The 90,212-nt window shown below is 29.9% G+C and carries 78 protein-coding genes (1 of these 78 cut by a window edge); 13 read left to right on the forward strand and 65 right to left on the reverse strand.

Annotated elements, in window-relative coordinates; translation table 11 throughout:
- From frr to UF10_RS04755, 5 genes are all read right to left on the reverse strand, one after another.
- Positions 1-130, reverse strand: partial view of a ribosome recycling factor gene (frr, locus tag UF10_RS04735; protein ID WP_106776662.1) — the start only. It extends 428 nt beyond the left edge of the window; the window shows 130 of its 558 coding nt (coding positions 1-130); its start codon is at positions 128-130; its stop codon lies beyond the left edge, outside the window.
- Between the two features lie 54 nt (positions 131-184).
- Positions 185-889, reverse strand: coding sequence for a UMP kinase (pyrH, locus tag UF10_RS04740; RefSeq protein ID WP_106776663.1), 705 nt, complete (start codon positions 887-889; stop codon positions 185-187).
- A 119-nt stretch (positions 890-1,008) separates the two neighbouring features.
- Entirely contained in the window at positions 1,009-1,917 is a 909-nt protein-coding gene (gene tsf / locus UF10_RS04745) for a translation elongation factor Ts (RefSeq protein ID WP_106776664.1), read from the reverse strand.
- A gap of 101 nt (positions 1,918-2,018) precedes the next feature.
- Positions 2,019-2,762: a 30S ribosomal protein S2 gene (gene rpsB, locus UF10_RS04750; protein WP_106776665.1), complete on the reverse strand. Its 744-nt coding sequence runs from the start codon at positions 2,760-2,762 to the stop codon at positions 2,019-2,021.
- A 347-nt stretch (positions 2,763-3,109) separates the two neighbouring features.
- Positions 3,110-4,204: a protein kinase domain-containing protein gene (locus tag UF10_RS04755; protein ID WP_106776666.1), complete on the reverse strand. Its 1,095-nt coding sequence runs from the start codon at positions 4,202-4,204 to the stop codon at positions 3,110-3,112.
- A gap of 221 nt (positions 4,205-4,425) precedes the next feature.
- On the opposite strand from UF10_RS04755, the gene UF10_RS04760 reads away from it, so the two are divergent.
- On the forward strand, positions 4,426-5,028 hold the full coding sequence (locus tag UF10_RS04760; protein ID WP_106776667.1) for a hypothetical protein: 603 nt from the start codon (positions 4,426-4,428) through the stop codon (positions 5,026-5,028).
- Between the two features lie 115 nt (positions 5,029-5,143).
- On the opposite strand, the gene UF10_RS04765 is transcribed toward UF10_RS04760, so the two are convergent.
- Genes UF10_RS04765 through msrB form a run of 3 tightly spaced genes read right to left on the reverse strand, consistent with a single transcriptional unit; the run spans position 5,144 to position 7,760 of the window.
- The gene (locus UF10_RS04765) at positions 5,144-5,461 is read right to left on the reverse strand and encodes a hypothetical protein (protein WP_106776668.1); all 318 of its coding nucleotides are present in this window, start codon (positions 5,459-5,461) and stop codon (positions 5,144-5,146) included.
- Between the two features lie 37 nt (positions 5,462-5,498).
- Positions 5,499-6,746 (reverse strand): alanyl-tRNA editing protein, encoded by a 1,248-nt coding sequence (locus tag UF10_RS04770; protein WP_106776669.1) that lies wholly within the window; start codon positions 6,744-6,746, stop codon positions 5,499-5,501.
- Positions 6,747-6,806: 60 nt separating this feature from the next.
- A complete protein-coding gene (gene msrB / locus UF10_RS04775; protein WP_106776670.1) occupies positions 6,807-7,760 on the reverse strand; it encodes a peptide-methionine (R)-S-oxide reductase MsrB in 954 nt (317 codons plus the stop codon).
- A gap of 243 nt (positions 7,761-8,003) precedes the next feature.
- Between msrB and UF10_RS04780 the strand changes: the two genes are divergently transcribed.
- Entirely contained in the window at positions 8,004-8,726 is a 723-nt protein-coding gene (locus tag UF10_RS04780; protein WP_106776671.1) for a Crp/Fnr family transcriptional regulator, read from the forward strand.
- A 339-nt stretch (positions 8,727-9,065) separates the two neighbouring features.
- On the opposite strand, the gene UF10_RS04785 is transcribed toward UF10_RS04780, so the two are convergent.
- The 5 genes from UF10_RS04785 to UF10_RS09350 form a co-directional block, all read right to left on the reverse strand.
- A complete protein-coding gene (locus UF10_RS04785) occupies positions 9,066-10,229 on the reverse strand; it encodes an AI-2E family transporter (protein WP_106776672.1) in 1,164 nt (387 codons plus the stop codon).
- Entirely contained in the window at positions 10,229-12,043 is a 1,815-nt protein-coding gene (locus tag UF10_RS04790) for an ABC transporter ATP-binding protein (RefSeq protein WP_106776673.1), read from the reverse strand. The genes UF10_RS04785 and UF10_RS04790 overlap by 1 nt, the downstream gene beginning before the upstream one ends.
- Positions 12,030-14,192, reverse strand: a complete 2,163-nt coding sequence (locus UF10_RS04795; RefSeq protein WP_106776674.1) for an ABC transporter ATP-binding protein — start codon at positions 14,190-14,192, stop codon at positions 12,030-12,032. Before UF10_RS04795 ends, UF10_RS04790 begins: the two co-directional genes overlap by 14 nt.
- A gap of 232 nt (positions 14,193-14,424) precedes the next feature.
- Entirely contained in the window at positions 14,425-15,189 is a 765-nt protein-coding gene (locus UF10_RS04800; protein ID WP_106776675.1) for a peptidylprolyl isomerase, read from the reverse strand.
- A gap of 305 nt (positions 15,190-15,494) precedes the next feature.
- Positions 15,495-15,692, reverse strand: coding sequence for a hypothetical protein (locus tag UF10_RS09350; protein WP_242969046.1), 198 nt, complete (start codon positions 15,690-15,692; stop codon positions 15,495-15,497).
- 406 nt (positions 15,693-16,098) lie between these two features.
- Between UF10_RS09350 and UF10_RS04810 the strand changes: the two genes are divergently transcribed.
- Positions 16,099-16,566: a hypothetical protein gene (locus UF10_RS04810; protein WP_106776677.1), complete on the forward strand. Its 468-nt coding sequence runs from the start codon at positions 16,099-16,101 to the stop codon at positions 16,564-16,566.
- A 237-nt stretch (positions 16,567-16,803) separates the two neighbouring features.
- On the opposite strand, the gene UF10_RS04815 is transcribed toward UF10_RS04810, so the two are convergent.
- Positions 16,804-17,250, reverse strand: a complete 447-nt coding sequence (locus tag UF10_RS04815) for a CBS domain-containing protein (RefSeq protein ID WP_106776678.1) — start codon at positions 17,248-17,250, stop codon at positions 16,804-16,806.
- 210 nt (positions 17,251-17,460) lie between these two features.
- Positions 17,461-17,661 carry a cold-shock protein gene (locus tag UF10_RS04820; RefSeq protein WP_106776679.1) on the reverse strand — a complete coding sequence of 67 codons (201 nt, stop codon included), beginning with the start codon at positions 17,659-17,661 and terminating at the stop codon, positions 17,461-17,463.
- A 360-nt stretch (positions 17,662-18,021) separates the two neighbouring features.
- On the opposite strand from UF10_RS04820, the gene UF10_RS04825 reads away from it, so the two are divergent.
- On the forward strand, positions 18,022-18,855 hold the full coding sequence (locus UF10_RS04825) for a pyridoxamine kinase (protein ID WP_106776680.1): 834 nt from the start codon (positions 18,022-18,024) through the stop codon (positions 18,853-18,855).
- 321 nt (positions 18,856-19,176) lie between these two features.
- Here the strand turns inward: UF10_RS04825 and UF10_RS04830 are convergent, their stop codons facing one another.
- On the reverse strand, positions 19,177-21,078 hold the full coding sequence (locus UF10_RS04830; RefSeq protein ID WP_106776681.1) for a type I glutamate--ammonia ligase: 1,902 nt from the start codon (positions 21,076-21,078) through the stop codon (positions 19,177-19,179).
- A gap of 325 nt (positions 21,079-21,403) precedes the next feature.
- A complete protein-coding gene (locus tag UF10_RS04835; RefSeq protein WP_106776682.1) occupies positions 21,404-22,357 on the reverse strand; it encodes a galactose-1-phosphate uridylyltransferase in 954 nt (317 codons plus the stop codon).
- Positions 22,358-22,650: 293 nt separating this feature from the next.
- On the opposite strand from UF10_RS04835, the gene UF10_RS04840 reads away from it, so the two are divergent.
- On the forward strand, positions 22,651-23,850 hold the full coding sequence (locus UF10_RS04840) for a pyridoxal phosphate-dependent aminotransferase (RefSeq protein ID WP_106776683.1): 1,200 nt from the start codon (positions 22,651-22,653) through the stop codon (positions 23,848-23,850).
- Between the two features lie 169 nt (positions 23,851-24,019).
- Here UF10_RS04840 and UF10_RS04845 read toward each other — a convergent pair whose 3' ends face one another.
- Together UF10_RS04845 and UF10_RS04850 are read right to left on the reverse strand one after the other, a co-directional pair.
- Complete coding sequence (locus UF10_RS04845) at positions 24,020-24,466, reverse strand: MarR family winged helix-turn-helix transcriptional regulator (RefSeq protein ID WP_106776684.1); 447 nt, start codon at positions 24,464-24,466, stop codon at positions 24,020-24,022.
- 293 nt (positions 24,467-24,759) lie between these two features.
- Positions 24,760-25,758, reverse strand: coding sequence for an ABC transporter substrate-binding protein (locus tag UF10_RS04850; protein ID WP_106776685.1), 999 nt, complete (start codon positions 25,756-25,758; stop codon positions 24,760-24,762).
- 573 nt (positions 25,759-26,331) lie between these two features.
- On the opposite strand from UF10_RS04850, the gene UF10_RS04855 reads away from it, so the two are divergent.
- Positions 26,332-27,144, forward strand: a complete 813-nt coding sequence (locus UF10_RS04855) for an undecaprenyl-diphosphate phosphatase (RefSeq protein WP_106776686.1) — start codon at positions 26,332-26,334, stop codon at positions 27,142-27,144.
- 116 nt (positions 27,145-27,260) lie between these two features.
- On the opposite strand, the gene UF10_RS04860 is transcribed toward UF10_RS04855, so the two are convergent.
- The 6 genes from UF10_RS04860 to UF10_RS04885 all read right to left on the reverse strand — a co-directional run bounded on the left by UF10_RS04860 (position 27,261) and on the right by UF10_RS04885 (position 38,325).
- Positions 27,261-29,036, reverse strand: coding sequence for an AAA family ATPase (locus tag UF10_RS04860; RefSeq protein WP_106776687.1), 1,776 nt, complete (start codon positions 29,034-29,036; stop codon positions 27,261-27,263).
- A gap of 193 nt (positions 29,037-29,229) precedes the next feature.
- On the reverse strand, positions 29,230-30,069 hold the full coding sequence (locus tag UF10_RS04865) for a hypothetical protein (protein WP_106776688.1): 840 nt from the start codon (positions 30,067-30,069) through the stop codon (positions 29,230-29,232).
- 442 nt (positions 30,070-30,511) lie between these two features.
- Positions 30,512-32,983, reverse strand: a complete 2,472-nt coding sequence (locus tag UF10_RS04870; protein ID WP_106776689.1) for a leucine-rich repeat protein — start codon at positions 32,981-32,983, stop codon at positions 30,512-30,514.
- Between the two features lie 412 nt (positions 32,984-33,395).
- On the reverse strand, positions 33,396-34,589 hold the full coding sequence (locus tag UF10_RS04875) for an iron-containing alcohol dehydrogenase (protein WP_106776690.1): 1,194 nt from the start codon (positions 34,587-34,589) through the stop codon (positions 33,396-33,398).
- Between the two features lie 313 nt (positions 34,590-34,902).
- On the reverse strand, positions 34,903-37,026 hold the full coding sequence (locus tag UF10_RS04880; protein ID WP_106776691.1) for a cell wall-binding repeat-containing protein: 2,124 nt from the start codon (positions 37,024-37,026) through the stop codon (positions 34,903-34,905).
- 222 nt (positions 37,027-37,248) lie between these two features.
- Positions 37,249-38,325 carry a VanZ family protein gene (locus tag UF10_RS04885; RefSeq protein WP_106776692.1) on the reverse strand — a complete coding sequence of 359 codons (1,077 nt, stop codon included), beginning with the start codon at positions 38,323-38,325 and terminating at the stop codon, positions 37,249-37,251.
- A gap of 935 nt (positions 38,326-39,260) precedes the next feature.
- On the opposite strand from UF10_RS04885, the gene UF10_RS04890 reads away from it, so the two are divergent.
- Positions 39,261-40,094, forward strand: a complete 834-nt coding sequence (locus tag UF10_RS04890) for a thymidylate synthase (protein ID WP_106776693.1) — start codon at positions 39,261-39,263, stop codon at positions 40,092-40,094.
- A gap of 40 nt (positions 40,095-40,134) precedes the next feature.
- The gene (locus tag UF10_RS04895) at positions 40,135-40,638 is read left to right on the forward strand and encodes a dihydrofolate reductase (protein WP_106776694.1); all 504 of its coding nucleotides are present in this window, start codon (positions 40,135-40,137) and stop codon (positions 40,636-40,638) included.
- A gap of 591 nt (positions 40,639-41,229) precedes the next feature.
- Here the strand turns inward: UF10_RS04895 and UF10_RS04900 are convergent.
- The 21 genes from UF10_RS04900 to UF10_RS05000 all read right to left on the reverse strand — a co-directional run bounded on the left by UF10_RS04900 (position 41,230) and on the right by UF10_RS05000 (position 66,638).
- Positions 41,230-41,886, reverse strand: a complete 657-nt coding sequence (locus tag UF10_RS04900) for a Crp/Fnr family transcriptional regulator (RefSeq protein WP_207654563.1) — start codon at positions 41,884-41,886, stop codon at positions 41,230-41,232.
- Between the two features lie 488 nt (positions 41,887-42,374).
- Positions 42,375-43,511: a YkvI family membrane protein gene (locus tag UF10_RS04905; RefSeq protein ID WP_207654564.1), complete on the reverse strand. Its 1,137-nt coding sequence runs from the start codon at positions 43,509-43,511 to the stop codon at positions 42,375-42,377.
- Positions 43,512-43,611: 100 nt separating this feature from the next.
- Positions 43,612-44,907 carry a glycine/betaine/sarcosine/D-proline family reductase selenoprotein B gene (locus tag UF10_RS04910; protein WP_106776696.1) on the reverse strand — a complete coding sequence of 432 codons (1,296 nt, stop codon included), beginning with the start codon at positions 44,905-44,907 and terminating at the stop codon, positions 43,612-43,614.
- 12 nt (positions 44,908-44,919) lie between these two features.
- Positions 44,920-46,206, reverse strand: coding sequence for a glycine/sarcosine/betaine reductase component B subunit (locus UF10_RS04915; protein ID WP_106776697.1), 1,287 nt, complete (start codon positions 46,204-46,206; stop codon positions 44,920-44,922).
- 19 nt (positions 46,207-46,225) lie between these two features.
- Positions 46,226-46,681, reverse strand: a complete 456-nt coding sequence (locus UF10_RS04920) for a GrdX family protein (RefSeq protein ID WP_242969059.1) — start codon at positions 46,679-46,681, stop codon at positions 46,226-46,228.
- Between the two features lie 622 nt (positions 46,682-47,303).
- A complete protein-coding gene (locus tag UF10_RS04925; protein WP_106776699.1) occupies positions 47,304-48,467 on the reverse strand; it encodes a CD0519/CD1768 family membrane protein in 1,164 nt (387 codons plus the stop codon).
- Positions 48,468-49,127: 660 nt separating this feature from the next.
- Entirely contained in the window at positions 49,128-50,294 is a 1,167-nt protein-coding gene (locus tag UF10_RS04930) for a CD0519/CD1768 family membrane protein (RefSeq protein WP_106776700.1), read from the reverse strand.
- Between the two features lie 441 nt (positions 50,295-50,735).
- Positions 50,736-53,381 carry a pyruvate, phosphate dikinase gene (ppdK, locus tag UF10_RS04935; RefSeq protein ID WP_106776701.1) on the reverse strand — a complete coding sequence of 882 codons (2,646 nt, stop codon included), beginning with the start codon at positions 53,379-53,381 and terminating at the stop codon, positions 50,736-50,738.
- Between the two features lie 114 nt (positions 53,382-53,495).
- Positions 53,496-54,335: a pyruvate, water dikinase regulatory protein gene (locus UF10_RS04940; RefSeq protein ID WP_106776702.1), complete on the reverse strand. Its 840-nt coding sequence runs from the start codon at positions 54,333-54,335 to the stop codon at positions 53,496-53,498.
- A 22-nt stretch (positions 54,336-54,357) separates the two neighbouring features.
- Complete coding sequence (locus UF10_RS04945; RefSeq protein ID WP_106776703.1) at positions 54,358-54,993, reverse strand: helix-turn-helix transcriptional regulator; 636 nt, start codon at positions 54,991-54,993, stop codon at positions 54,358-54,360.
- 282 nt (positions 54,994-55,275) lie between these two features.
- Complete coding sequence (gene glyS, locus UF10_RS04950; RefSeq protein WP_106776704.1) at positions 55,276-57,339, reverse strand: glycine--tRNA ligase subunit beta; 2,064 nt, start codon at positions 57,337-57,339, stop codon at positions 55,276-55,278.
- Positions 57,332-58,216, reverse strand: coding sequence for a glycine--tRNA ligase subunit alpha (gene glyQ / locus UF10_RS04955; protein WP_106776705.1), 885 nt, complete (start codon positions 58,214-58,216; stop codon positions 57,332-57,334). Before glyQ ends, glyS begins: the two co-directional genes overlap by 8 nt.
- Before the next feature lie 54 nt (positions 58,217-58,270).
- A complete protein-coding gene (locus UF10_RS04960) occupies positions 58,271-58,927 on the reverse strand; it encodes a DUF4342 domain-containing protein (RefSeq protein ID WP_106776706.1) in 657 nt (218 codons plus the stop codon).
- A gap of 17 nt (positions 58,928-58,944) precedes the next feature.
- Positions 58,945-59,691 (reverse strand): DNA repair protein RecO, encoded by a 747-nt coding sequence (gene recO, locus UF10_RS04965; RefSeq protein WP_106776707.1) that lies wholly within the window; start codon positions 59,689-59,691, stop codon positions 58,945-58,947.
- Between the two features lie 58 nt (positions 59,692-59,749).
- A complete protein-coding gene (gene mgtE / locus UF10_RS04970; protein ID WP_106776708.1) occupies positions 59,750-61,123 on the reverse strand; it encodes a magnesium transporter in 1,374 nt (457 codons plus the stop codon).
- Between the two features lie 63 nt (positions 61,124-61,186).
- The gene (gene era / locus UF10_RS04975) at positions 61,187-62,089 is read right to left on the reverse strand and encodes a GTPase Era (protein WP_106776709.1); all 903 of its coding nucleotides are present in this window, start codon (positions 62,087-62,089) and stop codon (positions 61,187-61,189) included.
- Positions 62,090-62,247: 158 nt separating this feature from the next.
- Entirely contained in the window at positions 62,248-62,994 is a 747-nt protein-coding gene (locus UF10_RS04980) for a diacylglycerol kinase (RefSeq protein WP_106776710.1), read from the reverse strand.
- Entirely contained in the window at positions 62,995-63,459 is a 465-nt protein-coding gene (gene ybeY, locus UF10_RS04985) for an rRNA maturation RNase YbeY (protein WP_106776711.1), read from the reverse strand.
- A 37-nt stretch (positions 63,460-63,496) separates the two neighbouring features.
- A complete protein-coding gene (locus tag UF10_RS04990; RefSeq protein ID WP_106776712.1) occupies positions 63,497-64,525 on the reverse strand; it encodes a PhoH family protein in 1,029 nt (342 codons plus the stop codon).
- Between the two features lie 205 nt (positions 64,526-64,730).
- Positions 64,731-65,282, reverse strand: coding sequence for a ribosome hibernation-promoting factor, HPF/YfiA family (hpf, locus tag UF10_RS04995; protein WP_106776713.1), 552 nt, complete (start codon positions 65,280-65,282; stop codon positions 64,731-64,733).
- 249 nt (positions 65,283-65,531) lie between these two features.
- Positions 65,532-66,638 carry a TDT family transporter gene (locus tag UF10_RS05000; protein WP_106776714.1) on the reverse strand — a complete coding sequence of 369 codons (1,107 nt, stop codon included), beginning with the start codon at positions 66,636-66,638 and terminating at the stop codon, positions 65,532-65,534.
- Between the two features lie 460 nt (positions 66,639-67,098).
- Here UF10_RS05000 and UF10_RS05005 point away from each other — a divergent pair, with 460 nt between their 5' ends.
- Both UF10_RS05005 and UF10_RS05010 read left to right on the forward strand, forming a co-directional pair.
- Positions 67,099-68,439 (forward strand): MATE family efflux transporter, encoded by a 1,341-nt coding sequence (locus UF10_RS05005; RefSeq protein ID WP_106776715.1) that lies wholly within the window; start codon positions 67,099-67,101, stop codon positions 68,437-68,439.
- Positions 68,440-68,967: 528 nt separating this feature from the next.
- Complete coding sequence (locus tag UF10_RS05010; RefSeq protein ID WP_106776716.1) at positions 68,968-70,728, forward strand: cell wall-binding repeat-containing protein; 1,761 nt, start codon at positions 68,968-68,970, stop codon at positions 70,726-70,728.
- A gap of 79 nt (positions 70,729-70,807) precedes the next feature.
- Here the strand turns inward: UF10_RS05010 and UF10_RS05015 are convergent, their stop codons facing one another.
- The 19 genes from UF10_RS05015 to UF10_RS05105 form a co-directional block, all read right to left on the reverse strand.
- Positions 70,808-71,212, reverse strand: a complete 405-nt coding sequence (locus UF10_RS05015; protein ID WP_106776717.1) for a DUF1064 domain-containing protein — start codon at positions 71,210-71,212, stop codon at positions 70,808-70,810.
- A gap of 180 nt (positions 71,213-71,392) precedes the next feature.
- A complete protein-coding gene (locus tag UF10_RS05020) occupies positions 71,393-72,262 on the reverse strand; it encodes a hypothetical protein (protein ID WP_106776718.1) in 870 nt (289 codons plus the stop codon).
- Between the two features lie 465 nt (positions 72,263-72,727).
- A complete protein-coding gene (locus UF10_RS05025) occupies positions 72,728-73,168 on the reverse strand; it encodes a GatB/YqeY domain-containing protein (protein WP_106776719.1) in 441 nt (146 codons plus the stop codon).
- Positions 73,169-73,190: 22 nt separating this feature from the next.
- On the reverse strand, positions 73,191-73,370 hold the full coding sequence (rpsU, locus tag UF10_RS05030) for a 30S ribosomal protein S21 (protein WP_074914847.1): 180 nt from the start codon (positions 73,368-73,370) through the stop codon (positions 73,191-73,193).
- Between the two features lie 212 nt (positions 73,371-73,582).
- Positions 73,583-73,927 carry a histidine triad nucleotide-binding protein gene (locus UF10_RS05035; RefSeq protein WP_106776720.1) on the reverse strand — a complete coding sequence of 115 codons (345 nt, stop codon included), beginning with the start codon at positions 73,925-73,927 and terminating at the stop codon, positions 73,583-73,585.
- Positions 73,928-74,012: 85 nt separating this feature from the next.
- Complete coding sequence (locus UF10_RS05040) at positions 74,013-74,333, reverse strand: putative heavy metal-binding protein (protein ID WP_106776721.1); 321 nt, start codon at positions 74,331-74,333, stop codon at positions 74,013-74,015.
- A 634-nt stretch (positions 74,334-74,967) separates the two neighbouring features.
- The gene (gene mtaB / locus UF10_RS05045) at positions 74,968-76,263 is read right to left on the reverse strand and encodes a tRNA (N(6)-L-threonylcarbamoyladenosine(37)-C(2))-methylthiotransferase MtaB (protein ID WP_106776722.1); all 1,296 of its coding nucleotides are present in this window, start codon (positions 76,261-76,263) and stop codon (positions 74,968-74,970) included.
- Position 76,264: 1 nt separating this feature from the next.
- Complete coding sequence (locus UF10_RS05050) at positions 76,265-77,041, reverse strand: 16S rRNA (uracil(1498)-N(3))-methyltransferase (protein WP_106776723.1); 777 nt, start codon at positions 77,039-77,041, stop codon at positions 76,265-76,267.
- A 10-nt stretch (positions 77,042-77,051) separates the two neighbouring features.
- On the reverse strand, positions 77,052-78,002 hold the full coding sequence (prmA, locus tag UF10_RS05055; RefSeq protein ID WP_106776724.1) for a 50S ribosomal protein L11 methyltransferase: 951 nt from the start codon (positions 78,000-78,002) through the stop codon (positions 77,052-77,054).
- Between the two features lie 131 nt (positions 78,003-78,133).
- Positions 78,134-79,300 carry a molecular chaperone DnaJ gene (gene dnaJ / locus UF10_RS05060; RefSeq protein ID WP_106776725.1) on the reverse strand — a complete coding sequence of 389 codons (1,167 nt, stop codon included), beginning with the start codon at positions 79,298-79,300 and terminating at the stop codon, positions 78,134-78,136.
- A 126-nt stretch (positions 79,301-79,426) separates the two neighbouring features.
- Positions 79,427-81,280, reverse strand: coding sequence for a molecular chaperone DnaK (gene dnaK / locus UF10_RS05065; protein WP_106776726.1), 1,854 nt, complete (start codon positions 81,278-81,280; stop codon positions 79,427-79,429).
- 50 nt (positions 81,281-81,330) lie between these two features.
- Positions 81,331-81,918: a nucleotide exchange factor GrpE gene (gene grpE, locus UF10_RS05070; protein WP_334293814.1), complete on the reverse strand. Its 588-nt coding sequence runs from the start codon at positions 81,916-81,918 to the stop codon at positions 81,331-81,333.
- A 22-nt stretch (positions 81,919-81,940) separates the two neighbouring features.
- The gene (hrcA, locus tag UF10_RS05075) at positions 81,941-82,960 is read right to left on the reverse strand and encodes a heat-inducible transcriptional repressor HrcA (RefSeq protein WP_106776728.1); all 1,020 of its coding nucleotides are present in this window, start codon (positions 82,958-82,960) and stop codon (positions 81,941-81,943) included.
- A gap of 303 nt (positions 82,961-83,263) precedes the next feature.
- Positions 83,264-84,184 carry a nucleoside hydrolase gene (locus UF10_RS05080; protein WP_170062451.1) on the reverse strand — a complete coding sequence of 307 codons (921 nt, stop codon included), beginning with the start codon at positions 84,182-84,184 and terminating at the stop codon, positions 83,264-83,266.
- Between the two features lie 446 nt (positions 84,185-84,630).
- Complete coding sequence (locus UF10_RS05085) at positions 84,631-84,828, reverse strand: CsbD family protein (RefSeq protein ID WP_106776730.1); 198 nt, start codon at positions 84,826-84,828, stop codon at positions 84,631-84,633.
- Positions 84,829-85,092: 264 nt separating this feature from the next.
- The gene (locus UF10_RS05090; protein WP_106776731.1) at positions 85,093-85,326 is read right to left on the reverse strand and encodes a type II toxin-antitoxin system HicB family antitoxin; all 234 of its coding nucleotides are present in this window, start codon (positions 85,324-85,326) and stop codon (positions 85,093-85,095) included.
- Positions 85,327-85,481: 155 nt separating this feature from the next.
- Positions 85,482-86,033, reverse strand: coding sequence for an NADPH-dependent FMN reductase (locus tag UF10_RS05095; protein ID WP_242969048.1), 552 nt, complete (start codon positions 86,031-86,033; stop codon positions 85,482-85,484).
- Between the two features lie 44 nt (positions 86,034-86,077).
- Positions 86,078-86,356 carry a GNAT family N-acetyltransferase gene (locus tag UF10_RS05100; protein WP_242969049.1) on the reverse strand — a complete coding sequence of 93 codons (279 nt, stop codon included), beginning with the start codon at positions 86,354-86,356 and terminating at the stop codon, positions 86,078-86,080.
- Between the two features lie 450 nt (positions 86,357-86,806).
- Entirely contained in the window at positions 86,807-87,577 is a 771-nt protein-coding gene (locus UF10_RS05105; RefSeq protein ID WP_106776733.1) for an SDR family oxidoreductase, read from the reverse strand.
- A 325-nt stretch (positions 87,578-87,902) separates the two neighbouring features.
- Here UF10_RS05105 and UF10_RS05110 point away from each other — a divergent pair, with 325 nt between their 5' ends.
- From UF10_RS05110 to UF10_RS05120, 3 genes are all read left to right on the forward strand, one after another.
- The gene (locus UF10_RS05110) at positions 87,903-88,571 is read left to right on the forward strand and encodes a hypothetical protein (protein ID WP_106776734.1); all 669 of its coding nucleotides are present in this window, start codon (positions 87,903-87,905) and stop codon (positions 88,569-88,571) included.
- A gap of 266 nt (positions 88,572-88,837) precedes the next feature.
- The gene (locus UF10_RS05115; RefSeq protein WP_106776735.1) at positions 88,838-89,911 is read left to right on the forward strand and encodes a cell wall-binding repeat-containing protein; all 1,074 of its coding nucleotides are present in this window, start codon (positions 88,838-88,840) and stop codon (positions 89,909-89,911) included.
- Positions 89,912-89,923: 12 nt separating this feature from the next.
- The coding region (locus UF10_RS05120; protein ID WP_146130769.1) for a hypothetical protein at positions 89,924-90,212 on the forward strand (289 nt) is incomplete at its 3' end.

Here is a 90,212-nt window from a genome sequence, read left to right on the forward strand (position 1 = left end):
AATCTACCCTAACCTTATCAAGCATTGATGGGTTAGCTCTACCAGCTCTAATAGTACCAAATTCAAATTTTAACGCTTCAATAGTTTTATCCATTTGCTCTTTTAAAAGAACGTGAATATCTAACTTCATAAAAACCCTCCTGAAAATAATTTTTAAAGATAATTTCCTACTTATATTATACTATTATTCCACGATTGTTCCAAGATTTTCTCCATAAACAACCTTAATAATATTTTCAGTTGAAAGCTCAAATACCTTTATAGTAATCTTATTATCCATACATAAAGATGTTGCAGTAGAGTCCATAACCTTTAATTCCTTGTTTATTACTTCCATATAAGTTAGGCTAGTAAACTTCTTTGCATCACTATGAATCTTTGGATCCTTATCGTATACGGCATCAACATTTTTAGCCAATAATATTACATCTGCTTCCATTTCTGCAGCTCTAAGAGCAGCAGCTGTATCTGTTGAAAAATATGGATTACCTGTTCCAGCACCAAATATTACAACTCTTCCCTTTTCAAGGTGTCTAACTGCTCTTCTTCTAATATATGGCTCTGCAACTTGTCTCATTTCTATACCTGTCTGAACTCTTGTAGGAACTCCTACGTTTTCTAAAGAGTCCTGTAGGGCCATAGCATTCATAACAGTAGCAAGCATGCCTATATAGTCAGCAGTGGTTCTATCCATCCCCTGGTTTGTTCTACCTCTCCAGAAGTTTCCTCCACCAACGACTACGGCTACTTCTACTCCTACATCATTTAGCTCCTTGATCCCCAAAGATATATCGTGTAACACATCATTGTTAATACCAAATCCTGTTCCACCAGATAAAGCCTCGCCGCTTATCTTTAGTAACACTCTTTTGTATATAGGTTCATTCATATTAATATTCTCCTTTAACAATTAATTTTGTGTTGTATACGAAATAATTTTATCTTGTATATTAAACACGTATTCTTATAAAAAAGAGAACACGCTAAGTGTTCTCTTTACTTTATTGATTAGTTCATCTGCTTAGCAACTTCTTCAAGGAAGCATTCCTGCTTCTTTTCAATTCCTTCGCCTACTTCATATCTAACCATTCTAGAAACCTTTATTGGGCTAGCAACTTCCTTAGCAACCTTTTCAATAAGCTTTCCTATAGTTACTTCAGAGTCCTTAATGAATACCTGATCTAATAGACAAACTTCCTTTAATTCCTTATTTAATCTACCAACAACCATTTTTTCAACTATATTAGCTGGCTTTCCTTCATTTAATGCCTGCTGCTTTAGAACTTCTGTTTCATGAGCTATATAATCCTGATCAACATCATCTCTAGAGATATACTTAGGGTTCATAGCTGCTATCTGCATAGCTATGTCCTTACCTAATTCAAATACCTTTTCATCATTAGAATCAGTATCTAACTCTACAACAACACCTATCTTACCAGCGCCATGAATGTATCCTGATATTTTTCCATTTGTAGATATTCTTTCAAATCTTCTTATATCAAGCTTTTCTCCTATTTTTGCTATTCTATCATTTAAAACATCCTGAAGAGCCTTACCTTCTTTATGTTCAGCTTCTAATAATTCAGCTACATTTTCAGCAGAACCATCTAAAGCCATTTCTACTACATCATTTACAAAAACCTTGAAATCTTCATTCTTTGCAACGAAGTCAGTTTCAGAGTTTACTTCTACTATTGCAGCAGAAGTGTTATCTTCATTAGTCTTTATAGTTACCAAACCTTCAGCAGCTACTCTATCAGCCTTCTTAGCAGCCTTTGAAAGACCTTTTTCTCTTAATATATCAATTGCTCTTTCTATATCGCCTTCAGCTTCTGTAAGAGCCTTCTTACAGTCCATCATACCTGCGCCTGTTGCTTCTCTTAATTCTTTTACCATCTGTGCAGTTACAGCCATCGTAAAATCCTCCTATAAATTATATTATTATTTATTCACAAAATGGTAAGGGCAATGCCCTTACCATAAGCTTTACATTATTCAATGTATTAATGTATTAATTACTTTTCTTCTGCAGTTGCTTCAGCTTCAACAGCTTCTTCTTCTACAGCTACATCATCAACACCTTGTCTAGCTTCGATTACAGCACTAGCCATTGCACCAGTTATTAATTTTACAGCTCTAATAGCATCATCATTAGCTGGTATTGGATAGTCGATCTCATCTGGGTCACAGTTAGTATCAACTGTACCAACTACTGGTATACCTAGTCTATGAGCTTCCTGTATAGCTATGTTTTCCTTTCTAGGGTCAACTACATATATTGCAGCTGGTAGTTCTGGCATATCCTTTATACCACCTAGGAATTTTTCTAGCTTATCCTTTTCTGCTCTAAGTTGAAGAACTTCCTTCTTTGGTAGTACGTCAAATGTACCATCTTCTTCCATAGCTTCTAATTCTCTTAGCTTCTTGATTCTAGTCTTTATAGTCTTATGGTTAGTAAGCATTCCTCCTAGCCATCTTTCGTTTACATAGAACATTCCACATCTTTCAGCTTCTTCCTTTATAGCATCTTGAGCTTGCTTCTTTGTACCAACGAATAGTACTGGCTTTCCAGTTTCTGCTACTTCCTGCATAAACTTATAAGCTTCATCAATCTTCTTTACAGTTTTCTGTAGGTCGATTATATATATACCATTTCTTTCTGTAAATATATACTTCGCCATCTTTGGGTTCCATCTTCTTGTCTGATGTCCAAAGTGTACACCAGCTTCTAGTAATTGTTTCATTGAAATTACTGACATTAATTTTTCCTCCTCGGTTTTATACCTCCAGCACGTTCTTCTCTCTAAAAAACCTCTTATAAAGTATACGGCACCTTTTAGAAATCCCGTTGCTGTGTTTAATTTATTGGTCTTAAAATAACCTATATCATTTTATCATTTAAATATATAAAAGTCAACATACAATATGAATAGATTATTTATTAAAACTAAGCAAAAGATAACTGCTTCGAAATAATTGCTATAAAACTTCTTAATTAAATTGATTTATTCAAAATATACCTATTAAAATGAATTAATTTTCAGTTAATAATAACTTTTATATTGAATAAAATGAATATTTTATTTATGATTCTTAAAAACTTTCCCTATAAAAAAATTGAAGCCAACATTGTTCCTACAATTAATACAACAATAGTAAGCACTAATACCTTTTTTACTTTCTGCCCCTTATTCTTTTCTTCTATCTTTTCTGCCTTTATCGATGCCTTTTCCTCGATAGCCTGTTTAATTAACGCCTTATCAATATCTTTCAAAAATATTTGATTTGTTTTATAAAAATCTTCTGGATCTATTCTTCCTGTTTTATCTAATACTGATTCAAGCTGAGGCTTGGATGCCATATCATTAATTTCTGTTGTGCTAATCTTTGAAGTCTTATACATAAACTGGCTTAGGCTCATAAGGACCTCGTTATAATTTTTATAACATAGATTGTCATTTCTTTCCAATAATTTTTTAATTATATCAATAAAGTCCTGATTATAGTCATTTGTATTCACTTTAGACCACATTACACCCTTATCAATAGCTTTCATCAATTGTTTTTCTGTATGAGCCTCGCTAAATGGAAATCTCTTAAAAGTCGCCTCGTACAGTATCACCCCTACACAATATAGATCTGTTTTTATATCCGTAAAATCTATTGAAAGCTGTGAAGGAGATAGATATTTTAAATTACCAGAACATCTAATATTTGTCCCTCTATTCGCTTCTGTTATACCAAAATCGGCAATTTTGATTCCATACTTGTCATCTACCAATATATCATCGGGCTTTAAAGAACCATGATTTTTACCAAGACTCTTATATGATTGTAATGCTTTTATCACTTGTGTTGCTATTCTTATCAATGCGTCAAGATGAAGATAGGCACCTCTAGTTAGTGTTGAAAGGGATACCCCATCGAAGTTTTCATATACTATATAGTATAGTAAATTATCAACAGTTCTATGGACACCAACATCTAATATATTCAATATATACGGACACTTTAATTCATTTATAACCATACTCTCGTCTATAAGGTTTGGTATAAAGTCTATACTTATATATCTATTATTTTCTATTATCTTTATCTTAACGTTTACATTCTTTTCTGAGTCATAAGCATTGTAAAGCTTATTTTCCTCTATATAAACGGGTCTATCCGTTATCTCATATCTATTACCTATAAAAATCACTTTTTCTCTTCCTCCTCCAAGAAAGTAAATTTTCGATTCATAAATTAAACTCTTCTCATCTAATTTTATCACAAAATGAGAATACTTTCTATATATGATTGTTGACTTAGAGCGATAAATTTAGTATACTTTCTACACATCATTATTGACTATTATTTATAAATTTAATATAATTAGAATATTGATAGTGTTTTTGTATTTTAAGGACTGGAGGGTTACATTTGAGCGAAAAAATAAAGAAAACAAATTCCGGTAAGGCCATTAACTTTGCTGAAAAGAAAAAAGCATATAATAACAAAAAATCACAGGCCGACACGCAAAAAAATGTGTACAATGATAATCGTGTAATCCAATATGATATAAACAAGATGCGTGAACAGATAAACCAACAAACTAGAAATAAGAATAGATCAAAGCTAAATAAGCTAAATTCACCTATCTGGGTAAAAGCAATTTATGCTATAGCAATAATTATGTTTGTTATTTTAATTGCTGGTAAAATAACAAATAATTTTGGTATGTCTTCTTCTAATAGCTTGCCAGATAAATTTGTAGCGCAAAGCTCTACAATATCTAGTGAAGATAGCACTAAATACGAAAAGCTACTTTCAAATTACCTCAATACTTATGTTAACTCAAATGGTGACTTAAAAGTAGTTACAACTTCTATGCATAAAAATAATAAAGTTGTATATGCAAATGGATATTTTTTATATCCAAATGAGAAATCTAAAATAAAATTTGATGCCGTACTTAAAGATGAAGATTTAAACTCTCTAATAGTAAACGGATACGAACTCACAAAAATAAAGGATAATAATTAGTTTTTTATTATTTAACTTAAGTAGAAGGTGTACCTTCTACTTTTTTTGCAATCTTTGTGCATAATAAAAAGGATCAAAGTAAAAACTTTAATCCTTCTAAACAAACACTTCTTTACTATCGAATATATGCAAAGTGTGTAGCAATCGTTCCTATTATGATCCCCAATATATTTAATATCTGACATTTCTTATAATCTTTCTTAAATACAAACAAAGTAAGTATTGATATAGCAAGTGCAGCTATTCCAAAATAAAAACCTTGTATAAGCCCTAAACTTGACTTAAGAATAGATAATAAGCCCAATATCATAACATATACAGCAACTGTGTGTCTAATAATATAATTTCTTACTCCTCTGCCATTTTTACCAACCATACAGTAAATAGCAAATAAAGATAATAATATTAAAATGATTCGTCCTGCTAATGACATCTTGGCCTCCTCATACATTTAATGTTAAATACATTTCTTATTTTTCAATATATATATGATAAATACTATCCAAGAAATTGTCAATGTTTTTTTGATTACTAACTATTCCTTGGGCCATAAATGCAGATCCGCCACCTTTAGCATCCAGTAGTTTTGAATTGTTTTTAAAATCTTTTCCCAAGTTTATATAATTATATTCTTTAGTTAAGTCCTTACTTGTTTGAAGCTTTATATCAATAAAGTCATTTGTTTTGTTTGCAAATAAAACTATTGCTCTATAATTTTCAGATATATATTTTGCAATATCTGCTACTAGCCAACTTTTTTCATCATCAAATATTTTATATACAATATATATATTATCTTCATTCACTTTACTTGCATTTATAATTTTATTTGATAATAATTCTATATATTTTAGACTTGAATACTTATTTTTTTCATATAGCTCATCTTTTTTCTTATTCAAATTATCTATTGCATTTTCAATATTATTTTCATCACAATTAAAGCTATTTAATACTCTCTCAAAAACTCTTTCTCTATTTAAAACATATTCTATAGCCCTTTTACCTGCAAGATACTCAAACCTTGTTGCACCCTTATGCTTATAGTATCTTTTTATCTTTATCATAGAAAGATCTCTAGTATTATAACAATGAACACCACAGCAAGCATTGATATCTAAGTTTGGAATTTCCAACACTCTTATATCTTCCGCTGATTTCGGCAATGGTCTTCTTGTAATATTTTTGTCTTTTAAATCATCATCCATAATATAGTTTTTTATATCTATTCCCTCTTGAATAATCTCATTGGCATAGTCTTCTATATCCTGCACCATTTCATCCGTAAATTCACCTTCAATATCTAATTGAGAAAAATCTTTCCCTATATGAAGTCCTTTTGTGTTTCTATTAAAGTTTTTAAAGAAACATCCTGACAAGATATGTTGAGCAGTATGTTGTTGCATCCCATCTTCTCGCCTACTCCAGTCTAGCATACATTTTACTGGTTGATTTATATCAATATTTTTAGTATCTTCTGGAAATATTACTATCCCTAATTTTAAATCCTCTAAAACATCTATTAGCTTTATCTCAATTCTATTATTTTCTTTATCTACTCCTATTATATATCCAGAGTCTGAAATCTGACCCCCGCCACCTGGGAAAAATATATTCTCCTCAAGCAAAAAAGCCTTCTTACCTTCATAATCAATTATTTCTTTTATTCGGGTTTCCACTTCCTTTAGATTTCTTTCTCGATAATATAAATTTTCCATAAATAAAATAACCACCCTTCTAAATAGTACTTTATTACAAAAAGAGTTGTTTTATAAAAATTATTTTATAAATGATTTAAACTCTTCATACCCTTCTTCTTCCATTTTATCATATGGTATGAACTTTAGGGAGGCTGAATTTATACAATATCTATTTCCACCCTTCTCTTCAGGAGCGTCATCAAATACATGACCTAGATGGCTATTAGCATTTACGCTTCTAACTTCTGTTCTTAGCATTCCAAAAGAATAATCAGTTCTATTATACACTGCAGTATCTTTTATTGGTCTATAAAAGGCTGGCCAACCACATTGAGAATCATATTTATCAGATGAAGAAAACAGTGGTGTTCCGTCTACTATATCTACATATATGCCTTTTTCAAAATGGTCGTAGTACTCATTTTCAAAAGGAACCTCTGTCATATCGTTTTGAGTAACCTCAAACTGTATGTTTGTAAGCTTTGCCATCAACTCATTTCTGTTTACATTTCTTCTATCCCAATTACTTTTAAGGAAGTTGTATCTACCTGAGTTTTTATAATAATTATTATAATGGGTAGAATTTTTCTTATAGTAATCCTGATGATATTCTTCTGCAGGATAAAAAGTCCCTGCTTCTAATATTTCAGTTTCTATTTTTTCTTTAAAGTTACGACTTTCTTCAAGCTTTTTCTTTGATTCCAATGCTATATTTTTCTGTTCCTCATCATTATAGAAGATAGCTGTCTTATACTGAGGGCCTCTATCTGCAAACTGACCTTGGCTATCGTATGGATTTACTTGCTTCCAATAAATATTTAGTAGTTCTTCATATGAAATTTTCTCATCATCAAAGTGTATCTCTATAGCCTCAAAATGTCCGGTAGTACCGCTAGAAACCTCCTTGTAAGTAGGATTAATAGTATCTCCACCAATATATCCACTAACTACCTTTTCAACGCCATCATACGCTGTAAATGGCTTTACCATACACCAAAAACAGCCTCCAGCAAATGTTGCTAATTTCTTCATGACAATTCCCCTTTCTTTTTTTAAATAAAAATAAACTTTTATTATTTATATTATGCCCAAAAAATTATATTTATAAACAATATTAGCAAAATGCTATCATATAACTATCAATTAAAAATACTTCTTTTCTTAAATATTTGGGAATCTAGGCTAAATAATGATATAATTATATAAATTAATGTCTAAGTATCCAAAAAATATATTGCTATATTATTATTTAAAAAAGTTAAGTAGGTGAATTTTATGAACAAAAATTATTTTAAGTGTGAAGAATTTTCTTCACATATAGACTCTAATGTCGCAGTTAAATATATCCATAATCTGAAAAATATCAAACTATTTGAAGGTTTTTCAGAAGAGAGTTTAATGTTATTTCTAAGTTCAATCAAAAGTAAATTATTAAAACTTAAAAAGGGAGATATTGTTTTTAATGAAGGGGAAAATTTTTCTAGCTTATGTGTATTGCTAGAGGGAGAAATCTTGCTTACTAACAGTGATGAATTTGGGAATAGAAATATCATAGATGTTATAAAAGAAAATCAAATGTTTGCAGAGGTTTTTTCTTTTACAAGTAGGAAAGAAAGTCCTGTTACTGCTCAGGCAAATTCAAACTCTACTATTTTTCTAATAGATACAGCTGAGCTTATTTCAATAGGAAATGATGACCAAAATTTAGTAGACAAACATATTATAATATCTAACCTTTTAAATATTTTTGCTGATAAAAATCTAATCTTATTGTCTAAAATTGAAGTTCTATCAAGAAGAAATATCAGAAAAAAAATCATGCATTTTTTGGAAGGTCAAAAAGAGAAATCTGGCAAAAGTATTTTCGAAATACCTTATTCCAGAAAAGATATGGCAGATTTTTTGGGAGTTGATAGAAGTGCCTTATCTAGAGAGCTTAGCAGACTAAAAGAAGAAAAGATAATAGATTACGACAAGAATTCTTTCAAAATATTATAGTTTTTTATAACGTTTTGAAAGCAAAGATTGTATTATATCATAAATAAGTTATGCTTATAATCTATTTTTTTATTCAAGATAGCAAGAGAACTCTTATTTATTATAAAGACTCTACCTGTCTAAGCGATATTGTCGGTAGTTTCGATTTAGTTACACTATAGTCCATTTAATCGGATTTGATAAACTTATTTAAGTATTAAATTTTATAGGTTAATATTATTTTTAAAATAAATTCCATATACTCTTACATATTAAAACATAAAAATTTATAAAAAAGAACTATTAGCTAGCTAATAGTTCTTTTTTTCTTATTTTTTATATTTTAATCTTTCTTATTTTTTATTTATATTTTTCCTTAGATATAGGTAACCCCTTCTTTTTAAGCCTATTATCAATGGATTCTCCTATAATTGTATAAATAATCGCAAATAGTGGTACTCTGATTACCATACCTATTATACCAAAGAATTTTCCAGCCAATAAAAGTGAAAATAGTATCCAAAATGAAGATATGCCTATTGAATCTCCTAATATTTTAGGACCTATTATATTTCCATCAATTTGCTGTATTATTAATATAATAAAGGCAAGCCATAAAGCTTTTATAGGATCTACTAATAAAACAATAATTATTGAAGGTATTGCCCCAATAAATGGTCCAAAGAAAGGAACAATGTTTGTCAGCCCTATTATAAAGGTTATTAAAATCTTATAAGGCATTGCTGCTATTGAAAGTGTTACAAAAGTAATAAAAGCAATTATGCAAGAATCTATTATTTTACCAATTATAAACTTACCAAATATTTGATTCGAAAGACGTGTTATATACAACATTCTATTTCTAACCTTGATAGGAAATATAGCTGATATAAACTTCTTGCAAATTGCAAAGAAACTCTCTTTATCCGCTAGTATATATATGGAAATTATCAAACCTAATACAGAATTCCACACACTTTTTATTACATTAAGGAATAAATTTGCAAGATATGGCATTAAGTTAGTGGCAAACTCCACCGCCTTTTTCCCAATCTCATTTACTCTAGAGTTAAATAGGTGTTTAGATTCAGCTGATAGGTTAAGTCCTTCTACCAACTTATTCGTATAAGCATATAGTTGATCCATTATACTTGGAAAATCTGTCAAAAGTTTGGATAAGCTATCTGCAACCTGTGGAAGTACAAACTTAAAAAACAAAGCAATTATTACTAATACTGTGAAATAAGTCATCACTAGAGATAACGCTCTTTTTTGTTTAAGTTTTAAGTCCCTTTTGGCAATTTTTTTAATCACCTTCTCTTCATAAAAATTTAAAACAAAGTTAAATACATATGCAAGAGAAAAGCCTAGTATAAATGGTTTTAATATAGCAAAAAATGTATTTGTTAGTTCACTTAATCTTGAAAATTTTGTAACACTCAAGTAAAATGTTATACTCAAAAATATTACAATAAGAGAGTATACAGCAATTGTTGTATATTTCTTGTTCCAATCAACTTTCATTAATTTGCGCCCTCCAACTCCTCATATTGAGAGTCATAAAGATTCTTGTAAAAACCACCTTTTTCCATTAATTCATGGTGATTTCCTTGTTCTACTATGTCCCCTTCATTTAATACAAGGATTAAATCTGCATTTCTTATAGTTGAAAGTCTATGAGCTATTATAAAGCTTGTTCTATCCTCTATAAGATTATCCATAGCCTTTTGTATCAACTCTTCTGTTCTAGTATCTACTGAACTAGTCGCTTCATCTAATATCAGTATCTTAGGATTAGAAAGTATGGCCCTTGCTATTGTTAATAACTGCTTTTGTCCCTGTGAAATATTTTTTGTATCTTCACTTAAAACTGTTTCATATCCATCTTGCTGAGTAAGAATAAATCTATCAGCATAGGCAGCCCTTGCGGCTTTGTATACTTCTTCATCAGTAGCATCTAGCTTACCATATCTCAAGTTCTCCATTATAGTTCCATTAAATAACCATGTGTCTTGAAGAACCATTGCAAAATTACTTCTATAGTAGTCTACATTTAACTTTGAGATATCTCTTCCATCAAGTGTAATTTTTCCACTATTTGGTTCATAAAATCTCATCAATAGTTTTACTAAAGTTGTTTTTCCTGCCCCAGTTGGACCTACTATTGCTATTTTACTGCCTGGCTTAACATCTAAGCTAAAATCATTTATTATAATTTTGTCTTCTTCATAGCCAAACTTTATATTTTCAAACTTAATGCGACCCTCAAACTCGTCTTCAGATATAATTTCGCTCTGAGATAAATCTACTTCTTCTTCATCTAAAAATTCGAAAATTCTATCTGCAGCCGCCACTGTTGATTGCAATAGGTTCATTATCTGGGCTATCTGATTTAAAGGTTGAGTGAATGATCTCATATACTGGATAAAGGCCTGTATATCACCAACTGTAATCTTGCCCATAATGGCCATATATCCACCCAAGATAGATATTATAACATATCCCAAATTACCTATAAACATCATAATCGGCATCATTATACTAGATAAAAATTGTGACTTCCATCCAGTTGTATAAAGTTTTGTATTTATAGAACTAAATTCTAACTCTTCAAATCTTTCTCCATTATAACCTCTTATTACACTTTGACCTGCAAAACTTTCTTCTATTCGTCCATTTATTTTTCCTAAATATTTTTGCTGCATTTTGAAGTATACTTGTGATTTTCTTATAACAAATGTCAAAAGAATCATAGTAAGAGGTAATATTACCAATGCAGCCAAAGTCATCCATATATTTATAGACAACATCATTATAAATACACCTATTATAGTAATTATTGAAGTTACTACCTGCATCAAACTTTGATTAAGCGTTTGACTTAGTGTATCTACATCATTTGTGACTCTAGATATTATGTCTCCCCTGCTATTGTTGTCATAGTAAGACAGCGGAAGTTTATTGAATTTCTCAGATATTTCTTTTCTCAAATTATAAGATACTCTCTGAGAAACTCCACTCATTATGTATGACTGTATGTATGAAAATGCTGAGCTTAAGCTATACAATAATACTAATATCAACACTATCTTTAATACTTTTGAAAAATCAATACCATTTTGTGGATTAGATATCTTTCTTATTACACCATTAAATATCTCTGTTGTCGCTTGACCCATTATTTTAGGGCCAACTATTAAAAATATGGTTGACAGAATTGCAAATACAAATACTATTGCTATATTTTTGTAATCACCCTTCATATATTTCAAAAGTCTTTTTATACTCTTTGAAAAATCTTTATTAGAAGAATTTTTATTTTTATTATTTGCTTTCATGATTCAATTCCTCCTCTGTCAACTGGGATTTTGCTATTTCGTAGTAAACATCACACTTTTGAAGAAGCTCATCATGAGTCCCCTTGCCCACAATTTTACCATCTTCAAGTACCACGATTTCATCTGCATCTATTATTGTATTAATTCTTTGTGCAACTATAATCAAGGTTTTATCCGACAAGTTATTTTTAAGTGCATTTCTTAAATTTCTATCCGTTTTAGAATCTAGTGCTGAGAAACTGTCATCAAATACTATAATTTCAGAATCTCTAGCTATAGCCCTTGCTATAGAAAGTCTTTGCTTTTGACCTCCAGATAGGTTTGCTCCACCTTGAGATATTTCACTTTCAAAGCCATCCTCCTTACCCTCTACAAAGTCCATTGCTTGGGCAATTTCAGCTGCCATCTTCATATTTTTATTGTTTCTAATAGCTTTTCCATATTCTATATTAGAAGCTATTGTACCAGAAAATATGACAGACTTTTGAGCAACTACAGATACTTTTTCTCTCAGTGTCTTCATAGGAATTTCTCTTATATCAACACCATTTAGCTTTACACTACCTTCTGTTGCATCCAAGAATCTAGGAATCATATTAACTATTGTTGTTTTTCCAGATCCAGTAGAACCAATTATAGCAGTTGTCTTTCCTTTTGAAGCTTCAAAGTTTATATTTTCAATTACGTTTTCTGGTGCACCATCATATTTGAAAGAAACATTATCAAATTCTATCCTTCCTTCTTCATTGAACTTTGTGACCGTACCATTATCCTTAATTGCTATATCACTAGTTACTACCTCTTCAATTCTGTTTGCACTTATCATAGCTCTAGGTAATATTATAGACATCATTGAGATAAATAAAAATGCCATTATTATCTGTATAGCATACTGAATAAATGCCATCATATCTCCTACTTGAATATTTCCTGCCTCTATGCTCTTAGCTCCTACCCATACAATTAGTAAAGTGGCTCCATTCATAACCAACATCATTATAGGTTGCATAAAAGACATCAATCTACTTATAAATAAAGTTGTGTCTGTCAACTCTTTATTTACATCATCAAACTTATCTAATTCGTATTTATTGGTTCTAAAAACTCTATTGACTTCTATTCCCGATATAAATTCTCTAGTAACAAGGTTTAATTTATCCACAATCTTTTGTATAGCCTTAAACTTTGGTAGAGCTTGTCTCATTATTAGGAATATAAATACTAAAGTAGCAGCTATGGCAAGTACGATTATCCATACCATTGAAACATCTAGCTTAAATACCTTGAAAAATGCTCCTATTGCCATTATTGGACCGTAAAATAGAAATCTTAAGCCCATGACTGATGACTGTTGTATTTGTTGAATATCATTTGTACATCTAGATATCAATGAAGCTATTGAGAATTTCCCCATTTCATGATTTGAAAAAGAAAGCACCTTATCAAATGAATCTTGCCTCAAATCTTTTGAGACTTTCGATGATACTCTTGCAGATATAAGACTGACTACTATTGATAGTAATCCCGTAGCCAACGCTATTAACAACATAACTATACCATTTTTCCATAGATAGTTTTTCTGCATTTTGTTAATGTCTATTCCATTCTTTTTATAAATAGTAGACACACCCTTTACACCTATCTGCTTTTTCATAAAATCGGGAACTTTTTCCTTACTCATGGCACTCCACTGACTTTTTTTATCAGTCGCCATACTGTTATTCATATACTCTGCGTACTTTACAAAAGCATTATTCATATGTAATTCCAACGCTTTAGTATCAACATTTTTTTTCAAAAGATAATAGTTAATATTATACTTATCTGTGTTTACTAATTTTGAGTTTGGATTATCCTTCTTTATATTCTGATTTTTTGAATCTTTGGACTTTGGAATCCATAATTCGTATGACTTAGCTATAGAACTTTTGTCTTTTTGATCAGAAAGTGATAGCAACACGCCATAGGTATTCTCATCTATTACCTTTGGAATCGAATCCTTGATACCATCTTGCTGTATACCTACGTTTACTATATCTGAAGTGTATTGTGGAAGTAAAAGCTCGAATTGAACCTGTGCTCCTAACACTGCAATTAATAGTAAGATAGAAAGTATGTGTTTCTTAAAATATGACAATATCGTCTTCATTTTTTCTTCCTTTCTTAAAAAATTTCTTATTTTTAATTATAACACTTAAAAGGCTTTTTCCCAAATAAAGTTTGCAAAAATATTGAAATTAAAAAGAGGCTCCTAGGAACCTCTTTAAGTAAAATAAACACTTAAATCATATATTATAAAAACAATATACATTTCCCATTCAAGTATTTTATTCTTTTAGTCAACTTTCTTTAATTTTTAAATCATTAACTGATTTTTTAAATTATTTTTCTTTATTTATATCTAATATGTCCTTGTACTTATCTGTTAAAGCTTCCATCTTATTTATAAAAGCTTCATTTTGCTTCTGGTACATTATAGCCTTTTCTACTTCTTCTTTAACTTCTTCGTATTCAGCCTGAGCCGCTTCGCTATGATCTTCTACTAGTATTAAGTGGTATCCAAACTGAGTCTTTACTGGAGAAGAAAGCTTGCCTACTGGAAGCTCAAATGCTATTTCTTCAAATTCTGGAACCATCTGTCCTCTAGCAAAAGTTCCAAGTTCTCCACCGTTCATGTTTGATGGACAAGTTGAATATTCAACAGCTGCATCTTCAAAAGATATTTCCTTCTTGTTTATCTTCTTTTCCACATCACTAGCTATTTCTTCGCTTTCAACTAGTATATGCTTAGCTGTTATAGATTCAGGATTCACGAACTGTTCCTTATTTTCTTCATAATACTTAAGCATTTCATCATCATTAGCTGATACTGATGATAGGCAAGCGTTTATAGCATACTGCTTTAACATGTTTGCCTTTATTAATTCCATTTCCTTAACGAAGTTTTCATCTTCATCAAGCTTGTTATCAATAGCATCTAAATAGAAAAGTTCCTGATTTATCAAGTCAGCTAAAACTCTCTTTCTTCCTTCTTCGCTATCGAACTGTTGTCTTTGAAATTGGTCTAAACTGTTTATTGCAGCTTCTACATCAGCGGCTGTTATTTCTTTGTCGCCTATTTTTGCTAAATAATTTAATTCTGTCATAATTATATTCCTCCGTTAATTTCCCTAATTATCTTACCATTCAATGATAACATTTTTTATATACTATGTCTACAATATGTATTTTTTTGTTTTGTTTATTATTATTTTATTCTAAATTATTCGATATTAAAAAAGATTATAATCTATTTTAATACTTTCTAGTATCTAATATCTATTTTTTAGACCAAAGTCCTGTTATATATAGCAGATATAAATATCTTAAGTAGATAACTTGACTCATCTTTTTTAAATGATATTCTTTATAATTTTTTATAAAAATACATATATTTTCATAAATTAATAATCTAATAAAAATATGTTAGAATAAGGATCAATGCACCAGCAAGTATCCCTACAACACCTATATCATTATATTCTCTTTTTATTAATTTCCAAGATACTGCTATTAAAACAATACACATTATTATTTGGGCATATAGTAGCATTATGTTTGTCTTGAATATCATAAAACTGGATAATGTTATCAAATATGTAATAGACATTGAAAGGGCAAATAAAAAGTATCTCTTTGACTCAATCTTTTTTCTAAGATACCATATAATAAGTAGTACTATAAATAAGTTGTCAACTGCTAAATATATATAAAAAAGTATATAATTATAATTTTCTATAGTTATTACAATCCATTTGTACCAGTAAATCGGCCAAAATAATAAGCTGATAAATCTAAAATATAATTCCATAAATGTAAGTTTTTTAATTTTAGATAGCAAATATATCCCTCCAATCTATTTTTTGTTGTATAATAAAGATATAAGCTCTTTTTAATTATACCAAAGATGAGCACAATTTTAAATCTTTAGATTATACCCTTTAATTTTATTTCAATATATGTTAAAATGATAAGGTATTTTTATAAACATTATAAACAGAAACGGAGGCTTGGACATGGGCATAAAAGATAGATTTGCTGAGCAATATGCTAGGCAAAAGACTATGACTGGACCTGAAAAAAAGGCTAACGATATAATCGGTAAGCTTATGTTAAAAAAGGCTATCATACCTATAATTATTGCAATCGCTGTAGTAATACTTGGAGTAGTTGTAAAGATACCTTGGTGGGGAGTACTTATTATAGAAGTACTTGTTGCTGTGGGTACATTCTTCTACCTTAAAAAGGTAGGTGCAAAATACAATAATTTCATCCCCTATGTAGGTAATTTGATTACCTTAGAAAAAAAGGGCAAGGATGAATATGTAGCTTTGATAAAACAGGGAAAGAAACCTGTAAAGCTTGATATTAAATACGGCGGTGAAGATTTAGAAAGAGTAAAAAGAAACTCACTTGTACAGATAACATATAACCCAGATGCAAAAATTGCAGTTTTGGTGACAAAAAATAATATCAAGAAGTAAAAAAAGGTAGCTTAGCTACCTTTTTTATTTTAATTTAATTTTTAAATATAATAACTACGGTCATATAACTATAATCTATACTTTACATATCATTTCAATTATATATTTTTCAATATTTATATATAAAATTCATATACATATATAAGAATACAGTATCTATAGCTCCCAATTTTTCCCTGATATTGACTAATAAAAGTACAACACCTAATCCTTTTAAATAGGTGTTGTACTTTTACTCTATAAATCAAACATCTCCTTGCTTGATTCTTCTTGCATTTCCTCTTCCTTTAATCTTTTATGGGCGTAAGATATTACATCTCTTCTCTTTATTATCCCTATAAATATATTCGCATCATCTATTACAGGCACAAAATTTTGGCTTATCAAGATATGAAACAAATCCACGACATTTGCATCTACCTTCACTGTTTCATTTGTAAGCCTTCTTGGTATATCCATTATATTAGTATTTTCTAGAAGATTTCCATCAAAAGATTTTTTATCATTCAAATACCACAACAAGTCACCTTCTTTTACAGTGCCTAAGTAATTTCCATATTCATTTACTATAGGAACTGAAGAAAATTTATGTTGCTCTAACGTTTCTAACACTTGCTTTAAGTTATCTTTGTCACATACACTTACTACTTCTGCCTTTGGTGTTAAAAAGAATAAGATATTCATTTCATTATCTCCTTACCTTTATTTTATCTACTATAAGTATATCACATTATGAATTTTCTTTCATCATATTTCGAAATAATAGTTAATAAAATATCAATATTAAGCAAGAAGAAAGGCTAACCATTTGGTCAGCCTTTCGCACTGTAATCACGATAAAAATTTAATAACTATTTAATCTATCTATATGTTAAAATTAAACTGTCTAAATTATTATATTCTTGATACGTTTGCAGCCTGAGGTCCCTTTGCACCATCAACGATTTCAAATTCAACCTTCTGACCTTCTTCTAGAGACTTGTATCCGTCTGCCTCTATTGCTGAGAAATGTACAAATATATCATTTTCTCCATCTACTGATATAAATCCAAATCCCTTTTCATTGTTAAACCACTTTACTACTCCGACTTTCATTAAATATCCTCCTACATAACGGACTACTGAATTTTGTTGTAATCCATTTCTATCATACAATAACACACTTATGAAAATTAGTCAATAATTTTCTATAAAACATTTACACTTTTATGTTTTATTTACAATGTTATCGTATCTTTATTATAGCACAGTCTTTTATAAAATACCACAATAATATTAAAAAAAAATATTTAAAATGATTTTATTAGAAACATCTTATTAGACATTAGTTCACTAATACTATAATTAAATTACTTTTTTCACTCATACTATTATAATCAAAGAGTTTTATCTTCTTTGTAAATATGAAAAAGTGTGATATTATATATACAGAATTAACAATCGGAGGCAAATCAAATGAAAAATACGCAAAAAAAAATAGCATGTGTAAATGATATTTCAGGTGTAGGAAAATGTTCCTTAACCGTAGCTTTACCTATTATATCAGCCTTAAAATGCCAATGCTGCCCTCTGCCTACATCAGTGCTATCAAGTCAAACAGGTTATCCAAAGTATACCTTTACTGATCTAACTGACTCTATGCAGAGCTATATTGATGTATGGCATGATCTTGGTCAAAAATTTGATACAATATATAGTGGATTCTTGGGATCTACTGAACAAATTAAAATAGTTGAAAATTTGATAAATTTAAATAAAAACTCCTTTGTAATTGTGGATCCTGTCCTTGCAGATTTAGGGGTGCTATTCCCAATTTTCGATGATAATCATGTGAAAGAAATGAAAAAATTGGTATCTATGGCAGATTTGATTACTCCTAATATAACAGAGGCAAATCTCCTAGCAGATAGAAAATCAGATTCATTTGATTATAATGACGAAGAACTTCTTCAACTTTGCAGAGATCTATCAAAATTAGGTCCTCAATCTGTTATAATAACAGGTTTTGAGAGCAACGGTTGTATTATGAACATATGTTATGATTCATCAAAAGATAAAATTACAAAAATTGGCAATAAATATAATAAACTTAGTTTTAGTGGAACCGGTGATATATTTACCTCAATAGTAACAGCTATGGTAAGTAGATCATTTGATATCAATGAAAGCGTGCAGTGTGCTACAAATTTTATTTATGATGCCGTAAACTACACAGTGGAAGATGGAGATTTTGATAGAAATGACGGTATATGTTTCGAAAGTTTCTTACATAGACTAACTTCTATATAAATGGTACTTAACATTCTATGTAATCCTTTAGCTATCATTCATTAATATAATATAAAAAGTCGTGACCTATATAGATCACGACTTTTTATATTTTTGTATAGCTTTCTTTTTTTATATATTTGTTTTTCCTATCTTTATTTATATATTATATTTATATATTTTTATAGATTTCTTTGTGTTAGCTATATCTATCTATATTGCTTACTTTTACTGATTTTATTTGCTATTAAACATACTTACTTACCTTTATTGATTTTCTTTGTTTAGTATATCTTAAATTTTATAAATACTAAACTTTATAACTTATATTTGTAGAATCCTTTAAAATATATTCTTTCTATAATTTATATATAACTGTTGTATCTCATCCATTTTCTTTTTTGCAATCAATTGAAGATCTGATGCTTCTTTATAGTTTCCTATCTCAATTGCATTTTTAATCATTCCATAAATTGATGGACCACTTAAAGTATTTTTCATAAGGTCATATTTTATTTGTGCTATTGAGTCCCACATCACTTCATCTATAGCATCCATCTCTTCATGATTGTGTAATTTTTTAAAAGTTCTAAGTAACCTTATATTTCTATCAATAACTCTAGAAGAAAGTTTCTTTTTCCAAATATCTAATGAACCTTCCTTAAATGAGTTTAGTATAGCTTGCGTAAATACTTCATCTTCAGTTAAAACTGCCAATTTTTCTGGATACTTTTCGAAATTTAACATCGCTTCATATACAGTTGCTGGTGGTTGACCAAATCTTTTATTTCTTTCTTCTAATGTATAGAAATTAAAAACATTATTTTCATCTCTATAAGATCTTCCTTTTTCAAGATAAAATCCTTCTTCACCTACATCTTTTGAAAGTTCGGCTTCTAAATCTTTTGTATCATACTTTCCTGCCTTAACAATAGCTTTTATTCCATCTAGCATAGTCTGATAACATCCAGCAACCACAAGGTATTTATTTGTTCTAGGATTTGGTGATCTAAGCTCAAATCTTAATGTTTTTGGATTTTCTACATCTCTTATCAAACCTATAAGCACTGATCTATTTCTAGAAGGAAGCTCATAGTCATGCCCGAGTGAAGTAACTGTACATACAGGTGCTTCAAAACCTGGTTCCAATCTATTAAATCCATCATTTGTACTTGTAACAATTGGAGATAAAACCTCATAGTTTTTAAGCATACCCATAAGCGAGGCGTATCCCATTGGACTAAGAAAATCTTTCCTAAGGTCTTTTGGTGCAAATAAATTTACAGATTTACCATTTTTAAGTTTTGCACTCACACCCAAATGGACATGCGCACCACTACCTGCCACACCATGTATTGGTTTGGCCTTAAAACTCACTTCTAGTCCATGTGATTCAAATATGTCATATACTAATTCTCTAACAAGGATCTCATTATCTGTTGCCTGAAGCGGTGTACTAAATCTCCAAGATATTTCTAACTGCTCCATAGCATGATTTGTAGATCCTTCATTGTTTATAGAACTATGTATACCGCCGACCTCTTTATGTCCCATTTCAGGGTTCAAACCATATTTTTCTAGCTCTAAAAGACAACTTTCAAGACAAGTTCTAATTACTCCATGAGTTCTTTTCCAGTACTGCTCTTTTAAACTCTGAGAAACAAACAATTTTTCTAAATCCGCCTTATCCTCTGGTGTATTTACCCAGAATTCTAACTCTGTTGCAACCGTTAAATCTATACTTTCTATATCTTCAGGCTTGTTAATGTTCGTATTTTTTAGTATATCAGGATTTTCTTTTATAATTTTCTTAATACTTTCTTTAAAATGACTTTCTGCTCTTAAAAGTGTCGCTCTAGAGCATACCATTTTATTATCATGTACCAAAAAAGCTGGAATTTTGATAGTTCCAACTGGTTTTTTTGTCTTTTCATCTATGAAGTCATAGTTATAATCTACAAACCAAGTAGCATCTATATCTGACATCAAGTCTACTTTTGCATTGTTAAGTGTAGCGATTTCATATAGTTCTACTGATGAACCATCTGTTTGTATAGTTGAGTTCAAAAATGAATCAATATCCTCTAAAAATAGCTTTACTGGAATTTTTTCATCTGTTGAATTTCCTCCCAAATCAACGCCCATCAAAGAAACAAATTTTATATTTTTGTTTTCCTCTAAAATTTCGGCCAATCTTTTGCTTGAATGGTCTTCTTTACCTATAAAGTATAATAAGTCTGACATACTTCCTCCTCACAAAATATATGAATTATTATTTGATTATCCATTTTAATATTCGCTTTTAGTTTTTTATATTATATATCAATTTCGATATATTTTCAAGCTAATAATGGCAATTATCTGATATTTTATATATGATAACGTTTTATTTCAATTATAAATATAAGCAATGTATCTATAAATATACAAATTTATTTAAAACAATAAATCTTTTTATAAAAATAAATGCTATCAAGAAAATCTTTATTAGATTATACTCTTGATAGCACGTCCTTATTTTTACTTTAATTATAAATAAATACTATAATTTGATTTTTTATAAATCTTCTTACTTAAATTTTAACTCACTTGCTAATTCATCTGGATTTGTACCACACACAAAAAAGTTTGTACTCAACTCAAATCCTCCAAAGTTGTATTTTCTAGGAACGATATGAATATGTGTCCTAAAAATATTTCTTCCTTCACATTCTAATGGATAAGTATGAAGTAATAAATTAAAAGGAATCTCTCCTTGGTATATGTATAATTTTGAAAATAAGTTTTTAAATATATAAGAAAGCTCCTCTATATAATCTTCATTCCAATCAGATATATCGTCACTTGTTTTAGAAATTATCCTAACCTCTCCATTATACCTAGTTGCATATGGAACAAAAGCTAGCAAATATTTACCATTATATATCACTCTCTTCCCATAAGAAATTTCAGATGCTATGATATCATCATAAAGATTTCTATTAGTAGATGCTATATGTCTTTTTGCAACTTCCAGCTCCTTTTCTATCTCAGGAGGAATCATATTAAATGATATTATCTGAGAGTGAGGATGCATCAAGGATGCTCCAGCATTTCTCATAGAGTTTTTGAATATACTTACATACTTTATACCTTCCGTCTTACTTAATTCTCTATATCTAGAACTAAATAATCTAAATGTATTTTTATATTCTTCAATACTCATATCGTAATAACTTCCATTATGTCTATTTGTTTCTATTATAACCTCATGATCTCCAAATATTTCTTTTGTAGATGTATCTAATATAGGAAATTTATTGGCAACACACTTTGCAACCCAGTCTCCATCTTCTAATAATTCCTCTTTTAACACATCTGTTTCTTTTTCATTTCCTCTACAAAAAGGACAAGAGCTACTATATTCATTATCTTTACCATCAAAATCATTTGTCGAATTGACCTTATCTAGAGGTCTTTTATTTCTAAAACTAGAATAGATTACTGAATCTCCAGTTATAGAGTCTCTTCTTATTTCTTTCATATCAAACACCCCCCAGTATACTTTCTTATATTAATATTATAAATTAATATCTATTATTTATTTAAAATTATATCACTAAATTTCTCTTTTTAGGAGAGATTTATAAATAATTCTTTGTTAATTTATAAATATAACATAAACTTATTTATTTTTGTACAATTTTGTGTTATATTAATTCTAGAAGAAAAAAACGTTTTTACAAATTATTTTCTTTTGTAATAATACAAAATATTGTTGTAGAATTTAGTTCTGCAACTATTTAAATGACATTTAATATTATGGAGGTTTATATCATGAAATTTTCTAACAGAGTTGGTTCAATGCAGGCTTCACCAGTAAGAAAGCTTGTACCATATGCTACAGCTGCAAAGAAAGAAGGAGTAAAGGTTTACCACTTAAACATAGGTCAGCCAGACATCAAGACTCCAGACGGATTTATGAATGCAATAAGAGAATTCGATCAAGAAGTTCTAAAGTATGCTGATTCAGTAGGTTCTGATGAGCTAGTTAACGCTATGATCGACTACTACAAGGGATACGACATCAACTTCGAACCAGGTGAAATACTAATAACTAACGGTGGTTCAGAAGCATTATTATTTGCAATGATGACTCTTTGCAACGCTGGAGACAATCTTTTAGTTCCAGAACCATTCTACACTAACTACAATGGTTTTGCTAGTTGTGTTGAAGTTGGAATTAAGCCAATAACTACAAAGGCTGAAAATGGATTCCACTTACCAGCTAAGGAAGAAATACTTAGCGTAATAGATGACAAGACTAAGGGTATATTACTTTCTAACCCAGGAAACCCAACTGGTGCAGTTTATACTCGTGAAGAAATGGAAATGTTAGCTGAAATAGCTATGGAAAAGGATCTTTGGATAATAGCTGACGAAGTATACAGAGAATTCGTTTATGATGGATTAAAGTATACAAGTTTCGGAAACATAGAAAGTGTTGCTGATAGAGTAATAATCGTAGACTCAGTATCTAAGAGATACTCTGCTTGTGGTGCTAGAATCGGTTCTTTAGCTTCCAAGAACAAAGAATTCATAGCTCAGGTTCTTAAGCTTTGCCAGGGAAGACTTTGTGTTCCTACTCTAGAAATGGTTGGTGCTGCTGAACTTTACAGAACTCCTAAGTCTTACTTAGAAGAAGTAAACAAAGAATACAGCAAGAGAAGAGATGTACTATACAATGAAATAATGAAGATTCCTGGACTTGTTTGTGAAAAGCCAACAGGTGCATTCTACATCGAAGTTAAGCTTCCAGTAGAAAATGCTGAAGACTTCGTAATATTCATGTTAAATGAATTCAGACACAATGGAGCTACTACTATGGCTACTCCATCTGAAGGATTCTATGCTACTCCAGGTCTTGGTAAGGATGAAGTAAGACTTGCTTACATCTTAAATCAGGATGATCTAGTAGCTGCTGCTGAATGCTTAAAGTTAGGTCTTGAAGCTTATAAGGCTGCTGGAAACAAGTAATAATTGCTTGTATAAAATTACAAATTATTTAAATTAACAATACTAAACACCACTATCATTTGATAGTGGTGTTTTTTTTACTTTATACTTTTATAAAATGCAAAAATCAAAAAAGCTATTGGATTTAACCAATAGCCCCCTGATTATTTAATGCTTCATATTTTTAACTTTAGTCAATGGATTCCATTGTGTTTATTATTACCTTCATTGAATCAAAAAACTTTTCTAGGCTTTCATGACCTATACAGTCTATTTTTCCATGAAGTTCATCTTTCAAATAATCCAAAAACTCACAAGCTAGTTTATCGCCATCTTCTGTCAAAACAATATTGTACTTTCTTCTGTCTTTTTTATCCTTTACTCTTTCAACATACTTCTTTTCTTCCAAGTCATCAATCATACTCGTTAAGCTACCCTTTTCTATGTTTAACATATTACATAGTTCACTCATACTTATAGAACCATAGTTCTTTATAAATGTAAGAGCTCTTACCTGAGTCTTATTGATATTTCTATTTTGTATAAATGATTTTATATATTCTAAATAAAAATCATTATACAATCTTGGCAGTGATTTTACCAAGAAGGATATTGTTGTATCCACGCTTTTATACATATATATACGCCTCCATTCATGTACACCTAAATCCATTATAAGTAAAATTATAAGATTTTTCAATATCTCTAAGTAAAATATTCTTTTTTAGTGATATTAAGGCATTTTTATATCAAACAAAAATAATTATATAAGGCTATATATAGTTAAAAAACTAAATAAAGAAAGTAAGTATAAAACTTACTTCCTTTAAATAATGTTTAGTCTTTTTTAGAAAATACTTTTCTTTTTCCTAAATTAAATAATAAATTTATATTTTTCAAATATTCTTACTTTTAAAAGACTATGGATTTTTACTTAATAAACTCTACTTTATCTGTATTTTTTAATTGAATCGAAAGCTCATTCATAGTCTTTTCATTTACTACTACTCTTGCTTTATCAGTAAATACAACTGGCATTTTACTAATATCTTCTCCATTTAGTACCCTTGCTGCCATTTTTCCAGCTTCTCTTCCTATTTCTTTGTAGCTTAATGAATTTGCAGCTAGAGCACCATTTTGCACATGGGCCTCTTCAGATCCTATAACAGGTACTTTATCCTTTTTAGCTGTTTCTACTATCAAAGGCATAGATGCCGCCATTAAATTATCTGTAGGAGTGAATATTAGGTCAGTCTTTTTTGCAAGTGCACTAACAGCTTGGCTTATTTCATTTGTTGAAGATACTCCCATATCTATTACTTCCATATTTCTTTTCTTTGCTGCTTCTTTAATGTTTTCAATCTGAATCTTTGAATTTATTTCTGATGTATTAAATATAGCTCCTATCTTTTTTGCATCAGGTAAAACTTCATTCATTGCATCTAAAGATTTATTAATATTTTGAAAATCTGATGTTCCGCTTATATTTCCTCCTGGATTCTCATTAGATTTTACTATTTTTGCATTTGCAGGATCACTTACTGCTGTAAATATTATAGGTATTTCATTTGTAGCATTTTTAGCTGCCTGAACAGAAGGCGTAGCAATTGCAAAAATCAAATCTTTATTGTCAGTTACAAATTTATTTGCTATTGTCTGAGCTGTAGGAACGTCTCCTTGAGCATTTTGCATATCTATCTTTATATTCTTGCCTTCTTCAAATCCTTCCTCTTTTAAACCTTCTAGGAAGCCTTCTTTTGATAAATCTAGGGCAGGATGTTCTACTAATTGTGATATTCCTATATTTTTTACCTCACCTTTTTTAGATCCACAAGCTGATAATAAAGTTATAGATAAACTTGCTATCATAGCCATACTTAAAAACTTTTTAACATTAGATTTTTTGAACTCTTTCTTAATAAACTTCATAATAATACCTCCAAGTATAAATAATAATTTAATTAAATAAAAATAAAGACTAAAATAAAAAAACCGCCAGCAAATAAAGTGGCGGTAGGAATCTAAAAAATGGTATAAAAAAAACCGCCAAACATGCGGCGATTACTTAAAGAAAAATACTTTAACATAAATGTTAAAATCACTTTGGCCGACACGTTACAATCCTTGTACTGTTGTACTTTAAAACGGGCTGTAAACAATGTCTAAATAAGTCACTTAGTTTAAAACATGCTACAATCCCTAAATATAGTAAGCAAAGTAATAATAATATATGTTAGTAAATTTTCTCATCTCTCTTCTCCTTTTTTTAAGTATTAGTCTTTCTTTTATTGTTATTGTTATTGTTATTGTTATACATCTTAACATCGATAACAGCTTATGTCAATAAAAATCAGAAAATTTCTTTATTTTAATAATATTTATATATTTAAGACTTTCTAAAGAAGATTCTAACTTAATTGATTTTTAAGGCATTATATGGTAATATTAATAGGTAAATTTTGAATTAAAATACAACTTATAATTGAGTGGGAGGTTATAGTTTTGTTAGAGATTTTAAAGGCCATATTCCTTGGTATAGTCCAAGGTATAACAGAATGGCTTCCAGTAAGTAGTACTGGACATATGATTTTGGTCGACCAATTTTTGCACTTAGCAGGGTCAAAAAAATTCGTCGATACATTCCTTGTAGTTATACAATTTGGTTCTATACTTGCTGTTTTGATTTTATTCTTTGAGAAGTTAAATCCTTTTTCTAAGAAAAAAACAGCTAAGGCTAGAAAAGCTACTTGGAGTCTTTGGTTTAAAGTTATTATTGCAGTAATTCCATCTGGTATTATCGGGGTTTTGTTTGAAGATGAAATATCTGCAGTATTGTTTAAGCCCTCAGTAGTTGCCGCTGCACTAATTGTATACGGTGTTATTATGATTTGGCTTGAAAGTAGACATAAAAGGCCACAGATAACTAAGTTTAATCAGCTATCATATAAGACAGCTTTTCTAATAGGTATGTTTCAGATTCTAGCACTTGTTCCTGGTACTTCTCGATCAGGTTCAACTATTATAGGAGCAACACTTTTAGGAACATCCAGATTTATAGCTGCTGAATTCTCATTCTTCTTGGCAATACCAACTATGTTTGGTGCTAGCGTATTAAAATTGATGCACGCTGGATTTGCCTTTAGTGGATTTGAATGGCTTATTATTTTAGTCGGTTCATTAACTGCGTTTATTGTTTCTATTGTAGTTATTAAATTCTTCTTGGAGTATATTAAAAAGCATGACTTTAAGGTCTTTGGTGTATACAGAATAGCTCTAGGTATAATAGTTTTTATTTACTTTGCACTAGCAAGATAATAGATTAAATATACAAAAAAAGCTATGCAATTTGCATAGCTTTTTATTTTTTACTTATTATGCTATATATCTTTTCTAATTAATAAAATATATTTTTTATAAATTAAATTTCTAAACTATTCACTTAAAACCTTAATTATATCGCTATTTTCTTCAGTATAAGAAATTATTATGCTCAAACTCTCCTCTGCTCTAGTCATTGCAGTATATACTTTATTCAAATCTCCAGCAAAATCATTAATCAAATAATCTTGACTTTCAGGAGATATAGTATGATTATAAAGCATTTCTAATTCACAGACTATGACAACCTTATAAGATAGCGACTTAATTGAATATATGTTGGATATAGTTACACCATCTTTTGGTGTAATGTTGCTGACTGTATCGTCTGCAAACATATAGTTTATCCCCATCTCTTCAAGAGATTTTCTCAGCATATATTGAAAATATATTGTTTTTCCATTCTTAAGTCTTTTTTTATTGTATGGATAAACTATAGCTATATCTTCCAGTGCATATCCTAAATCATTGACCATATGTTGAATTTCCCAAATAACTGAGCTAATCTGATCATCTAAATCCTCTACCCTAACTATATTTACCTCTCTATGAGACTTCCAAGTAGGCTTTGTCTTCATAAAAATATCATGAGATATATTATCTCTAAGACCACTCATAAAAGAATTTGCCCTATCACAATAAGCATTTATAAATTCTGTAACTTCCTCACTTTGACTATAATTATTTTCAAGATATAATTCATCTTCATACTCTAGTGCATCCAAATTACATTTAAAAATATTAAGATTATTATTTATATTATATGCCTTACAAACGCTGACATTAAATATATTCTTTGTACTGTATAAAAATTCATTTATTAAAAGTATCTCTTCTTCTGTTAAGTTTTCTGCCTCATCAACAAAAATTCCCTTATACATTTTTTTATTTTTCATCGAATTATTTATCTGTTTCATTATATTTATAAATGATTTATCATAATTCTTCTTTAGTAAATTATAATCTACTACAAGATTATTTGCCTTTGCCAACTTAAATATAAATGAGCTAAAAGTAAAGACTTCTATATTTGAAGTATCTACCTTCAATATCTCCAACATTTCCTTATACATATTTAACTGTTGCTTTGTAAAGGCAAGTATCAGAAACTTATGATGAGGGTATATCTTTGACAGCTTTATAGCTCTTCCTAGTAAAAGTGAACTCTTACCAGTGCCAGATCCACCAGCTATCAGATGGTTACCGTAATTTGCTGATGCAATATCGGATATTTGCTTCTCTTCCATCATACATATCTTATATTCCAAACTATCATGTTTGAAAGATATCTTTTTCATAAAAGGATTTAGGTTTACTCCTTTTGTTATTGCAAAATATTCACTACATATTCCATATATATACATTGATAGCTCAATTTCCTTGTTTTCGCTACCCATATATTTTTTTATATTATCACGGTCCCTTAAAAGATCTTTTAGCTCTTCACCAACCAAAATATGTTTATCAACAAATTCGTCCATATCATATTTATCTTCTATCGACTCTATATTTGGCATTAAAAATATATAATTATAACTTATATCAGGGTATGTTTTTTTCATTTTTCTAGAAAGTAAATCATACTCTTCCTTCATTACCTCAAGAATTTCTTCATCTAAAAACGAAAAAAGATCCTCTGTTGTATCCATAAACTTGATAAAAACCATAGAGTTATCTCTAATGTAAAGCATATCCGTATTAACACCCTTAAATGGTATTACTTTTGGGATTAAAAAGTCGCTATCTCTTGCATTATGATATATCTTTTTTTCTATATCTTTAAGCTTAAGAGCTTCTAAATTTGAAACTATACTCATATAATTCTTCAATGTTATTCCCCCCTACAAAAACGATTCATCTATTCTGTATCGCATTGATAGATTTCTATTTATTTTATTAAAACTTTACTAATATTCTACAAATTTTCTCTTATTTAATTGGTTTAATTCAAGCTTATTTAATTTATATTACATATTCAATCTAATAATTGGCTAAAATATTTCTTAATTATAAAGTTATATTTTAGTTATGTTGATGAGTATGATCGTGTCCACAACACTCATGATCATGGCTAGCATTAGATATCATTCCCATTATTCTATCATAACTCTCACTTGCCAACTCTTTATAACTATCCATTTCAAGATCATCTTCATTGTATATAGAGTCTAACTTTTCATCATAGTCTTGCGCATTAAATTCAGGTCTATTTTTATCACCTTCATAATGCTCTTCAAACAATTCGCTTGCAAATATATTTTGACCATTACTATCAGTTAAAAATTCATTTGCCATATCTCCACAAATCTCTGACATATAGCCTATGTTAGATACTAAACTCTCTAAACTTGCTTCGAAATTTTTATATACATATCCAGACATCCCATACATATCAGAGACTTTTTTATATGTATCTAAAGATCTCTCAAATTTAGCTAAACAATCTATAGCATCTTCCTTATCCATAAGATATACCTTATTATCCATACCATAGGCAGTTATTAAAGTATCTTTAATATATGTCATAGCAACACTTATTATTGCAAAAGCATCCTTAATATTATATCCTTTTTCCTGCTTCACTTCATGTAATATCTGTTTACCTAATCCAAAAGTATTTGCCTCATACTCCTCTATTACAAGCTTTATATCGCCTAAGTCGTCTAATCTTTTAGTTAGTGATGATATATCATCATCAAACATATTAGTATCATTGTTTTCCATCATTATCATAGCATACTCTGCCATAATCTTATTTCCAACCATCAATATTTTAACGGGTGAAAAATCTCTTTTCATATTAACATCAAATATATTTTTTTTGATATTAATTTTAATTTCTATCTTATTAATTTTTTTCATAACTACCTCCTACAGATAAAAAACCCTTAATAAATTTCTATTTTATTAAATTTATTAAATATTTGCAACTTTATATTTATAACTATTAATTGCCGATAATTTTCAGATTAATTACCTAGTTTAATAATAACATTGTAATAAAGATTATTCAATTAAATTTAGATTACAATATATTGAAAAATTCTTACTTTTATTATATTTTTAAATTTTATTAGTTATAAAGATTTTTTTCTACTAAAAATATCTCTTTATACTTTGAAAACTCCTGTTTTTTCTATAGCTTATAACTTTATAATTTTTTATTATAATAAAAAAGTCAAAGACATGAAATCACATCTTTGACCTATTTATTACTCTATATAAAAATCTCGCACTTTTTTGTTCTATCAATTAAAGAGCTCAATTTTTAAAGATCTATGATCGGATAAGTTTTGCTTATATCCTACTTTTCCTTCACTTCATAAAAATCAGTTATTAACTGATTACTTATAGACTTTTCTCCACCAACAATTACAAAATCATTTCTATGGTCTTTCTTCCAAACCTTATAAACTGTATTTGGAATAGCGTTCTTTCTTACAAGAGCCACTGGAGAATTCAAACTTCCCGCTAAAGGAGCTGCTACAAGAGCATCTGCAAAGTTTTCTCCACTTGCTAGAATAGTCATAGGATAATCATTTAGTAGACTATCTAATATTTTTGCTGATGTTTCATATCTATCACTTCCTGCAAATCTCTGTAGATTTTCTACAGCTGTAAGTTTTTCATCTTTATTGTTGATATTTCCAGTTTTTAAAGTATTTTCTACATTTTTTGATACTGATGACTCGCCACCAGCTATATTAACATTTTTAACCCTCCAATCACTTAAAGCTTTTTCTGTATTATTAGTCAAACTATCTTTTTTAGTTAAAAGAATCGGAGCCTTCTCTCTCATTGCAAGCGAACTAATTGATAGTGCATCTGGATAATTTTCACCTGATGCAATTTCAACAGTATTTTTATTACCATTTTCTCTTATTTTTGCCCCAATTAAAGCTGCTGTTTCATATCTATCTTTTCCATCAAACCTAACTACATTAAATCCTTTTTCTTTTAGTTTGCTTTCAATATCTTCAGATACTGAATTTTTACCACCATTTATATAGATATTTTTAGCCCCTAAACGTTCTATTTCCTTTTGAGTAGAAGCCGAAATGTTTTTAGCCTCTGTATAAAGTATTGGAGCCTTCAATTCAACTGCAAGTGGTGAAGCTGTCAATATATCTTGGTATTTTTCATGATTAGCTATTATTACTGAATCTGCCTTATCGTACATATTTTTACTCACTTCTATAGCTGTTTCAAATCTATTATTACCACTTAATCTTTTTGCAAATCTTTCTTCACTTATTTCTTCATCAATTACTTTAAGTTCCCAACTTGAACAAGGTGAATCTCCTTGCTTTGCCGAAACTGATATGAAATCATTTCTTCTAAAAATATTATCCATAGTAAAAGATACACTACCATCATCATTTAATCTAGGGTTAAGATTTTCTTTTACACTATTTTTCACTACTTTATCTTCATTTTTTCTACCCATCATTTTAGATGTATCTATTGTTTTAGATACTGTACTTCTGCCAACCACGTATACATATTCAGCATTTTCTTTAAATACTATTACATCTCCATTTTTAAATGGTTTATCTTCATCTCCAGGAACTACTCTTAGTTCAAAAGACTGTTTTAAAGGATTGATGGCTCCATCTGCATCCTTTCCATTTTTAATTACTGTTTCTATCTTAGGAGTAGGAGTTGAGTTGGAAACAGTTATATGCCACTCAGTGCTAGGAACGATCTTGCCAGAGTTATCAGTATATTTATAAGGACTTGAAACTATTATTTCAACTGTTTTCCCTTCCTTTACAGAATAACTTCCATCAGAATTTTTAATCAAATCATCTGCAAGACTATGTCCACTTTCTATTGAATGTTCACTTACTCTAACCTCGTTGGGTGTATCTCCATTTATATCTTTTAGTTTGTATAAGGGAATCTTATTATCAATGGTAAACATAGTGATAGATTGATATGATCCCACTGTATTTTTATCTATTTTTTCTCCCTTAGGAATTACTGATACATCCTTTAATCTATTCTCTCTAAAAGCTGAAGCCTCTATAGTTTCTATACTCTTAGGGAAACTTATTTTTTCTATTTGATTTCTAAAAAATGCGCTACTTCCTATTGATTTAAGACCCTCTGGAAAACTTACTTCTTTTAATTGGTTACTATAAAAAGCACCTTCAGCTATACTTTCTAAGTTATTAGAAAAGTTCAGTTCTGAAATGCTATTTTCTGCAAAAGCGTACTTAGAAATACTCTTCATACTATCTGGAATAGTTAGTTTATTTATTGAATTACCCAAAAACGCCTCTTCTCCTATACTTTCCAATTGGCTAGGTAACTTTAATTCAAAAATAGAGTTATTTTTAAATGCTGACCTACCGATTTTTTTCAAAGAATTTGGTAGCTCTAAATTCGATATATTAGGAGTATTTATTGGATTTACATAAAAAGCCCCTTCATCTATCTCTTCTACTCCTTCTCCTATAATTAACTTATGCGGAAAAGTTATATTTTCTTGTGAGGCTTTGATTGAAATTTTTTTTACTCCTAGATTAGATGGAAGTTTGATTGATGCATTACTTATAAACTTCTTTCTACCTTGCTCTGTCAAGGCTACCCAAGAATCTCTCTTCATAACTATATCACCTTTATTTAACTCTATTATATTGTTTTTTTCCTGCTTTATATTGCTCTCAAAACTGCTTTCAACTATCTGATCTGCCATAGTAACTTGCGGTGGTAATATTATACTTGTAGCTAAAAGTGTTGATATTACTAATTTACTAATTTTTTTACTCATAAAATCCTCCTTTAAATAATTACTAAGCTTGCTTATAGAAAAGTTTATTACTCAATATTAAAATAAGCTTTTCTAATCTTTTAATATTATTTCTAATCATTTTGAATTTATTCAACTCTTTCTAAATATAATTCAAATAATTTAAAATATAATTCAAACTTCTTTAACCATATTTTAACATTTTTCAACCTTAACTTCATCTAGAAGTTTCAATTATTGTCCAATCTGTTTAATCAGTCTATCTGTATAAAATATTTTCTTAATAAAAATGAGCACTCAGATTAATTCCAGTGCTCATTTTTTGATCTTAAAGTAAATATTTAATTATTATTAGTTATTGATTTATATGATTTGTTAATCTCTGTATATACTCTTCTTTAAAACTATAATCTATACTATATAGTAGTTTATCTTATAGTGATTCTTTGTATATTGTTCTTACTCTCTCTCTAGTAGCTTCTACTGGGGCACATCCCAATAATCCATCAAGTGATGGTGTTGTAAATGCCAAGTCTACTAGCTTATCTAAATCGGCCTCTGAGAAACCTTCATCCTTTAATGTCTGAGTTAATCCCACAGATTTTAACCATTTTTTTGTAAGATCCTCAGCTTTTTGAGCATCTATATTCTTTTCATCCCCAAATATTGGAGCAAATATCTCTGTAATAGTTTCTTTTCTTGAGTCAAAGCACTGCTTTACTACTGCTGGAAGTAATATACCTAAGCCAAATCCATGAGTCAAGTCAGTTTTTATAGCACTTAGAGGATGTTCCAAAGCATGTGTAAAATGAAGCATTCCATTGTCAAATGCAGTCCCTGCTATTAAAGATGCATATGATAAATAATATCTTGCCTCTATATCACTTCCATCTTTTAAAGCTCTTGGTAAATATTTATGTACTAGTCTAACAGTTTCTTTTGCACATAATATACTAAATGGATTTGCTGCCAAACTAGTTGCTGCTTCAAATACATGATTTACAGCATCTACTGATACTGACATTGTTTGAAACTCTGGCAAGCTAGTCATAAGTGCTGGATCATCAATGGCATACATTGGATAGATACAGTCATAAGCAATCGCTGGTTTATATTCTTTTTCTGGTATTGATACAACTGCAAATCTATCTACTTCTGTACCAGTTCCATGAGTAAGATTTATAGCTATTATTGGAGCCGCCTCTTGAGGAACAAATTCTAATTCATATAACTGAGCTGCTGTCTTATCAGGATATTTAAGTAATATTGCTACTGATTTAGCTGAATCTATTGGACTTCCTCCACCAATACCTATAACAGCCTGAGCTCCTATTTTCTTTCCTAGATTAGTAGCTTCATCTACATCTAGATGTTGTGGATTAGGAGTGATTTTGTCAAATAAAGCATATTCAATATTATTGTCTTTTAAAGCTTTTTCTACAACTTCCCAAGCACCTGTTTTTTTATAAGCTGCTCTTCCTGTTAAAATTACAACTTTATTGATACCCTTACTTGCCAATTCTTCAGCAATATTGTTAAATTTTTGTATAGCGCCTGCACCTATATATGCAGTAGTCTTAACCCTTACTTCTTTAACTTCATTAACGTTTATTTCCTTTTCCCACATAATAATTACCCCCATTAAGTTTGAAACTATTGTTTTTAAATAAAATTATTTTATTTTATTTATTTAATTTTATCTTGTTTTTATTGAATAAATATATTATATACCTTTTTAGTTAGTTTGTAAACAATTTTAACAATATTATTGTTAAATATTTTTCTAATTATATATCTTCTTTTTTACTTGTATTTTAAAATCTTTTATTTGTATTTTAAAATCTTTGGAGTGTATTATATGCTATTTAACAAAAAAAATGTATAAAAAGAGACCTATTAAATTAGGTCCCTTCTATAATTTGTTATTTTTCATTAATAGACTATTTTATACTTGCATTACTTTGAACTATTACGGGTGTTCCTATAGCCACATTATTATATACAAGAGTTGCATTATTATAAGGTGTATTTATACATCCACGTGATCCAGCGTATTGATATCTATTTCCACCATATACTGGTTGCCAAGAAGCATCATGTATACCTATACTTCCATTGAAAGGTATCCAGTACTTAACTGGTGAAGCGTATCCTGGTCCTCTTAAAACTACATTTCTCATTTTATTTTTGATTGTAAATATACCTGGAGGAGTTGCCCAACCCTTATTAGGATTACCTGTTACTATTGGAGTTGATACAATTGCCTTTCCATCTTTCCACAACCACATATGCTGAGTTTTTAAATCTATTTGAACATATTTATTTCCTAAAGCTGTAGCACCTTTAGGCACTGTGCTTGTAGTTTTATTGTACTTTGGAGTCAAGCCATTGTATGATTTTCCAGTAGATAACATATTCATTATCCTATTTGTTTCATAGTCTACATCAACATATGATTTTGATCCACCCTTAGCTATTATAATATTTCCATTTCTTCTGTAAGCATAGTTCTGACCAGAAGTGCTAGTGATACCAGTATTATCTATTGAAGATGCAAAGTTCTTCACTAAATCTTTATTAAATTCAACATTGAAATCATTTTTAATACCACAGTTAATCATCTGTAATATATTGTTGCCATCTAGACTCCTTCTATTTCCTGCTACATTGTAAGATATACTTACCCCTTCATATCCAAGAATTTTATTGAATGCTTGGTTTGCTTTTGGATCTCCCTTAGCCTTTATAAAATCCGCAATATTATTAATAGCATTTGTAAAGTTTGCACCACCACTTACTTGAGTGATTTCTCTTACTACATTATTGTCATTATTTAAGGCCCTCATTTGATTGTATACAAGACCTTTTTTTTCGGAAACAAGCATTACAGGTCCTTCTTTTAATGAAGAATTACTCTTAGAAGCAGGTGCTGTCTTTATATTATCTGTAGCTGAAAAATCAGAATTCTCATCCAAAACCTCAGTATTTTCTTCACTTATCTTTTCTTCTGTATTAGAAGTATCCTTTTTAACATTAGCATTCTTATCTGAATCAATCACAGTAGTTCCTATACCTGTTTCACTATCTGTATCAGATGTATTGTCCTTATCTGAATCAATAGTTGTATTTCCTATATTAGTATCTTCTTTGTCTTTATCTTTGTCGTCGATCGGTTTAGATACATTATCTTCTATATCCTCGCCATCATTATTACTTGCTATTATTCCTGCATTTATAAGAACTGAATCTATAAGCTTAGTAGGATTTTTACTACCATCATCTGCAATATATACAGTATCATAATTCTTATAAAATCTATTAATCATATTGTAATTGGTTTCCTGTCTATCCTTACCAGATATACGTTCTACATGAGTTGCTATAGAATCATACGGATTAGGTAAGCTTGCAACTCCACCTATTAGAAATACACTGTCTATTCCAAGTCCATTTAGATTTGCTCTTACACTTTCTGAAGCATTCTTATTTACAAATATAATTGGTGAATTGTTTTTAGCTGCTACTGAACCTACTCCTGCAGCGTCTGCTAGACCTGTCATACCATTTACTATAAAGGCATTTTCAAACTTTTTATTGTCTAAAGCTTTCAATTTTTCCGCTATTTTAATAGATGTTTCTACTCTTGTACTACCGGCAATTCTCTCAACCTCATAAGACTGTGCCTTCAAAGAATCTTCTACCTTTGAAGATACTGATCCATTACCACCTATAATTGTAATCTTTTGAGGTGATAGCCTTTTAATTTCTTTATTTGTAACATTATTTAAAAAACCACTGTTCGTTAAAAGGACTGGTGCCTTCATCTTACTTGCAAGCGGTGCTACTGAAAGTGAATCCGCTACAGCATCAGAGTTTACCAACATAATATTTTTGGAACCGCTTGGCCAACCGCTCTGAGAAATACTTACTGCAGTAGAAAATCTATCACTACCACTTATATTTTTTACATTTAATTCATCTGCATGTGATTGAATCCCAGCAAGTGGAATCATCAATGACATAGCCGTTGCTACTATTAATGTTTTTTTGAATAAATTTTTCATATTATACCTCCTTAGTATTAACAGACTAATCTATATCTTAATTATAATCAATAATCACATATCCTTTCAACATCTATACGGTGACAATTTCTTATTGCTCATATATTTATTGGTAACAAATTGTAGCAAAGGTATCTTTTTTGTTAACTTTATCTCTAACATTTAAGCACTTTAGTAGTTCTATTTTATATTTTACCTTTATATAAAATTATAGATATTAATCTACTTTTTTATATCACTATAATAAGATACTCTCCCTATTTTATCAAATGGAAACTTTCTATTACTTAAAATCAAAATAATATTTAGTAGCAAATAGATAATAAAAAGCATAAATGCTGAGAAAAATATAGATACAAGTAGCATATTATCAGCTCTACCATTTATTAAATCCATTATAAAGTTTAGAAATCTAGGAAGTGCATAGAAATAAACTACTATACCCAAACTTCTCAAGAACAAATTTCTTTTATTCTTATTTTCCATTTCAAAATGAAAATTCAATATCCTTGATCCTATTGTCCTGCCATTTTTTATAGGCATAAATGTAAAGTATAATAATGTCACTATAATAAATGAAAAAGGAATAAAAATAGCAATTGTCGAGCTTATAAATCCAATAACAAAAACATCTATGGCAAAAGCAAAAATTCTTCTAAGCCCAGAAACAGACTCACCTTTCTTTAAAGATACTTCATCTAGATTATCTCTATCTGGCAATATACTATTAAAAAGCCCAACTATATAATAACCGAGCAAGCCACCAGTAGTATTTTGTATAATATCATCTATATCACATATACGGTAGGGTGAATCATAAATGAAGTAGAGACCAGAAAGTTGCGTCAACTCAAAAAATAAGCTTAAAAGAGCAGTAAAAATTATAACCTTTTTTAAACTAAACTTAAAGTAGTATCTTAAATACATACCAAAGGGAATTAACATCAAAATATTAAATATAGGAACATAAAAAGTAGGATCCTTGATAGCCTGAATATAAGTTGATAGCCTAAATAAATTAAAAGGACTCTCTCTAATAAAATCTCCAATAAAAACAAATGGAATCAAATTAATCATTTGACTATATGAAGTGTGTACATCCGCAACTTTTGGCAGCGGTAAAATTACTAATAAATAGCAACTTTCTAAATAAAGAACAAATGAATATACTATCAGTGTTTTTATTATATTTATGGAACCATACCTTCTATACATCCATATCATATATGGAATCGTGATAAACAATGCTAGCATAGGAAATATTAATATGCCCGTTTTTATACTTGAAATATAAGTCATAATTTATTTCTCCTTACTAAGTAATTTTTGGATTATTAATAACAATATTTTGGATTGATATTAAACAAATTTTTGCTTATTTATGGAAATATTTTATATTCACTATATTGTACTTTTCTATTAAAAATTAAAGATACTCAAAAGTAATTTATGGAATTTTCTATTAATTAATATTAAAATATATCTTTATAAGTAACTATACTATTATTTAAATTAATGACTTTATTACACTAATCTCAAACGATAAGGTACAAGATATTAGCAATGGAACAGTTTTATTAATATACAAAATTACACTACTCTCAAACGTAATATACAAAATTACACTAATTTAAACATTACTAAAGCTATCTTAAATCTATTTAATAGCATATATAATTATAATGCTATTAAAGTAAAAATAATGAAATATTTAAATAGATTTGCCACTCACTAGAAAGGAAATATAATTATAAAATTATTTAGTTTTAATAAAAACCCTTATCTACAATATACATTTTTTTACAGTATAAATCAAGTTCCTTTGATATAGCTAGATATATATCTTGCTTAATTTATTCAAAAGCTAAACTAGTTTTATTTTTTTTCTTAATATTTTAATTACTATATATAAATTCTTTAATTACTATATAGTAATCCTCTGCTTCCCACAAATTTTCAATAAAAATACAACTCTTATTTAATAAGCTAATCTTTTCAAAAATAATCCATCACTTTATTATTTAACTAAGCTTTTTCTTATAAAAAATCTATATATCCCTTCCCTTAAAGTCTAAGTTGCCATTGCTGTTATAAATCTTATTTTCCTCAACTTAATTAAAATCTTATTTATCGAGATTATATAAAAAAATATTTTTTGTGGTAAAATTTGTGGTAAAATATACTCTAGTGTTAGAAGATATTTTACAAAATATAAATTTTATTAGGAGGTAACTATGACAATAGCAGATAATAATTTCAAAAAACTTTGTACAGAGATATTGAATAGTGGAAATAATACTCTCGGGGAAAAGGTTCGTCCAAAATATGCTGATGGAACTCCATCTCACACTTACTTTGTAAATCAGGTGTTTGAAAAATACGATTTATCTAAGGGAGAGCTCCCAATACTTACTTTAAGACAGACGGCTTGGAAGTCAGGTATAAAGGAAGTTTTATGGATATATCAGGATCAAAGTAATAATTTAGACTTATTAAAAGAAAAATATTCTATTACTTGGTGGGACGAGTGGGATATTGGCGATAGAACTATTGGACAGAGATATGGTGCTACTGTAAAGAAATATGACCTTATGAATAAGCTTTTAAAAGCTTTAAAGGAACAGCCATATGGAAGAAGACATATTATTAACCTTTATCAAGAATCGGATCTTGCAGCTAGTCAGGGACTTCACCCTTGTGCTATGGAGACTCAATGGAGTGTTCGTGATGGATTTTTAGATATGACTTTGATACAGAGATCTTCAGATGTAGCTGTTGCAAATGCTATCAATAAGATACAGTATGTTGCTCTTCAGATGATGGTGGCAAGACATGTTGGTTTGGAAGCGGGCGTTTTCTGCCATTATGTAAATAATGCTCATATATATGATAGACATATAGATCAAGTTAAAGAGTTGATTTCAAGAAATCCTCAAGAAAATGGTGAAAAAATAAGATTAGTGCTAAACCCTGATAAAACAAACTTCTATGATTTCACTCTAGAAGATTTTACTATGGAAGGATATACTCCTGTTAAGCCAAATCTAAAATTTGAAATGGCTATCTAATTATAGAGCTATATTATTAATAGAAGAAAAGAGGACAAAAATGTACGAAAATATATTTATGATTGTTGCAATGACTGGACAAACTAATGCCATTGGCCTAAATGGAGATATGCTGTATCATTTAAAGGAAGATTTAAAATATTTTAAGGAAACTACTTTAAATAATACTATTGTATGTGGAAGAAAAACATATTTTAGTTTTCCTAAGAGACCTCTTCCAAATAGAAAAAATATTATACTTACTAGATCCGACTCTCAGTTTGAGGGAGCATATACTCTCAATTCTAAGGAAGATGTACTAGAGTATGCAAAATTAAATCCGAATGAAAAAATATTTATATGTGGTGGAGATAGTGTATACTCTCAATTTATGGATACCGCTTCAAAGCTTTATGTTACAGTAATAGATGAAGATGAAAGTGTAGAATCAGATAGCCACTTTCCAAATATAGACAAAAATATTTGGAAAGTGGAAAGCGAATCTGAGTATATATGTCCTGAAAATGCACCTAGATACAGATATTTAATATATAAAAGAATATAATATTGATTTTGAGACACTCTTTATAAGGGTGTCTCTTTTATTATGCACATCATTTTTTATATCATTCTACTTATGTTATTAGAGCGATTACTATATTCTTATTCTCTTTTTTATTAAAATACTACCTTTTATTAAACATACTATCTTTTATTAAATATATTACCTTTATCTATTAAATTTACTTTTTTTATCGAATATACCACTTTATTATCTTTATCTATAGCTACTAAGTATATTATACTACTTTATATTTATATAAAAGTAGATTCAAAATATTTATTTAAAAATACTCCATTAAATATAATCATAATAAAAATGAGTAGACAAACTAATGACTACCCATTCTAAACTCTTATATTTTTGTTTTTATAAATTTTTCTAACATCTATTAATATCTTTTGAATTTAAACTCTATTATTTTTTGAAATATATGTATATCTCTTTCAATACTAAAATTTAAAATACTATGAACAAACATCTTAAATTAAATTTAGCTTCAATCTATGTAAAAAATAACATTTCTTTTAAGCCTAATCTCATCTATTCAAAATTATAAATATTTATATAAAGTATTTTCATTAATTTTAAAAACTATAGAAGGTCTTCCAAATAGCTTTTATTTAAAACCTTTATCTTCTTTCTATCCATAGTTATTACACCTTCATTTTCAAGGAGTTTTAACTCTTGATTAAGGCTACTTCTATTCACATGAAGTATATCTGCCAATACTTCTTGAGAATTCGGTATATTTATAGGCTCATCTGGATTCTTAATATGAAGAAGCCAAAAGCTAAGCCTTTCAATTACTTTCCTATATTGTGTGCATCTAATTATTAACTTGCTATAACAACAGTATTCTGCCACAAATCTCAAAATATTGTGAAGAAAAACTTGATCATTATCAATTATAGGAATCAACTCTTCAACTTTTAACCATACAACTTTTGATTTTTTCAGTGCGTATGTATCTGAAAAGTAATTTTCAATATTACCATATACTAAATAAAATGGAAATGCATCTCCACCAAAATAATATGAAGAGTTCAACTCTTTTCCTCCAGCAGTATATTCAGTGGCTTTTAAAGCTCCTGATATGATAATACCGATTGACTCTATGGCTTCTCCTTCTTTCATAACAAGATCATTTGCATTATATGAACGTTCTACCATATGCATATTTTCAATAGCATTTTTTGACTCTTCTGATATTCCTCTGAATATCATCCTATCCCAAAATAAATTATCCACTAATTTCACCCCGCCATATTTTATTTCCACATAGTTAAAATATAGGCATTGCATCTATTTTCTGTTAATTCAATTATAACATAAAATAAAGACTATTCTGTATAGAAAAAACAACTATCTATTATAATTTAAATAAATAATTAACTATCAAATACTTTTATTTACTTAAACTTACTATCAAAAGCACTTTTTTAAAGTTATTAATTATATTCTTAAATTCTATGAAATAAATAAAGGATGAATATCTTCTATGTTGCATCACAAGAGAAATCCATCCTTTATTCATTTTCAATGCATTAAGCATCATTTATATTAAATTATTTTTATAGCCTTTTAACCTATATATTTTTATATATTGAAAAATCTTTATATCTTTTTTAGACCGCCTATATTTATATCCAGTCTTTTAAGTAAGATTTATATATATTTCTAATTAACTAAGTTTGAATTTTATAAGTATTTAATATTTTTAAAAGCAATATATTTTTCTATATTTTTTTATTTTTTATAGACTTTGCAATCATTATGAAAAGCAGTATTAGCCCAACGTAACCGTTAAGTACATATACATAGTTGACCAATACATCAAACTTTAGTATTAATCCCATAAAAGTTCCTACTATACCCATTGCAATCGTCAATATTTTAAATTTAGGAGTTTTTTCCTTTGCAAACCTGGCTATTACCGACCAAAGCAAAGGCACAGATGTTGTATATATTCCTAAAAGTATTATTACTGAAAAAACATTCGCTAACATAGGATGTATTCTTCCAGCCAGTATCAATGTAGGAATTTGGCTTCCCTTTAAACTTGCAATCGAGAAGAAAATCCCCAAAGACATCAATAAAACTGCTATTGAAAATCCTGCTGCTCCTGTAAATGCACCTATTCTACCTTCTTTTTGACTATTTGCTCCTGCTCCTATTTGACCCAAAAATGCAGCTAACCAAAGCATACAAAATCCTACGTAAGATCCAGCTGCTAAAAGCCAATTACTAGATGCTACTTTTATTTCTTTATTTTTAACTAATTCATTAATTATAGCTGGTGCTTCTTTTGCAGAATCTATATTCATTATAATACTTGCTGCTCCAACAAAGATTGCTATAATAACTATAATTGGCCCTATATTTCCTATTATATCAACTATCTTATTTAAACCAAGAAGTACTGTTATAACAGTGATACTAGCCATTAATATTCCACCGACATATGGTGACCAAGAATAGTGCTGACTTGTTGTTGCCCCAGCTCCTCCAATCATAACTGTAAAGGATAAAAATATAAAAAATATAGAAAAATAATCATAGAATGTTCCTAATTTATCTCCACAATAGTATCTATATATGTCATTTGGAGTTTCAAACTTATTATTGTATCCAGCTGATATAAAGCTAGTTCCAACATAAGCTAATAATAAAAAACACACTAATACTCCCAGTATCCCCTTGTAACCCCAAGCTGCAAAGTATTGCATAACCTCTTGACCTGTCGCAAACCCCGAACCAATTAGTAGGGCTATAAAAGCTCCTGCATAACTAATTATCTTGCTTTTTTTAACTATTTCATTTGATTTTTCTCTAAATACTCTTTCTGATCTAATGGTGTTACTTGATCTTTTCATAGAAATACTCTCCTTTTTAAAAAAATCCTGAAGATTATCAACTCAACCTTCAGGATTTATTATTATTCAAATAATTAAATTTCTTCTAGGTCTTACTAAATTAGAATATTGTAGCTTTATCAACCTTAGTAGTTAATGCTTCCATAGCCTTATCTACTAGTGAATTTCTTAGATCTAGCTCTTTTTTACCCTTTTCTGGATTACCTACAGGGTAAGGTATCGCTACTGTAGGTACTATTCTGTTTGCACCTACTGATTTAGATATCGTTACTATAGTAGCCATATGAACAATTGGGATACCAAATCTTTCTATTTCTTTTACTATCGTTGCACCGCAACGAGTACAAGTACCTCACGTAGATGTAAGTATGACTCCATCTACTCCCGCATCTTTTAATTCTTGACCCATTTCTTTACCGAATACTATTGAGTTTCCTATTGCTGTACCAGTTCCAGTAGTTGTATAGAAATAATCATACACCTTTCCGATTTTTCCTTCTTTTTCCAATAGTCTTAATGAATCTAGAGGCACAACTCTATCTGGATCTTCATTTGCATATACTGGGTCATATCCTCCATGTATTGTGCAATAATCTCCTTTTAATTCATCTATTGCTGATATATCGTATTTGCCCCATTTTTGAGCAGATGCTGACTGTATTCTATCTGGATTTCCCATAGGAACTATACCACCAGTAGTAACAAGAGCTATGGTAGCTTTTGATAAATCCTTTATTTCTTCTGCTGCTTCAACAGTATCAAATACTGGCATTGGAAGCTCAGTCTTAAACTCTTCATTATTAAGTCTCTTCATTAACATCTCTACAGCTCTTTGTGAACCTGTTTTTTCTGAGATAACTGTCAATCTCTTTCCTTGAGCAAAGTAATTATCTACATCAGGCTTTACTACTTCACCATTTAGTAATTTTTTTGTTATATCAGCCATTATTGGAAGTGCTTTTCTCATTTTTGCTGCAGAATCTCCAGTTTTAGCAACATAAGCAAGCTTCTTTGCTTCATCTAGACCTGGGTTTTCTTCATACATACCTGACACTACTGGTATATTAGCTTCTTTTGCAAAAAATTCTGCAACACCTTGACACGCCATTCCATATCTACCCGCATTAAATGCTGGTCCAGCTATTACTATGTCTGGCTTTATTTCTTCATTAACTTTTCTTAAAAATGCTATTGCTTCTTCTTTATTTTCATTAAAATAGTTATCTCCACATATAACTGTTGCTACAAGCTCTGCTGAGTCTCCTATTTTCTTTGCAAAGGCTTCTGAAGGACCTACTCCACCTTCTTTTAAAATAGGAGCTATGCCTGCTTTCTCTTCTCCACCTATCTGCCCAAAGAATTGATTTAGATAGTATAAGATTTTCTTATCTGCCATTTTAACTCCCCCTTAATATAATTCTACTGTTGCGTTATGTGTACCTATTTCTGATGTTGCACCAATAACTGCATTTAATTCACACTTCATTGTTCCGTCTTCTGGATTATAAGCTCCTGCCCATCCACCAGCTATATTTGCTACTGCTTCTGGATCTCCAAGTATTCTATCAGCCTTTCCAAGCTCTACAACATGAGATACATTTCCTGTAGACACTACAGCTACAGCTTCTTTTGCTACGTCTGTTAAAGGTTGGCTCATTCCATCCCATCCAGAACACTCATCAGTAATTAAAACTGACTTTATACCTTGTTTTTCGACTCTTGAACATATCATTACCAAATCTGAATCTGGATTTCCATATCCTTCTTCTGATATAATTACACCGTCTGCACCAAGCATTTTACAAAGTTTTGCTGTATAATCACAAGATACAAACTTACCATCTAATGTTGTTTTTTCAGGCACTAAGACCACACCTAAGAAGTTTATTTCTTTTCCGTGTAGCTTATATAATTCTTTTATTACTGCATTATTTTGATGTTGATAAGTAGTTATTTTATCGCAAGCTGCAACACAGTTACCACTTATAACAGCACCATCCAACTCTTCATTTGGGTGAAGAACTGTTGGAAGTATATGAGCAGAATCTACACCATATATATAACTTGCATGTAAAAGACCCTGAGATATTAACATTTCTACATAAACTACTTTTGGAAGATCAGGATATTTTTTAGTTTCAACATCATTTTCTCCCATTTCAAATATCTCTACATCTTTTGTTTCTACTTCTTTTCCTGCAAGACCTATTATTTCAGATGCTCTTAATCCGACTACTCTACAAGCTTCTTCATGTTCATGCGGATCTAAATCTTCTACTACGCTTATATCTACAACTATATTGTTTGTTTTGGAAAATGGTGTCCACTTTGCACCTTCTCCCCACATATCTATAACTCCTTCTTGGAATCCTACGATATCACCAATTGTTACTATAGCAGCACCGTCTAAAATATTTACAATTCCATCTCCTAGCTGAGCTACGTCAGAAGTTACACCTGCAAATCCTGCATTACCCTTAATTGTACATCTAGGCTGTATCACATCTTTTACAGGTATGATTCTGGTTTTTTCACCAGGCTTTGCTAAATCAATTTTAATGTCTTTTACATTTGGAACCTTTTTTAGCTCCTCAATTATTTCTTCCTTGTTCAAGACCAAACTAGCATTGTCTACCTTTGTCTCATCTCCAAAACAAATGTCATTAATTGGAATTTTTCTAAGTTCTAATTTCAATTCTGTCACCCCTTATAATTTATATAATATTTTTTATGAAAGCTTTTTCCTGAATTGCCGATACAATTAAATCATAATCTACAAGTTGATAGTCCTTTATATTTTTCCTATCTACTTCTCTTTGTCCCATAGTTATACGGTATTTTTCTATACCCTTTTCAATTATTTCAATAGATAACTCATCTATTGATTCTAATTTGGGTGAAATCAATATTGATCTAACTGGGGAATAAATCATACGTATGCTTGCAGCCAATGGATAGGATATTATTTTATGCCCATTTTCTATGAATTCTCTAGTTGTATTTAAGACATCTATGAATTCTCCATCTACTTTTATAGCATTTTCAAATTTTTCTAAAACTTTTTGATTGTTGCTTATTACTATGTACTCATTAGAATTTAATTTTGATTCTAGATTTTCATACATTGACAATGTATAATTTTTATTTATTAGATTTTTCTTTTCAATCATTTCCAATTATTATCACCCCTAACTTTTAAAATAACACTGCTATTGATTAGTTTTTAACTATCTTTTCTAAAAAATTTTAATTAAGAAAGTATAATTACACTATAAATAATATTAAATATTGTAAAATGCATTTTTTACCTTATTAAATTTCAGTATTTTATATTTATTTGTTTCATTAATCTTGTTACACTGATTATAACTAATTAATAAATAGTATAAAAGTTATTAATACAACACTTTTTAGAATAATCTAAAAAATACAAACATTTATCTTGTAGAAAAACTTATACTCCTTGAAAATGCTTATGTTAAGCTTATTACTTGTTTTTTATAAAAAGACAATTATTTTTTTATATATTCAATATAGATAATATATATTATTGAATGCATTTGATTATTAAATAGCTATTTGAATAGACTATTTTGATCTATTTTATAATTTAAAAACTCTATAAAAATATTAAATTAGAGGCTAAATATTATTTATACATCAAAAAAGGCCAAGACTAAACTAATGCTTTTGTCTTGACCTAATATATTCATATATTTTAATTATTTATATTCTTGTAATTTAAAATAAAATTTTTATAAATTTTTGATTATTATTACTTTTATAGCGAATTTAAACGATTATCATAAATATAAAGTGTGCTGCTATACCTGCCACTAGACCACCTATAGTATGAGATAAAATAGCCTTACTTGCTAAAGGTCTTGAATCTAGTGCATCCATCATACCTATATGAGTACTTAAGTAACCTGACCAGCACATACCCATCGCAGTAAATACTGCTATGTCATTTGGAGTAGCGACACCAGTTTTGATAAACTCTGGTACTAGTGACATTGCAGCTCCAACTGCTCCTAGAGATGTTACTGGGAACGCTATTGCTTCTGGCGATTGGAAACCAAATAGTGGTTCAATTATAAATGCTATTTTCTGTCCTAAATAAGGAAGTAGCTTTACACCTTCATAAGCAGCTCCTGTATAACTTCCATCTGGTGATGGCCCGAATGTAAGCATCATAACTAATGTACAAACAATCAGCACCCCTGGGATGATATCCATACCCATTTCTACACCTGTTTTTCCACCTTCTAGCATTGCATCTAGAATTCTCTGGAATAAATTACCATCTCTTACAAATCTTACTTCACCTGAAATAGAGTTTTCAGAATCATTATCCTCAACTATTACAGAATATGGTTCTTCTGCCTCAGAACCGTAATATTTTTTTGTTTGCTTTGTCATTAATCTTACACTTATTACACTACCTATTATAGCTCCTAGATTACCAATTAAAGCTGGTGCTATATATTCTTTTCCTTGTGCTATCATAAATGTAGTTAATATTAATCCCATACCAAAAGATGTTCCTAGATTGCATAGTGCTGGAACCTGATATTTTTTAAAATACTGAGTGAACGTTTTATCTTTAGCAAAAGATATGATCGCTGGATTATCTGATAGATAAGTAGCTATTACTCCTGTTATACTTGCTCCTGGTAGTCCATACATTGGTTTCATAAGAGGGGCAAATATCTTGTTTATCAAAGCTATTGCTCCGAACTCTGACAACAACCCACTTATTGCACCTGCTAAAACAGCCATCGCCATGATTAGAAATACTGTTTGTAACAATAAATCATGTGCAGTGGCCATCATAGTCTTAAACATTAGTCCTACACCCATTATGTGCCCTACCCAAGCAAAACCTCCTATAAATATAAATAGGAATATAAATGTTTCAAGGGATATGGCTTTTACTTTCTTACGCCCTTCCATATAGTATTACCTTCCTTTCAAATAATGTTTAGTCACTTTAAAAGTTTAATATAATAATAACTAAACAAGGTCTTTTTTATTTATTATATATGTTATTTATATTTTTTTCAACTTTAATTTATTTTATTTAGTGTTTTACAGAATACATTCATTATTCTAAATAGTCCTTAAATACTGACTTCTGAAATTTTCATATATTTTTGTTTCAATTATTTTAATCTTTAGTGAAATGGTTAGAAAGCTTATATTATTCTCTATATCTAGCCTAAAGAAAGTATAAGCATTTTATTTTTGATTTTTTTTATTCATTTTTTAGTCTTTTTGATACTTGTTATTCATTTGAGTGACTTTTCAATAAATTATATTAAAATATAATTTATTAATATTTTTTTTGAAAAATTACTTTTTTATTTATTTTACAATCCATTTTCTAGTATAATACTTTTCTAATTTTTTTTCAATAAAAAAATCAAGGTAATCGAAAATAATTCAATTACCTTGATAAAAACAGTTCAATATTTATCTAATCTAAATAATATTATAAATAAATTTAGATACTTAAGATACTATAATCAAATAAAAATTGTTTTTAGATACTCAAAATTTTATTTCATTATATATTATGTATTTTTCAAAAATTTTATTTTTTTAAATGGAACATCAATGTACTATCAGCATAAATAAGAAATGTGCTGCTATACCTGCCACTAGACCACCTATAGTATGAGATAAAATAGCCTTACTTGCTAAAGGTCTTGAATCTAGTGCATCCATCATACCTATATGAGTACTTAAGTAACCTGACCAGCACATACCCATTGCAGTAAATACCGCTATATCATTTGGTGTTATAACTCCAGTCTTTATAAATTCTGGAACTAATGACATTGCAGCTCCAACTGCTCCTAGAGATGTTACTGGGAACGCTATTGCTTCTGGTGATTGGAAACCAAATAGTGGTTCAATTATAAATGAAATCTTCTGTCCTAAGTAAGGTAATAATTTTACACCTTCATAGGCAGCTCCTGTATAACTTCCATCGGCTGATGGTCCGAATGTAAGCATCATTACTATCGTACACACTATCAATACGCCTGGTATTATGTCCATTCCCATCTCTACGCCGTTCTTACCGCCTTCTAACATTGCGTCTAATATTCTTTGGAATAAGTTTCCTTCTCTTACAAGTCTAACTTCTCCCTCGATTACTCCATCATCTCCATCTTCATCGCCTATAGCTGCAAAAGGTTCATCTGCTTCTACTCCGTAATATTTTCTAGTCTGCTTAGTCATTAATCTTACACTAATCACACTACCTATTACAGCTCCTAAATTACCTATTAAAGCAGGTGCTATATACTCTTTCCCTTGCGCTATCATAAATGTAGTTAATATTAATCCCATACCATATGATGTACCAAGGTTACACAGTGCTGGAACTTGATACTTTTTGAAATACTGTGTAAATGTTTTATCCTTTGCAAAAGGTATAATTGCTGGATTATCTGATAGATAAGTTGCTATTACTCCTGTTATACTTGCTCCAGGTAGTCCATACAATGGCTTCATAAGTGGAGCAAATATCTTATTGATTAGTGCTATTGCACCAAACTCTGATAATAAACCACTAATTGCTCCTGCTAAAACAGCCATTGCCATTATTAGAAATACTGTTTGTAACAGTAGATCGTGCGCGGTGGCCATCATGGTCTTGAACATTAATCCAACACCCATTATATGACCTACCCAAGCAAATCCACCAATGAAAATAAATAAGAAAACGAAAGTTTCAAGAGATATCGCCTTTACTTTTTTTCGTCCGTCCATAAATAATTACCTTCCTTCCAAGCTTTTGCTTTTTATATTTTCAAAATATTGAAACCCTTTTGTATATTATAACTTTTCTAAATATTTTTTTCAACTTTATTTTGTTCTCAATATGTTTTTTTGAAAAATACAAATTAGAGAAAAAGAATATTTCTCTTTTAATTAATAAATATATGTTTAAAAAAACGTTTATTTTTCGCATTATAAAAGCTATTTAGTTCAAAATACTAAAAAAAGTGTGTATTAATTATATTATTTTATCATTAGTATAGAAAATCATTAAATAATATAGTATAAGAGCAGTTTAGTAAAAAATATTTAGTATTTTTATTTTTTATAAATATTTATGATAACATTTTCTTTTTTTACTTTAAATTATTTTTTTGCAAAAAATACACCTTTAAGCTATGCTTAAAGGTGTATTATAAGTTTTAAATTAATTTATTTATCTCTATGTATATCGCCCTTATGTGCCTTTATAGTAGCCTGTGCTGCTGCTAACTTAGCAATTGGAACTCTAAATGGTGAACAAGATACATAGTTTAATCCCTGTCTATAGCAGAATTCTACTGAAGAAGGCTCTCCACCATGCTCTCCACATATACCAAGCTTAAGTTCAGGCTTTTGACCTCTACCTAGCTTAACTGCCATTTCTACGAACTTACCAATACCATCTTGGTCTAGAACCTGGAATGGGTCCTTTTCTAGTATTCCCTTGTCTACATATTCATCAAGGAACTTACCAGCATCATCTCTTGAATATCCGAATCCCATCTGAGTAAGGTCATTTGTACCGAAACTGAAGAAGTCAGCTACTTCTGCTATTTCATCAGCAGTTATACAAGCTCTAGGTATTTCTATCATTGTACCTACAGTATAGTCAAACTTAACTCCAGCCTTTTCCATTTCATCATTTACAGCTTCTTCTATAATTGGTCTTAGCATCTTAAGTTCATTTGCTGTACCTATTAGAGGAACCATTATTTCAGGCTTAACAGCTATACCTTCTTTAACAGCTAGTATAGCACCTTGTGCTATTGCTCTAGACTGCATTTCACATATTTCTGGATATGTTACTGCTAATCTACAACCTCTGTGTCCTAACATTGGATTGAATTCTTCTAGGTCAACAACTCTCTTTTTAAGATCAGATGGCTTAATGTTCATCTGCTTAGCAAGTGCGTTGATTGAAGGTTCGTCATGAGGTAAGAATTCATGTAGTGGTGGATCTAGAAGTCTTATGTTGGCTGGCATTCCGTTCATTGCCTTGAATATACCATAGAAGTCATCTCTCTGGTATGGTAGAAGCTTATCAAGGGCTGCTACTCTATCTTCTAATTCCTCTGCTAGTATCATTTTTCTAACAGCTGGTATTCTTTCTTCATCAAAGAACATATGCTCAGTTCTGCATAGCCCTATACCTTCTGCACCAAACTCAATAGCCTTCTTTGCATCTCTTGGGTTATCTGCATTAGTTCTTACTAACATGTCTCTAGCTTCATCTACCCATGACATGAATACTGCAAAGTTTCCATGAACTTCTACACTAGTCATTTCTACAGATCCTATGTATACTCTACCTGAAGAACCATCTATTGATAGGTACTGTCCTTCTTTTATTACTCTATCTCCAACTCTTATTTCTCTAGCTGCTTCATCAACTCTTAATTGTCCGCATCCTGCAACACAACACTTACCCATACCTCTTGCAACAACTGCTGCATGAGAAGTCATACCACCTCTTGCAGTAAGTATACCTTCAGCGCTTATCATACCTTCGATATCTTCTGGAGAAGTTTCCTGTCTAACAAGTAAAACTTTTTCACCTTCCTTAGCATGTGCTACTGCATCTTCTGCATGGAAGTATACCTTACCTACTGCTGCACCTGGAGATGCTGGAAGACCCTTTGCTACTTCTTCTGCCTCCTTTAATGCATTAGGAGCAAATGTTGGATGTAGAAGCTGATCTAACTGATTAGGTTCTATTCTCATTATTGCTTCTTCTTTACTGATAACACCTGCATTTACTAAATCAACTACAACGTTTATAGCAGCCTTAGCAGTTCTCTTACCACTTCTTGTTTGTAGTATGTATAATTTTCCTTTTTCTATTGTAAACTCAATATCTTGCATATCTTTGTAGTGAGCTTCCAAAGTATGTGTAGCCTTTACAAATTCATCATATATTTCTGGCATATCATTCTTTAGTGTATCAATGCTTTGAGGTGTTCTTATACCTGCAACAACGTCTTCACCCTGAGCATTTATTAGGTATTCACCGAATAACTTATTTTCTCCAGTTGAAGGATTTCTTGTAAATGCAACACCTGTACCACTATCGTCACCCATATTACCAAATACCATTGACTGTATATTTACTGCAGTACCTAGGTTATTATCTATATCATTTAACTTTCTGTAAACGATTGCTCTTGGATTATTCCAAGATCTAAATACAGCTTCTATAGATAGCATTAACTGCTTCTTTGGTTCCTGTGGGAAGTCATCTCCAACTTCCTTTTTGTATATAAGCTTAAATTCTTCTACTATTTCCTTTAAATCTTCAGTAGTTAATTGAGTATCATCAGTATATCCTTTTTCTTGTTTTCTTTTTTCTAAAACATTTTCAAACTTGTACTTTGGAACTTCCATAGCAACGTCTGAGAACATCTGTATAAATCTTCTATAACTGTCATAAGAGAATCTTTCATTTTTAGTTGAATCTATTAATCCCTTAACACTTATATCATTTAATCCCAAGTTTAATATTGTATCCATCATACCTGGCATTGAGAATACTGCACCAGATCTTACTGATACTAAAAGTGGGTTCTTTTCACATCCTAGTGTCTTTCCTTGCTCTTTTTCAAGCTGAGCTAACTTATCATCAATTTGATCTAAGACTTCTTGTCTTATCTTTAGATCATTGTCATAGTAATCATTACAAGCTTCTGTAGTGATTGTGAATCCCTGAGGAACAGTTAAACCAATGTTAGTCATTTCTGCTAAGTTTGCTCCCTTACCACCTAGCAAAGATCTCATTTCTTTATTTCCTTCGTTAAAACTGTAAACAAATTTAGTACTCATAGCTTCCTCCTAAAATAAACTCGTTATTAGCCAATAATTAATCTATATTTAAAAGTTTCTAGAGAGTTGTCTATATATTAGGGGACTTTTTAGCCCCCCCCATAATATATTCAACTATATCTCATAGTCTTTTAATATATCAACATCACTTTCTTTTAATATATCTAGTATTATTCCAGCTGTCTCTTCAATAGCTTTGTTTGCTACATTTATCACTGGACATTTCAATCTCTTCATTACTTCTTCTGAGTAATCTAATTCTTCTAGTATTCTATCTAATTTTGCATAATTTGCTGAACCATTTAGCCCCATTGCTTTTAATCTTTCTGTTCTTATTACATTTAGCTTTTCTGGTGAATTTGTAAGACCAATTATTCTTCTTGGCTCCACACTATCCAATTCTTTTGGAATCGGAACCTCAGGCACTAAAGGTACATTTGCCACTTTTATATGCTTATTTGCCAAGTACATACTAAGTGGAGTTTTTGATGTTCTTGATATTCCTACCAATACTAAGTCAGCCTTTAGTAGACCTCTTGGATCTTTACCATCATCATATTTAACAGCAAACTCAATAGCTTCTACTCTGTTGAAGTAGGATTTATCCATCTTTCTTATAACTCCTGCTTCCCTAAGTGGTTCCATATCAAATTTTTTGCTAAGTTTCTCTATTATGTCAGATAATAAATCAACATATTCTATCTTTTCTTGATGACATATATCTCTAGCAAGCTCTCCTAACTCTTTACTTACTATACTATATAAAACAAGTGCATTACTTTCCTTTGCTTGCTTTAATACTTCTTTCAATACTTCTTCATTATTTACGTATGGGAATCTCTTAATGTCCCAACTCTCTATATCAGGAAACTGTGAGATCGTCGCTCTAGCAACAGCTCTAGCAGTCTCACCAAGAGAATCCGACACGATAAAGATTTTAAAAGTTGTCTTCATAATACCTCCCGATGTATAGAATTTATTCAGTAATTTCTACAAAAAGTCTTGTAATTGACGTCTTAGAAATTTTTCCGATTATCTTCATTTTTTCTTTGTCGCCATCTATATATTTTACCACTGGTACACTGTCTACCTCTCTTTTTACAAGCTTTTTAGCTGCTTGACTAACTAAGTCATCTTCCAATACCGTAGCAATGTTTGGTACTCTAGTCATTATCATTCCCACAGGCAGTTTAGTGATATCACTCCCACCAACAGTCGCCTTTAAAAGGTCCTTTCTAGATACCACACCGCATAGATAATCTTGCTCATCTATTATGAATACCCCACCAGAGTCTTCTAAGAATATATTAACCACTACATCATAGACTGAATCTTCCTGTCTGGCTGTAAGAGGAATTCCCATAACTTCAGATACTTTCATTTTCTTCATAGAGGAATTTTCATTTGAAAAATCTCCCTCTCCTAAATAAAAGTAACCAACTTTAGGCCTAGCATCCAATATTCCTGTCATAGTAAGAACTACCAAATCCGAACGAAGAGTTGCTCTTGTAACATTTAATCTATCAGCAATCTTTTCTCCGGTGATTGGCTCATTTTCTTTTACTATGTCAATAATTTTCAATTGCCTTTCATTAAGCTGGATAACAATCACCTACTTTCAATTAATCTATACTAACCACTATATATGTGATATACCATTTGTATATAGTATATTATAATACTATATTTATGATTAAGCAATAGATTTATTGGAAATATATTTATTTTTTGTAAAAACCTCTTTAAATTAAGCTTTCAGTAACTTTTTTTAAATTAAATATAAAATTAAATATTATGTTTTATTTAATTAAGTAGTATATCAGATATAAAAAGAGAACTAAAAGATCAACTATAACAGTTTAACTTTTAGTTCTCCATTTATGATACACTACTATTACTTGTATACTATCTTTGATAGATCACAAATCTGCAACATTGAGCTATAAATGTTATCAAGAAGTGCTAATCTATTATTTTTAATTTTTTCATTATTATCCATTACCATAACTGAATCAAAGAATTTATCAATAGATCCCTTTAGTGTTGCAAACTTATCAAGAGATTTAGTGTATTCTTTTTGTGATATTAGCTCAGATATTTCCTTATCTACAACTAAGAACTCTTTATAAAGCTTAGCTTCAGAGTCATCCTCAAATAAAGATTTCTCTATCACTTTACTCTCTGACTTTTCAGCTAGAGTAGATACTCTATTAAAAGCAACCAACATATCTGTTAGAGAGTCTCTATCTATCCAGTTATTAATGGCTTCAGCTCTTGTATATAGGTCCAAAATATTCTTCTTCTTTTGAGATAATACCGCATCTATAACGTCATATCTTATACCCATATCCTTAAACATATTCTTAGTTCTTTCATTGAAGAACTCTACTATAGCTTCAATAACTTTTTCTTTGTCAAATTCTATATGAGAATACTCATCCAAAACAATACTTGCAAGGCTAGATACATCCAGTTCTATATTGTTCTTTAGAAGTATTGTCAATATTCCCAAGCACTGTCTTCTTAAGGCAAATGGATCTGCAGATCCTGTAGGAGTAATTCCTATGGCAAAGAATCCTGCTATTGTATCCATCTTATCTATTATTGACAACATAGAACCTTCCATAGTACTAGGTACAATATCACCATTAAATCTTGGTAGATAATGTTCAAATATAGCTTTTGAAACTATATTATCTTCTCCCTTTATTTTAGAATATTCCATCCCCATATATCCTTGTAACTCATCGAATTCAAAAACCATATTTGTTACTAGATCTGCCTTACAAAGATAGGCTGCTCTTTCTATCTTTTTATTATCAACATCATAGCTATCTTCTAATTTCTTAGAGATATTAAATAATCTTTCTGATTTATCTAACAGTGTTCCTAACTTCTCTTGGAATACTACAGAGCTTAGTTTTTCTCTAAAATACTCTAAGTCATGTAGCGTGTCTTCCTTAAAGAAGAATAAAGCGTCTGCTAGTCTGGCTTCTAAAACTTTTTCATTACCTCTTTTTACATTTTCAATCTTATAAGAATTACCGTTTCTTACAGCTATAAAGTATGGTAATAACTCTCCATCTTTATCTATAACTGGAAAATATCTCTGATGAGCCTTCATAGGAGTCTTTACAACTTCTTTTGGTAAATCAAGATACTCTTTATCAAATTCACCATAAAAGGCTGTTGGATATTCAACTATATATGTAACTTCTTCAAGCAACTCTTCATCCATATCAACTTTTCCGCCAACACTATTGGCAACTTCATTGATTTGGTCTAGAATCATCTTCTTTCTTATATCCTGATCTAAAATAACGTAGTTTTCCTCTAACTTAGTTAAATAGTCTTCTAAACTATCTACCTTTATATCTTTTGAACCTAAAAATCTATGTCCAACTGTTATATTTGATGCAACTATTCCTTCAAGGTCTACTGGGATAACAGTATCATTCATTAGAGCTACTAGCCATCTAATAGGTCTAACAAATCTCATATTCTTTCCACCCCAACGCATTGATTTAGGGAATACTACATTTTTAACAATTTCAGGAAGAACTTCAAGCAATACTTCTGATGTTTTCAATCCTTCTTCCTTAACTGTGGCAAATATGTATTCAGTACCCTTTATATCCTTAAAGTATACATCTTTTTCATCAAGACCTTTTCCCCTCATAAATCCAAGAGCAGCCTTTGTAAAACTTCCATCTTCTGCTAATGCTATCTTTTTGGAAGGTCCTCTAAGCTCTTCTTCCAAGTTAGTTTGCTTATCTGATAGTCCCTTTACAATAAGGACTAATCTCCTTGGTGTTGCATATGTATTTATTTCATCGAATTTTATTCTTCTTTCATTTAAATCCTTAGTCAAATTTTTCTTTAATTGAATTAATGTAGATTCCACAAATCTAGCGGGCATCTCTTCTACACCAATTTCATATAGTAGATAATTATTCATTTCTTTCACCTGCTTTCATTAGTGGGTATCCCATTTTCTCTCTTTGCTTTACATAGCTCTCAGCTACTGCCTTTGCAAGATTTCTAATCTTAGATATAAATGATGCTCTTTGGCTTACACCGATAGCTCCTCTTGCATCTAATGTATTAAATATGTGAGAGCACTTTAATACATGATCATAACAAGGTATTACTAGACCTTTTTCAGCTAGTCTTATAGCTTCTTTTTCATATAAATCAAATATTTTAAATAACATATCATAATCACACTCATCAAAAGAATATCTTGAATTTTCATATTCTTGCTTCTTGAAGACATCACCATATGTTACACTGTCATTCCACTTCAAATCGTATACACTGTCTACATCCTGAATATACATTCCTATTCTTTCTAGACCGTAAGTTATTTCTCCAGTTTCTAATTCACATTCTAGATTACCTACCTGCTGGAAGTATGTAAACTGAGTAATTTCCATACCGTCTAACCAAACTTCCCAACCAAGTCCCCATGCTCCTACTGTAGCTGCTTCCCAGTTGTCCTCAACAAATCTAATATCGTGCTCATCTGGATTGATACCTATTGCACGAAGAGAATCTAAGTATAGATCCTGAATATTATCTGGAGATGGCTTAAGTATTACCTGAAACTGATGATGTTGGTATAATCTATTAGGATTTTCACCATATCTACCATCTGCTGGTCTTCTAGACGGTTCTACATAACATACTCTCCATGGTTCTGGACCAAGAGATCTTAAAAAAGTATTTGGGTTCATAGTTCCCGCACCTTTTTCAACATCATACGGCTGTGTCATTAAACAACCTTGCTTTGCCCAGAAATTTTGCAAAGTTAAAATCATATCTTGAAAATTCATAAAATTCCTCCTGAATATATTATAGTTTTTTAAACTACTAATTTGCTTTTTATTTTATTGTTCTTCTTTATTTGATTCAGTTTTATTATTATCTAAAATTATATAGTCCGAATCATTTTTAACTTCTTTTTCATTAATCAACTCATCTGTAATATCTGAGTCATTCTCATTAATGTCATTATTATCTTTTGCAAGAATGATTTTCATCTCTTCTAATGAATTTGTCATCATATCTTTTAGTATTTCTATTTTTTCTGGAGTCATAGCGCCAAACTCTACTTCGGCATCACTATTATCATCAGCAATCCTAACAGTGAAATTGGCTATAACGGCAGCTGATAGTCCCAACAATGTTGGTATTGGCATAGCAGCTACACCCAACACTCCAACACCTAGAGGTATATTTAATATAGTTCTATCAGACTTTTCTACAATTAATCTTACACTTGTTGCATTTTTCGAAAGTTCTACAATCTGTTCTCTTAATCTCTCTGTTTCTTCGGTAAATTTATCGCCGATTGAATTGATATTTTCCTTTTTAATTCCATCTTTTAAGCCATCAAAATTAAAAGTTTTAGATTTTTCTAAGATAATAACTGCTTCTAATACATCTCCATCTGACTCTAATAAAGCGTCTTTTGCATCCCTATAAGAAACATATGGAAGTCTTTCCATTACTTCATCTACCATTTCTATCGTTATCTGTGCCATAATATTCTCCTCCCTTACTACTTAAGATTTTTTAACATTTCAAGAGACTTGAAATCTATCTTTTCAAAATAGTTCACAAGATATTTTTTCAATAAATAAAAAAGCTCATTTACTAAAACATTTGAAACTTGTGCTTTACTACATACTATTATATCATTATTTAATATATATTGCATAAGTGATATAGTAGTTTGATCTATTTTTATATAAAAATTATTTGGATTTTCACAACTATCGCATACAATTCCACCATCTTCTATTGAAAATACAGCATATTTATAGTTAGTCTTGCCACATGATACGCATCTACTCACTTGAGGTTTATATCCCATAAAATCTATAAATTTCAATAAAAAAATATCTAATAAAAAAAGTCTATTTTCATAAGCTTCTGAGTATAAAAACAAGGTTTGCACTAAAAGTCCAAACACATCATTATTAACTTGACCTTCATCTGTATTCATTTCAACTAATTTCAAAATAAATGTTGAGTAAGAAAAGCTATCAAAGTCAGTAGATATATTATAAAAACTTTTAATACTGTCACTTTGATACACCTGAAATAATCCTTTTTGCTTTTTTAAAGTATAGTTATTGTAAGAAAATAATTGTGATGTTGGCAGGTGTCTACTCTTTGCTCTTTGTGCACCCTTAGCTATAGCTGCCACCTTACCATACATCCTTGTGTAAATAGTCAAAATTAAATCATTTTCATTATACTTTATACTTTTTAATACTACTCCTTGAGTATTTAATACTATCATCTATTCTCACCTTTTAAATTCAAAAAATCCCTCTCCAATAGGAAGAGGGACATATTCTCTATACAAAGACTGATATCAATGCAAAATACACTAGAATACCAATGATATCCATAATTACAGCTACTATTGGAGATGATATAACTGACGGATCCAATTCCATTTTTTGAAGTACGATAGGCAATAAAGTTCCTAAAGTAGCACCTAAAATCATATTTATTAGAGTTGCTAATACAACTACTGCTATAATATTTATACTTCCTATAAACACCATCATAATAACAGCAACTATTATTGAAACCACAACACCATTGATTATACTACTTATTATCTCTTTCAAAATTGTATCTGAATCAACGTCTTTATCCTTATTTGTCAAACTTATAATTGTAACAGCTGATGATTGGGAACCTACATTTCCTCCCATTGCTATTACCAAAGGCGTAAAGAATAATAACTCAATTAGTCCTGTATCCATCAAAGGTCTAAACTTCATAAATACATAAACAGCTATCAATGATAAAAATACCGTTAAAATAAGCCAAGCTATTCTACCCCTTACGCAAGAAAGCACTTGCTGATACAATGTAGACTTTTCATTTTCTGCTACATCACGTTCATGTTCACTACTTCCAGCAAACTTATACATATCTTCCGTAGCTTCTTCTTCCATAACATCTAAGACATCATCTACTGTAATAATTCCTTTTAGTATTCCTTCATTATCTACTACAGGAACCGCTACTAAATTGTACTTAGAAACAACTTTTACTGCCTCTTCTCTATCTTCATTATCTCTTACTGACTTTACATTTTCTACCATAATATCTTCTATTATTTCCGATTCTTTGGCTATAAATAGATCTCTAAGTGATAATACTCCAACCAATTTGTGTTCATTATCTATTACATATATATAATAGATTGAATCAGCTTCTGTGGCTTCCATTCTTATATGTCTAATTGCCTCAGTAACATTTAAATTCTTATTTACAGTAATAAATCCCTTTTTCATAGTAGAACCTGATGTATCATCCAAGTAAGCTAATAATTCTCTTAATTCAATTTCATCTTCCTTGCTGACTACGTTCAAGATTTTTTCTCTTTGCTTTTCATCTAAATCACGAAGTACATCTGATAGATCACCCAAAGACATTTCATCAAATATGCTTCTGATATGTTCTTGATCCATCCTTGAAATAATATTGATAAAAAATTCTGCTTCAGATTCTTCCAATACAGAAGCAGCTGTATCTAATGGTAATAATTCAAATAGCTTTACTTGATCAGAATCTTCAAGTTCTAGCAATATATCATATAGATCCATTGTGTGATACTCTTCTAGCATTTCTCTAAGCTCTATAAGCTTATTTTCATTCATCATTTCTTTAACTACATCGTACAACTCTCGCGACGAGTCCTGTTTTTTGTCCATTACAACCACCTTTAAATTTACATTAATAATTTTTTAAAAACAAACGACCATCATCTTCAGTAATTAATCTCTGTTTTCATTTAAGCCAAAATCATTGATATAATTTGGTAAATTTCTCCAATTTTCTTTTACCTTAACCCACAATTGAAGATTTACCTGCGTATCAAGTAAAAACTCTATTTCTTCTCTTGCTGACTTTCCTACTCCCTTTAGCTTTCTTCCACCTTTGCCTATAATAATCCCCTTGTGAGAATCTCTTTCACAATAAATAACAGCAGAAATATCTACTATATTTTTATCTTTTCTTTTCTTCATCCTTTCAATTCCTACAGCAACACCATGAGGAACTTCCTCATTAGTATATAAAAGGATTTTTTCTCTAATTAATTCAGCTACTAATACTCTTTCTGGCTGATCTGTAATCATAGAGTCTGGGAAGTACTTAGGTCCTTCTGAAAGCTTTCTTTTTATTACATTTACCAACTCTTCTACATTAGATCCCTTTAAAGCAGATGTTGGAATTATATCTTCAAATACATTTAAGTCATCATACATTTGTATAATTTCAAAAAGTTCTTCTTTATTTTTTATTTTATCTACTTTATTTATAACTAAGAACTTAGGTGTCTTAGTTTTTTTAAGATTTTCTATTATCATTGAGTCGCCTTTTCCAATGCTGTCTGACTCATCTACAACAAAAATAATGCAATCAACATTTCTAAATGCATCTTCAGCAGACTTTACCATCATTTCACCAAGCTTATTCTTTGGTTTATGTATTCCTGGTGTATCCAAAAAAACTATTTGAGATTGCTCATCTGTATACACAGCTTGTATTGTATTTCTTGTTGTTTGAGGCTTATCACTCATTATAGCTATTTTTTCTCCTACAATATTATTCATAAGAGTAGATTTACCTACATTTGGTCTTCCTACGATGCTTACGAAACCTGATTTATATGCCATACTATTCTCCTTATTTTCATAATTTTATAATTTAACTACATTATATTATAACATATTTTTTATTTTAATAAAATAGTTATACCATTAATAATCATCATACTTTGTTACTATACTTTCAATTTAAACTTTACTTTATCCTAAACTTATAGTTTTTTATTTTAATAAAATAGCCCAAGTTGAAATATTACTACAGCTATTAGCGTTCCCAAAATTCCTCCTGCCATAGCCTCCCAAAAGGTATGTATTTCTCCTTCTATACGGCTTTGGGCAACCAATATAGCCATCAAGTAAGCTAGAGATGAGGCTTCAACACGCTCTGTCATCAAAGTGATTGATGTTGCTAGAGCAAAAGCTAAAGCCGCATGACCACTAGGCATTCCACCTCTTAAAGGTGTTCCTGTAAAGGTAATTGCCTTAACTACTACTACAGCTATTAAAACGATAACTATACATATAAGCGTAATATGTAACTCTGATTCTCTTATTCTAAATACTAAGTTCCCCGTTAAATCTGTAAGCTTATTATAAAACAATATATAGGCTACAACTACAGCATACATAGCAGAAACCAAGACTGCACCAGCTGCAACATCTTTAGCAATTTTCGCCAAAGGATGTATCTCTCTAGTTACCAAGTCAACTGTTTTTTCCACTGCAGTATTCATCATTTCAGATATTACAACTAAGGTAATCGCTCCTAAAAGTAGCACAAATTCAATTTTAGAAAAATTGAAAAATAAACTCGCAATTAAAACAAGAAATGATGCTAGATAATGTAATTTCATATTTCTTTCGCTTTTAAATGTATACATTATTCCTTCTATCGCAGCATTTACAGACTTTACAAAACTCTGTTTTTTCTTTTTCCCCTTTTTTTTGCTTCTTCTATCAGTTCTATTGCCCATCTATAAATCCCTCGTAATAGATAATTTATTTAATACCTCTTCCTCTTTGGAATGCATTTCTTTTGCTTCTTCCTCTTCCATATGATCATAGCCCAATAAATGGAACATACTATGACAAACTAAAAAGCATATCTCTCTTTCTAAGCTATGATTGTACTCTTTTGCCTGCTCATTCGCCCTTTCAATAGAGATTACTATATCTCCTAGCGACTGTTCTTCATAGTCGACATCAAACTCATCATCTGTTAAAAGAGGAAAAGAAAGTACATCTGTTACCTTGTCTATACCCCTATAATCTCTGTTAAGAGTTCTTATTTCATCGTTTGTAACAAAAGATAAACTCACTTCATAGTCATCAGAGTATCCTTCATAGTCTAAGCATTCATTTATTACAGACTTAATCTTTTCTAATAAGTCCTCATTTAATTTTTTAAATTCTTGTCTATCATCAAATATTATATCCATATCTATGCACCTCTATTTTTACTTTTGAAACTCAAAATTATCTTCTCTTTTTATTTTTTGAATTATCATTTCTTGACTTATCATTTCTTAATTTTTTACTTTCTTTATATTCCCTTTCCTTATCAAACTTTGCATAAGCCCTGATAATCCTTTGAACTAACTCATGTCTTACAACATCTTTTTCAGTCAACTCTTTATAACCAATCCCCTTGACGCCATCGAGAATTTTTGCCGCCTGTACCAAGCCGCTATCTCTGTGTATAGGTAAATCTATTTGTGTAATATCACCAGTAACTACAGCTTTTGATCCAAATCCCAGTCTGGTTAAAAACATTTTCATCTGCTCTGGTGTAGTATTTTGTGCTTCATCTAGTATTATAAAAGCATTATCAAGTGTTCTACCTCTCATAAATGCTAGTGGAGCAACTTCAATAGTACCTCTTTCTAGAAACTTATTAAATTTATCCGCTCCAAACATTTCAAATAAAGCATCATATAATGGTCTTAAATAAGGATCTACCTTATCCTTTAAGTCTCCTGGTAAGAAACCTAAAGACTCTCCCGCTTCTACCGCTGGTCTAGTCAAGATTATTCTAGATACCTCATCATTTTTAAATGCTTTTGCAGCCATCGCTACTGCTAGATATGTTTTTCCTGTACCTGCAGGTCCTATTCCAAAGGTAATATCATTATTTTCTATCAACTTCACATATTCTTTTTGACCAATAGTCTTTGGCTGTACAGGGTTTCCTTTTTTTGTTATTACTATTGTACCTTCGAGCTCTTTTATTTTCTCTTCGCTTCCATCAAATAGCAAATCTATTGAATATAAAATTGCCTGTCTATCCAAACTTTTACCCGATTTTACCATTGAATGTAGTTCATTCATAAGCTTCATAGCCATATCTACATTCTTTTCTTCCCCTATTAATACAAGTTTTCCTTCTCTTAATAATATATCTATCTTTAAACTTTTCTCTATCAGTTTTACATTCTCATCAAAATTACCAAACATTTCTCTTTCAAATTCTTGCTCATATATTTGGAATTGTTTTTGTATTATCAAATTTTTCACTCCTTAAAAAATAATTGTAGTCATAGTAAATATTATATCACGAATACCCTATACTTGCATTAAAATAGAAGTAAAAAGAGGATAGCACAAGCCTTCAAAAAGCTATGCTACCCTCAATAATATTCCATAGTGAGGCCATTATCTACTAAACTTCAATAACGGCCTCTATGTAAACCCTCTAAGGTTTTCAACTATACTATGCTTGTTCTATTAAACCGTATCCACCATCGCCTCTTCTATACACCAAAGAGACCTCAAATGTGTCCTGATCTTTAAATAAGAAGAAATCATGTCCTAATAAGTTCATCTGTAATACTGCTTCCTCTGGACTCATTGGTTTTAAGTCAAATCTCTTCTTTCTTTCAAATACTAATCCATCTTCTTCTGGAACAATTTCTATCTCCTCATCTAAAAGTTCTTCAAACTTGTCGAATCTGATAGTATCATTGCCTGATTTTCTAGTCTTAAATTTATTCTTATATTTCACTATCTGTCTATTCAACTTGTCACAAACTAAGTCGATTGCTGAATACAGGTCATCTTGCACCTCTTCAGCTCTTACTATTTGCCCGTTGATATTATCCAGTGTAACTTCCACTTTCTGTCTTCTCTTCTTGTTTGCACTTACTGTTACTCTTAACTCTGCCTCTGGATCAAGGAGCTTTTCCAATCTGCCAAACTTCTTATTGATGTATTCAGTGATAGCATCCGTAAGTCTAATTTTCTTCCCAGATATTATGATCTTCATAAAAATCTCTCCCTTCAAGTATCAAATTCATTTTATAAAACTAAAATCTTTGATACTATTATTCTTATATATACTATACTACTTTTTCAATATTAATAATAGTCTTTAAATTTACTCTTTTTTGTGTTAGAATGTAATTATGGTTTAAAATACTACAAAAAGACCCCTTAAGCTAAATTAAAAGGTCTTTTATGATTTTAAGTCTAAATTAATCAATCAGTTTCATAATATTTATGCTTTAAGCCTAAACTAATCAATCAAATCCATAATATCGTCATCATCTTCAAATGTTACTATGCTTTCATTTCTTTTTGTTTTTTCTCTAGAGTCTGATTCTGTATCTCTTTTTCTATAAGATTCACGATTTCTTTTATTTTCCATTCTCTTTTCTCTTCTGCTTTTTTCATAAGCTATCTTTTTCTGAATTTTTTTATTATGTAACTCTGGATCTTCTAGTGTATTTATAAAGTAAGCTAGAAGAATCAGTGCGCAGACCAAAAAAACCAAAACATACTCAAAATACAGTAAATAGTCAATAAAAGCTACCTTCATCTTATTTAAAGCTAGATATTTATTAAAATACATTGATGCGTAAACTGACACAGATACTGATACTGTATAACAAGACCAGCTAGGATAAAATCCATGGAAAATCTGAATCAACATATCTATCAAAACAAACAACAAAATTACTTGAATAATAATAAACATTATCCACATAGTTCTCGCTGAGAGAGGATATGATATCAACACTGAAGCTGGTAATATCAATCCTAGTGGCAAACTAATTAGCGAAAAAATCGGTCTAGCTGCCTGAGTACTTCCGATCGACTTAATTCGAGCCAATACAAAAGGCACTAACACAAGCGAAACGCCCATGCAAAACTTTAATACTGTTCTACCAAATACAATCATTCCAAAATCATTACAAGTGATTGCAGCCACTCCTATACCTGAATATACCAAAAACCAACTTGAAAATACATATTTCATTTTAAAGTTAAGTACATATTTTAAAGTAAAAATAATCATTATAATAGTATGAAGAACAACACCGACTATCCAAATATATATATTTGCTTTGTCTAGCACTACCTTCATCCAAACAGATATTAACATCAAAGACATACTAAAACTAGAAAACAATGAAAGTCCAACAGGAGATTTAAGACTCTTGTAAAAACTTTTTGTATCAAGTATTAGCTTTAAAACTATCAGTATCAATAATATCAATGATATTATCATACATATATCACTTAAAAATGGAATTAAATTCTTAAATATATTGCCCAACAATACCCATCCTAGAGCTAATGCAGCAACTGGTAGAGGCAGCTTGGATGTAAAATCCTTCAAATACTATCACCTCACGTAAACATAATACAATACTTTACATTATATCATAAATTCATATTTTTTTGTAAAATTTTTGTAATGATTATTTTTTAAACTAAATCACTAAAAAAGACTGCTTGTTTGCCTTATTTTTTTATTTTTTTAATTTTTAACCTCTCTTTATTTTTTATAATAATTTTATAGTATCCTTTTAAAATATTTTTCTTTTATAGATACCTTATATTTAATATCAATATCTCTATTAAAATGTTAAGATTACTATACCTATATAATTTACAGTAATCTTCTACTTAAATCCATAGTAAAAATAGAAAATGTTGCTTGTAATTTTACCTTTAAAAACATCATTCTAAATATTTACTGTTTTTATTGGCAAACTAATTAGCTTGGATTGAAAAAACATTTTTCTTTTGATATTATAACTGTAATTAGATTTTTTTTAAGAAAGGAAAATATTTTTATGAAATATGATTTAACAGAGGGAAGTATTGTTATAAAACTTTTTAAATTTACACTTCCACTAATGGTTGGTAATATACTTCAACAATTTTATAACATTGCTGATACTCTTATAGTTGGTAAGTTTCTTGGAAAAAATTCCCTAGCTGCTGTGGGATCATCCTATACCTTGATGATATTTCTAACTTCTATAGTTTTAGGGTTATGTATGGGAAGTAGTGCATTTTTCTCTATGCAGTACGGTCAAAAAAAATTTGATGATCTAAAAAATAGTTTTTTTATGTCATTTATTAGTATAGGGATAGTATCAATTTTAATTAATATTTTAGTATATGTATTTTTAGATGAAATTATGCTACTTTTAAGAATACCACCTGAGATTTACAATACTATGAGATCTTATCTTTTCTATATATTTATTGGAATAATGGCAACTTTTTTATATAATTTTTTTGCAAGCCTTTTGAGATCTTTAGGAAACTCTCTTATCCCCCTATTATTTTTATTTATATCAACCGTTTTAAATATTGTTTTAGACCTTGTTTTTATTTTATATTTAAATTGGGGAGTAAATGGTGCTGCTATTGCAACTGTTATAGCACAATATGTTTCTGGTGTGGGGATAATGCTTTACTATATTATTTTCTTTCCTGAATTTAGAGTAGAAAAAAAGCATATGTTTTGGAATACTACTACAATAAAATCTATAGGAAATCTTTCTTTTCTAACGTGTGCTCAGCAGTCGGTTATGAACTTGGGTATACTTGCTGTTCAAGGTTTGGTAAATAGTTTTGGAACAGTTGTAATTGCTGCCTTTGCAATAGCTGTTAAGATTGACTCATTGGCATATATGCCTGTTCAAGATTTTGGAAATGCTTTTTCAACCTTTGTTGCACAAAATTTCGGAGCAAAAAAATATGATAGGATATCAAAGGGAATGAAGATTTCTCTTATATCAGTATTTATATTCTGTGTTATTATAAGCACTATAATAATAGTATTTGCAGAACCTTTGATGAGAATTTTTATTGATTCATCCCAAAAAGAAATAATTGCTATTGGATCAAACTATCTGCGTATAGAGGCTTCTTTTTATTTTGGAATAGGCCTATTGTTTTTATTTTACGGGTACTATAGAGCCATCAACAGGGCAGTTATTTCTATGTTATTAACTATTATTTCTCTTGGAAGCCGTGTTATACTAGCCTACACACTATCTTCTATTCCTTCTATCGGAATTACAGGTATTTGGATATCTGTTCCAATAGGTTGGTTCTTAGCTGATACGGTAGGATTTTTTTATTATTTTTATTACAAAAAAATACTTAAAACCGTCTCCTAGAATTGATATTTCTAGTAGTTTTAATAATATTTAAGAATTTTTTATTAATTTTCATTTAATATTAATATTTTTTCTATTCTTTTAACTTTATTCTAATAATATCGACTTAATTATACACTTAAAAATCTTACTACTTATATTAATTTTAAATAAAAAACTAAGAGCTCTAGCTAAAATTTGCTAGGGCTTTTCTTATATTCAATATACAAAATCTATATATTCTCTAGATCCAATATTTATATTTATTTTCTTAATACTCTTCTTATTTGTAATATCTGTCTTTAGTACTCAAAGCTATTCTATAGATGCAATAGCTATATTTACTTTCTTGCTGCTCTTATTACTATAATGTCTCTAGCCAATATTTACTATCTATTATTGTAGATAAGCAAATTTTTAACAGATATTTTCTGAATCTTTATTATTTTTAATCAATTCATATTGATTTTATTTGATTTGAATACTATTATATAATAAGGATTATAAATTTTTAATACTCAATAAGATACCTTAAAGGAGGGATTTCAAATGAAATTGAGAAGTAAAATTTTAACTGTCGGCTTATCTTTAGCTACCATTCTATCACTATCTGTCAATGAGGCAGATGCTTCTGAAAAAACTTATAAAAGATATGCTGGCAATAACAGGTCTGAAACTTGCCTTGAAACTTCAGGTCTATCAAATGTGATTAAGGGACAGAATATAGTTATAGCAGATGGCTATAGCTTTGCTGACTCTCTTAGTGCTATGAATCTGGCAAACAAATACGATGCAGTCTTGCTATTAGACGTTGACTACAGGTTTAATGATTTAACAGTTGAAGCTTATTTAGATCTATATCAACCTGAAAATGTGTTTCTTATAGGAGGAAAAGAAAATAGAAAGTACGGGAAAATCGAGCACAAAATTACTAATATTATTCCTATCGCTGGTAAAAACAGATATGAAACAAACAAAAAAAGTTTGGATGCTGGAGGCTACGAAAATGTAGGTGTAGCAAGCGGTGAAAACTTTGCAGATGCACTTAGCTCATATTCTTTACTAAAGGAAAAAGATCTTGGTTTAATGTTAGTTAGACCAAATGAAAATTATGACTCCATGGGACGCAATGTAGAGTATACTTTTGGTGGAAAAAAATCAGTAAGTAAAGATGCTGGGGAAAGAATCTCAGGAAATAACAGATATGATACATCTATAAAAATTGCCGAAAAAAGCAAGAATAATGATATTATTTTTGTGAGTGCTAATCAATTTGCAGATGCTATGAGTGCAATTAATCTGGTTAACTCAAAATCTGCTAATATTCTCTTAACTACTACTAACGGTGATAAAAGAGTATCTGACTTAGCTAATAAGGCTGATAACATATTTGTAGTTGGTGGTAAAAAAACTCTTCCAGATAAAAATATAGATTATGCTATACAGGGTAAAGCTCTCCCAGTAAATAATCCGAATTTAATAAGTAATATCTCAGGGTATAATCTAAGCTTTAATATCCCTAAAGACTTGTCTAATATAGTCAGCAGTAGAAAAATAGACTATCTACAGGACAATGACTTAGCTTTTTCTATGAAGTCTCCTGAATCTGGATATCTATTTACAATATATGTAAGCGATTATAGTAATTATTCCAGTGATGGTTTTCATGAAAGAAATATCGGTACTCTTAAGCAAAATGGTAAAAACTACTCCGTATTTATGAACATTGGAGCCCAGCCGAACTATAGTAATGAAGGCAAGTATATAAATGCTATAAACAAACTCTCAAATGCAATAGAAAACGGTGCACTTTCTGGAACAAATGGCAGCTCATTTACACTGAATAGAGCTTTTTATAATGAAATGAAAAATTTATTTATACCTAAAATAAAGGCCGCAGCTAGTTCAAATGAATTGACAATACCAGGAACTGATGGCAAAGCAAAGATTAAGCTTCCAAAACATATACTTTCTAGAGTTCAGTTTAACTCTAGTGGAGATGCTATCATAAATAAAAATATATATAGAAGAACACATGATGAAGATGCTTCAACTTCTATATTCCTAATAAAATTAATACCTTATGTAGGAACTGATTCCAATACTCACATATACGCTGGAGCAAATACATACGGTACTGTTATAAAAAATGGAAAGAAATACTCACTATATGTAGATAGCCATACAGGGCCAGCTATGGTAGGTACAACGGTAGCTTTATCTAAATCAGAAAATAATCAACTTCATGAAGATAATAATGCAATTGTTAAGGCTTTAAATAATAAAAATACCTCTGGCATAATTCATTAATTTGATATTTTTCGATCCGATAATTTATATAAAGATAATAGATTTTTATAACAAAAGCCCACTAAAAAGTGGGCTTTTATTATATTTCTTTAAATATTAATTTTTTATTCATATACTTATTTAAAAATAACTTCTTCTTTATATTGTATACATCCGTTTTTAAACCCTTTACATCTTCTACTACTGTGTTTCCTTTTTCATCAATATATTTGAAGTCTGCAATGTACTCTATTTTTCTAATTACTTTTCCATTATATTCAAATTTTTCTTGTAACAAAAATTTAGGTTGCAATTCAAGATTTGTTATTAAATTTGCTCTTTCTAACATTTTTAACTCACTATATCTTTCAGCTTCTTTTTTGCTGTCAAATAAAATGCCATCTAATTCCATTTTTTCTGCTCTATATTTACTTTTTCTTTTTTTATTTGAACTTGAATTTGTTTTTACATATTTTTTAAATTCTTCTTCTGACCAATTTATCAAATATTTCTCCCCCTCTTTATACTAAATCTTTATAAAATTTTTTCTTATGTTATAACTTGATTTCAACATCATTTTATCATATATCAAGTTTTTATGCGATAAAAAAACTTTTTAGAATTTCAAAAATCAAACTACTATATTTTTTATAATAAAAAATCCTATGAATATTTATAGAAACATTCATAGGATTTTTACCCAATAATATCTGTTATTCATTTGATCAAATGACCAACCTGTACCTTCTTTAACCTTAGTTCCTTCAGGTATTGTAGCATATACTCTTCTATCTCTAGGATCATCCCTGTTTTCCAGTGGTTTATTCAAACTATTATAATTAAAACTTGCATAGGTATTTTCTTTTATAACGTAATTACTATCTACCTCATTTCTTAGCCTCTGAGCAGAATAGACGGAAGAACTAGGTTTTTCGATTTCAGATTTACCATACACAATCACAGAATCTTCAGCTAGTAATTTTTCATTTTTATCATAAAATTCCTGCTTTACTGTTGCTTCAGACTTATTTATTATCTGTTTTTCTAAAAAGTTAATTTTAAAAGGAGTGGCACCATTATATCCACCATGTATTTCTTTATATGTAGTTACTATCTGCCAATCTTTTTCAGTCTCTTTTATTTCTACTCCCTTTATTAACTCATATGAAGATGATATATTTTTTAATTCAGGTTTTTGAAATACATCTTTTGGTATAGATATAACTATATGAGCTCCCTCTTCTAATCTGGTAACATTACCTGATACAGATATATTATTATAGAAATTTATAATTTCACCACCATAGTAGGATGTTTCATTTCCTGTGTGTAAAAGTGATGATGTATAAGCGCCTGTGTCTTGATCCGATAAATCAGAACTACTTAAATCTTGATTAATAATACTTGTCATAGGATCTGTCAAATCAATCTTATTTTCTACATTCTCAACACTTTCCTTTTGTATATTCTCTGCATAAGAATATGAACTTGTTACATTTCCAAAAGAAGCTATTAATAGAGAAGTTGACAACATTAAATTAATTACTTTTTTCAAATTTTAAAACCTCCTTTAACATACTCTTATAGTTTGCTTTTAAAATTATTAACCTCCCTTCACTTTTATTAAATTATATAATATAAACTTTAATCCCAAACAATACTTGACTCTATCGGTATTGTTTAAATTTACAAAAAACAAACTACATAATATAACATTTTTTTTTATTTTTTCATATTTTAAATATTTAAACCCTTATTTTCTATCTGTTTTCAAAATGAATAGTAATTTTAAAAAAGAGTATTATCTTTAAAAAATCATCTATAAAATAATTATAAATCTTTTTTTGTTATTTTTTCTGATATAATAACACATATTTTTTATACTAATATAATAAAAAATACATAAAAATTACTAAGTATATAATTATATACTTAGTAATAAAGTTTTAATAATTAAAAATATCTAATTTAAAAATAAAGACCCTACAAATATTTTTCAATATCTGTAGGGTCTAAGATTTTACAAATTCTTTTTAACAAGTTCATTAATTTTTCTGCCGTCTGCACGTCCCACAGTTTTCGGCTTGATAGTAGTCATAATCTTACCCATATCCTTCATAGAAGTAGCTCCTACTTCGGCGATGGTATCAATTACAATCTTTTCCAATTCATCTTCGCTTAATTGTTGAGGTAGGTATTCTTCTAAAACTTGTATTTCAGATTTTGCTTCTTCAATCAGATCTTCTCTATTAGCTTTTTCAAACTCCACTAGGGAATCATTTCTTTGCTTTAGCTGTTTAGATATTATATCAACTACACCTTCTTCACTTAGCTCTACGCGGTTATCAACCTCATATTGCTTTATAGCAGCTCTGATAAGTGTAATCACTGATTTTCTGACTGTATCTTTATTTTTCATTGAAGACTTCAAATCTTCTTGGAGTCTTTCTTTAAGGGACATCCCCTTCACCTCTTCTTAATTACTATTTTTTAGCGTTTTTTCTTCTAGCAGCTTCTGCTTTTTTCTTACGCTTAACACTTGGCTTGTCATAGTGTTCTCTTTTTCTAACTTCTGACATTATGCCAGACATAGCACATTGACGCTTAAATCTTCTAAGCGCACTGTCTAATGATTCATTTTCTCTTACTCTTACTTCTGACATCTGTTTCACCTCCCTACAACTTAGCGATTTATCAAACCAATCTTTTAGTTTAATACCCTAATATTATAATCTAATTTTTTATATTTATCAAGTCTTTTTGTTATAATATTTTATTTTACTACTATATTTTTAATTTTAACATTGAACTTGTTATAATCTAGGCACTTTTATTTAAATTAAATACATAATAAGCTATTATATCTCAATCTATCCTAGTCCGTTACTAATTTTGTTAGTGGTTTACCTGCTAATAAATGGTAATGAATATGGTCAACTTCTTGTCCACCATTTTTACCACAATTATTTATTACTCTATATCCATCCTTTGCAAAGCCTTCTTGATCAGCAATCTTTCTAATAGCTCTGTGGATATCTGCTATTATATCCATTTCTTCATATGAAATATCTTCAAGGCTAGCATAGTGCTTCTTAGGTACTACTAGGATATGAACTGGTGTCACTGGGCTCATATCTTTAAATGCAGCCACTTTTTCATCTTCATATACCATATTTGTTGGTATTTCTCCATTTGCTAACTTACAAAATATACAATCCATTTTATCATCCCCCACATTTATATACTAAATATATTATAACACTTCTTCATCATTTTACCAAATCATGTCAATATGAAATTATTACCTATCTTAATTTAACTGCAGTTCCTGAACAAGTAACCATTAACATTCCATTATCCGCTCCCAATACTTCATAATCCATTTTCACGCCCACAACAGCATCTGCACCAATATTTTCTGCTCTTTCAGCCATTTCATCAAGTGCCTCTTCTCTAGCTCTCATAAGCTCATTTTCGTAGCCCTGACTTCTGCCACCAAAGAAGTTTCTAAAACCTGCTCCAATATCTTTCATAAAGTTTACACCAGAAACAACTTCTCCAAATACAATACCTCTATATGCTGCAATTTCTCTTCCTTCTACACTACTTGTTGTTGTAATAACCATAATTTACCTCCAAATCTATAATTATCTTACTATAATATGTAACTTACTATATTATACTATAATATTAAGCTTATATGAATTACTTATTATATAAAATTCACAATTTTTAGAAATATAGATAATTATGTTCTGGAAAATATAAATAAAATAAGTATGAACAAGCCTTTCTGCAATTATGTGTTTTATTCTTTTAAAATCTTAGACTAAATACAAATTTTTTTTATTTTTATACAAACTTTTTTATACAAATTTTTTATCATTTTTAGATTTTATATATAAAAGCGACCTTTATTTATTCAATAAATTTTTCTGTACTTTTTTCTGTACTTTTTTCTGTACTTTATTATATACAATTATATAGAGAGCAATGAAAACATTGATCTCTATATTTATAGCAGTGTATTTATAATATTTTTATTGATTATTTATAGCTTTTTATTACTTAGTTATAATAACTTTATTACTTAACTAGAGTAATCTTATTACTTACAATCAAACTCATTACTTAACCTAGATAAATTTTAATGAAAAGCACTTATTTTATAATATTTTTATACACTAGCTAAACCATAATCTTCTATTTATTATATACGAATTATTAATAATATCCTATCCTTATCTACTTATTATAAGTCTAGCATATCTCTGCTAAGCAATAATCATCCTTTATCTCTGTTATTTTAACGTCTAAGAATTGATCACTAATATTTTTATCTGACTTAGCTTTTACTCTTATATAATTATCTGTAAGCCCTTCATAAACTCCATCAGAATTTTTATCTTCAAATAATACTCTCATAGTTTTACCAAGATAATTAGATGCAAACTCCTTGAAATTCTTAGTACAAAGACCAAGTAAGGCTGCACTTCTCATATTTTTAATCTGAGGATCAACCTGATTATCCATCTTAGCTGCTGGTGTTCCCTTTCTTGGGGAATACTTAAATACATGAGTATGCATTAGCTTTATCTCTTTTAAAAACTTCAATGTCTCAGAAAATTCTTCATTTGTTTCTCCAGGAAAGCCTACAATTACATCCGTAGTAATTGCAACATCGGGAATTCTTTCTCTAAGAGTATCTACTATTTGCTTGTATTCTTCAGATGTATACCTTCTATTCATTCTTTTTAAAGTTTCATCCGAACCACTTTGCAGTGATAGATGATAATGAGGTACTAACTTGTCTATTTTACAGATTTCATCGACAAATTCATCTGTAAATAAAATTGGCTCCACAGAGCTAAGTCTGATTCTCTCTATTCCTTCTATCTTTGCAATTTCTTTGATTACTGTAAGAATACTTGAACCGTCTTTTAAATCTTTACCATAAGAGGCTACGTGTATTCCTGTTAATACAACTTCCTTAAATCCATTTTTAGCTAAATTACTTACTTCATTGATTATTCCATCAAGATCTCTAGATCTTACCCTTCCTCTAGCATATGGAATGATACAGTATGTACAATATCTATCACATCCATCCTGTATCTTAATAAAGGCTCTATTTCTTCCATTTGTTTCAACTATTTCTATTTCCTCAAATTCTTTTACCTTCATTATATCATCTACAGTACTTATTTTAGACTCACAATCTATAGATTCAACCTTCTCTACTATAGTTTTTCTATCATGCGTTCCCATAACAAGATTAACATCTTCTATATCCAGTATTTCTTCTGGAGATACCTGAGAATAACATCCAACAACTGCTATAATCGATTTAGGATTTTTCTTTTTTACTCTTCTTATATATTGTCTTGATTTTCTATCAGACATATGCGTAACTGTACATGTATTTATAACATAAACATCTGCGTACTCTTCACTATCTACTCCAGTATATCCACTTTTTTCAAATATTTCTAGCATGGCTTCTGTTTCGTATTGGTTGACTTTACAACCTAGTGTATAAAATGCCACCTTCTTCAAACTACATTCCTCCTATATCACCTAATTCATAAAGTGTTATGCTACTTGCCACTATTGAGGCAGTTTCTGTCCTAAATATTCTAGGACCCATACTTACTGAGTCTATTCCATTTTCCTTAATCTTTTCATTTTCAGATTCAGAAAATCCTCCTTCAGGACCTATGAATATACCAATAGACACTTCTTCCTTAGAATCTACTATTTTCTTTACTCTTTCACTGGAAAGTACTTCCTTAATTCCTAGAGACTTTTCTGCTTCATATGGAGATATATTTATATCATTTTCTGACATATCCTTTAAAGCTTCTCCAAAGCTCAAGACTCCTCTTAATTTTGGAATCTGCCCTCTCTTTGATTGCTTAGCTGCCTCATAGACTATTCTTTCCCATCTTTCAAACTTTTTATCTGCTTTTTTATCATTAAGATTTACAATACTTCTTTTTGTATTTACGAGTATAATTTCTAATACTCCACACTCTGTTAGCTTTTGTAATATTATATCCATTTTTGTGCTTTTAGGTAGTCCTTGATATAGTTTAAGCTTTATCCTACTTTCCCTATTTACCTTTACTTCTTCTATTATATTAAGAAGCACAGTATCTTTGCTTATTTCTGCTATTTCACATATATATTCTTTATTATGTCCATCACAAACTTCTATCTTATCACCATTAGAATATCTTAGAACCTTTGATATATGCTTTACATCTTCACCATATATATTTAAAGACTTATTTTCTAAGTCTATATCTTCTAATTCAACAAAAAATCTATCCATCTATCTACCCCTATCTCGCTAGTATGCAGGCCCATTCACCCTTTTTTTGCACTTCTATGACTTCAAATCCATTTGCTTCCAAAGCTTTGCTCACTTCATCTATTTTATCTAATATTATGCCTGAAGATATAAAAATACCATCTTTAGCAAGGAAGTTTTTGACATCTTTTGATAGTAATATCACTATATCTGCCATTATATTAGCTACAAGCACATCTGCTTTTATATTTTTATCTATATCATCCGCCAAATTACCTTCAACTGCACTCATTATGTTCGAAACATTATTTTTTTCTATATTTTCTTTAGCTACATCAACAGCTATTTTATCTATATCTATTCCAATTACTTTTTTAGCACCTAGTTTTGCAGCTGTAATCCCAAGTATTCCACTTCCGCAGCCTATATCAAATACTGTAGAGTCATCTTTAACAAATTTCTCAAGATTTGCAACACACATACTAGTTGTTTCATGATTTCCTGTTCCAAAAGCCATTCCTGGATTCATTTCTATCAAAATATCATCTGAATTTGCACTGTAATCTTCCCACTCAGGCTTAATAATTATTTTTTCCCCAATTCTAGTTGGTTTATAATACTTTTTCCAATTATTCGCCCAGTCTTGCTCATCTACTGATTCTGAATAGACCTTGCCTTGACCAATATCTAGACCATAATTTGGAAGAAGATTTATTTTTTCCTGTATAATACTTATAAACTCCATTATATTTATCTTTTCATCCACATATGTCTTTATCTTAACCGAATCATCTTTCCTGTTTTCTTCAAGTATATCATCTTCTACATAATCCCAATCATATTCATGTGTTTTTTCAAAATTAAAATCTTTAGGATCATCTATCATAGCACCTTCTGCACCGTTTTCAAATAGTATATTAGTTATTGCTTCTACAGCTTCTGTAGTAGTTTTGATTGTTATTTCTGTCCAAATTTTACTCACTTTTTCCTCCTATTATAGTACTTTATATATTTTATCACCGTTTTTCCAAATAGTAATTTACATCTTTTCTATTATATCACCTTTAAAATAAAAATGCGACTTCAATCTAATTAGACCGAAATCGCACCTTTTTATTTGCTAAAAAAATCTTCTATCTTTTGACCGAAAGACTTTTTATTTTCTTGTACTTTTTCTCCAGTTTCTCCAGCAAATTCTCTTAAAAGTTCTTTTTGCTTATCTGAAAGCTTCTTTGGCACTTCAACTTCTACCTTAACGTATTGATCTCCTCTTGAGCTTGAATTCATCTTCTGAATTCCCTTACCCTTTAATCTAAATACGGTACCTGTTTGAGTTCCTGCTGGGATAGAATATTTAACATCACCATCTATAGTAGGAACCTGTAAGTCATCTCCTAGAGCAGCCTGAACAAATGTTACTGGCATATCAATATATACATCATATCCTTCTCTTGTAAACTTCTTATCTGGCTTAACCTTTACAATTATGTATAAATCCCCTCTTGGAGCACCCTTATCCCCATATTCACCTTGGCCAGCAAGCTTTATTATCTGACCATCATCTATACCAGCTGGTATATCTACTTCTATAGTCTTTGTCTTTCTTACTGAACCGCTTCCACCACATTCATTGCATGGATGTTCTATCTCTTCACCTGTTCCGCTACATTTAGAACAAGTTCTTTGTGAAGACATATTACCAAATGGAGTCTGTCTTATTTCAGTTATGACACCTGATCCTCCACACTCAGAACAAGTCTTTTTAGATGTTCCTGGCTTAGCACCAGATCCATTACATACTTCACACTCTTCATTTCTAGTTACTTTCAATGATACTTTCTTACCAAAAGCTGCGTCTTTGAAATCAATTCTTATAGACTGTTGTATATCAGCGCCTCTCACTGGTCCTCTTCTTGTAGAACCACCGAATCCGCCAAATCCACCAAATCCTCTTGAGCTTCCGCCGCCAAATATATCTCCAAAGATATCTCCGAAAATATCTTCAAATCCAGCACCGCCATACGAACCTCCGCCGCCAAATCCACCTTGTCCATTTACAGCATCTGCTCCGTATTGGTCATATATATTTCTTTTCTCAGAGTCTGATAGCACTTCATATGCTTCATTAATCTCCTTGAATTTTTCCTCGGCTTCTTTATCATCAGGATTTTTATCTGGATGATATTTCATAGCTAACTTTCTATAAGCTTTTTTAATTTCTTTATCATCAGCAGTTTCTGATACACCTAAGATATCATAATAATTCTTATTTGTACTCAAATTCTTACACCTGCCTTATCTTTAATTAACAATAGCTTGTGGTTAATACCACAAGCTATTGTTCTGTATCAACACTCTTTCAATTATATTCTAAAACTATTCGAATGTCTATACTGTTTTATCCGACTACTTATTGTCCTCATCCTTTACTTCTGTAAAGTCAGCATCTACTACATTATCATCCTTTGGAGTTGATTCTTCCTGAGCTTCAGCTCCCTGACCTGCAGCAGCTTCCTGCTGTGCCTGAGAATACATTTCCTGAGAAATCTTCTGGAATTTATTCATTAGTTCTTCAACAGCGTTATTTATTTCTTCTGATGTAGAATTTTCATTGTCCTTTACTTCTCTAACCTTAGCAATAGAAGCTTCTATATCTGACTTTTCTTCTGAACCAATCTTATCGCCTAATTCTTCCAAAGTCTGTTCTGTCTGATATGCTAGTGATTCAGCATGGTTAACAGCTTCTATCTTTTCCTTCTTTATCTTATCAGCTTCAGCATTTGCTTCTGCTTCTCTAACCTTCTTTTCAATTTCTTCTTCTGACATATTAGTGTTTGAAGTTATAGTTATCTTTTGTTCCTTACCTGTTCCTAGATCCTTAGCTGTTACATTAACTATACCATTTGCATCTATATCAAAGGCAACCTCTATCTGTGGCACACCTCTCTTTGCTGGTGGGATATTAGTAAGCTGGAATCTACCAAGAGTAGTATTGTCATAAGACATAGCTCTTTCACCCTGAAGAACATGTATATCAACTGCTGTCTGGTTATCAGCTGCTGTAGAGAATACCTGTGATTTCTTAGCAGGAATTGTTGTATTTCTTTCTATTATCTTAGTAAATACATTACCTAATGTTTCTATACCTAATGAAAGTGGAGTAACATCTAGTAGTAATATATCATTTACTTCTCCTGTAAGAACACCTGCCTGTATTGAAGCACCTGCTGCAACACATTCATCTGGGTTTATTCCCTTATGAGGATCTTTACCTATAAAGTTCTTAACTGCATCCTGAACTGCTGGTATTCTTGTAGAACCACCTACTAATAAAACATCATCTATATCTGAATTAGCAAGACCTGCATCCTTCATTGCCTGCTTAGTTGGTTCCATTGTTTTTCTTACTAAATCTGCAGTTAATTCATTGAATTTAGCTCTTGTTAAGTCCATATTTAAATGCTTTGGACCTTCTGCTGTTGCAGTTATAAATGGTAGATTTATATTTGTAGACATTGTAGAAGAAAGTTCCTTCTTTGCCTTTTCTGCAGCTTCCTTTAATCTCTGAAGAGACATATTATCACTTCTTAAATCTACACCTTCTGCCTTTTGGAATTCATCTGCTAGGTAGTCCATAACTATCTTATCAAAGTCATCCCCACCAAGTTTATTGTTACCTGCAGTAGCTAGTACTTCAAATGTACCATCACCTATTTCAAGGATAGATATATCAAATGTACCACCACCTAAGTCAAATACCAATATCTTCTTTTCTTCATCTAACTTATCAAGACCATATGCAAGTGAAGCAGCTGTTGGCTCATTTATAATTCTCTTAACTTCAAGACCTGCTATCTTACCAGCATCCTTTGTTGCCTGTCTCTGAGCATCTGTAAAATAAGCTGGAACAGTTATTACTGCTTCTGTTACTTTATCTCCTAGGTAACTTTCAGCATCTGCCTTTAACTTCTGAAGTATAATTGCTGATATTTCCTGTGGTGAATAATCTTTTCCGTCTATCTTTACATCATAATCAGTACCCATATGAGTCTTAATTGATGTTATTGTTCTATCTGCATTAGTTACTGCCTGTCTCTTTGCAGGTTCTCCAACTAATCTTTCTCCATCCTTTGTAAAAGCTACTACTGATGGAGTAGTTCTCATACCTTCATTATTTGGTATTATTGTAGGTTCTCCACCTTCTAATACTGCTACACATGAATTTGTTGTTCCTAAATCTATTCCTATTACCTTTGCCATAATTTATACCTCCAAAATCGTTTATCTTTTTCTTTAATTATTTGAATATATTAATTTGATACCTTTACCATTGAGGCTCTAAGTACCTTTTTACCTAATCTATAACCCTTTTGAAGCACAAGTGTTATCTTTCCTGCTTCATAATCTTCACTTGGCTCTTGCATAACTGCCATGTGCATATTGTGATCAAAATCACTTCCAACTTCAGATGGGATTTCTTCTAATCCTGCTTTAGCTAGAGCATCTAGCATCTGCTTATATACTAGCTCTACTCCCTTATATAAAGGATTTTCTTTGTCTTCAAATGATTCAAGAGCTCTTTCCATATTATCTATAACTGGAATTAGTTCATTCATCACTTTTTCATTTGCATAAAGCCCAATTGATTCTTTTTCCTCTGTTGTCCTTCTTCTAAAGTTCGAATACTCAGCACTTAATCTCAAGAAAGCTTCTTCTTGTTCTTTTAGCTGACTTTCCATCTTCTTTATCTGAAAGGCTGGCTCACTGTCTATATTTTCATCATTTCCCTCAACACTATCCAACTCTTCTTCATTCAAATCTTCTGTTTGAGAGTTGTCTTTGATATCTTCCTCTAATTCTTCAACATTGTCCTTCTTTTCATTATCCAAAACATACACCCCTTTTTCGAGTCTATCTTTATCACTTTTTATCATCAAGGAGAAGACTCATATAATTTAATATTGAATAGACCTTAGAATAATCCATTCTAGTAGGTCCTATAAAGCTTATCTTTCCATGTAGATTATCCGAAACATTGTAAGTAGCTGTTATAATACTTAAATCAGTATTTATATCATCACTATTTTCTCCTATAACAATATTTAAGTTATCCTTCTGTATACCCTTTGTCTTAATCATCTTAGCAATATTTTCTTTCTCTTCTAACATATTTAAAAATGATCTTGCTTTAACCATATCGTTAAATTCAGGATAATTAAATATATTAGTTGCTCCAGTCATAGACATCTTATATCCGTCTGTGCTCATTACATTATTTAAAAGATACACTAGGTCATCTACAATTTCAGAATATTCTCCGATTTCATACTTAATGTAAGAAATCATATCCTCATCTAAATCTCCAATCCTCATGCCCTCTAACTTATTAGATAATCTCGTTGAGATTATATTTAATTTTGCTTGAGGAAGTTCAATTGTTGTCTCAAACTCTCTACTCTTAATTTCACCCTCTTCTGATACTACTATCAAAAGTATCTTATTTAATGATAAACTAACCAACTGAATATATCTTATTTTATGTGCTTCTACACCTCGATCATATACAGCTATTGTAGTATAATTTGTCATACTAGATAAAATCTTGGATAATTCTGAGATGAAGTTATCTGATTTCTCAAAGTCACTTCTAATACATTTTTGTAATATTTCTTTTTCATAATCTTCTAATTCATGATCACTCATCAGTGAACCAACATACAACTCATATCCTTTTTGAGTAGGTATTCTTCCCGCCGAAGTATGTGGTTGGATCAAATATCCCATATCTTCTAAATCAGACATCTCATTTCTTATAGTTGCTGCTGAGATACCTAATTTATATTTTTTTGATATAGTACGTGAACCAACAGCTTCTGCTGTTTCTACATAGTCCTTAACTATGGCCTTCAGTATATTCATTTGTCTATCCGTAAGATCCATAGTGTCACCCTCTTTCAAAAGTTGAACCTCACTTGTTATCACTCACCTAACAGGAGTGCTAAACACTTTCTAATACTGTTATAACATGTATTTTTTTAATTGTCAATTCTTTTTTAATGTTTTTTTGTTTTTTATTTACTAAAATATATCTTTTTATATATAGATATCCAGACTTTATTACTAGCTCTATTTCTAGAATACTTTTCTACAACTTAAAAGCCAGTATATATATTGTTGTATATTTTTTACTGGCTTAATAAAATTTATCTTTTAAATTTTGAATAATTTTTTAATTTATTATTTTTAATTATAGTAAAGAGGCATTTTTTCAAATAGATCTTTAAATAGATTAAAATCAACTTCAAAAGCTACTGCCACATTCTTATCTTTACCTTCTAAATCAACTATTGTTTTTCCAATTCTTATTTCGTCTCTGCTTTCAATAGATACCTGACAATTTTTCAATTCCAAACAGCTTTCATCTATTACATATGCAACTGCTAGAGCATCGTGGATAACTACTCCAGGATTTCCAAGTTTTTTATAACGCTTAAACATCTCATCTAATAAACTTCCAATTATATCTATATGTTCTGATTTAACAGCCTTAATTTCTTCTATATTCTCTTCTGATAACAAAGTTTTTCTTGTTACATCTAAGCCTACCATTACCATATTAAAACCTGACTTAAATACTATATCTGCAGCTAAAGGATCCGCCCATATATTGAATTCAGCGTGTTCTGTTCTATTTCCAGAGCTAGCACTTCCTCCCATTATAGTCAACCTTTTGACCATGTTTACTAACTCGGGATACTTTAAAACAGCTATAGCAATATTTGTAAGCGGCCCTATTGCAATAATTTCAAGATTTCCATTTTCTTTTTTTACCTCATCATATATTAAGTCCCATGCATATCGATTATCAAATTCTTTGCTCGAAGCCTCTAAATATATATTTCCTATCCCATTTTCTCCATGAACATCTCCAGCTGTATAAAGCTCTCTGTCAAGCGGTGTTTGAGCTCCCTTTGCCACTGCTACGTTTATGTCTAAAAGATTTGCTATATCAAGTGCATTTTTCGATGTTTTTTCTAGGGTTTGATTTCCACAAACAGCTGTAATTGCTCTAATATCTAATTTTGCTGAACTTTTTGCCAACATAATCGCTAGAAAATCATCTATTCCAGGATCTGTATCTATTATAACTGGTATTTTACTCATCTTTACCTCCATCAATCTAGTATTTATTTGTTAATATATTTATATTGTACTATAAATCATAATAAACTATAGTCAATCTAATTATAAAATAAATATATAAGGCTAATAATCTTTTCAAGCTTAATAAAGCACAACTAATTTATCCATAAAAAATCAGTGTATTATATTTTAAAAATAAATCATAAAAAATAAGAGACCCTTTAATTTTTTTAAAGAGTCTCTCTATGGTATACTTAACAAATTCTTATTCAACTTCTTTCTCTCGATTATTTCTGTATTTCATTTTACTACTTATTGCTAACAAACTTTTAAATTCTTCTTACTCTTTACTTTCTTATAGCTTTCTCACTAACTTCTTCTTGCATTTACTTTTTACTACTCTCTTACTAACTTTTTCTTCTTAATCTCTTCTCACTAACTTCTTATTCTTGCTTTCTACTAAAATCTTACTTCTTTTCAACCTTTTCTTTTACCTTATCAACTACATCTTCTGTTGCATCTTTTACTTCTGAAGCAATCTCTTTTGCCTTTCCACTAATCTCGTCAAGTACACCTTCTGCCTTCATTTTTTTATTACCAGAGATGCCCCCTGCTGTTTTCTTGACTTTTCCTTTTGCCTTATCTTTTAGTCCTTTATCCGCCATAGATTACCTCCTTTTTAAAAAAACATACTTGAAAAGTTCTAAATACTTTCCCTAATTAAATTATACAACACATTCAAGCAAAAGTCTATGTATTATTTGAATTTTCTAATAATTTTTTAAAAATTTTATGTTAGTTCTATTTTTTATATCTAATCGACTCTATTTTTATATTATATTCAAAATTAAAAAGCTGTAGGAATATATCCCACAGCTCTTTAACATTAATTAATATTTATATTTTATTTGGTATTTATTCAATTTTTATTATATGGAGAATACAGCATCATAATCTCCAACCTTTATGTCAGTAGAAAATGGCTCTGGTAAATTTTTGCCTTCTTCCCTATAATGGGCCATCATAATTTGAGTCATATGTTTTCCCATTTTTATAGCTTGATCCACATCATCTACTTGAGTCGCAATATCAAAGTCAGGAATATGTACGTGATATTTGCCCTCTACTTCCTTTATTGCTATTGCATATGGTGTATTTAACATTCTAATATCGCCCCCTCATTCTATTAATGTCTTTAGCTATTGATTTATACTTGATGTATAGCTTCTACATTTCCAAAAGTTTTAACTTGGGTCATATTATTTATAACATTGAATACTAAACTTTCCCTTAATTACTTTTCATATCATCTTAGTTATTAGTCAATATTAGAAATGAAATCAATAAAGTATTTACACTGATCTTCTAGATACTTATAACTAGAATCCAGCTTTATATTACCTTTCTCATCCATTTGAGATCCTGCATTTGCTATTGTGAGCCTTGGCACATTCATTATTTTTAAATTTAGGCAACTTAATAAAGTCACTAAATTATCCTGTGATAGCCCAGTTCCAGACATTCCTTCAGTAATTCCACTTATTGCAGCAGGCTTATCCCACAATATAGATTGTTCTTGTCCCTCTTCAACTCTTGATAACCAATCTAAAAGATTTTTCAAAACACCTGAGAAGAAATGATTATATTCAGGCGTGAAAAACCACAATCCATCTGCTTCTCTAACTTTCTCCCTTACTCTTTTTATACTTTCAGGTGCTGGAAATTCATAGTCTTGATTAAAAAGCGGAACATCATGATAGTCCAAAATCTCAAAATCAACCTTATCTTTCAATATACTCTGAGCATATAAAGCTAACTGCCTGTTATATGATCCTTTTCTCAAAGAACCTACTATTGCTAATATTTTCATAATTATTTCCTCCATAAATTTTATATATTAAGTCTAACTAACTTCTATTTTGAAAAAACATCGTGGTAACTAGTATTTTCTATAAATTCTTTTTTAGCAAAGGGGCACAAAGGAACTATTTTTTTATTTTTCTTTCTTGCTTGATCTACAATCTCTGCAACAAGCTTACTCGCTATACCACGACCACCATATTCTTTTTCTACTTGAGTATGATCTATAATCCACAAATTTGGAGATTCAGAATATGTACACTCACCTATGTTTTTCTTATCATCATAGGCAGCTGACCTTTTCTTTTCCACTTCATATACTATTTTTATCATATTATACACCTACCTTCTTCTATAAATATAAATAATAATTTAAAATAAATCACTAATAAAAAATAAGATCCTTACTATCTATCTTAAATAAAGCTTTTAATATCTTAAGTAATCTAGCAATTTTTTTCCTTTAATCTCTATACACTAATCTTTTAAATATTTTTTTCAATCTTTATTCAATATATACTTGTTATTATACATCTTTATTTTAATTTTTTCAATATTTATACTTTTCTATTTTTTTATTATTTAATCTAAAAAAATAGCCTTTAAATTCTATATAAAATAAATATATATTAGAGTTAACTGTATATATTTATAGTTATTAAAATAAAGATTATTCAAGATTCAAAAAGAAAAAAGGAGCTTGTAAATTTACAATCCCCTTTTCTTATGATTTATAATTTGTTATCTACTATGCTCTTATAGTCTATATGCTTTTTTAAATACCTAGATAGTTGTCCATCCACCATCTATCTGAAGAAGCTGTCCTGTTGTAAAACTAGAAGCATCAGATGCAAAATAAATCAATGCACCATCCAGTTCTCCTGGGTTACCCACTCTTCCCATAGGACAATACGCCTTTAATATTTGTTTAAATTCAGGTGTATCTACAACTTTTTCTGTCATTTCACTTCCAAAGTATGACGGACCTATAGCATTTACAGTTATATTATATTTTGCCCACTCTGCCGCAAGTGATTTAGTAAGCATTAATATTCCACCCTTAGTAGTTGCATATGAAGCAACTGAAAATGGTGCCATAGCTACAGTTGAATGAATTGATCCCAAGTTGATAATTCTTCCACCCTTACCTTGTTCTTTCATAACATTTCCTACTTCACGAGATAGGAAATAAACTGAATTTAAGTTGATATTCATTATATTTAACCATTCATCATCTGGCATATCTAAGGCAGGTGTTCCATAAGCTATACCAGCATTATTAACTAATATATCAATTGATCCAAAATGTTCTTTCACATTTTTTACCATCCCTTTGATGCTATCAAACTCAGTCAAGTCACATCTCTGTACGAATACCTCATAACCCTCAGCCTCTAGATCCTTTTGAACATTTTCCAGTCTGTCTAGTCTTCTAGCTACCAGGGCAATCTTTGCACCTTGGCTTGCTAGAGCTTTTGCAAATTGAACTCCTAAACCTGATGAACCACCCGTTATAAGCGCAACCTTACCTGTAAGATCAAAATAATTTTTCATGGATTTACCTCCTTATGAAAATAAATAGTACTAATTAATAGTTTGCTTGATTAGACTTATCATTTAAAGTCTAGTATATGTAATCTTAACATCATTTCAAAATATTTTCAATAAATTCTGAAAAATTTATTTATTATCTTTAATTGCTCTTAATAAAAATCCCTTCTTTTTTATTTTCAATTAATTATATGTGCTTATTATTGATTTTACTTTTAAAACTATATGCTTTTTATCATTTTTACTTCATAACCTTTATTTATAGTCATTTTTTGTTTTTTATGATATTCTAAAGGTAGCATTTAAAATATTTTTTGGAGGTAATCATATGAAAAAAGGAAAAGGTTGTTTAATCTCTATAATTGTAGTTTTTATATTAATTATAATTATAGGCGCACTTGGAAATAGTCCTAAGGATGAAAAAGCAAAAGATAATATTGCAGAAACAAAAAGTGAATCATCTGTTAGCAAAGATATCGAAAAAAAAGACGAAAAAGAAAAAGAAGATATAAAGGAAGATAAAAAAGAAGATGAAGATATAGTTAAAAGTGGACAATATCAAGTTGGAAAAGATATTCCTGCTGGAGAATATAAAGTTTTTTCAGATTCTAATAATGCTTATATTGAAGTTTCTAGTGATTCAAGTGGAGGCTTTGATTCTATATTATTTAATGATAACTTTAAAACATTTACGTATGCAAAGTTAGATGAAAATCAATACTTAAAACTTTCAAACTGCTATGCTATTCCAGTTGAAAAGGCAAAAAAATTCGAAGATGCTGAAATAAAAGATGGAATGTATAAAGTTGGTGTAGATATTCCTGCTGGAGAATATAATATTACTGCTAGCGGAAATGGATATTACGAAATAAATAATACTCCACACGATATGATGAATATTATTTCAAATGATAACTTCACAGATAATAGAATCGTAACTGTACAAGATGGACAATATATAAAAATTTCAAATGCAATTGCCAAAATTAATAATTAAAATCTAAATAAGATGAGTATTTGTATACAAATACTCATCTTATTTTCATATTTTTAAAAGCTTTAAAAAATATTTTATTTATTCTTTAATAACAAAAATAACATATTATTTATTCCTAAGCTCTACTTTCTAATAAATAATATTTTTATACTTATTTAAGTGATATAATTAAATAATAAACGTATTCTTCTAAAAGAATACATATTTTGGAATTAAAATATGTTCTTCAATTTATTAAATAGTATATTTTATAAGGAGGTCTTATAATGAATAAAAATTTTATCAAATCATTAGCTTTATCAATTGCATTACTCTTTACTTCATCTATCCCAGTATTTGCAGATATAAATGTATCAAGGATTTCTGGATACGATCGATATGAAACATCAATAAATGCTAATAAAAAATATATGAATCAAGCAAACGGTAACCTTGCAGTAATAACAAGTGGAAATGATTTTAAAACAGCCCTATACGGTAGCTATATGGCATCAGCTTTAAATGTACCTTACTTTGTAAATCCTAAACATGGTGTAAGAACTGATATATTAAATGAATTAAAGAGGTTAAAAGTTAATAGAGTTTATATTATGGGGGATTATAATATATTAGATAAAAGTGTAGATAATACGTTTAAATCTAAGGGTATACAAATTGAAAGGTTATATAGTGAAGAACTTAGTTATAAGGTAGATAATATTATTTTTAATACTTTCCATTATGGAGAAAATAGGGGCGATATAAGCATGTCTATTTTAATAGATGATAATAAATTCCCCGACCTATTATCATCTATACCTTTTACTTCAATTATGGCTAGAGATGATAGAATGGGGTTGCTTAGATATCCTGAAGATGATTTCATAGAAGAAGATGCATATATAGATGGTTTTGGCTTTATTATAGGTGGCGAAAAGAGTGTCCCAGCTAAGTTCTGGGCAGGTGGGAAAGCTGACTACCCCGACTCTCCAAAACCAAATTATGTTCAGGATAGTGGGCTACATTTAGAAATGGGTGAAGGTTATAAATACTACTACGGAAGGATCTATGGACAAAACAGATATGAAACAGCTGTTGAAATTGCAAAATCTTATAAAGCAATGTTTAATAAGGTCGCAAGCACTATAGTCTTAGTCAACGGAGAAAATTATCCAGATGCTTTATCATCAAGCTTAGTAGCGACTCAGAACAATGGTGCAGTATTACTTACTCAACCTAACAAGCTAAATGAAGATACGGCTAGGTACATAAAAGACAACAATATAAAAAATATTATTATCGTAGGTGGCGAAAAATCAGTATCTAGAAATGTAGAAAATAAATTAAAATCATTTTACTAAAGGCGGTACTTTATGAAAACTAAAATTCAAAAGATACTATTATTAATATTAATGACTTTTTTCACCTTGATATCATTTGGAGTCCTTATTCTTTTATTTGATAAAAAAAATGAAATTGGAGATTTTATTGCTTATTTGATCATATTTACTATAACTGGTTTTTTATATTATTATTGGAAAACCTTTGATGAAAGAAAGGCGAAAAAATTAGATTCAATTTATATTAAAAAGGAAAAGAAACTTAATAATATTTATACTCAAAATGTGAAAAAGCTTAAAGACCGTTATAACGAAAAAGAAA

It is taken from the genome of Peptostreptococcus russellii (assembly GCF_003012055.1).
GTDB lineage: Bacteria > Bacillota > Clostridia > Peptostreptococcales > Peptostreptococcaceae > Peptostreptococcus > Peptostreptococcus russellii.

Coding starts and splice junctions, on each gene's coding strand:
- pyrH (WP_106776663.1), bottom strand. CDS start 889: ATGAATGAACCTATATACAAAAGAGTGTTACTAAAGATAAGCGGCGAG.
- tsf (WP_106776664.1), bottom strand. CDS start 1,917: ATGGCTGTAACTGCACAGATGGTAAAAGAATTAAGAGAAGCAACAGGC.
- rpsB (WP_106776665.1), bottom strand. CDS start 2,762: ATGTCAGTAATTTCAATGAAACAATTACTAGAAGCTGGTGTACACTTT.
- UF10_RS04765 (WP_106776668.1), bottom strand. CDS start 5,461: ATGTCATTAGCAGGACGAATCATTTTAATATTATTATCTTTATTTGCT.
- UF10_RS04770 (WP_106776669.1), bottom strand. CDS start 6,746: ATGGAAAATTTATATTATCGAGAAAGAAATCTAAAGGAAGTGGAAACC.
- msrB (WP_106776670.1), bottom strand. CDS start 7,760: ATGAAGAAATTAGCAACATTTGCTGGAGGCTGTTTTTGGTGTATGGTA.
- UF10_RS04780 (WP_106776671.1), top strand. CDS start 8,004: ATGAACAAAAATTATTTTAAGTGTGAAGAATTTTCTTCACATATAGAC.
- UF10_RS04785 (WP_106776672.1), bottom strand. CDS start 10,229: ATGAAAGTTGATTGGAACAAGAAATATACAACAATTGCTGTATACTCT.
- UF10_RS04790 (WP_106776673.1), bottom strand. CDS start 12,043: ATGAAAGCAAATAATAAAAATAAAAATTCTTCTAATAAAGATTTTTCA.
- UF10_RS04795 (WP_106776674.1), bottom strand. CDS start 14,192: ATGAAGACGATATTGTCATATTTTAAGAAACACATACTTTCTATCTTA.
- UF10_RS04800 (WP_106776675.1), bottom strand. CDS start 15,189: ATGACAGAATTAAATTATTTAGCAAAAATAGGCGACAAAGAAATAACA.
- UF10_RS09350 (WP_242969046.1), bottom strand. CDS start 15,692: ATGTCTATTACATATTTGATAACATTATCCAGTTTTATGATATTCAAG.
- UF10_RS04810 (WP_106776677.1), top strand. CDS start 16,099: ATGGGCATAAAAGATAGATTTGCTGAGCAATATGCTAGGCAAAAGACT.
- UF10_RS04815 (WP_106776678.1), bottom strand. CDS start 17,250: ATGAATATCTTATTCTTTTTAACACCAAAGGCAGAAGTAGTAAGTGTA.
- UF10_RS04820 (WP_106776679.1), bottom strand. CDS start 17,661: ATGAAAGTCGGAGTAGTAAAGTGGTTTAACAATGAAAAGGGATTTGGA.
- UF10_RS04825 (WP_106776680.1), top strand. CDS start 18,022: ATGAAAAATACGCAAAAAAAAATAGCATGTGTAAATGATATTTCAGGT.
- UF10_RS04830 (WP_106776681.1), bottom strand. CDS start 21,078: ATGTCAGACTTATTATACTTTATAGGTAAAGAAGACCATTCAAGCAAA.
- UF10_RS04835 (WP_106776682.1), bottom strand. CDS start 22,357: ATGAAAGAAATAAGAAGAGACTCTATAACTGGAGATTCAGTAATCTAT.
- UF10_RS04840 (WP_106776683.1), top strand. CDS start 22,651: ATGAAATTTTCTAACAGAGTTGGTTCAATGCAGGCTTCACCAGTAAGA.
- UF10_RS04845 (WP_106776684.1), bottom strand. CDS start 24,466: ATGTATAAAAGCGTGGATACAACAATATCCTTCTTGGTAAAATCACTG.
- UF10_RS04850 (WP_106776685.1), bottom strand. CDS start 25,758: ATGAAGTTTATTAAGAAAGAGTTCAAAAAATCTAATGTTAAAAAGTTT.
- UF10_RS04865 (WP_106776688.1), bottom strand. CDS start 30,069: ATGAAAAAAATTAATAAGATAGAAATTAAAATTAATATCAAAAAAAAT.
- UF10_RS04870 (WP_106776689.1), bottom strand. CDS start 32,983: ATGAGTAAAAAAATTAGTAAATTAGTAATATCAACACTTTTAGCTACA.
- UF10_RS04875 (WP_106776690.1), bottom strand. CDS start 34,589: ATGTGGGAAAAGGAAATAAACGTTAATGAAGTTAAAGAAGTAAGGGTT.
- UF10_RS04880 (WP_106776691.1), bottom strand. CDS start 37,026: ATGAAAAATTTATTCAAAAAAACATTAATAGTAGCAACGGCTATGTCA.
- UF10_RS04885 (WP_106776692.1), bottom strand. CDS start 38,325: ATGACTTATATTTCAAGTATAAAAACGGGCATATTAATATTTCCTATG.
- UF10_RS04890 (WP_106776693.1), top strand. CDS start 39,261: ATGACAATAGCAGATAATAATTTCAAAAAACTTTGTACAGAGATATTG.
- UF10_RS04895 (WP_106776694.1), top strand. CDS start 40,135: ATGTACGAAAATATATTTATGATTGTTGCAATGACTGGACAAACTAAT.
- UF10_RS04905 (WP_207654564.1), bottom strand. CDS start 43,511: ATGAAAAGATCAAGTAACACCATTAGATCAGAAAGAGTATTTAGAGAA.
- UF10_RS04920 (WP_242969059.1), bottom strand. CDS start 46,681: ATGATTGAAAAGAAAAATCTAATAAATAAAAATTATACATTGTCAATG.
- UF10_RS04925 (WP_106776699.1), bottom strand. CDS start 48,467: ATGGAAGGGCGTAAGAAAGTAAAAGCCATATCCCTTGAAACATTTATA.
- UF10_RS04930 (WP_106776700.1), bottom strand. CDS start 50,294: ATGGACGGACGAAAAAAAGTAAAGGCGATATCTCTTGAAACTTTCGTT.
- ppdK (WP_106776701.1), bottom strand. CDS start 53,381: ATGAGTACTAAATTTGTTTACAGTTTTAACGAAGGAAATAAAGAAATG.
- UF10_RS04940 (WP_106776702.1), bottom strand. CDS start 54,335: ATGAAGACAACTTTTAAAATCTTTATCGTGTCGGATTCTCTTGGTGAG.
- glyS (WP_106776704.1), bottom strand. CDS start 57,339: ATGAATAATTATCTACTATATGAAATTGGTGTAGAAGAGATGCCCGCT.
- glyQ (WP_106776705.1), bottom strand. CDS start 58,216: ATGAATTTTCAAGATATGATTTTAACTTTGCAAAATTTCTGGGCAAAG.
- UF10_RS04960 (WP_106776706.1), bottom strand. CDS start 58,927: ATGGCACAGATAACGATAGAAATGGTAGATGAAGTAATGGAAAGACTT.
- recO (WP_106776707.1), bottom strand. CDS start 59,691: ATGATAGTATTAAATACTCAAGGAGTAGTATTAAAAAGTATAAAGTAT.
- mgtE (WP_106776708.1), bottom strand. CDS start 61,123: ATGGACAAAAAACAGGACTCGTCGCGAGAGTTGTACGATGTAGTTAAA.
- era (WP_106776709.1), bottom strand. CDS start 62,089: ATGGCATATAAATCAGGTTTCGTAAGCATCGTAGGAAGACCAAATGTA.
- UF10_RS04980 (WP_106776710.1), bottom strand. CDS start 62,994: ATGGGCAATAGAACTGATAGAAGAAGCAAAAAAAAGGGGAAAAAGAAA.
- ybeY (WP_106776711.1), bottom strand. CDS start 63,459: ATGGATATAATATTTGATGATAGACAAGAATTTAAAAAATTAAATGAG.
- hpf (WP_106776713.1), bottom strand. CDS start 65,282: ATGAAGATCATAATATCTGGGAAGAAAATTAGACTTACGGATGCTATC.
- UF10_RS05005 (WP_106776715.1), top strand. CDS start 67,099: ATGAAATATGATTTAACAGAGGGAAGTATTGTTATAAAACTTTTTAAA.
- UF10_RS05010 (WP_106776716.1), top strand. CDS start 68,968: ATGAAATTGAGAAGTAAAATTTTAACTGTCGGCTTATCTTTAGCTACC.
- UF10_RS05025 (WP_106776719.1), bottom strand. CDS start 73,168: ATGTCCCTTAAAGAAAGACTCCAAGAAGATTTGAAGTCTTCAATGAAA.
- rpsU (WP_074914847.1), bottom strand. CDS start 73,370: ATGTCAGAAGTAAGAGTAAGAGAAAATGAATCATTAGACAGTGCGCTT.
- UF10_RS05035 (WP_106776720.1), bottom strand. CDS start 73,927: ATGGATTGTATATTTTGTAAGTTAGCAAATGGAGAAATACCAACAAAT.
- UF10_RS05040 (WP_106776721.1), bottom strand. CDS start 74,333: ATGGTTATTACAACAACAAGTAGTGTAGAAGGAAGAGAAATTGCAGCA.
- UF10_RS05050 (WP_106776723.1), bottom strand. CDS start 77,041: ATGGATAGATTTTTTGTTGAATTAGAAGATATAGACTTAGAAAATAAG.
- dnaK (WP_106776726.1), bottom strand. CDS start 81,280: ATGGCAAAGGTAATAGGAATAGATTTAGGAACAACAAATTCATGTGTA.
- hrcA (WP_106776728.1), bottom strand. CDS start 82,960: ATGGATCTTACGGATAGACAAATGAATATACTGAAGGCCATAGTTAAG.
- UF10_RS05080 (WP_170062451.1), bottom strand. CDS start 84,184: ATGAGTAAAATACCAGTTATAATAGATACAGATCCTGGAATAGATGAT.
- UF10_RS05085 (WP_106776730.1), bottom strand. CDS start 84,828: ATGGCGGATAAAGGACTAAAAGATAAGGCAAAAGGAAAAGTCAAGAAA.
- UF10_RS05090 (WP_106776731.1), bottom strand. CDS start 85,326: ATGTTAAATACACCATATGCAATAGCAATAAAGGAAGTAGAGGGCAAA.
- UF10_RS05095 (WP_242969048.1), bottom strand. CDS start 86,033: ATGAAAATATTAGCAATAGTAGGTTCTTTGAGAAAAGGATCATATAAC.
- UF10_RS05100 (WP_242969049.1), bottom strand. CDS start 86,356: ATGATAAAAATAGTATATGAAGTGGAAAAGAAAAGGTCAGCTGCCTAT.
- UF10_RS05105 (WP_106776733.1), bottom strand. CDS start 87,577: ATGAAAAATTATTTTGATCTTACAGGTAAGGTTGCGCTTATAACGGGT.
- UF10_RS05110 (WP_106776734.1), top strand. CDS start 87,903: ATGAAAAAAGGAAAAGGTTGTTTAATCTCTATAATTGTAGTTTTTATA.
- UF10_RS05115 (WP_106776735.1), top strand. CDS start 88,838: ATGAATAAAAATTTTATCAAATCATTAGCTTTATCAATTGCATTACTC.